This is a genomic window from Klebsiella sp. K-Nf6, from assembly GCF_002806655.1.
GTDB lineage: Bacteria > Pseudomonadota > Gammaproteobacteria > Enterobacterales > Enterobacteriaceae > Klebsiella > Klebsiella variicola.
Genome location: NZ_PIBN01000001.1, coordinates 1 through 112,774, shown reverse-complemented (window position 1 = coordinate 112,774; position 112,774 = coordinate 1). Strand labels below are relative to the sequence as shown.

Annotated in this window: 109 protein-coding genes, 3 pseudogenes and 1 riboswitch (1 of these 113 cut by a window edge); of the genes and pseudogenes, 73 read left to right on the top strand and 39 right to left on the bottom strand. The window is 56.8% G+C overall.

Features of this window, described 5'->3' with window-relative positions; genetic code table 11:
• Positions 1-76: riboswitch (guanidine-I (ykkC/yxkD leader) on the top strand (it extends 23 nt beyond the left edge of the window).
• Between the two features lie 56 nt (positions 77-132).
• The 7 genes from CWM61_RS00560 (at position 133) to atzF (ending at position 9,748) form a co-directional block, all read left to right on the top strand.
• Complete coding sequence (locus CWM61_RS00560) at positions 133-1,191, top strand: putative urea ABC transporter substrate-binding protein (protein ID WP_044649752.1); 1,059 nt, start codon at positions 133-135, stop codon at positions 1,189-1,191.
• A gap of 24 nt (positions 1,192-1,215) precedes the next feature.
• Positions 1,216-2,031: an ABC transporter permease gene (locus CWM61_RS00555; protein ID WP_023297641.1), complete on the top strand. Its 816-nt coding sequence runs from the start codon at positions 1,216-1,218 to the stop codon at positions 2,029-2,031.
• The gene (locus CWM61_RS00550) at positions 2,028-2,804 is read left to right on the top strand and encodes an ABC transporter ATP-binding protein (protein WP_100630473.1); all 777 of its coding nucleotides are present in this window, start codon (positions 2,028-2,030) and stop codon (positions 2,802-2,804) included. Before CWM61_RS00555 ends, CWM61_RS00550 begins: the two co-directional genes overlap by 4 nt.
• Before the next feature lie 4 nt (positions 2,805-2,808).
• Complete coding sequence (locus CWM61_RS00545) at positions 2,809-3,537, top strand: urea amidolyase associated protein UAAP1 (RefSeq protein WP_100630472.1); 729 nt, start codon at positions 2,809-2,811, stop codon at positions 3,535-3,537.
• A gap of 10 nt (positions 3,538-3,547) precedes the next feature.
• Complete coding sequence (locus tag CWM61_RS00540; protein WP_008804848.1) at positions 3,548-4,183, top strand: urea amidolyase associated protein UAAP2; 636 nt, start codon at positions 3,548-3,550, stop codon at positions 4,181-4,183.
• A gap of 166 nt (positions 4,184-4,349) precedes the next feature.
• Positions 4,350-7,955 (top strand): urea carboxylase, encoded by a 3,606-nt coding sequence (gene uca / locus CWM61_RS00535; protein WP_100630470.1) that lies wholly within the window; start codon positions 4,350-4,352, stop codon positions 7,953-7,955.
• Positions 7,952-9,748, top strand: a complete 1,797-nt coding sequence (atzF, locus tag CWM61_RS00530; RefSeq protein ID WP_100630469.1) for an allophanate hydrolase — start codon at positions 7,952-7,954, stop codon at positions 9,746-9,748. Before uca ends, atzF begins: the two co-directional genes overlap by 4 nt.
• Positions 9,749-9,790: 42 nt before the next feature.
• Here the strand turns inward: atzF and CWM61_RS00525 are convergent, their stop codons facing one another.
• The gene (locus CWM61_RS00525; protein WP_100630467.1) at positions 9,791-10,429 is read right to left on the bottom strand and encodes a hypothetical protein; all 639 of its coding nucleotides are present in this window, start codon (positions 10,427-10,429) and stop codon (positions 9,791-9,793) included.
• Between the two features lie 125 nt (positions 10,430-10,554).
• Complete coding sequence (locus tag CWM61_RS00520) at positions 10,555-11,220, bottom strand: SDR family NAD(P)-dependent oxidoreductase (protein WP_074385830.1); 666 nt, start codon at positions 11,218-11,220, stop codon at positions 10,555-10,557.
• 104 nt (positions 11,221-11,324) lie between these two features.
• Between CWM61_RS00520 and CWM61_RS00515 the strand changes: the two genes are divergently transcribed.
• The gene (locus CWM61_RS00515; protein WP_074385831.1) at positions 11,325-12,245 is read left to right on the top strand and encodes a LysR family transcriptional regulator; all 921 of its coding nucleotides are present in this window, start codon (positions 11,325-11,327) and stop codon (positions 12,243-12,245) included.
• 35 nt (positions 12,246-12,280) lie between these two features.
• On the opposite strand, the gene CWM61_RS00510 is transcribed toward CWM61_RS00515, so the two are convergent.
• Positions 12,281-13,333 (bottom strand): LacI family DNA-binding transcriptional regulator, encoded by a 1,053-nt coding sequence (locus CWM61_RS00510; protein ID WP_032730998.1) that lies wholly within the window; start codon positions 13,331-13,333, stop codon positions 12,281-12,283.
• Between the two features lie 217 nt (positions 13,334-13,550).
• Between CWM61_RS00510 and CWM61_RS00505 the strand changes: the two genes are divergently transcribed.
• The 8 genes from CWM61_RS00505 (at position 13,551) to CWM61_RS00470 (ending at position 19,165) form a co-directional block, all read left to right on the top strand.
• Positions 13,551-13,988: a PTS sugar transporter subunit IIA gene (locus tag CWM61_RS00505; protein WP_032733050.1), complete on the top strand. Its 438-nt coding sequence runs from the start codon at positions 13,551-13,553 to the stop codon at positions 13,986-13,988.
• A gap of 11 nt (positions 13,989-13,999) precedes the next feature.
• Positions 14,000-14,266, top strand: coding sequence for a PTS sugar transporter subunit IIB (locus CWM61_RS00500; protein WP_074385832.1), 267 nt, complete (start codon positions 14,000-14,002; stop codon positions 14,264-14,266).
• 30 nt (positions 14,267-14,296) lie between these two features.
• Positions 14,297-15,559 (top strand): PTS ascorbate transporter subunit IIC, encoded by a 1,263-nt coding sequence (locus CWM61_RS00495; protein WP_012968204.1) that lies wholly within the window; start codon positions 14,297-14,299, stop codon positions 15,557-15,559.
• A 23-nt stretch (positions 15,560-15,582) separates the two neighbouring features.
• Positions 15,583-16,263, top strand: a complete 681-nt coding sequence (gene alsE, locus CWM61_RS00490; protein ID WP_074385833.1) for a D-allulose 6-phosphate 3-epimerase — start codon at positions 15,583-15,585, stop codon at positions 16,261-16,263.
• A gap of 108 nt (positions 16,264-16,371) precedes the next feature.
• Positions 16,372-16,842, top strand: coding sequence for a PTS sugar transporter subunit IIA (locus CWM61_RS00485; protein WP_100630466.1), 471 nt, complete (start codon positions 16,372-16,374; stop codon positions 16,840-16,842).
• A 56-nt stretch (positions 16,843-16,898) separates the two neighbouring features.
• Positions 16,899-17,210 carry a PTS fructose transporter subunit IIB gene (locus CWM61_RS00480; protein ID WP_004179922.1) on the top strand — a complete coding sequence of 104 codons (312 nt, stop codon included), beginning with the start codon at positions 16,899-16,901 and terminating at the stop codon, positions 17,208-17,210.
• Between the two features lie 42 nt (positions 17,211-17,252).
• Positions 17,253-18,359 carry a PTS fructose transporter subunit IIC gene (locus CWM61_RS00475; protein WP_100630464.1) on the top strand — a complete coding sequence of 369 codons (1,107 nt, stop codon included), beginning with the start codon at positions 17,253-17,255 and terminating at the stop codon, positions 18,357-18,359.
• A gap of 185 nt (positions 18,360-18,544) precedes the next feature.
• Complete coding sequence (locus CWM61_RS00470) at positions 18,545-19,165, top strand: LysE family translocator (RefSeq protein WP_100630462.1); 621 nt, start codon at positions 18,545-18,547, stop codon at positions 19,163-19,165.
• Between the two features lie 57 nt (positions 19,166-19,222).
• On the opposite strand, the gene CWM61_RS00465 is transcribed toward CWM61_RS00470, so the two are convergent.
• A complete protein-coding gene (locus tag CWM61_RS00465) occupies positions 19,223-20,431 on the bottom strand; it encodes an MFS transporter (protein ID WP_100630460.1) in 1,209 nt (402 codons plus the stop codon).
• 103 nt (positions 20,432-20,534) lie between these two features.
• On the opposite strand from CWM61_RS00465, the gene CWM61_RS00460 reads away from it, so the two are divergent.
• A complete protein-coding gene (locus tag CWM61_RS00460) occupies positions 20,535-21,437 on the top strand; it encodes a LysR family transcriptional regulator (protein ID WP_100630458.1) in 903 nt (300 codons plus the stop codon).
• A gap of 41 nt (positions 21,438-21,478) precedes the next feature.
• Here CWM61_RS00460 and CWM61_RS00455 read toward each other — a convergent pair whose 3' ends face one another.
• On the bottom strand, positions 21,479-22,366 hold the full coding sequence (locus CWM61_RS00455; RefSeq protein ID WP_100630456.1) for a LysR family transcriptional regulator: 888 nt from the start codon (positions 22,364-22,366) through the stop codon (positions 21,479-21,481).
• A 159-nt stretch (positions 22,367-22,525) separates the two neighbouring features.
• On the opposite strand from CWM61_RS00455, the gene ahlK reads away from it, so the two are divergent.
• The 3 genes from ahlK (at position 22,526) to CWM61_RS00440 (ending at position 26,832) form a co-directional block, all read left to right on the top strand.
• Positions 22,526-23,320 (top strand): N-acyl homoserine lactonase AhlK, encoded by a 795-nt coding sequence (gene ahlK, locus CWM61_RS00450; protein ID WP_165784127.1) that lies wholly within the window; start codon positions 22,526-22,528, stop codon positions 23,318-23,320.
• A 210-nt stretch (positions 23,321-23,530) separates the two neighbouring features.
• Entirely contained in the window at positions 23,531-25,084 is a 1,554-nt protein-coding gene (locus CWM61_RS00445) for a DUF2272 domain-containing protein (RefSeq protein WP_100630452.1), read from the top strand.
• 17 nt (positions 25,085-25,101) lie between these two features.
• Positions 25,102-26,832: a patatin-like phospholipase family protein gene (locus CWM61_RS00440; RefSeq protein ID WP_100630450.1), complete on the top strand. Its 1,731-nt coding sequence runs from the start codon at positions 25,102-25,104 to the stop codon at positions 26,830-26,832.
• A 176-nt stretch (positions 26,833-27,008) separates the two neighbouring features.
• Here CWM61_RS00440 and CWM61_RS00435 read toward each other — a convergent pair whose 3' ends face one another.
• From CWM61_RS00435 to CWM61_RS00405, 7 genes are all read right to left on the bottom strand, one after another.
• Positions 27,009-27,437: a cell envelope integrity protein TolA gene (locus CWM61_RS00435; RefSeq protein ID WP_074385839.1), complete on the bottom strand. Its 429-nt coding sequence runs from the start codon at positions 27,435-27,437 to the stop codon at positions 27,009-27,011.
• A 112-nt stretch (positions 27,438-27,549) separates the two neighbouring features.
• Positions 27,550-28,692, bottom strand: coding sequence for a M20 family metallopeptidase (locus CWM61_RS00430; RefSeq protein WP_074385840.1), 1,143 nt, complete (start codon positions 28,690-28,692; stop codon positions 27,550-27,552).
• Positions 28,692-29,447, bottom strand: coding sequence for a glutamine amidotransferase (locus tag CWM61_RS00425; protein ID WP_008804865.1), 756 nt, complete (start codon positions 29,445-29,447; stop codon positions 28,692-28,694). The genes CWM61_RS00430 and CWM61_RS00425 overlap by 1 nt, the downstream gene beginning before the upstream one ends.
• A gap of 14 nt (positions 29,448-29,461) precedes the next feature.
• The gene (locus CWM61_RS00420; RefSeq protein WP_100630448.1) at positions 29,462-30,541 is read right to left on the bottom strand and encodes a phosphotriesterase; all 1,080 of its coding nucleotides are present in this window, start codon (positions 30,539-30,541) and stop codon (positions 29,462-29,464) included.
• A 3-nt stretch (positions 30,542-30,544) separates the two neighbouring features.
• A complete protein-coding gene (locus CWM61_RS00415) occupies positions 30,545-31,546 on the bottom strand; it encodes an ABC transporter permease (protein WP_016161045.1) in 1,002 nt (333 codons plus the stop codon).
• An 18-nt stretch (positions 31,547-31,564) separates the two neighbouring features.
• Positions 31,565-32,311, bottom strand: coding sequence for an ATP-binding cassette domain-containing protein (locus CWM61_RS00410; RefSeq protein WP_165784150.1), 747 nt, complete (start codon positions 32,309-32,311; stop codon positions 31,565-31,567).
• 380 nt (positions 32,312-32,691) lie between these two features.
• Entirely contained in the window at positions 32,692-33,714 is a 1,023-nt protein-coding gene (locus tag CWM61_RS00405) for a LacI family DNA-binding transcriptional regulator (RefSeq protein WP_004190069.1), read from the bottom strand.
• A 345-nt stretch (positions 33,715-34,059) separates the two neighbouring features.
• Here CWM61_RS00405 and CWM61_RS00400 point away from each other — a divergent pair, with 345 nt between their 5' ends.
• Positions 34,060-35,013, top strand: a complete 954-nt coding sequence (locus CWM61_RS00400; protein ID WP_100630446.1) for a substrate-binding domain-containing protein — start codon at positions 34,060-34,062, stop codon at positions 35,011-35,013.
• A gap of 1 nt (position 35,014) precedes the next feature.
• On the opposite strand, the gene CWM61_RS00395 is transcribed toward CWM61_RS00400, so the two are convergent.
• Positions 35,015-35,887, bottom strand: a complete 873-nt coding sequence (locus CWM61_RS00395; protein WP_100630444.1) for a PfkB family carbohydrate kinase — start codon at positions 35,885-35,887, stop codon at positions 35,015-35,017.
• A gap of 26 nt (positions 35,888-35,913) precedes the next feature.
• Here CWM61_RS00395 and CWM61_RS00390 point away from each other — a divergent pair, with 26 nt between their 5' ends.
• The 6 genes from CWM61_RS00390 to CWM61_RS00365 all read left to right on the top strand — a co-directional run bounded on the left by CWM61_RS00390 (position 35,914) and on the right by CWM61_RS00365 (position 42,857).
• Entirely contained in the window at positions 35,914-36,759 is an 846-nt protein-coding gene (locus tag CWM61_RS00390; RefSeq protein WP_100630442.1) for a BtpA/SgcQ family protein, read from the top strand.
• A complete protein-coding gene (locus CWM61_RS00385; RefSeq protein WP_100630440.1) occupies positions 36,759-37,403 on the top strand; it encodes a TenA family protein in 645 nt (214 codons plus the stop codon). The genes CWM61_RS00390 and CWM61_RS00385 overlap by 1 nt, the downstream gene beginning before the upstream one ends.
• 377 nt (positions 37,404-37,780) lie before the next feature.
• On the top strand, positions 37,781-39,391 hold the full coding sequence (locus tag CWM61_RS00380; protein ID WP_100630439.1) for an ABC transporter substrate-binding protein: 1,611 nt from the start codon (positions 37,781-37,783) through the stop codon (positions 39,389-39,391).
• On the top strand, positions 39,369-40,331 hold the full coding sequence (locus CWM61_RS00375; protein ID WP_100630437.1) for an ABC transporter permease: 963 nt from the start codon (positions 39,369-39,371) through the stop codon (positions 40,329-40,331). The genes CWM61_RS00380 and CWM61_RS00375 overlap by 23 nt, the downstream gene beginning before the upstream one ends.
• Positions 40,324-41,187: an ABC transporter permease gene (locus CWM61_RS00370; protein WP_100630435.1), complete on the top strand. Its 864-nt coding sequence runs from the start codon at positions 40,324-40,326 to the stop codon at positions 41,185-41,187. Before CWM61_RS00375 ends, CWM61_RS00370 begins: the two co-directional genes overlap by 8 nt.
• Positions 41,184-42,857 carry a dipeptide ABC transporter ATP-binding protein gene (locus tag CWM61_RS00365; RefSeq protein WP_100630433.1) on the top strand — a complete coding sequence of 558 codons (1,674 nt, stop codon included), beginning with the start codon at positions 41,184-41,186 and terminating at the stop codon, positions 42,855-42,857. Before CWM61_RS00370 ends, CWM61_RS00365 begins: the two co-directional genes overlap by 4 nt.
• 185 nt (positions 42,858-43,042) lie before the next feature.
• Here CWM61_RS00365 and CWM61_RS00360 read toward each other — a convergent pair whose 3' ends face one another.
• From CWM61_RS00360 to CWM61_RS00340, 5 genes and pseudogenes are all read right to left on the bottom strand, one after another.
• Positions 43,043-44,581, bottom strand: coding sequence for a DHA2 family efflux MFS transporter permease subunit (locus CWM61_RS00360; RefSeq protein ID WP_061154586.1), 1,539 nt, complete (start codon positions 44,579-44,581; stop codon positions 43,043-43,045).
• A 10-nt stretch (positions 44,582-44,591) separates the two neighbouring features.
• Positions 44,592-45,770 carry an efflux RND transporter periplasmic adaptor subunit gene (locus CWM61_RS00355; RefSeq protein ID WP_176713412.1) on the bottom strand — a complete coding sequence of 393 codons (1,179 nt, stop codon included), beginning with the start codon at positions 45,768-45,770 and terminating at the stop codon, positions 44,592-44,594.
• A 15-nt stretch (positions 45,771-45,785) separates the two neighbouring features.
• Positions 45,786-46,241 carry a MarR family winged helix-turn-helix transcriptional regulator gene (locus CWM61_RS00350; RefSeq protein ID WP_100630432.1) on the bottom strand — a complete coding sequence of 152 codons (456 nt, stop codon included), beginning with the start codon at positions 46,239-46,241 and terminating at the stop codon, positions 45,786-45,788.
• Positions 46,242-46,635: 394 nt separating this feature from the next.
• Positions 46,636-47,242: pseudogene (locus CWM61_RS00345) on the bottom strand (cysteine hydrolase family protein).
• 40 nt (positions 47,243-47,282) lie between these two features.
• Positions 47,283-48,485 carry an MFS transporter gene (locus CWM61_RS00340; protein WP_074385849.1) on the bottom strand — a complete coding sequence of 401 codons (1,203 nt, stop codon included), beginning with the start codon at positions 48,483-48,485 and terminating at the stop codon, positions 47,283-47,285.
• Between the two features lie 85 nt (positions 48,486-48,570).
• Here CWM61_RS00340 and CWM61_RS00335 point away from each other — a divergent pair, with 85 nt between their 5' ends.
• Both CWM61_RS00335 and CWM61_RS00330 read left to right on the top strand, forming a co-directional pair.
• A complete protein-coding gene (locus CWM61_RS00335) occupies positions 48,571-49,221 on the top strand; it encodes a GntR family transcriptional regulator (RefSeq protein ID WP_074385850.1) in 651 nt (216 codons plus the stop codon).
• 176 nt (positions 49,222-49,397) lie between these two features.
• Positions 49,398-50,051, top strand: coding sequence for a LysE family translocator (locus CWM61_RS00330; RefSeq protein WP_042947498.1), 654 nt, complete (start codon positions 49,398-49,400; stop codon positions 50,049-50,051).
• 52 nt (positions 50,052-50,103) lie between these two features.
• On the opposite strand, the pseudogene CWM61_RS00325 reads toward CWM61_RS00330, so the two are convergent.
• A pseudogene (locus tag CWM61_RS00325) lies at positions 50,104-50,616 on the bottom strand (ISNCY family transposase); the annotation flags it as partial.
• Positions 50,617-50,731: 115 nt separating this feature from the next.
• Here CWM61_RS00325 and CWM61_RS28930 point away from each other — a divergent pair.
• A pseudogene (locus CWM61_RS28930) lies at positions 50,732-50,897 on the top strand (hypothetical protein).
• A 453-nt stretch (positions 50,898-51,350) separates the two neighbouring features.
• On the opposite strand, the gene gap reads toward CWM61_RS28930, so the two are convergent.
• From gap to CWM61_RS00310, 3 genes are all read right to left on the bottom strand, one after another.
• Positions 51,351-52,361 carry a type I glyceraldehyde-3-phosphate dehydrogenase gene (gap, locus tag CWM61_RS00320; protein ID WP_100630430.1) on the bottom strand — a complete coding sequence of 337 codons (1,011 nt, stop codon included), beginning with the start codon at positions 52,359-52,361 and terminating at the stop codon, positions 51,351-51,353.
• 78 nt (positions 52,362-52,439) lie between these two features.
• A complete protein-coding gene (locus CWM61_RS00315) occupies positions 52,440-53,420 on the bottom strand; it encodes a GlxA family transcriptional regulator (RefSeq protein WP_100630428.1) in 981 nt (326 codons plus the stop codon).
• Between the two features lie 251 nt (positions 53,421-53,671).
• Positions 53,672-54,457 (bottom strand): MipA/OmpV family protein, encoded by a 786-nt coding sequence (locus CWM61_RS00310; RefSeq protein ID WP_074385853.1) that lies wholly within the window; start codon positions 54,455-54,457, stop codon positions 53,672-53,674.
• A 124-nt stretch (positions 54,458-54,581) separates the two neighbouring features.
• Here CWM61_RS00310 and CWM61_RS00305 point away from each other — a divergent pair, with 124 nt between their 5' ends.
• The 4 genes from CWM61_RS00305 (at position 54,582) to CWM61_RS00290 (ending at position 60,819) form a co-directional block, all read left to right on the top strand.
• Positions 54,582-55,277, top strand: coding sequence for a response regulator (locus tag CWM61_RS00305; protein ID WP_100630426.1), 696 nt, complete (start codon positions 54,582-54,584; stop codon positions 55,275-55,277).
• The gene (locus CWM61_RS00300) at positions 55,274-56,470 is read left to right on the top strand and encodes a sensor histidine kinase (protein ID WP_074385855.1); all 1,197 of its coding nucleotides are present in this window, start codon (positions 55,274-55,276) and stop codon (positions 56,468-56,470) included. The genes CWM61_RS00305 and CWM61_RS00300 overlap by 4 nt, the downstream gene beginning before the upstream one ends.
• A 78-nt stretch (positions 56,471-56,548) precedes the next feature.
• Positions 56,549-57,697: an efflux RND transporter periplasmic adaptor subunit gene (locus CWM61_RS00295; RefSeq protein WP_074385856.1), complete on the top strand. Its 1,149-nt coding sequence runs from the start codon at positions 56,549-56,551 to the stop codon at positions 57,695-57,697.
• Positions 57,694-60,819, top strand: coding sequence for an efflux RND transporter permease subunit (locus CWM61_RS00290; RefSeq protein WP_100630424.1), 3,126 nt, complete (start codon positions 57,694-57,696; stop codon positions 60,817-60,819). Before CWM61_RS00295 ends, CWM61_RS00290 begins: the two co-directional genes overlap by 4 nt.
• Here the strand turns inward: CWM61_RS00290 and CWM61_RS00285 are convergent.
• Complete coding sequence (locus CWM61_RS00285) at positions 60,755-61,708, bottom strand: AraC family transcriptional regulator (RefSeq protein ID WP_074385858.1); 954 nt, start codon at positions 61,706-61,708, stop codon at positions 60,755-60,757. The two genes, CWM61_RS00290 and CWM61_RS00285, sit on opposite strands and share 65 nt — an antisense overlap.
• Before the next feature lie 407 nt (positions 61,709-62,115).
• On the opposite strand from CWM61_RS00285, the gene CWM61_RS00280 reads away from it, so the two are divergent.
• The 10 genes from CWM61_RS00280 (at position 62,116) to CWM61_RS00235 (ending at position 70,185) form a co-directional block, all read left to right on the top strand.
• Positions 62,116-63,009: a transporter gene (locus tag CWM61_RS00280; RefSeq protein WP_074385859.1), complete on the top strand. Its 894-nt coding sequence runs from the start codon at positions 62,116-62,118 to the stop codon at positions 63,007-63,009.
• Positions 63,010-63,069: 60 nt separating this feature from the next.
• Positions 63,070-63,552, top strand: a complete 483-nt coding sequence (locus CWM61_RS00275) for a group I truncated hemoglobin (protein ID WP_100630422.1) — start codon at positions 63,070-63,072, stop codon at positions 63,550-63,552.
• A gap of 136 nt (positions 63,553-63,688) precedes the next feature.
• Positions 63,689-65,203 carry an amidase gene (locus CWM61_RS00270; RefSeq protein ID WP_049139565.1) on the top strand — a complete coding sequence of 505 codons (1,515 nt, stop codon included), beginning with the start codon at positions 63,689-63,691 and terminating at the stop codon, positions 65,201-65,203.
• A gap of 24 nt (positions 65,204-65,227) precedes the next feature.
• Positions 65,228-65,836: a nitrile hydratase subunit alpha gene (gene nthA, locus CWM61_RS00265; RefSeq protein WP_061154603.1), complete on the top strand. Its 609-nt coding sequence runs from the start codon at positions 65,228-65,230 to the stop codon at positions 65,834-65,836.
• Positions 65,837-65,851: 15 nt separating this feature from the next.
• Positions 65,852-66,505 carry a nitrile hydratase subunit beta gene (gene nthB, locus CWM61_RS00260; RefSeq protein WP_100630420.1) on the top strand — a complete coding sequence of 218 codons (654 nt, stop codon included), beginning with the start codon at positions 65,852-65,854 and terminating at the stop codon, positions 66,503-66,505.
• Positions 66,502-66,969: a nitrile hydratase accessory protein gene (locus CWM61_RS00255; protein WP_100630418.1), complete on the top strand. Its 468-nt coding sequence runs from the start codon at positions 66,502-66,504 to the stop codon at positions 66,967-66,969. The genes nthB and CWM61_RS00255 overlap by 4 nt, the downstream gene beginning before the upstream one ends.
• Complete coding sequence (locus tag CWM61_RS00250; RefSeq protein WP_100630416.1) at positions 66,966-67,175, top strand: CbtB domain-containing protein; 210 nt, start codon at positions 66,966-66,968, stop codon at positions 67,173-67,175. Before CWM61_RS00255 ends, CWM61_RS00250 begins: the two co-directional genes overlap by 4 nt.
• Positions 67,176-67,185: 10 nt before the next feature.
• Positions 67,186-67,941 (top strand): CbtA family protein, encoded by a 756-nt coding sequence (locus CWM61_RS00245; RefSeq protein ID WP_063266847.1) that lies wholly within the window; start codon positions 67,186-67,188, stop codon positions 67,939-67,941.
• Between the two features lie 6 nt (positions 67,942-67,947).
• Positions 67,948-68,535 (top strand): histidine phosphatase family protein, encoded by a 588-nt coding sequence (locus tag CWM61_RS00240; protein ID WP_100630414.1) that lies wholly within the window; start codon positions 67,948-67,950, stop codon positions 68,533-68,535.
• 180 nt (positions 68,536-68,715) lie between these two features.
• The gene (locus CWM61_RS00235) at positions 68,716-70,185 is read left to right on the top strand and encodes an alpha/beta hydrolase (RefSeq protein WP_100630412.1); all 1,470 of its coding nucleotides are present in this window, start codon (positions 68,716-68,718) and stop codon (positions 70,183-70,185) included.
• Between the two features lie 57 nt (positions 70,186-70,242).
• On the opposite strand, the gene CWM61_RS00230 is transcribed toward CWM61_RS00235, so the two are convergent.
• Together CWM61_RS00230 and CWM61_RS00225 are read right to left on the bottom strand one after the other, a co-directional pair.
• A complete protein-coding gene (locus CWM61_RS00230) occupies positions 70,243-71,118 on the bottom strand; it encodes an NAD(P)-dependent oxidoreductase (RefSeq protein ID WP_074385865.1) in 876 nt (291 codons plus the stop codon).
• 111 nt (positions 71,119-71,229) lie between these two features.
• Complete coding sequence (locus tag CWM61_RS00225; RefSeq protein WP_100630410.1) at positions 71,230-72,114, bottom strand: LysR family transcriptional regulator; 885 nt, start codon at positions 72,112-72,114, stop codon at positions 71,230-71,232.
• A 111-nt stretch (positions 72,115-72,225) separates the two neighbouring features.
• Here CWM61_RS00225 and CWM61_RS00220 point away from each other — a divergent pair, with 111 nt between their 5' ends.
• On the top strand, positions 72,226-72,969 hold the full coding sequence (locus tag CWM61_RS00220) for a sulfite exporter TauE/SafE family protein (protein ID WP_100630738.1): 744 nt from the start codon (positions 72,226-72,228) through the stop codon (positions 72,967-72,969).
• 5 nt (positions 72,970-72,974) lie between these two features.
• Here the strand turns inward: CWM61_RS00220 and CWM61_RS00215 are convergent, their stop codons facing one another.
• Positions 72,975-73,673 carry a GntR family transcriptional regulator gene (locus CWM61_RS00215; RefSeq protein ID WP_100630408.1) on the bottom strand — a complete coding sequence of 233 codons (699 nt, stop codon included), beginning with the start codon at positions 73,671-73,673 and terminating at the stop codon, positions 72,975-72,977.
• A gap of 255 nt (positions 73,674-73,928) precedes the next feature.
• On the opposite strand from CWM61_RS00215, the gene CWM61_RS00210 reads away from it, so the two are divergent.
• From CWM61_RS00210 to CWM61_RS00180, 7 genes are all read left to right on the top strand, one after another.
• Entirely contained in the window at positions 73,929-75,467 is a 1,539-nt protein-coding gene (locus CWM61_RS00210) for a PTS transporter subunit EIIC (RefSeq protein WP_100630406.1), read from the top strand.
• An 11-nt stretch (positions 75,468-75,478) separates the two neighbouring features.
• On the top strand, positions 75,479-76,807 hold the full coding sequence (locus tag CWM61_RS00205; RefSeq protein ID WP_100630404.1) for a 6-phospho-alpha-glucosidase: 1,329 nt from the start codon (positions 75,479-75,481) through the stop codon (positions 76,805-76,807).
• 732 nt (positions 76,808-77,539) lie between these two features.
• Positions 77,540-78,985 (top strand): sugar porter family MFS transporter, encoded by a 1,446-nt coding sequence (locus CWM61_RS00200; protein WP_022066173.1) that lies wholly within the window; start codon positions 77,540-77,542, stop codon positions 78,983-78,985.
• Entirely contained in the window at positions 78,975-79,418 is a 444-nt protein-coding gene (locus CWM61_RS00195; RefSeq protein ID WP_008804904.1) for a PTS sugar transporter subunit IIA, read from the top strand. Before CWM61_RS00200 ends, CWM61_RS00195 begins: the two co-directional genes overlap by 11 nt.
• 428 nt (positions 79,419-79,846) lie before the next feature.
• Positions 79,847-80,086 (top strand): hypothetical protein, encoded by a 240-nt coding sequence (locus tag CWM61_RS00185; RefSeq protein ID WP_008804905.1) that lies wholly within the window; start codon positions 79,847-79,849, stop codon positions 80,084-80,086.
• A gap of 24 nt (positions 80,087-80,110) precedes the next feature.
• Positions 80,111-80,251 (top strand): hypothetical protein, encoded by a 141-nt coding sequence (locus tag CWM61_RS28920; protein WP_165785220.1) that lies wholly within the window; start codon positions 80,111-80,113, stop codon positions 80,249-80,251.
• Between the two features lie 189 nt (positions 80,252-80,440).
• On the top strand, positions 80,441-81,367 hold the full coding sequence (locus CWM61_RS00180) for an alpha/beta hydrolase (RefSeq protein ID WP_100630399.1): 927 nt from the start codon (positions 80,441-80,443) through the stop codon (positions 81,365-81,367).
• A gap of 33 nt (positions 81,368-81,400) precedes the next feature.
• On the opposite strand, the gene CWM61_RS00175 is transcribed toward CWM61_RS00180, so the two are convergent.
• The gene (locus CWM61_RS00175; RefSeq protein WP_100630397.1) at positions 81,401-83,056 is read right to left on the bottom strand and encodes a putative bifunctional diguanylate cyclase/phosphodiesterase; all 1,656 of its coding nucleotides are present in this window, start codon (positions 83,054-83,056) and stop codon (positions 81,401-81,403) included.
• 295 nt (positions 83,057-83,351) lie between these two features.
• Between CWM61_RS00175 and CWM61_RS00170 the strand changes: the two genes are divergently transcribed.
• From CWM61_RS00170 to CWM61_RS00140, 7 genes are all read left to right on the top strand, one after another.
• Positions 83,352-83,600 (top strand): hypothetical protein, encoded by a 249-nt coding sequence (locus CWM61_RS00170; RefSeq protein ID WP_008804908.1) that lies wholly within the window; start codon positions 83,352-83,354, stop codon positions 83,598-83,600.
• Positions 83,601-83,910: 310 nt separating this feature from the next.
• The gene (locus CWM61_RS00165) at positions 83,911-84,129 is read left to right on the top strand and encodes a ParD-like family protein (protein ID WP_002904808.1); all 219 of its coding nucleotides are present in this window, start codon (positions 83,911-83,913) and stop codon (positions 84,127-84,129) included.
• Positions 84,110-84,892, top strand: a complete 783-nt coding sequence (map, locus tag CWM61_RS00160) for a type I methionyl aminopeptidase (RefSeq protein ID WP_100630395.1) — start codon at positions 84,110-84,112, stop codon at positions 84,890-84,892. The genes CWM61_RS00165 and map overlap by 20 nt, the downstream gene beginning before the upstream one ends.
• 268 nt (positions 84,893-85,160) lie before the next feature.
• Positions 85,161-86,276, top strand: coding sequence for a serine hydrolase domain-containing protein (locus CWM61_RS00155; RefSeq protein ID WP_074385873.1), 1,116 nt, complete (start codon positions 85,161-85,163; stop codon positions 86,274-86,276).
• Positions 86,263-86,607 (top strand): hypothetical protein, encoded by a 345-nt coding sequence (locus CWM61_RS00150; RefSeq protein WP_074385874.1) that lies wholly within the window; start codon positions 86,263-86,265, stop codon positions 86,605-86,607. Before CWM61_RS00155 ends, CWM61_RS00150 begins: the two co-directional genes overlap by 14 nt.
• 28 nt (positions 86,608-86,635) lie before the next feature.
• Positions 86,636-87,169, top strand: a complete 534-nt coding sequence (locus CWM61_RS00145; protein ID WP_074385875.1) for a DUF2975 domain-containing protein — start codon at positions 86,636-86,638, stop codon at positions 87,167-87,169.
• Between the two features lie 2 nt (positions 87,170-87,171).
• On the top strand, positions 87,172-87,378 hold the full coding sequence (locus tag CWM61_RS00140; RefSeq protein WP_004205917.1) for a helix-turn-helix domain-containing protein: 207 nt from the start codon (positions 87,172-87,174) through the stop codon (positions 87,376-87,378).
• A gap of 151 nt (positions 87,379-87,529) precedes the next feature.
• On the opposite strand, the gene CWM61_RS00135 is transcribed toward CWM61_RS00140, so the two are convergent.
• On the bottom strand, positions 87,530-87,817 hold the full coding sequence (locus CWM61_RS00135) for a hypothetical protein (protein ID WP_074385876.1): 288 nt from the start codon (positions 87,815-87,817) through the stop codon (positions 87,530-87,532).
• Positions 87,818-88,251: 434 nt separating this feature from the next.
• Between CWM61_RS00135 and CWM61_RS00130 the strand changes: the two genes are divergently transcribed.
• The 5 genes from CWM61_RS00130 (at position 88,252) to CWM61_RS00110 (ending at position 94,521) form a co-directional block, all read left to right on the top strand.
• Positions 88,252-88,815 (top strand): fimbrial protein, encoded by a 564-nt coding sequence (locus tag CWM61_RS00130; protein WP_004143457.1) that lies wholly within the window; start codon positions 88,252-88,254, stop codon positions 88,813-88,815.
• Positions 88,816-88,891: 76 nt separating this feature from the next.
• Entirely contained in the window at positions 88,892-89,587 is a 696-nt protein-coding gene (locus tag CWM61_RS00125) for a molecular chaperone (protein ID WP_077268390.1), read from the top strand.
• Between the two features lie 15 nt (positions 89,588-89,602).
• A complete protein-coding gene (locus tag CWM61_RS00120) occupies positions 89,603-92,104 on the top strand; it encodes a fimbria/pilus outer membrane usher protein (RefSeq protein WP_074385877.1) in 2,502 nt (833 codons plus the stop codon).
• Positions 92,092-93,096, top strand: a complete 1,005-nt coding sequence (locus CWM61_RS00115) for a fimbrial protein (protein ID WP_100630394.1) — start codon at positions 92,092-92,094, stop codon at positions 93,094-93,096. The genes CWM61_RS00120 and CWM61_RS00115 overlap by 13 nt, the downstream gene beginning before the upstream one ends.
• Positions 93,097-93,228: 132 nt before the next feature.
• Positions 93,229-94,521, top strand: coding sequence for a glycoside hydrolase family 10 protein (locus CWM61_RS00110; RefSeq protein WP_061154620.1), 1,293 nt, complete (start codon positions 93,229-93,231; stop codon positions 94,519-94,521).
• A 16-nt stretch (positions 94,522-94,537) separates the two neighbouring features.
• Here the strand turns inward: CWM61_RS00110 and CWM61_RS00105 are convergent, their stop codons facing one another.
• The 5 genes from CWM61_RS00105 to CWM61_RS00085 form a co-directional block, all read right to left on the bottom strand.
• Entirely contained in the window at positions 94,538-95,860 is a 1,323-nt protein-coding gene (locus tag CWM61_RS00105; protein ID WP_100630392.1) for a type II toxin-antitoxin system HipA family toxin, read from the bottom strand.
• A complete protein-coding gene (gene hipB, locus CWM61_RS00100; RefSeq protein WP_038422544.1) occupies positions 95,860-96,126 on the bottom strand; it encodes a type II toxin-antitoxin system antitoxin HipB in 267 nt (88 codons plus the stop codon). Before hipB ends, CWM61_RS00105 begins: the two co-directional genes overlap by 1 nt.
• A 265-nt stretch (positions 96,127-96,391) precedes the next feature.
• A complete protein-coding gene (gene uraH, locus CWM61_RS00095) occupies positions 96,392-96,718 on the bottom strand; it encodes a hydroxyisourate hydrolase (protein ID WP_061154622.1) in 327 nt (108 codons plus the stop codon).
• Complete coding sequence (gene uraD / locus CWM61_RS00090) at positions 96,715-97,215, bottom strand: 2-oxo-4-hydroxy-4-carboxy-5-ureidoimidazoline decarboxylase (RefSeq protein ID WP_100630391.1); 501 nt, start codon at positions 97,213-97,215, stop codon at positions 96,715-96,717. Before uraD ends, uraH begins: the two co-directional genes overlap by 4 nt.
• Positions 97,193-98,572, bottom strand: a complete 1,380-nt coding sequence (locus CWM61_RS00085) for a nucleobase:cation symporter-2 family protein (protein WP_074385883.1) — start codon at positions 98,570-98,572, stop codon at positions 97,193-97,195. Before CWM61_RS00085 ends, uraD begins: the two co-directional genes overlap by 23 nt.
• Positions 98,573-98,917: 345 nt before the next feature.
• On the opposite strand from CWM61_RS00085, the gene hpxO reads away from it, so the two are divergent.
• Entirely contained in the window at positions 98,918-100,072 is a 1,155-nt protein-coding gene (hpxO, locus tag CWM61_RS00080; protein ID WP_061154625.1) for an FAD-dependent urate hydroxylase HpxO, read from the top strand.
• On the opposite strand, the gene hpxR is transcribed toward hpxO, so the two are convergent.
• Positions 100,053-100,976, bottom strand: coding sequence for a LysR family hpxDE operon transcriptional regulator HpxR (gene hpxR, locus CWM61_RS00075; protein ID WP_008804925.1), 924 nt, complete (start codon positions 100,974-100,976; stop codon positions 100,053-100,055). The two genes, hpxO and hpxR, sit on opposite strands and share 20 nt — an antisense overlap.
• A 125-nt stretch (positions 100,977-101,101) precedes the next feature.
• Between hpxR and hpxD the strand changes: the two genes are divergently transcribed.
• Positions 101,102-102,139, top strand: coding sequence for a molybdenum cofactor-independent xanthine hydroxylase subunit HpxD (hpxD, locus tag CWM61_RS00070; RefSeq protein ID WP_004148366.1), 1,038 nt, complete (start codon positions 101,102-101,104; stop codon positions 102,137-102,139).
• 11 nt (positions 102,140-102,150) lie between these two features.
• On the top strand, positions 102,151-103,125 hold the full coding sequence (hpxE, locus tag CWM61_RS00065; RefSeq protein ID WP_100630389.1) for a molybdenum cofactor-independent xanthine hydroxylase subunit HpxE: 975 nt from the start codon (positions 102,151-102,153) through the stop codon (positions 103,123-103,125).
• On the opposite strand, the gene CWM61_RS00060 is transcribed toward hpxE, so the two are convergent.
• On the bottom strand, positions 103,102-104,340 hold the full coding sequence (locus tag CWM61_RS00060) for an MFS transporter (protein ID WP_032413413.1): 1,239 nt from the start codon (positions 104,338-104,340) through the stop codon (positions 103,102-103,104). The genes hpxE and CWM61_RS00060 overlap by 24 nt on opposite strands.
• A 105-nt stretch (positions 104,341-104,445) precedes the next feature.
• On the opposite strand from CWM61_RS00060, the gene CWM61_RS00055 reads away from it, so the two are divergent.
• Positions 104,446-105,390 carry an AraC family transcriptional regulator gene (locus CWM61_RS00055; RefSeq protein ID WP_100630388.1) on the top strand — a complete coding sequence of 315 codons (945 nt, stop codon included), beginning with the start codon at positions 104,446-104,448 and terminating at the stop codon, positions 105,388-105,390.
• Positions 105,391-105,399: 9 nt separating this feature from the next.
• Here CWM61_RS00055 and CWM61_RS00050 read toward each other — a convergent pair whose 3' ends face one another.
• The 3 genes from CWM61_RS00050 to CWM61_RS00040 form a co-directional block, all read right to left on the bottom strand.
• The gene (locus tag CWM61_RS00050) at positions 105,400-106,155 is read right to left on the bottom strand and encodes a VOC family protein (RefSeq protein ID WP_100630386.1); all 756 of its coding nucleotides are present in this window, start codon (positions 106,153-106,155) and stop codon (positions 105,400-105,402) included.
• 177 nt (positions 106,156-106,332) lie between these two features.
• On the bottom strand, positions 106,333-106,644 hold the full coding sequence (locus tag CWM61_RS00045; RefSeq protein WP_004205936.1) for a cupin domain-containing protein: 312 nt from the start codon (positions 106,642-106,644) through the stop codon (positions 106,333-106,335).
• 21 nt (positions 106,645-106,665) lie between these two features.
• Positions 106,666-106,929, bottom strand: a complete 264-nt coding sequence (locus tag CWM61_RS00040) for a VF530 family DNA-binding protein (protein WP_002904643.1) — start codon at positions 106,927-106,929, stop codon at positions 106,666-106,668.
• A gap of 283 nt (positions 106,930-107,212) precedes the next feature.
• On the opposite strand from CWM61_RS00040, the gene CWM61_RS00035 reads away from it, so the two are divergent.
• The 4 genes from CWM61_RS00035 to CWM61_RS00020 are packed head-to-tail and all read left to right on the top strand — an operon-like array spanning position 107,213 to position 110,515.
• A complete protein-coding gene (locus CWM61_RS00035; protein ID WP_032435343.1) occupies positions 107,213-108,241 on the top strand; it encodes an isopenicillin N synthase family dioxygenase in 1,029 nt (342 codons plus the stop codon).
• A 23-nt stretch (positions 108,242-108,264) separates the two neighbouring features.
• On the top strand, positions 108,265-109,071 hold the full coding sequence (locus tag CWM61_RS00030; RefSeq protein WP_100630384.1) for a MetQ/NlpA family ABC transporter substrate-binding protein: 807 nt from the start codon (positions 108,265-108,267) through the stop codon (positions 109,069-109,071).
• Positions 109,068-109,859, top strand: a complete 792-nt coding sequence (locus CWM61_RS00025; protein WP_074385890.1) for a methionine ABC transporter ATP-binding protein — start codon at positions 109,068-109,070, stop codon at positions 109,857-109,859. The genes CWM61_RS00030 and CWM61_RS00025 overlap by 4 nt, the downstream gene beginning before the upstream one ends.
• On the top strand, positions 109,856-110,515 hold the full coding sequence (locus CWM61_RS00020; protein ID WP_004217626.1) for a methionine ABC transporter permease: 660 nt from the start codon (positions 109,856-109,858) through the stop codon (positions 110,513-110,515). The genes CWM61_RS00025 and CWM61_RS00020 overlap by 4 nt, the downstream gene beginning before the upstream one ends.
• Positions 110,516-110,525: 10 nt before the next feature.
• Here CWM61_RS00020 and CWM61_RS00015 read toward each other — a convergent pair whose 3' ends face one another.
• The gene (locus CWM61_RS00015) at positions 110,526-111,584 is read right to left on the bottom strand and encodes an NAD(P)H-dependent flavin oxidoreductase (RefSeq protein ID WP_227521369.1); all 1,059 of its coding nucleotides are present in this window, start codon (positions 111,582-111,584) and stop codon (positions 110,526-110,528) included.
• A gap of 89 nt (positions 111,585-111,673) precedes the next feature.
• Between CWM61_RS00015 and CWM61_RS00010 the strand changes: the two genes are divergently transcribed.
• A complete protein-coding gene (locus CWM61_RS00010; RefSeq protein WP_100630381.1) occupies positions 111,674-112,519 on the top strand; it encodes a LysR family transcriptional regulator in 846 nt (281 codons plus the stop codon).
• Positions 112,520-112,774: the final 255 nt, after the last annotated feature.

The window sequence follows — 112,774 nt, the reverse complement described above, 5'->3', positions numbered from 1 at the left end:
TTCACCGCGGTGAACGTCTGGTCCGAGAGCTGGCGACCTCGGCGAGGTTACACGGCGGGATAAAAGCCCGGGAGACAGCAGCACCGTTGGGTGTCGCGCTGCTCCGTTTCTCGTGCTAACCAGAGGTCCACCATGAAAACATCGCCGCTCCTCCGCTCACTTGTCCTGTCGCTGACGCTGCTGACCAGCGTCCCGTCGTTTGCCGCCGTCAAAAAAGAGTTCAACGTCTGCTGGACCATCTACGCCGGCTGGATGCCCTGGGGAACCATCAGTAACGAAAAGATCATTGATAAATGGGCCAGCAAATACGGCATCAAGATCAATATCGTCCAGCTCAACGATTACATCGAATCCATCAACCAGTACACCGCCGGGCAGTTTGACGGCTGCACGATGACCAACATGGACGCGTTGACGATCCCGGCGGCGGGCGGCGTCGACAGCACGGCGCTGATCACCGGCAGCTACTCCGACGGTAACGATGGGGTGGTCCTGAAAGGGGCGGATAAAAAGCTCAGCGACCTGAAAGGGATGTCGGTGTATCTCCCGGAACTGTCGGTATCCCACTATCTGCTGGTGCGCGGCCTGGAAAAAGCCGGGCTGCAGGAAAAAGACGTCAAGGTGGTGAATACCTCCGATGCCGATATCGTCTCGGCCTTCGGCACCAGCGGCGTGCGGGCGGCGGTGGCCTGGAATCCACAGCTGTCGGTTATCAAAAAGACCCCGCAAACCAGCGAAGTGTTTAGCTCCTCACAGGTGCCAGGCGAGCTTATCGACATGATGGTGGTGAACACCCAGACCCTGAAAGATAACCCCGCGCTGGGCAAAGCCCTGACCGGCGCCTGGTTTGAAATGATGGCCAAAATGAAGGCCGGGGATAGCCAGGCGTTGAGCGCCATGGCCGCCGACTCCGGCACCGATCTTGCCGGCTACCAGGCACAGCTTAAAACAACCCATCTGTTCTGGACGCCTGCCGACACCCTGGCGTTTATCTCCTCGCCGGAACTGGCGAAAACGATGCAGCGAGTGGCGCAGTTCTCGTTCGATAAAGGCCTGCTGGGTGAAGGGGCGCAGAGCGCGGACTTTATCGGTATGACCTTCCCGGGAAATGTCACCCTCGGCGATGCCGCCAACCGCAAACTGCGCTTTGACGACAGCTACCTGAAGCTGGCCGCCGCGGGCCAGCTGTAATGATTACCGCCGGGAGACCACGCCATGCGCCACATTAACCGTTATCCCCAAAAGGGGATGCGCCTGACGCTGATGCTGCTGCCTTTTGTCGTGCTGATCGCCGCCTGGTTTATTGGATCGGCGGTGCGGCTGGAAGCCAATCCGCAGGACAAGTTGCTGCCAGGCCTGTCGCAGATGGTGGCAGCCATTGACCGGATGGCGTTCACCCCGGACAAACGCAGCGGTGAGTATCTGCTGTGGGCCGATACGCTGATCAGCCTGAGTCGTCTGTTGACGGGCCTGGCCGTCTCGTCGCTGATCGGCCTCGGTATCGGCATCGCCGCCGGCGTCTTCCCGATGTACCGCGCGGCGCTGTCGCCACTGCTGACGGTGGTGTCAATGATCCCGCCGCTGGCGATCCTGCCGGTGCTGTTTATCGTCTTCGGCCTCGATGAGCTGTCGAAAGTGATGCTGATCGTCATCGGCATTACGCCAATGCTGGCGCGCGACCTGGAGCAGCGGGCGAAGGAGATCCCGGCGGAGCTTTTTATAAAAGCGCAGACCCTCGGCGCCAATAGCTGGACCCTGGTGCTGCGGGTGGTGCTTCCCCAGCTGCTGTCGCGGCTGATCACCTCTCTGCGCCTGCTGCTGGGCTCGGCATGGCTGTTCTTGATCTCCGCCGAGGCCATCTCCGCTACCGCCGGGCTGGGGTACCGCATTTTCCTGGTGCGGCGCTATATGGCGATGGACGTGATTATTCCCTATGTCATCTGGATCACCTTGCTGGCATGGCTGATGGATCTGGCGCTGCGCCAGCTGCACAAGGCCTGTTTCCCGTGGGCGGAAGGAGGCCGGGGATGAGTTTTATCGACATCAAAAACATCTGGCAGGAGTACGGCGATCACGTGGTGCTGGAGCGCATCAATCTGCAGGTGAAAGAGGGCGAGTTTTGCTCGATGGTCGGCGCGTCCGGCTGTGGTAAATCGACCTTTTTACGCCTGCTGCTCGGTCAGGAAAAACCGACCCGTGGCGAGATCCTGCTCGATGGCCGGCCGCTGGCGGCGGAGCCGGATCGCAGCCGCGGCGTGGTCTTCCAGCGCTATTCGGTGTTTCCGCATCTCAACGTGCTGGATAACGTCGCCATCGGCCTGGAGCTGCCGGCGTCCCCGCTGCTGGGGCGCCTGTTTGGCGGCAGAAAACGCGAGGCCCGGCAACAGGCCCAGCACATGCTGGAGAAAGTGGGGCTGGGGCACGCTCTGGATAAATATCCGGCGCAGTTGTCCGGGGGGATGCAACAGCGGCTGGCCATCGCCCAGGCGTTCGTGATGCAGCCGCGGGTGCTGCTGCTCGATGAGCCCTTCGGCGCGCTGGATCCCGGCATTCGCAAAGATATGCATGCGCTGCTGCTCCAGCTGTGGAGCGAAACGCGCATGACGGTGTTTATGGTCACCCACGATCTGGCCGAAGGCTTCAACCTGGGCACCCGGCTGCTGGTGTTCGACAAAGTGCGCATCGATCCGCAGGCGCCTAACGCCTGGGGGGCGCGTATCACCTACGACATCCCGCTCAATGAGGCGCGGATGGCACAGCTGGCCACCGGTAGCGACACCAACGTTTACGCATTAAGGAGATAAATTGATGACCGTACTTTTTCACGCCACTCCCAGCCTGCGCGAAGAGCGGCTTCCCGGCGGGGCGCACACCTCGCTGATTTTGCGCAAAGGGCAGATCCTGCGCCTGACCGATATCGACGGCGGGGCGAACGTCAGCATGATGATGCTCAACCCCCATGAGAAAAGTGAGCGTCTGAACCTGCCGGATACCCTCAAGGGCCAGCATATCGCGCGCCTGACCGCCGGACACTGTTTCTACTCCGATATGGGTCGGGTGCTGGCCGGGATCGTCGCCGACAGCTGCGGCTGGCACGATCCGTTCGGCGGGGTCCTTAACGCCGAAGAGACACACGACAAATATGGCGCCGGACGCTACCAGGAATTACGCAATGGCTTCTACCGCAACGGCGTCGATAACTTGCTGGTGGAGATGGGCAAATGGGATCTCGGCCTGGAAGATCTGCTGATGGTGGTCAACTTCTTCAGCAAAGTCACCGTCGATGACGAGGGCCGTTTCCAGTTTGTTGCCGGCAACAGTCGCGCCGGGGATTACGTTGAGCTGTTTGCCCCGATGGACGTCCTGCTGGTGCTCACCGCGCTGCCGCATCCCCAGGATCCGGCCACAGAATATGCGCCCCGTCCGGTGCAGCTGAGCTGGTATCAGGCCGACGATGAGGACGCGGCCATCCAGGCGCTCCTGACCCGCGATGAAAATCAGCGCGCGTTCCGTAATACCCAACTTTTTGCCCTGTAAGGAGGCGTTCATGACCGTTATCACCAGTAACCGACGCCCGGAAGAGGCCGTCTATCGCCATGTGATCCCGGCCGGGGAACCCTGGCTGTTTGAGGTTAAAAAAGGGCAAACCCTGCGCCTGCTCGATCTCGAAGGCAATCAGGCGATTGATACCCTGTTTTACAACGCCGACAACCCGCGCGAGCGCTACGATGCTCAGCGCACGCTGCGTCGCCAGGGGAACGCCTACCTGACCGCCGGCAGCGTGCTCTATTCCAACCTCGGCCATCCGCTGATGACCATCGTGGCCGATACCTGCGGGCGGCACGATACCCTCGGAGGCGCTTGCGCCCAGGAGAGCAACACCGTGCGCTACGCCCTCGACAAGCGCTATATGCACAGCTGCCGGGACAATTTTCTCTGCGCCTGTCTGCACGATGGCCGCCTGCATAAGCGCGATATCGGCGCCAACATTAACTTCTTTATGAACGTGCCGGTGACGCCGGAGGGCGGTCTGACCTTTGCGGATGGCATCTCGGCGGCGGGAAAATACGTTGAACTGCGCGCGGAGTGTAACGCCATGGTGCTGATCTCTAACTGTCCGCAGCTCAACAATCCCTGCAATGGCTGGAACCCGACCCCCGCCGAGGTGCTGGTATGGAACTGACCCGCTGGCAGCGCTGGCGTTTGCTGGCCTTTCGGCTGTTCGCCGTTCGCGCCGACCGCCTGAATCACACGCCGACGCGCCACGTTTAAGCGCCGGTTCCCCCGGGGACGACCTCAGGGAAAGACGAATTGTTGCGGGACGACCCGCTACGCTGTGAGTTCCGCTTATGTTTGATACCTTACTGATTGCCAACCGCGGGGCGATAGCCTGCCGCATTTTACGTACCCTGCGCGCCATGCAGGTGAAGGGGGTTGCCGTTTACGCCGAAGCCGACCTGAGCAGTCTGCACGTCCGTGAAGCGGATGAAGCGCTCAGCCTTGGCGAGGGCCCGGCAGCGCAAACTTATCTGGTGGTAGAGAAGATCATTGCCGCCGCGCTGCAGAGCGGCGCCCGCGCTATCCATCCCGGTTACGGCTTTCTGTCGGAAAACGCCGCCTTCGCCGAAGCCTGTGAGGCGGCGGGACTGGCGTTTGTAGGCCCGACCCCACAACAGCTGCGTACCTTTGGCCTGAAACATACCGCTCGCGCGCTGGCGAAAGCGGAGGGCGTGCCGCTGCTGGAAGGCAGTGAACTGCTGGCCGACAGCGAGGAAGCCTGCCGGGCGGCCGAGGCGGTGGGCTACCCGGTGATGCTCAAGAGTACGGCGGGTGGCGGGGGAATTGGCATGCGCGTCTGCCGCGACGCCCGCGAACTGAGCGAGGCATTTTCGACGGTGCAGCGGCTGGGGCAAAACAACTTCAGCGATGCCGGGGTGTTTCTCGAAAAATATATCGAACGCGCCCGTCACCTGGAGGTGCAGATCTTCGGCGACGGTGAGGGGGAGGTTATCGCCCTCGGCGTGCGCGACTGCTCGCTGCAGCGGCGTAACCAGAAAGTGATTGAAGAGACCCCGGCGCCGAATCTGCCGGAAGGGATGGCGCAGGCGCTGTGTAGCGCGGCCATTGCCCTCGGGAAAGCGGTGAACTACCGTAGCGCCGGGACGGTGGAGTTTGTCTACGACAGTGCGGCGCAGCGCTTCTATTTCCTCGAGGTCAATACCCGCCTGCAGGTGGAGCACGGCGTCACAGAGCAGGTGTGGGGCGTGGACCTGGTGCGCTGGATGATCGCCCTGGCGGCAGGGGATTTACCGCCGCTGAGCGAGCTGGCCGCCGGGCTACAGCCCCGGGGCCATGCTATTCAGGCGCGAATTTACGCCGAAGATCCTGGCCGCCAGTTTCAGCCTTCGCCTGGACTGTTAACCGACGTCTGGTTTCCGCCAGCGGACGGCGCCACGCTGCGCATCGACCGCTGGGTGGAAGCCGGATGTGAAGTGCCGCCGTTTTTCGACCCGCTGCTGGCGAAAGCTATCGTCTGGCGCCCCAGCCGCGATGAGGCAATCGCCGGCCTGGCGCAGGCCCTGGCGGAGACCCGCCTGTATGGCGTTGAAACCAACCGCTTATACCTGCAGCAGATCCTCGGCTTTGCGCCATTTACCGCCGGAGAACCCTGGACCCGCTGCCTGGAGCAGTTGCGCTACCGGGCCGATACCGTGGAGGTTCTGAGCGCCGGTACCCAGACCAGCGTCCAGGACTATCCGGGACGTCTGGGGTACTGGGCGGTGGGCGTACCGCCCTCGGGCCCGATGGATGACCGGGCGCTGCGCCTGGGCAACCGTCTGCTGGGCAATGCCGAGGGCGACGCCGCGCTGGAGATCACCCTTAGCGGACCCACCCTGAAATTTAATACCGCCGTACAGGCGGTGGTCTGCGGTGCGCCGCTGGCCGTGACGCTTGATGGCGCCGGGCAGGACATGGATCGCGTATTCACTATTCCGGCGGGGGCGACCCTCAGGCTGGGGGCGATAAGCGGACCAGGCGTCAGAAGCTATCTCTGCCTGCGCGGCGGTATTCAGGTGCCGGACTACCTGGGCAGTAAAAGCACCTTTACCCTCGGCCAGTTTGGCGGCCACGGCGGACGGGCGCTACGCGCTGGCGACGTGCTGCATCTTGCGCCTTTGGCTGAGGCAGGGGAAGGCGCGGCGCTTCCCGCAGGGCTGCGCACCGCGCTGACGGACGTCCGTACGCTGCGGGTAATTTATGGTCCCCACGGCGCGCCGGAGTTCTTTGCCCCGGCGTATATGGCGACCTTTTTTGCCACCGACTGGGAAGTGCATTTTAACTCCAGCCGCACCGGCGTGCGCCTGATCGGGCCCAAGCCGGTCTGGACCCGTGACAGCGGCGGCGAAGCCGGGCTGCATCCGTCGAATATTCATGACAACCCCTATGCCGTGGGGGCCGTGGATTTTACCGGCGATATGCCGGTGATCCTCGGGCCGGATGGCCCAAGCCTCGGAGGCTTCGTCTGCCCGGTCACGGTTATCGAAGCCGATCTCTGGCAACTGGGCCAGCTTAAGGCGGGGGATAAAGTGCGCTTTGTGGCGGTGGACGTCTCCACCGCCCGGCGGCTGGCGGCAGGTCGTCGCGCGGAGCTGGCGACCCTGCAGGCACAGGACGTTGCCTGGCAGCCTGTGCCGCTCACCTCGCCGGTGGTGATGACCTGCGGTGACGCCGACAAACGCCTGGTGGCGCGCCTCTCCGGCGATACCCATCTGCTGCTGGAGGCCGGTGAGGCGGAGCTGGATCTGGTGCTGCGCTTTCGCATCCATGCCCTGATGCAGGCCCTTGAAGGGCAAGCCCGGGAAGGGATCATCGATATCACGCCGGGGATCCGCTCGCTGCAGCTGCATTTCCAGCCGGAAACGCTGGCGCTGGAGACCCTGCTGGCGTGGGTCAGCGGGGAGTGGACCACGGTTTGCATGAGCGACGATCTGCAGGTTCCAACGCGGGTCGTGCATCTCCCGCTTTCCTGGGACGATCCGGCCTGCCGCAAGGCGATCGACAAATATATGACCACCGTCCGCCCGGACGCCCCGTGGTGTCCAGGCAACCTCGAGTTTATTCGCCGGATAAACGATCTGCCGGATGAGCAGGCCGTATGGAACACGGTGTTTGACGCCAGCTATCTGGTGATGGGCCTCGGCGATGTCTATCTCGGCGCGCCAGTGGCCACGCCTCTTGATCCGCGCCATCGGCTGGTCACCACCAAGTACAACCCGGCGCGAACCTGGACGGCGGAAAACTCGGTGGGCATCGGCGGGGCGTATCTGTGCGTCTACGGCATGGAAGGTCCGGGCGGCTATCAGTTTGTGGGCCGCACTCTGCAGATGTGGAATCGCTATCACGAGGTGGCCGATTTTGCCGGCAAGCCTTGGCTGCTGCGCTTTTTCGACCAGCTGCGTTTCTATCCGGTTTCGGCCGATGAACTGCTGGAGATTCGCCGCGATTTCCCGCTCGGTCGCTATCCGCTGCGCATCGAACACAGCACGCTGCGGCTGGCGGAATACCAGCAATTTCTCGCTCGCGAGGCGCAGAGCATTGACGCGTTTCGCGACCATCAGCAGCGGGCGTTTAACGCCGAACGCGATCGCTGGATCGCCAGCGGCCAGGCCCATTTCGACAGCCAGGAGAGCGCCGCAGAAGAAGCGGGCGATGCGCCGCTGCAGCCGGGCGAGCAGGGGGTGGAAAGCCCGGTATCCGGTAATCTGTGGCAGGTACAGACCGCGGTGGGCCGCCAGGTACGCGCCGGTGATGTGCTGGTGGTGCTTGAGTCGATGAAAATGGAGATCCCGCTGCTGGCGCCGTGCGATGGCAGGGTTCAGCAGGTCAATGTGCAGCCAGGCAGCGCGGTGCGTGCCGGGCAACGGGTGGCAGTGATTATTGAGGAGAAGGCATGATGCAGCAGACGTTTGATTTACGCTTGGCGACTCTGGCGGCGAACTATCGTAACGGCAACACCACCCCGCGGGCGCTGTTGGCGGCGATCCGCCAGCGGGCGGAAACGCTGAATCCCGAATTTAATCTGTTTATCCATCTCCTGAGCGAAGCGGAGCAGGCGCCGTTTCTCGCGGCGCTGGAAGGCCATTCGCCAGACACGCTTCCGCTGTACGGCGTGCCGTTCGCGATCAAAGACAATATTGACCTTGCGGAGATCGTCACGACCGCTGCCTGCCCGGCGTTTGCATACCGACCGACGCAAAGCGCGACCATTGTCGCGCAGCTGATTGCGCTGGGAGCGGTGCCGGTGGGCAAAACCAATCTCGATCAGTTTGCCACCGGCCTGAACGGAACCCGTTCGCCGTACGGACATTGCCGCAACGCGTATCACCCGGCTTACCCCTCCGGTGGCTCCAGCGCCGGCTCCGCGCTGACGGTAGCCCTGGGTGTCGCCAGCTTCGCGCTGGGGACCGACACCGCTGGCAGCGGTCGCGTTCCGGCCGGGCTGAATAACCTGGTGGGGCTGAAAGCGACGAAAGGGTTGATCTCCACCGCCGGGGTCGTCCCTGCCTGTCGCACGCTGGACTGTGTGACCTTTTTCAGCGCTACCGCCGACGAGGCCAGCCAGCTGCTGGCGCTGGTTGCCCGGACCGATCCGCAGGATAGCTACAGCCGCCGCAATCCTCAGTGGAACAGCCGGCAGGCCTTTGGCAGGCCGTCCGCCGGGTTTCGCTTTGGCGTCCCGCAGGCGCTGAACTTCCTCGGTTGCCGCGCCAGCGAAGCGTTGTTCACCCAGGCCGTGCAGCGGCTGACGGCGCTCGGCGGCGTGCCGGTAGCGATCGATTTCGCGCCATTTCTGGCCGCCGCCCGCCTGCTGTATGACGGACCGTGGGTTGCTGAACGCTATGCGGTGGCCGGACCGCTGATTGAGCAGCAGCCGGATGCCGTGCTGCCGGTGATTCGCGACGTGCTGGCGAAAGCGCCTGATATCGACGCGACGGCGACCTTTAAGGCGATGTATCAGCTGCAGGGGTATAAAGCGCAGTGCGATGCCATCCTTGATACGCTGGACTGCGTGCTGACGCCCACCTTTCCGCGCCCGGTGACGCTCGACGAGCTGGCGGCGGAGCCGATCGCCCGCAACGCCGATCTGGGCTACTACACCAACTTTATGAACCTGCTGGACTATGCGGCGGTGAGTGTGCCATGCGGGTTTATGCCTGACGGATTGCCCTCCGGCGTCACGCTGTTTGGCCGGGCCTTTACCGATCAGTATTTGCTGAGCCTGGCCGACGCCTTCCAGCGCGCGGAGCGGCTGCCGTTGGCTGGCGGCGCGCGGCTGGAAAGCCCGCCGCCTGCGCATCCCGCAGGCCATGACCGGATGGCCCTGGCGGTATGCGGTGCGCATCTGGCCGGTCTGCCATTAAACGGTCAATTGCTGACGCGGGGCGGCCGGTTGCTGCAGGCGACCCACAGCGCGCCACGCTATCGTTTGTACGCCCTCGCGGATGGCAAGCGCCCGGCGATGGTGCGTGACGAGCGCGACGGGGCCGCGATAGCGTTGGAAGTGTGGGAGATACCCAGCGCCGAGGTGGGGTCACTGCTGGCCGCTATTCCCGCGCCGCTGGGGCTGGGACAGGTTGAGCTGGCCGATGGCCGCTGGGTGACGGGTTTTATCTGCGAAGCCGCCGGGCTGGGGGATGCCACGGAGATCACCGCCTGGGGCGGCTGGCGTCAGTGGCTGGCCAGGTAAACGGAACACCCTCTGCGGGATCGCCGCAGAGGGAACCCTCGCTTATAGCGGGCTGTTCTCATCGAGCAGGGTGACGCTCCAGACGCGGGCGTGCGTGTCATCGATGCGATAGTAGCTTTTTACGCTCGCCGTGCCGCCGATGGCGTAGCCCACCAGAGCGACAATGTTGAGCTGGTGCCCTTGCTTATCGGTAAACGCATAATACTCATCCAGCACATAACCGCTGGCGCTGGTCGCTGATTCCAGACGATCGTCTCTGGCTTTCAGGTCCGGGGTATAGTCGGCGATGGTTTTCCCCACAAAGTTTTTGGCGACGTCCTGCTTTTCGTCATCGCTGACGATAAACGCCGCGCTGGCAGGAAAGTGCTGAACCACGTCAGCCAGGGTTGGTTTCGGCGCGGCAGTGGGGAATAACGTGTGATCGATGGTGTAGGCCTGTAGCCAGCAGGAGAATAACGCCGCTTCCGCCGCGCGGCCATCCGGGTCGGAAAGTCCGGGCAGCGCATCGACGGTCTCTCCCGCTTTACGCAGCGCAATGAAATCGGCACAGGAAGAGACCCGTGCCTGATTCTGGTCGCTCAGCACCAGCGTCAGGGGAGACTGGTTAATCTCAAGCTCGCCCGCCGCCAGCACCGGCGTGCTCAACAATAACGTCACCGCCATACCGATAAAATATTTCATCACATAGCCTCCATGAATATCGTCGTATCCTGATCCGAGGTGACAGGGAAAGCAAGCGATGGATGACGTTTTTTCCCACACGTCCGGGCGATGGCTCCCGGACGCCAGGCGACGGCCGGGGAAGGTTACTGATGGTGTGGGGCGGGATAAAACGCTTCCGCTGTCCATTGCGCGGATGGCTGGCGGTATTGCTGCCAGAACAGATCGGCAATGTCCCGGGCTTCGGCGGAGCCCGGCGTGACGTAGGCCCCCACCGTCACGATGGAAAGATGAATATTCTGCGCTTTCAATACCGGGAAAAGGCCATGCGTCAGGTTAAGCAGCCCGGCTTTGCCGACGCTCAACGTCAGATACTCCGGGTGGGGCTGAGTGGCAAACATGCCGCCAGTCAGCAGGATCGCGCCTTCTCCACGCGCGGCCATCCGCGGAGAGACCGCTTTGATGGCGGCATATACCGCGCCAATATTGGTGGTGAGATCCTCGATGAAACCTGCCACCGACTGGGTCTCCAGATTACCGTCATGCATGGCCGCGGCGTTGAAATGCAGCACATCCACGCCGCCGGTTTCCACCTCTACCTCGCGAATGAGTTCCACGATACTGGTGATATCGCTGGCGTCCGCCACGCGGCCTTCCGCGGCAAATCCTGCCGCTCTCAGCTGGTCGGCCTGTGCCGCCACATTGCTTTTATTGCGAGAGGACAGCACCACCCGGAATCCCTCACCGGCAAACCGTGAGGCGGTCGCCATTCCCATACCAGGACCGGACCCAATACTCAAAAACGTTTTCATAGGCTTCTCTCACTGTAAGTTGAAGAGCCGCTATGTTAATAGCCGAAAAGATCGCTGATAATCAGCCTTATTTGCAAATGATTAATGTGTAGGGTGCAGGAATCATGTTCGATGATTTTGATGAGCTGATGGCGTTTGTCTGTGTGGCTGAGGCAGGGAGTTTTATCGGGGCCAGCCTCAGGCTGGAGCGGGATGCATCGGTGATTTCCCGCCGGGTCAGCCACCTTGAGAAAAAACTGGGCGTCCGGTTGCTGGTGCGTACCACCCGCAGCGTAACGCTGACTGAAGCCGGAACCTGGTTTTTGCAGCGCGCCCGCACGGCGCTGGATGAGCTCAGCGCCGCCAGCCGGGAAGTCGGGGACTTTGCTGCCACCCCGCAGGGAACGTTGCGGGTCTCGCTGCCGGTGACCTTTGGCCGGGAGCTGATTGCCCCGATGTTTCCTGATTTCCTGCAGGCGTATCCGGATATTCGCCTTGATGCCCATTTTCTCGATCGACGGGTCGATATTGTCGCGGAGGGGTTTGATGCGGTGATCCGCCTGGGAAACGTGCGGGACAGTACTTTAACCGGGCGCGAGCTGGGGGCATTTCGCAGCCAGCTGATTGCTTCGCCGGCCTATCTGCAACGCTACGGTGAACCGACTCATCCTGAGCAACTGGCGGCCCATCGGTGTCTTGGCTTTACCAGCCATCCGGACTGGCCCTACTGGATCCTCGAGAATGGTCGGGAGCATATCCAGGTGACGCCAGCCGGCCCCCTCACCACCAATATCAGTGAAGCGCTGCTGACGGCGGTCATTCGCGCAACCGGGATCGCACTGCTGCCGGGGTGGATGGTTAATCAGGCCCTGCAGCGCGGGGAACTGGTCCGCGTGCTGCCCGACTGGCGCAGCGCGGCGCGGGTCAGCGTTTATGCCCTGATGCCGCCCGGCACGCTGGTTCCCGCCAAGACCCGGGTATTTATCGACGCGGTATGCCAGCAGCTGGCGTCATCCCCGCTGTGGCAGGACGAGTTGAAGCGATAAACGGGGGGGCCGATAGAGCAAGCCACGGATGGCGGTTATACCGCGGTACTGGCCCGGACTTTGAGTACTGACGGAATTTCAATAAACTTTTCACAAGGCTTATCGTTGAGCAGGTCGAGAAGCGCTTTCCCGGCCTTCACCCCAATGTCATGCCAGGGAAATTCAACGGTTGTCAGGGCAGGGGAACAGACTGTCGATAATACCCCGCCGCCTAAACTCGCAATGGCTACGGTATTGGGCACTTTGATCCCGGCGCTGTGGCAGGCCATCATGCATCCACACGCCATTTCATCCGATGTGCAAATTAGCGCATCCAGATCGCCCCAGGTGATCATCATATCCTTGAAAATATTCACCCCTGTGGCAATGGTGGAAGGCAAATGAGTGGTCACTACCCGATGCGGAGAACGGTTAAGGGCCAGCATCGCCGTATTCCAGCCGCTCAGGAGCTGGCGAAACATTGTATTGTTGGCCGGGGTACACAGTAACGCGATATTTTTTAATGAGGCGTCCGCCAGGTGGGTCACGATCTGTTTCACAGCCTTACCGTAATCCACACCGATGCACATGCCAACAGACTGCGTATTTAACGCGCCAATTTCCAGGATAGGCACATCTACGTTGGCCAGCAGCTGGGTACAGCTCTCAATGGTGTCGATATTAAACTGAATAATCGCTGCCGGGTTATAGGCGAGCATTTTTTCAAACGTTTTTTGTTCGCTTTGTCCGTCATGACCGGATTCCATAAACATCATGGTATAGCCGCGTTCAGTCAGGATCTTTTGTAACGCCTCCGACACCGGCAAAAAACCTGGTGAAGAGAAGGTGGGGACGACGGCCAGAATGAGATCGGAATGGACCGACGCCAGATTACGCGCCTGGAGATTGGGGACATAGCCGAGTTGGCTTACTGCCGCATCAATACGGTCGCGAAGGTCAGGGTTGACTTTTTCAGGCATTCTCAGCGCACGCGAGACGGTCATGGCGCTCACGCCGACAAACTCAGCCACTTCGGTCAGGGTTATCTTCCCAGTTCCCTTACGACGTTTTTCTTTCGGGCTATTGTCTGCGTCTAGACTCTTCACCAGGATCACCAACCGTTTGAAAAATAAAAAGTAACAAAAGTAAATCGTTGATACACATTATAACTTACCACAGCGAGGGGGAAAGCACATTATAACCAGTGTTAGCGGTAACGCATTTTTTAACATTTTTGCTTGTTAGCGCTAACTTTGGGAGGTGTATCACAGTTGCATTTTATTTAGCTGTTTATAGTTCAGCACATGGGACCCCTCGGGAGTGCATATGATTAGAGACTGGTTAACCCCGGATAAAATTAATGTCATTAACTCAATAGATAACTGGAAAAATGCCGTTCGACTCTCAGCAGAACCTTTGCTGGCGCAGGGGTATATGGCAGAGCACTATATTGAGGCGATTTTGAAAAGCCATGAAGAACTTGGGCCTTATTATCTATTAGCCCCGGGATTAGCAATGCCCCATGCCCGCCCTGAACAAGGTGCATTGAGGAATGGATTATCGCTCCTTCATATTAAAGAGGGCATATCATTTGGCTCAACGGAGAACGACCCGGTATACGTGGTTATTATGTTATGCGCTCGTTCCGGGAATGAACATATCACGATGATCGGTGAACTGGCAGAACTCTTTAGCGATCAGCAAAAGCTAGAACGATTGTTAAAAGCCGATGATATTAAGGCAATTCAGGCTGTTATTGACTGAAGGAAAAGAGAATGAAAAAAGTACTCATCGTCTGCGGCAATGGTTTAGGCAGCAGCTTTATCGTTGAAATGAATGTCAAAAAAATCCTTGCCGAAATGAATAAAGAGGCTGAAGTCGCGCATACCGACCTGACGTCAGCGAAAAGCGAAACGGCGGACCTTATTCTGAGCGCCAACGATATTGCCGAACATTTAGTTGATCATTCCGCAAAGGTTGTTGGATTAAGTAATTTACTCGACAACAATAAAATCAAAGAGATTTTAGCAGAACACATTTAAGCAACGGCTTTCTGAACCGTGGAGTTTAATATGCTTCATTTCCTTATTTATGATGTGTTAGGGACACCAGCGATTCTGGTTGGATTGTTTTCTCTGATCGGTCTGCTGTTGCAAAAAAAAGGAATTTCAGATGTTATTTCAGGAACACTGAAAACCATCATGGGCTTTGTTATTTTAACGGCAGGCGCCGGTATCATTGCCTATACATTAACCATTTTTAGCCAGCTGTTTGAACATTCATTTCATATTCAGGGGGTCGTCCCTAACACCGACGCGATGGCCGCGCTGGCGCAGAAGAATTATGGCACGGAAACCGCCACAATCATGGTGTTGGGCATGTTGATCAATATCGCCCTGGCGCGTCTGACGCCATTAAAGTACATCTTTTTAACGGGCCACCATACGCTCTATATGGCAGCGATGCTGGCGGTGATCTTGTCAGTCGGGGGCTTGTCGGGTGGTTGGGTGGTGGCCATCGGGGCGGTGATTCTCGGCGCGATGATGGTGATCTCTCCGGCGATCTTGCAGCCGTTTACCCGTAAAATTACCAATACCGACGATCTGGCTCTCGGCCATTTTGGCTCTATTGGTTATCTGCTTTCCGCGCTGGTGGGCAAAGTCGTCGGGAAAGGTAGCCCCTCGATTGAAGAAATTAAAGTGCCTAAGTCACTCAATTTTCTTCGCGACTCGTCGGTGGCCATCTCTCTCACCATGATGATTCTGTTCCTTGTGCTGGTGGTCGTCGCGGGCAAAACCTTTGTCGAGGAGACACTGAGTGCCGGTCAGAATTTTATTATCTTCGCCATTATTCAGTCCCTCACTTTTGCTGCGGGGGTTTATATCATCCTCGCCGGTGTGCGGATGGTGATTGCCGAGATTGTGCCAGCGTTTAAAGGTATTGCAGACAAATTAGTGAAAGATGCGAAGCCGGCGCTCGACTGCCCTACGGTGTTTCCCTTTGCTCCCAATGCCGTCATCGTCGGGTTTCTCGCAAGCTTTGTCGCGGGCCTGGTCAGCATGTTTCTCTGCCCGCTTTTCGGATTGAGCGTCATCGTTCCAGGGCTGGTTCCTCATTTCTTCTGCGGGGCAACGGCTGGCGTTTACGGCAACATCACTGGCGGACGTCGCGGGGCAGTGGTGGGGGCATTTGCCCACGGCCTGCTCATTTCGTTCCTGCCGGCCATCCTTTTGCCAATGATGGGAGACATGGGCCTGGGTTCTACAACCTTTGGCGATGCAGACTTTGGCGTTGTCGGCATCGTTCTGGGGCATATTATCGCAATGTTTAACTAACTATTTATTATCGGAGGTGGCTTATGAGCGCGAAATTTTCACCCTCACTGATGTGCATGGATTTAACGCTGTTCAAAGAACAGATCACGGCAATGAATAAAAGAGCGGATTTTTATCATGTCGATATAATGGATGGTAATTACGTCCGCAATATCACGCTGTCTCCCTTTTTTATTGAGAACCTGAAAAAAATCACTACCGTTCCCATCGATGTTCATCTGATGGTGAATCATCCGGAAGATATCATTCCCATGTGTCTCGAGTCCGGCGCCGATATCATCAGCTTTCATCCCGAGACGGCGAATAACAAAATATTCCGCCTGCTGAATCAGATCAAGGATGCGGGCAAACAATGCGGGGTGGTGTTGAACCCGGCGACACCGGCTGAAAGTATTGCTGAATATGCGCACCTGTTGGATAAAGTCACGGTCATGTCAGTTGATCCGGGCTATGCCGGACAAAAGTTTATTCCTGAGTCGCTGAACAAGATACGAAAGCTCATCAGTATGCGCAAAAACAATGGCTATCACTATCTGACGGAAATTGATGGCTCCTGCAATGCAAAAACGTTTGGCCAGATTGCCGAATCCGGCGTGGATGTCTTTATCGTAGGGACATCGGGTCTGTTTTCTCTCCATGAGGATGTCAGCCAGGCATGGGACAGAATGATCGAGATTTTCCAGCGTGAAACCGTCGCTGCCTAATTAATTTTTTTACGAACCACAGCATATAAAAAAATTAAAAGACCTGCATCACGCCAGCGATGCCTGGTCTGTTATTCAACGACCACTCTATATGAATGCGGGTGAATTATGGATATTTCGACAGTGCTTAATGTTAAAAACATCAAGTTAAATATGACCGCCAGAACGAAAGAAGAGGTGATAGAAGAACTCACCGATTTACTGGTACAGGATGGTGCGGTGACTAATAAGGAGGACTTTATTCGTGATGTCTGGTTACGTGAGGAGCAAGGCTCTACCGGTTTTGAAAATCATATTGCGATCCCGCATGGCAAATCTTCCGGTGTTTCCCGTACCGCATTAGCTATCGGACGCACGCAACATACTATTCCCTGGGAGACCATGGATGGCAGCGATGTTCGCTGTATTATTTTATTTGCGGTTTGCCTGGTGGATCAAAATGCCACTCATATTCGCCTGTTAGCGCAAGTGTCCGGGTCACTGGCCGACGAAGACATTATCGCTAAATTACTGGCTGAATCTGATCCACATAAAATCATTGCGCTTTTCAATTCTGAAACTGAAAGCACCGATGCGTAATATGTAGTTGTTAACATTCTTTTATATCTTATTAAATGAATTAACGGAGAATCGTGATGAATATTGTCGGAGTTACCGCCTGTACGGTGGGGATTGCACACACCTATATTGCTCAAAAGAAAATTGAAACAGCCGCCAAAAAAGCCGGTCATAACGTTAAAATCGAGACCCAAGGGACCATCGGCATTGAGAATCAGTTAACCGCTGATGAGATTGCCATGGCAGATATTGTTCTGCTTGCCGCGGATGTTAAAGTGACGGGAGAAGAACGGTTTGCGGGTAAGAAAGTGGTCAAAGTCGCCACGGAAACGGCAGTGAAATCCCCCAATAAGCTGATTGAAAAACTCAGTGAAATAGTCAATTCATAATTTTATTTCGGCCTGCTGATTCTATACTTAAGGGCGTAATTTATGTCTCTAAAACAAATATGGCAAGCAGCAAATCCTAAAGGACATCTGCTGACCGCTATCTCATTTCTGATCCCCATTGTCTGTGGTGCTGGGTTTATTATTGCCATCGGTATGGGGCTTGGTGGAACGGTGCAGGACACGTTAACGCTGGGGCAATTTGATTTATGGCAGGCGATGGCCACTCTGGGCGCTAAGGCGCTTGGGCTGTTGCCGGTAGTCATTGCGGTGGGGATTTCCGGCTCGATTGCTGGCAAGCCGGGCATCGCACCAGGATTTGTTGTCGGGCTGGCGGCGAACACCATCAGCGCAGGCTTTATCGGCGGGATGATCGGTGGCTACATTGCCGGCTATATCGCGCTGGCGATCATTAAAAACGTCAAGGTGCCTGACTGGGCTCGCGGTTTGATGCCAACGTTGATCGTGCCCTTTTTTGCCTCCATTATCAGCTGCCTGATTATGGTCTATATCATTGGTACGCCTATCGGTATCTTTACGGAAGCGCTGACATCTTTCCTGAGAAGTATGGGCACGTCATCAAATCTTGTGTTGGGAGCAGTGATAGGCGCTCTGTGTATTGTTGACTTTGGCGGCCCGCTTAATAAGACATGCTTTGCCTTCGTTCTCACGCTGCAGGCGCAGGGAATAAATGAGCCGATTACCGCGCTTCAGTTAGTTAACACCGCAACGCCTATTGGTTTCGGCCTGGCTTTCTTCATTGCTAAGCTTCTGCGTAAGAACATCTATAACAGTGAAGAAGTGGAAACCTTAAAATCGGCGGTTCCAATGGGGATTGTTAATATCGTTGAAGGCTCTATCCCGATCGTCATGAACGATATCGTCCGCGGTATCGCCGCCGCGGCCATCGGTGGCGCGTGCGGTGGCGCAGTCACCATGGTGTATGGTGCAGATGCCACGGTGCCTTTTGGTGGGGTACTGATGATCCCCACCATGTCACACCCGATGGCTGGCATTATGGCCCTGCTGGTGAATATTGTTGTTACCGCCACGGTTTATGCTGTCATCAAAAAAGATATTCCGCGTGATGTGCTGGTTACTCATGATCACGAAGAAGAGGATATCGACCTTGATGATATTAAAGTGAGCTAACTTACCCCTGTATTATTTTATCAATGGCGTTGAGCTAGTCCTGCAAATCAGCCCATAACCGAGGGGTCCTTAGTTATGGGCTGAGTTGCGTCAGGTAGACGCCTGGGTAAAAGTGGAGCAGGGTGAACATTGTTGTTGCAAAAATGTGAACGCTTCAGTAGCCTTATCTCTTTCGGAGACAGGAAATGCTCGTCACTGATTCACTTCTTGCTTACACCCTCGCTGCTACACTGCTTACCCTGACGCCAGGTCTTGATACTGCTCTTATTCTCCGCACGGCGACCGCTGAAGGTGGACGCAAAGCCTTGCATGCCGCGTTAGGCATTGATCTTGGATGCTTTATCTGGGGTGCGCTGGTGGCCTTTGGTTTAGGTGCGCTACTGGCGGTTTCTGAGTTGGCTTATACCTTATTGAAATGGTGCGGAGCAGGATACCTTTGTTGGCTGGGCATCCAGTTGCTCCTGCGCCCACGCCAGCAATTTAACACCCACCCGGCCGAATCCAATTCCACAAGTAACTGGTTCCTGCGTGGGATGTTGGGGAATGCGCTTAATCCCAAAATGGGTGTCTTCTACGTTTCGTTTTTGCCCCAGTTTATCCCCGCCGGGCATTCACCCATCAGCTGGACCTTTCTCCTGGTCACCATCCATGTATTGATTGGGACGCTGTGGTCATTAACGCTGATTTCTGCCACTCGCTATGCCGCCGGCATCCTCAAAAAACCAGCTGTGGTGAAATGGATGGATCGGACAACCGGCTGCCTGTTTCTGGTATTTGCCGCGAAGCTGGCCATGAGCCGCCGATAGTCAAGCAGGGGCGTATGCCCCTGTTTTTGTCTTAAAAAATGAGCAACCCGTGGAGTACTACTCAGTGCTGTAACGATCGGGCTCGAACGTACGCTTAGCCAGTTTCTTTTGCAAAATGATGACAATAATTGGGGTTCCTGATGCGGTAATTGCACATACCGCCAACAGCGTGTCCATATTTTGTAGCGCCATGCGATGGTCAGGTAACAAAAAAGCAGACAGGAAAAATGCGGCAGTTGTCATCAGATACATCATGGATGTCTGTAATGAAGAGAATCCCGCTCGTTGGTTGTTATCAGGAAACTGAATCGTCACCGCCGACGATGACACCAGACGACTGTAAGCTGCGCCGAGAAATAACGTAATAAATAGCGCCGGATGCGGATAGCCCATGAGGGGTATCAGTAGGCTCAGGATAAAAACGAGGGTCGACCCGGTCGCCACACTCAAAGCAGAAAAACGAGAGGTTAATGCGCCTGTCATTCTGGTAGACAGATACCCTGCCAGCCCCCCGCCGAAGAACAACCAGGGCAGCAGACCTTGAGAAGCCCCCAACAGCTGCGTCATTAATGGCGCCAGAACAGGAATGATCAGCATTGGGCTAAACTGTACCAGCGCATTACCGGAAGCAAACAGTAAAGTATCTACATCGAGGGGCAGCGCGTGGGATGTGTCGAAAGTGACGGGATCCTGAGGGATGATGGAGACGATCAGTGGCAATGCCAACCAACACAGTGTGCAGATTAACCACAACGCGACATGCCAACCGTAATGAGTACACAAAAATAACACAGCGGGCATCCCCACAATGCTGACCATCGAAAATGACGCAATCACCGTCGCCAACATTTTTCCGCGCAAGTCAGCCGGTGTGTGGTTTATCAAAATAGTGATCCCCACAGCCATTGTCGTACCGCCAACCAGTCCTGCTAAGAAGCGCAATGTAAGAAGAAGAGGAAAACTGGTGGTCAATGTCGTCAACAGTGTCGCCATGGCTAGCAGTACCATATTAGCGATTAAAAAACGTTTCTTATTGCAACGATCAATCCAGTAAAAGGCGATAATTCCCGACAGGACGGCCCCAGATGTGTACATACCGGATACATAGCCTGAGAAGGTGACGGGAACAGCGAAATCTGCAGCCATAAATGTAAAAACAGGGCTGAACATCATATATTCCAGCGCATTAGTAAACTGGACAAAAGCGATTACCATTGCAATCCGAATGAGCGTCTTTTGATTAAATGTTGTGGTGACCAGTGGCATAGCAAGCGACCTGTGGATGAAAGATATCCTAGCTTAACTGCTATCAAACTTGTCGATTAGATGGTAAAAATGGCACTCATTATTATCATATGTGGGATAGTTGATGCGGTCAGTTCTTGACTTTAATGCGCTGAAAATCTTCATTGCTGTGGTGGAAAGAGACAGTTTTGTGGGGGCAGCGAAAGCCCTGGAAATGCCGACATCAAATGTGAGCCGTTGCATTTCTCAGTTAGAAGACAAACTGAATCTTCAGCTCATTGAACGCAGTACCCGACATATGAAACTCACACAGGCGGGGCATCTACTCTATACCCGGGCGAAGCCATTACTGGAAGCACTTGAGCAAACTGAAACCGAATTAACGTTGCGACAAATGCAATTCAAGGGGCCATTACGTATCTGTATTCCCAATGAAATCGGTCCTGCACTGCTGGGCTCTGTTGTTGCTGATTTCGCCTGTCAGCATCCGGATCTGGAGATAAGTTGCGTCACAAATTTGTCGGGTTATGAATCCCTGCGAGATGACCTGGATTTAGCTATCATTGTTAGCCGTGGTCAGATGGATGACAGTGACTACATCGCCCGTCATCTGGTGACGATCCCTTGCACCATCGTTGCGGCCCCCTCCGTCATCCAGCGTTATGGCACGCCTTCTCGTATACAGCAATTTGAAGAATTACCCTGTATTACAACGGTGAATGCGCTTAAAGGCGCTCCCTGGCAGTTTGTGAATAAAAAGGGCGGATTCGAGACGATTAAGGTTAACGGTCGTTATCGGGTCAACAGCGGAGAGATGGCAGGGCGAGCGGCCATCTCAGGTGTCGGTTTTGCCATCCTGTCGAAACAAGCCTGCCAGTCCTATATTGATGATGGGAGGTTAATCGAGATTGAATTTGAACAATCGGCAGCCCCCTTGCAATTGTTCGCCCTGTATTCAGATCGGCGTTACTTGCCGGCAAAAACAAGAGCGCTTATTGATTTCATGCATCAGAGATTGAATCGTTAACAAGAGACCATCATCAGCGCGCCAGGGAGGCGCTGTCCCGTTCAGCCGGCCGGCTCAAGCAACAAACCTTTGAGATACCCCTCCAGCAGAGGGGCACAAATTCGCGTTTCATACGACATCATCCCAGCCGGTGGATGGAGCAACCAGGCACTAAATGGCGGGATCGGATAGTGGCTTAAGAGGGGGATGAGCGCGCCGTCTTCCATTTCTTTTCTGCAAACCGGACTTTGCAAAACACCAATGGCATGTCCCGCTAATAACCAGGAGAGGACACTGCGCCAGTGCGTGGACTGAAATTGAATATTGACGGGAACATTAATGAGTTGATCTTCGAAAGCGATCAATTGAATGCGATTACTGGCGAATACACCGGAAACAGCCGCAAATGGATAATCTGTCAGCGCTTCCGGCGAGTCAGGATGGCCCATTTTTGCCAGCAGAGCCGGAGAGGCCAGTAACACTCTACGCACGGCGCCAAGCGGACGTGCGACAAAAAAGCCTTCGGAGATATTACCTAACCTCAGTGATAAATCGACCCCCTCGGTGACGGGATCGATGACGCGGTCGTTAAAAATGACATCGACCTGCAGCTCCGGATGCTCGTTCTGAAGCTGCAACAATGCAGGCATCAGCAGGCTTTCTCCGGCGGAATAGGGCGCGGCAATACGGATTTTGCCTTGCAGCCCCTGATTTTCCTCATTCACAGAAAGAGCATGCTCTGCTGCCTGAATGGCCGTTTTGCTTCGCTCATAAAACACGTTACCGCTGTGTGTTAGAGACATGTTACGCGTGTTGCGCCTAAGCAAACGTGTCCCAAGATGAGCTTCCAGTTTTTCTATTCTTTCACTCACGGCGGGCTGGCCAATGCCGAGATCGCGGGCTGCAGCCGACATGCTGCCCCGTTCAACCACCCTGATAAATATGCGCATTGCTGAGAAGAGATCCATTCACCAATTATATTGGCTTTACCGATAAATGTAAGTGGGGGCAGGCATCTACTGCTTTCCTGCGAAATGATGAAAAATCCAGACTCAAGGCTGAGTCAGGCTAAATTTCAATCTATTTAATTGATTTATTGTTGGAAAATAATCATGTCAGAGATCAAGCTTTTTATGTTCCAGTCAGGAACACAGCATTGTCGATATCAGCATATCCGGATGAATCAGGGCGTGGGAGAGCATTATGAGATCCCTGTCCCCTGGTTTCTGCTGACCCATCCGGATGGTTTTGCCCTGATTGACGGCGGTCTGGCTGTCGAAGGATTGAAAGATCCCAGCGGTTATTGGGGAAGTGCTGTAGAGCAGTTTAAACCGGTGATGTCAGAAGAACAGGCTTGCGTAGAACAACTTAAGAGGATTGGCATTGCCCCTGAGGATATCCGCTATGTGGTCCTGTCCCATTTGCACTCGGATCATACGGGAGCGATTGGTCGCTTCCCCCATGCTACGCATGTTGTTCAGAGGCAAGAGTATGAATATGCCTTTGCCCCTGACTGGTTTACGTCAGGAGCCTATTGCCGACGCGATTTCGATCGTCCCCAACTTAACTGGCTATTTCTGAACGGGTTGTCTGATGATCACTATGACCTTTACGGTGATGGCACGTTACAATGTATTTTCACCCCAGGGCATTCACCGGGCCATCAATCTTTTCTTATCCGCTTACCGGGTGGTACAAATTTTACGCTAGCGATTGATGCGGCTTATACCTTAGATCATTACCATGAGAAGGCGCTCCCGGGACTAATGACGTCAGCTACTGATGTCGCTCAGTCAGTGCGCAAGTTGCGTCAGCTAACCGAGCGATATCATGCGGTATTCATACCCGGCCATGATCCTGAAGAATGGAAAAAAAACAGGCTTGCTCCAGCCTGTTACTATTGAATCATTCCTCGCTGATCGTCAAAAAACGTCTGTTTGCCATCGCTCCAGGCATTTATATTATAAATACCGGCCCGGAGCCTCTTCGGGTTATTGGGTGAAGTTTTAATTATTGACTATGCTATTCCAGATATTCAGCTGATGCTTTTTGCATCACTTCCTTCCGATACGTAGCTTTTTAATAGCAGACTTATTAATTTGCATGGGTGGTCTATGTCATATAAAGATGATTTTGGACAAGCCAGCGGCTGGTCCGCCGTAGATGTGAACGTTCGCCTGTCGGCAAAGCAGGCCGTATTTATTGAATATCTGAAGAAAAATACGGTCTCGACCGTTATTCGCTACTATGCCTCTGACAGCACCAATGAAAAAACACTGACTAAAGAGGAAGCTCAATTCCTTTCCGCTCAGGGGCTTTCCCTGCTTCCCATCTTTCAGGATCACGGCAACGACATTTCCCGCTTTTCAGCTGCTGCAGGGCAGATCCATGCGAAAAGCGCGCTGAAATTTGCAGCGGCGATAGGCCAGCCCGCGAATCTGGGCAGCACAATTCTCTTTTCGGTTGATATGGATTGTAGCGTCAGGGAAATTGACGGGCCGATCCTCGACTACTTTCAAGCAGTGCAGCAGACCATAGGTACGGCCTTTGCGATTGGTGCCTATGGTAGCGGGGCTGTGCTGTCCAAGCTTTTGGAAGAAAAACTGATATCCATCCCGTGGCTGTCGATGTCTCGCGCCTTTCTGGGCACCCAGGCATTCTTTTATAGCAACAAATGGGCGCTGCTTCAGGTACCGCCAGAGCAAAAACATGCGGCGAGCAAGGTAGGCTATGACCGCAATATTCTTCGTCTGAGCCCGTCGCAGCTGGGCGCATTCACCCTGGATGAGAAGGGAAAAGGCAGTGTAGTGGGTAATGGCGCGCTGACGCTGATCCCATCGCTTGCCGTACTAAATCCGTTTTCTGTTGCCACGTCGTCCACAAACCGCATTGTCGCGACCGATGGACTGCACCTGCGAAATAAGCCCAATGGCACCATCCTTCGCGAACTGACCCTGGGTGAGGCGCTGCAGGATAAAGGTGAAAGTACGGTCTCGGGCTGGCGGGATGTTGTGATCGGCAGCGACAAAGGCGTGGTCTTCGGTAAATATCTGCGCGAACCGGCGAGTACTCAGGTGGAAGTGCTGATCCAGGCCGCCATTGTAGAATGGCGGCGCTTTGATAAAGGTAAAGGCGATGAAAAGCAGGCGCCTTTCTACCGTTATGTTCGTGAAATGTGGGCGGCGATTGGGCAACCCTATGACGGGCGCAGCCGAGATGCTAATGGTGAAGATGTGCCGTGGTCTGCAGCTTTTATTTCCTGGGTCGTACATCAGGCCGGAAAAAAATATGAAAACTTTATGTTTTCCTCCAGTCATTCTGTCTTCGTCAATAACGCCATTAAGGCCAGATATACTCAGCAGGCAAATAAACCATTCTGGGGATATGCCATTAACGAACAAAAACCCGCGTTAGGCGATATTATTCAACGTAATCGGCAGGGTAATAAATTCACCTTCTATTACGCTGAGAATCATGCCAGTTATAACAGCCACTCCGATATCGTCGTTGAAGCCCGCGACAGCGTGGTGCGCGTGATGGGCGGAAATGTGGGCAATACCGTCTCTTTCGGCGTCAGCCTGCAGGAATATGAGCTTGACAGCAACGGTTTTATTAAAGATGGCCAGGGTGTTATTGCGCTCCTAAAGAACCGGGCGGATAAAATCTAATACGGGGATACAATGCAATGTTGAGAGATGATGATAGATATTACATTCCGGATAACAATCCTCAGGACGGTACAGTTCCTTATCAGATTGAGGAACCGCAACCGGAAAACAACGTGTTTGAAATTGCTCTGGTGATGGCCGGGGCAATTTCTGCGGGTAACCATACAGCCGGAGCTCTCGATTTTTTGTTTGAGACGCTGGATGCATGGGAAAAAGAGAAGGCTAAAGGAAATAAAAATGTGCCTCATCATAAAGTGCGCATTCGGGTTATTGCCGGTGCATCAGCAGGGAGTATGAATGCGGCAATTGCCGCAGGAGCGCTACAATATGATTTCCCTCACCTTCGACCGGGTATGGATCCGGCTTCACTGAACAATCCGTTTTACACCGGTTGGGTCAAAGATATTGATATTTCTAAGCTGTTGACCACCGATGATATTGAACAGAGTGGTGTGGTAACTTCGTTGCTTAATTGCAATGTATTGCAGGCCATCGCTAACAAAGCTCTGAATTACGCTTCAGTACCTATCGATCGTCCCTACCTGCATGATCGAGTTCGTTTTATCTTCACTCAAACCAGCTTACAAGGAAGCCCCTACTATTTTTCGATCAAGGGGAATGCTGATGCAGGCCAGTCGATGGTTCTGCACAGAACCTGGGCCAGTTTTTCGGTAAACTATAAAGGGCAGACTATCTTTAAACGCAGACCGGACGATATTCCTCTTGATCCTTCATATATCAAAAGGACTCAGGTGGCCAGTTGGGTTGAATTAGGCAATGCCGCTCTTGCTTCCGGGGCGTTTCCGTTAGCGTTAGCTCCGCGGTTGGAAAAACGCGATCCAAATGCGCTGAACTACCGTTTTGTGATAACCACCGCCCCCGGAGAGCCAAATATTAAAGTTCGACAGTTGAAGCCACACTGGCCTTCGCCTTTGCCAGTCACTATTAATGAGTACATCGCTGATGGTGGCATCCTTGACAACGAACCGATGGAGCTTGCCAGAAAGGAAATGGCGGGGCTTGCCTGTAGCAATCCACGTGACGGGAGAAAGGCCAACAGGGCGACAATCCTGATGGATCCTTTTCCGAAAACAGCGATCTCCGACAGGGAGGTCAGGTCCGAACCACTCACGCTGGTTAGCAGCGTCAAAGGTATCTTCATGACCGCCTATCAGCAACTCAGGTTTAATCCCGACGACCTGGCGCTGGCGATGGATGATGAGGTTTACAGCCGTTTCCTGATTTCTCCGGTTCGTTCGGTGGATTCTAACAATCCTGTATCAACTGAAAACGCGATGGCCAGCGGCTCGTTGGGTGGGTTTGGCGGTTTTCTAAGTGAAGAATATCGCCACCACGATTACATGCTAGGGAGGCGGAATTGTCAGCAGTTTTTGCGGGAACATTTCTCACTTAAGTCGGAGAATCCTTTGTTTGTTGCAGGCGATACTCATACCCCAACAGGTAAAGGTGAGTATCCGATCATTCCGCTAGTCGAGGCCGTTCAGCAGGAAGAACCTTTGCCTGCGTGGCCGACGATATCAATAGATATTGACCAACTGATGGAGAAGGCGGATAAACGTCTCAGGGTTGCCTTGAGTGCGTCCATAAGGACGGTAAAATTCTCGGGTTTTTTAGCATGGTTTCTAGCATTGCCTTTTATCAGAAATAAGCTTCTCGCGATGCTTATCAACTCTCTAAAAACTCGCATTCAGGATGATTTGAAGAAGAACCACTTACCCTGGCATTAATCTCAGCTCTGGAGTAAATAGCCGTAGATTTAACAAACACCTCAGAGCGATTTATGGTCTGATCTCACCCGGCAGGCGATGCTAAGAGAGCAACGCTACTATTTCGGCGGCTATGTGGCGTTCTGAAAATGGCCCAGGGGCCAAATGGCCGCTGCGAGAATATGCTAAGACACGTCTCAGGGCTTCACGTCCAGCACGACATGACTGAATGTTTGATAGGTTTTTTCGTCCGGCGCGGGCGGGATGTTGGCTTTTTTCAGCGCAGACATCACCTGCGTGCAGAATGGCCGATCGCCGTTCTCGACCGTTGGATCCTGCACCGTCCCGTCACGCTGCAGCATAAAGCGCACCGAGCATTTTTGCCCTTGCCAGGAGGCCGGCTGGTCTATGTTAGCGAAGATAGCCGCCTGGATCCGCGCCAGATAGCGTGAGGCATTGGCCTGGGGTGAAGTATCGGAACCCGTTTGATAATCGCGAAGCATCTTATCCACTTCTGCCGATATTTTAGCGTCTTCGGCGCTGCCCGGCGCAGAAGCACGACCCGAGCAGGCGGAAAGGAGTAAAGAGAGGGTGCAAACGAGCACAGCGTTGGTTTTCACGGACATGCTAAGCCTCCTTGCTGGTGGTGATACCGTCGTGTACGAGGCGGTTATCCTCTGTTATTCCGCGATATTATTCAAACGCTGAATTGCATGGCACGCGCTTTCAGTGACAGTGTCACTCATTTTTTACTTTCGTCGCGGGCGGTGATGCCATCCAGTCGCGAATGATGTCACCGTATAGCTGTTCTGCCTCCGCCAGTCGGCTGAGCAGGCAGTATTCGTCGGTTTGATGCGCCATCGACGGCTCGCCGGGGCCGAGAATAATACAGGGCGGATCGCCCAATGCAGGCAGCAGCAGCGAGGCGTCGGTAAAGTAGGGCACCACGCGCGGCGCAATCGGCTCAGCGTGCAGCGGCTGACAGCGTTGGTAAACCTGCTTAATCCACGCGTGATCCTCCCGGCTGAGGACGGCGGGCAGGTCGACCAGCGTGGAGACGGTGACGCTTTCGCCAAGCAGCGTCGTCAAGCGCTCCCGGATAGTGGCGTGCTGTAAATTGGGCGCGCTGCGGATATCGACATCAAAACGCGTGCGGTCCGGTACGGAATTAATATTGAGTCCGCCTTCTATGCGTCCGACGTTGAGGGTGGGTTGCTTCATTAGCGGATGCGGCGCGCCTGGCGAAAAATGCTGAATCTTACCCAACGCATCCGCCGCAAGATAGATAGCATTGATCCCCAGCTCCGGCATCGCGCCGTGGGCGGTTTTCCCCCGCGTTTCGCAGCGTAGCCAGAGCGCGCCTTTATGGCCGATAACCGGATAGTTGGCGGTGGGCTCACCGACGATCAGCGCGCCCACCTCCGGCAACGTTGCGGAGGCGATCAGCGCCCGCGCGCCGTCGCAACCGGTCTCTTCTCCGCCGGTTATCAACAATACCGCGCCGCGTCCGGCGAGGATCGCTTCCCGCTGATGAACGCAGGCGACGGCAAACGCCGCTATCGCCGCTTTCATATCGCTGGATCCGCGGCCATAAAGACGCCCGTCTTCCATCTGCGAGCCAAAAGGATCGTACTGCCAGCGGGCATTTCCCAGCGGGACGGTATCCAGATGGCCGGTAAAGGCCAGCGGTTTACCGCGCTTCGCCCCGGGAAGGCTGGCGATAAGATTGCAGCGTCCCTCGCCGAACGACGACAGCGAAACCTCAAAACCGCTATCGTCAAGCCAGTCGGCGAAGAACCGCATGCAGTCGACTTCACTGCCCGGCGGGTTAATGGTGTTAAAGCCCAGCAGCTGCCGGGCGAGCTCAAGGGTCGTGGTCATCAGCGGCGTTCCGTCAGCCAGTCGAGGCAGTTAATCCACAGCTGGCGATAGCCGGGCCATTTGGCAAACTCTTCCGGCAGCCAGTGCGCTGACATATCGCTGGTCCACACCAGCGAGCGACCCTGCTGATATTCGCGAACAGCCAGCAGCGGATGACCGGTGCCGGCCACGGTCGCCAGCAGTTTGCCTTCCGGGTGCATTTCAACTTCGTTATAGCCCAGCAGCCACGGCCATTCGCCCGGAATATCGTTAAACAGGGGGTGAGACTCCGTCACTTCGGCATAGCAGCCTTCCGGGGTTTCAATGCGATCGTCCCAGGCCAGGCAGCGTACCGGCAACACTTTCTCCACCGCGGTATGGCGGTAGCGCGCGCCACCGTTGATTCCCTGGAAGCTGTAATAGCCGCCGATCATCATCAGCGCCCCCCCGCCAGCCACGTAATCATGCAGGAGCGTTAAACGGTTGGCGGTTCGGCGGCTCTTCAGCCAGGTGTCCGGATGCAGCAGCAGCGTATTGGCGCCAATGTCCGAGAGAATAATCGCATCCCACTCCTGCAGCGCTTCCAGCGTCAGCGGAAAGTCGGTCGCCGCCGCGTGGGCGGGCATATAGGTAATGGCATAGGGACTGTCGGCGAGCGCGGCCAGAAAGTCCGTTGCGCCGGTGTGCCAGGTGGCGGTGGCAAACTGGTCGAAGCCTTTAACGTGCGTTGACGTGCTGGTCCAGGACTCACCGACCAGTAAGATTTTTTTCTGCATGATGACGTTTCCTTTTATCCGCCAAAGACCCGCTGGGGGTTTCCAATCATTAAGGTTTCAAGTTGTTCGCCGCTGACGCCGTGGCGCCGCAGACGCGGAACAAAATGCTTGAGTATGTAGCCGTAACCGTGGCCGCCGTAGCGGGTGAGCATGGTTTTCAGGAAGACGTCCTGCGACAGCAGAATTTGCTGGATATAGCCGTCGTCAATCAGCTCGCGGATCGCACGGGCATTCTCCTCGTCGGAGGGCGACTGCGCCGATTCGTCGGCGTAGTAATAGCTCATGCCGATCATGTCGTACTCAAGAAACGCCCCGCGCTGCGCCAGTTCGCGCTGGTAGCACTTATCGGCAAAGCTGGGATTCATATGGCACAGCACGGTATGGCGCAAATCGGCGCCTTCCTGCTCGAGAATATCCAGCACCCGATGGCCCAGCCGCTCCCAGCCAGGCAGATGGACCTCGATCGGCACGCCGGTCGCGGCGCTGGCCCGACCCGCAGCGCGCAGGGATTTCTCCTCATCCGGCGTAAAGCGGCTGGAGATACCGATTTCGCCGATAAGTCCGGCGAGCACCTCCGGTTTCTCCTCCGCGCCGCCAAGATCGTAAATCAGCCGTTCAGTCAGTTGTTCGACGCTGCTGATTTTTACCCACTCGGGGTGCGAAGGTTCCAGATAGAGCCCGGTCCCCATAATGATGTTTAGACCGGTCAGACGCGCGATGCGCGCCAGCGCTTTCGGATCGCGGCCAATGCCGATATTGGTCGGGTCGACCACCGTTTCTCCGCCAAGGGCGCGATATTTAGTCAGCTCGTCAATCGCAACGTCAACATCAAACAGCTGACAGTTATCGCGGCTCATCAGCGGGTTGAGCGACAGTTCGCCAAGGTTTTCCATTTTCACCGGCATTTCGGCAAGATGGCGATCGCTACAGCAGCAGGGCGGCACCCATTTGCCGGAGGCATCCAGCAGAATATGCTCATGCATCAGGGTAACGCCCATTTCGTTAATCGGCAGCGGGCCAAGCACAGTCATCACGTAACCGCTGCTGACGCCGACCGGCAGCGGGGAGGGATGGCGAAAAATTGATCCTTTCATCAGCTATCCTTTTGCCGCGGAGCGCGTCGGGTTGAGAATGCGGGTGTTCAGCCAGATAGCCAGCAGGATAATGGTGCCGGTGGCTATCTGGGTGTAAAACGGCGAAATATGCGACAGGATCAGCCCGTTCTGAATGACCGCAATCGACAGTGCGCCCAGCAGCGTGCCAATAATAGTCCCGAAGCCGCCAAACAGACTGGTGCTGCCTAGCACAACGGCAGCAATGACCTGCAGTTCAAAGCCTTCGCCCTGGTTGGAGGAGCCGCTGCCGAGGCGTGCGGTAATGATCATCCCCGCCAGCGCGGCGGCCATTCCGCTGATGATATAGACCTTCATGGTCACCGCTTTGGTGTTAATACCGCTGCGTCGAGCGCCTTCGGCGTTGGCGCCGATAGCGGTCACGTAACGGCCAAAGCGCATATGGTTGAGAACGATATGCCCGATCACCAGAATCATCATGCCGATCAGCGCGGGCATAGGGATACCAACTACCCACGCGCGTCCGATAAAGGTAAACAGGCTGTCAGCCGGCACCGGAATCGAGTAGCCCTGGGTGACCAGCAGCGCGATACCGCGAACCACGGCCAGGGTGGCGAGCGTGACGATAAACGCCGGAATGCCTTCATAGGCAATAAAGAAGCCGTTGATGGCGCCAACGAATCCGCCGAGCAGCAGGCCGCCGAGGAGTACCACCGGCCACGGCAGCCCCCAGTTATTCAGGGCGATAGCGGAGAGTGCGCCGACCAGCGCCAGGGTGGAGCCCACCGACAGATCGATACCGCCGGTGGTAATGACCAGGGTCATTGCCGTCGCGACGATCAGCAGCGGGGCGCTCTGACGGATAATGTTGAGCCAGTTGGTGCCGGTGAGAAAGTTGCTGGTGATCAGCGAAAACACCACGCAGCAGAAGACGAAAAAGAGCGCGATGCTGACCACGCCTGAGTGGTTATGCAGCAGGCGGCGCGGCAGCGAATGCTGGATCATGCGTGAGCTGCTTAAGTTCATGATACTCATCCTGTTACCTCAATGTGCTGCCGCAGAGCGGGCGGTGAATTTTTCGCCCACAATCAGGTTAACGATATCGCTCAGGCTGGTGTCGGACACCCGTCTGTCGGCGACGTTGGTACCTTCATACATCACCATGATCCGGTCACAGACCAGGAACAGGTCCTGCAGGCGGTGGGTAATCAGAATCACGCTCACCCCGCGAGCGGAAACGCGGCGAATGAGCTCCAGAACCGCTTCAACTTCCGCGACGGCCAGTGCGGCGGTGGGTTCATCCATAATCAGTACTTTCGGGTCAAAGGCCGCGGCGCGGGCGATGGCAATAGCCTGGCGCTGGCCGCCGGAGAGATTTCGCACCAGCAGGCGAGTATCCGGAATGGAGATCCCGAGCCCTTTAAGCATCTCCCTGGCATCGGCGTGCATTTTGGCCTCGTCGAGAAAGGGGATGCCGAGGAGCGATTTCATCGGCTCACGGCCCATAAACAGATTGCCTGCGACGTCTACCGTGTCGCAGAGCGACAGATCCTGGTAGACCATCTCGATATGGCAACGGCGCGAATCGGCCGGATTCGTAAACTGCTGCTGTTCACCGTCGATACGAATCGTGCCGCTGGAGGGGATCACCGCGCCAGAGAGCACTTTGGTCAGGGTGGATTTCCCCGCGCCGTTATCGCCCACTAAGCCCAGCACTTCGCCCGGGGCCAGCTCAAGGTTGACTCCGCGCAATGAGCGTATCGACCCGTAGGTCTTGGTGATATTGATCATCTCCACCCTTGGCGGGGTAGTTTGTGGCTGCTGCATCTGATAACTCCCATCGCTGTGGCCGGGAAAATGTTCGCCATCCTGCGGGAGGGACTCTACCCGACACGGTTTACAATCTAGTAAACCGGTTTACCTGCGGAATAGAGCACTCGCCAGGGCAGTCAGGACAAACGCTATGTAAGATATTTGTTCGCCAGTAAGAACGTTGCAGCATCCGTGCCAGGGCAGGAACCACACAGCAGCCCTGTAACTTAACCTTATGTATTCAATACACTTAATTGAATACAATCCGGTAAACCGGTTTACTGATTATAGTGAATAAATTGTTAATTGATCGTTTTTTGCGCCAAAAGCGGGCGCTTTTGCGCCATTTTGGGACGGGCTTAACAGATCTTGATCGAGTCGCGGCCAATCCATTCAACCGGCAGGCGGGTTTCCGCGGGAATATCCGGATCGTCGTTCAGCAGGCGCATCATGATGTTCACCGCGGTGCGGCCCAGTTCGCGGGCGGGCTGACGGATAGTGGAGATCCGCGGCTGGGTAAAATCGGCATAATTGGCGTCATCGAAGCCGACTAACGAAAGCGCTTCCGGCGCCTGGAGCCCGCTGGCGCGCAAGCCGTCGAGCAGACCGAGCACCAGATAGTCGCTGGCGGCGAAGACGGCGGTAGGGCGAACCGGTTGGCTGAACAGGTACCGCAGCGCCTGCTGGCCAAACTCGCGCTGGTAGTCGCCATACATCACCCATTCGGGCGGCCAGCTCAGGCCCGCTTGCTCCATCGCGGTGCAAAAGCCCTGATAGCGCTCGCGGACGCTCATCAGCTTGTCAGGGCCACCGACGAAAGCGATATGGCGATGCCCGGCGGCGATCAGTTTTTCAGTGGCGATCCGCCCGCCCTGGACGTTATCGGCAAACACTTTCGGTACCTTACTGCCGGGAATATCTTCATCCAGCAGGACAATGCGTTCGTGTCGCTGGACCTCCTTGCGCAGCAGGCCGTTATCGGGGCGGTTGGTGGTGAACAGCAGACCGTCGACCTGGCAGGTATCCAGCCAGCGGATGAACTGGCACTCTTTTTCCGGGTTGTTGCGGGTGATACACAGCACCAGGCTGTAGCCGCTGGCAGAAGCGGCCTCTTCGGCAGCGTCGGCCAGTTCGGCAAAGAAGGGGTTGGTAATATCGGGAAGCACCAGGCCAAGCGTTTCGCTGCCGCCTTTGCTAAGACGGCGTGCCAGGCTATTGCCGCGATAGTCCAGTTCGCGAATGGCGGTTTCGATGCGGTCGATGGTGTCCTGCGGCAGCACAATACTGTTGTTCATATAGCGCGACAGAGTCGCCTTCGACAGCCCGGCCAGCTTTGCCACATCGGATAACAATACGCGTTTTATACTCATTTCCTGCGCCATTTCTGCCAGAATCGGCTATCTGTAACATAGTTAAGCGCGGTGGATACAGCAATTTCTCTGCGCGCAATCACCAAAAATAAATGCTTGACAAATTTTAATCAGCAGAGAATTGTATAGGCAGTTTACCGCATCATCCGGGAAGTCATTCCCAACCCCGTTTAAGTTATTCCAGTCGCGCACCGACACGGACCGGTTGCCGGGATGACATTAAGCAGGTATCCGCCGAACGTTCAGTGATTGTTCTGGCGATATAGACGATATTTGCCCGCCAAAAAAATAATCCTTCTGCGTTCGCATGCGGCGCGGAACTCTGCTGGCTATCAACTATTCCCGACGAGGATACTGATGATGTTATTTCACACCGGAAAACTGCGTTTACTTGCTGTCGCCACGACCTTGCTGGCATCAATGAGTTTTATTTCTGCCGCCAGCGCTGCCGGTCCGACTTATGCGCTGGTACAAATCAACCAACAGGCGCTGTTCTTTAATCTGATGAATAAAGGCGCACAGGATGCGGCCAAAGCCAGTGGCAAGGATTTAGTTATTTTTAACTCTAACGATAATCCCGTGGCGCAAAACGACGCGATAGAAAACTATATTCAGCAAGGCGTTAAAGGCATTCTGGTTGCTGCTATCGACGTTAACGGGATCATGCCAGCGGTTAAAGAAGCCGCCGCCGCAAACATTCCGGTGATTGCGATTGATGCCGTATTACCGGCCGGGCCACAGGCAGCTCAGGTCGGCGTTGATAATATTGAAGGCGGCAGAATTATTGGTCATTACTTCGTGGACTACGTGCAGAAAGAGATGGGCGGCCAGGCGCGACTGGGTATTGTCGGTGCGCTGAATTCGGCCATTCAGAACCAGCGGCAGAAAGGGTTCGAAGAGACGCTGAAAAGCAATCCGAAGATTACTATCGCTAACGTGGTCGACGGGCAGAACGTGCAGGATAAAGCGATGACCGCGGCGGAAAACCTGATCACCGGTAACCCGGATCTGACAGCGATTTATGCCACCGGCGAACCCGCGCTGCTCGGCGCTATCGCCGCCGTAGAAAACCAGGGGCGGCAGAAAGATATTAAAGTCTTTGGCTGGGATCTGACGGCGAAGGCGATTTCCGGTATTGACGGCGGCTACGTCACCGCCGTACTGCAGCAGGACCCGGAAAAGATGGGCGCCGAAGCCCTGAATGCGCTGAACAGCATCACGTCGGGTAAAACCGTGCCGAAAACCATTCTGGTTCCGGCGACGGTGGTGACCAAAGCGAACGTCGATTCATACCGTCCGCTGTTTAAGTAGGTCAGCGCGCGCCGTCCGTGGTTAACAGGGCGGCGAGCTCACGGCTGCCGGGAAACGCGCTGAGCGTCCCCCGGCGGCTAACGGTAATGGCGGCAGCGCGACTGGCGTGCGCCAGCGCCAGCGCATCCGGCGCGACGCCGCGCAGCAGGGCAGAGGCCAGCATGACGGCGAGGAACGTGTCGCCCGCGCCGGTAGTGTCAAGCGCCTCGGCGGGCACGGCGGGACAAAACTGACGCAGGCCCTCCTGGACCAGCCAGGCGCCTGCGGCGCCCTGGGTAATCACTAAGGTTTTCACCCCGTATGGCTGGAGCAGCTCGGCCTCGGATTCATTGACCACCGCGATGTCGATGAGCGGCCACAGATGGCAAAAGTCAGGATTGACAGGTGAGGGGTTGAATACCGTCGTCATGCCGCGGCTTCTGGCGTACTGGAACAGCGCCCGCGTTTTATCGAGCGAGAAATTGCCCTGCTGTAGCAGAATATCGCCAGCGACGGCATCCGCCATATGCGGAATAATTTCATCCAGGCTGAATGTATCGGCAGCCGCCGTAGTGGTAATGATGGCGTTGTCGCCATCAGCGCTATTTAAAATAATCGAGGTATCGCTATGTTGATTGAAATGGCCGTCGGGGAGTAGCGTCAGTGGTTCATTTTTTATCTGTCGGCGGATCCACGCGCCGTTGCTGTCATTTCCCGTGGCGGCAATTAAACGCGTTTCTATTCCGCAGCGGGATAATATAATCGCCTGGTTCGCGCCTTTACCGCCGATATCCTGCGAGACTTTAACGCCGTGAATGGAAGCCCCTTTTTTCGGTATATCCGGAATGGACCAGGTTTCATCTACGGTAATATTACCAGTAACGTAAACACGCATAGTGTTCCCTTAACAGGATGGATAAGATGGTTGCTATCTCAGCAGAAAAAACGAATGCAATACAAGCTATTTTTTCACGAAGAAAAGCTGTTATTGGTGTTATTCATTGCGACCCATTTCCTGGTTCGCCAAAATATCGAGGAAAATCAGTCTCTGATATTGTTGAACGTGCACTTCGCGATGCTGAAAATTATATTTCAGGTGGTGTTCATGGTCTGATTATTGAAAACCATGGCGATATTCCTTTCTCTAAACCTGAGGACATCGGCCATGAAACCTCAGCGCTGATGGCAGTCATTACCGAGAAAGTTCGTGAGCGTTTTGCTGTGCCGCTGGGTATTAACGTCCTGGCTAACGCGGCGATCCCGGCAATGGCGATCGCTCTGGCGGGAGGCGCCGATTTCGTCCGCGTAAACCAGTGGGCCAACGCCTATATCGCCAACGAAGGATTTATTGAAGGGGCGGCCGCTAAGGCGCTGCGCTACCGCAGTATGCTGCGCGCTGAACATATTCGCGTTTTTGCCGATAGCCACGTTAAGCACGGTAGCCATGCCATTGTCGCCGATCGTTCGATTCAGGAGCTGACGCGCGATGTCGATTTCTTCGAGGCTGACGCGGTGATCGCCACCGGCCAGCGTACGGGCGATAGCGCCACGATGGGGGAAATTGACGAGATCCGCGCGGCGACGGAACTGCCGCTCCTGGTGGGTTCCGGGGTGACGCCGGCTAACGTGAAGCAGATCCTCGGGCGGACTCAGGGGGTCATTGTGGCCAGTACAATGAAGGTCGATGGCGTCTGGTGGAACGATGTTGAGCTGGCCCGGGTGAAGCATTTTATGTCGGTCGCGCAGGCCGCGCTGGAGGAAGCGTAATGGAAGCGTTTAGCGAACGCCTGCTGCGCGAACATCAACCGGCTTGGCAGGCGATGCAGCAGCACCCATTTGTGACTGATATCGAACAGGATCGTCTGCCGACAGCCGCCTTCAACCGCTATCTGGTGTTTGAGGGCAACTTTGTCGCGACGGCAATCGCGATTTTTGCCCTCGGGGTCAGCAAAGCGCCGGGTATTCAACAGCAGCGCTGGCTGATTGGCGTGCTGAATGCCCTGGTTGATATACAGATCGCGTGGTTTGAACAGGTGTTGTCAGCGCGGCAGATCGATCCCGCTGAGTTCCCGGATGATTTGCCCGGGGTACGGCGCTTTCGCGACGGTATGCTGCGGACCGCCCGCGAGGGCAGCTATGAGCAGATTGTGACCCTGATGTTCGGTGCGGAGTGGATGTACTCTTGCTGGTGCCGACGGGCGAGCGAACATTATCAGAGCGATGCTGATTTACGACGCTGGGTGGAAATGCACGCGGAGGACGAATTTTATCAGCAGGCTCTCTGGCTAAAGAACGAACTCGACCGCTGCGCCATGGCGCTGAGTGAAGACGAAAAGCAGGCGTTATCGGCGCTTTACGGCGAGGTGCTGCAGTGGGAAATTGATTTCCATCACGCGGCGTACGAGGAGTAGCCGCGAGGTGGATCACAGGGGGCGCCGGACGCGGCGCCTCCTGAATACCGGTTATATCTCGACGTTCTGCGTCTTGTTGGCGAAACTTACCATTACCGTTAATGCCGATTCTTATTTCACATTTTTATCTTAATAAAGTCGGAGGGTTAATTTAGCTGCCCTCTGACTCTTTTGAGAGAAATAATGGCGGTAGAGAGTTTATATTATTTTATTTGGAGCCTGTAGCTCGGGGCTCTCTTTTTTCTTTTCTTCCCCCTGAAGCAAAAGCTATTTTCAGAAATCGATATAAATTATCCATCGTTACTCGCCGGCGGCTCTCCCCCTACAATGGACTTTAATTGCAAGATATTTAACAAAAACCAGGCCAAGGATAAGGGATGAAACGAAGCATTTATTCACAGAACAGTTTATTGCGCATCAGTCTGCTTTCCGCGCTAACGCTTACTGCCAGCTTCACCGCTCTCGCGCAGGATAAACCTGTCGCGGGGGGTGTGCTGACGGTCGCTCTGGGCAGCGATACCCCGATTATTGACCCCTCTATTACCGCTTATTCCGTCACCGCTCTGGTTACGCGTAACGTCGTGGATTCTCTGGTCGGCCAGGCGGAAGATAACAGCTTTACTCCATGGCTGGCTGAACGCTGGGAAATTAACAACAATAACCGCGAATACACCTTCCATCTTCGCAAGGATGTGACTTTTAGTGATGGCACGAAACTGGATGCTGCGGCGGTAAAATATAACTTTGAACGCATACTCGATCCGAAAACCACCTTCAGTTACTCCAAATCGTTGTTGGGGCCGATTGACGCGATCACTACGCCAGATGAGTACACCGTGGTGATCCGCTATAAAACGCCTTTCGCACCGCTGCTGCAGGGGCTGAGCTTGCCGTATCTCGGTATTCAGTCACCGACTTATCTGCAGAAAACGGCGAATACCAGCAATACCGTGGTCGGTTCCGGTCCCTATATCCTCGAATCGTTTGTCAAAGGCAGCGGGAGTAAACTCAGCAAGCGCGCCGATTACAACTGGGGCCCGGGCTATGCCACCCACAAAGGCCCGGCATGGCTGGATAAGATCGAATTTAAGTACCTGCCGGAGTCAGCGGTGCGGCTAGGCGCGCTGAATAGCGGGCAGGTACAGGTGATCGATGCCATTCCGCCGGTGAATTATGCGCAGGTAAAAAATAACCCGAAGCTGGATGTGATCACCAGGGAAAACCCCGGCGTTCCACGCGTCCTTTATTTGAATAGCGACACAGGGATCTTCAGCGACCTGAAAGTGCGGCAGGCCTTCCAGAGCGCCATCGATCGCACCACTGCCGTTAAAGCCGCGTTCTTTGGCATCCTGAAACCTGCCGACAATATTCTTGGACCAGCGACGCTGGATTACGATCCGGCCATTGCCAGCCAGTGGGGGTTTGATCTGCAAAAAGCCCGCCGTCTTCTGGATGAAGCCGGCTGGCAGCAAACCGATAGCGAAGGCTACCGGGTCAAGGAGGGTAAACGCCTTACTGTGCAATTTACCTACTCTTCAAACGATGTCGAAGCCGCTGACGTGACGCTGTTCCAGGCAATTCAATACCAGGTAAAACAAGTCGGTTTTGAACTGAAACTCGATCCGGTGGATTCAGGCATTCTCAGCAGCCGCACGGCGGCTAACCAGTACGACATTATCTCGAACTATTTTGTTCGCCCGGAGCCGGACATCCTGCGTACCGTTTTCCACTCCAACTATATTCCGCCGAAGGGGAACAACTTCAGCCGCGTAAAAGCGCTGGATAGCCAACTGGAAACCGCTGTCGGTGCCAGCGAAGCCGAGCGTAAACGCATCTACTATGCCATCCAGCACCAGATTATCGATCAGGCCTGGGCGGTGCCAATTTACATCCCGGCATATCAGTTAGGGAAAGCCAAACAGGTGCAGGGCATTAGCTGGGCCACGAACGCGAAGCCGAATTTCTATGATGTCTGGATCCAACGCTAAGCTGCTGGCAGCAGGCAAGCGCCTGCTGACCATTTTCGCCGTGCTGTGGGGCGCGGCAACGCTGACCTTTGTTGCGGTAAAACTGATCCCCGGCGATCCTGTGGCGATTCTGATAGGCAGCGCCAACAGCGTTGTGGATGATAATTTTCGCGAGACGCTGACCCGCCAGTTCGGCCTGGATAAGCCACTGTGGTGGCAATATTTGCGCTACTGTGGTGAGGCGCTGACGGGCAACCTTGGCGTGAGTTACCAGTATCGCCAGCCTGTTGTGCAGGTGATTAGCGCAGCCTTGAAAGAGACGGTGCCGCTGGCCGTCAGCGCCCTGGCGCTGGCGCTGGTACTGGCGGTATTTAACGCATTACTGACAGCCGGACGTCATCCGCGTCTGCGGTCTCTGCTTGCCGGCTTGGAGCTGATGCTGCTTAGCACACCGGTGTACTGGATCGGCATCGTGTTGTTGAGCATCTTCAGTTTCAAACTGCAATGGTTTCCGGTGACCGGTAACGATGGCTGGATCGCCCTTGTGTTGCCGGTGGTGACGCTCAGCCTGCCGCTGGCTGCGACACTCAGCCAGGTGCTGCGTGATGGGCTGGAGGAGGCGCTTTCGCAGCCGTTCGCCATGACCGTGCGTACGCGAGGGGTGAGTGAAACTACGCTGCGCTTACGGCATGCGTTGCGCCATGCCTCGCTGGCGGTGTCGACGCTGACGGGGACGCTGCTGGCCAGCGTATTAGGCGGCTCAATTCTGACCGAAACGGTGTTTGGCCGGGCGGGCCTGGGACAAATCACTCTCGGGGCAATCGAGAACCGCGACATGCCTCTGGTGCTGGGGGTGGTGATGTTCTCTGCGCTGTCGTTTGTGGTGATTAACCTACTGATTGATACCCTTTATTTACTGATCGATCCCCGTCTACGTCTGCGAGGGCATGTTGATGAGTGATCTTTTACTGCGGGTGGCCCGCCGCGACAGGGGGCGCTATCGTAACCCGTGGCTGGCGCCGGGTACCAGCATTCCGTTGTTACTGGTGCTACTGCTCGTGGTGGCGGTGTTTTTTCCATCGCTATTCACACCGTACACCCCCGAACAGATGGATTTCAGCGCGATTTTGCAGCCGCCAGACCTCAGACACTGGTTCGGTACCGACCAGTTGGGGCGTGATGTGTTTACCCGCGCGGTGTATGGCACCTCGCTGTCGCTGAGCATTGGGGTCGGCGCGACCCTGATTGCCAGTGCGGGCGGTATTGTGCTGGGGACACTGGCAGGTCTTGCGCCCAGGGCGGTACGGCAGTTACTCGTGCGACTACTGGACATTATGCTGGCGTTCCCCGATTTGCTGTTGGCGCTGCTGGCTATCACGGTGTTGGGGCGTGGGCCAGAGAATACCCTGCTGGCGGTCGGACTGGCCGGCATTGCTGGCTATGCCAGGCTGGTGCGCGCGCAAGTGTTGCAGGTCAGGTTATCGGGGTATGTGCAGCATGCGGTGGCGCTGGGAGAGCCGCCAATGGTGATTATTTTGCGCCATATTGTGCCCAATACGCTGCGCCCGCTGCTGGTACTGGCAACGGTGGGGATAGGGTATTCCATATTATCCGCCTCGGCCCTCAGTTTCCTTGGACTTGGGGTGACTCCGCCGACGGCGGAGTGGGGCGCATTGCTCTCTGAGGGACGTAATTTTCTCGATAGCGCCCCGTGGGTCAGCCTGCTGCCCGCCAGCGTTGTCGCGCTGTCGGTGATTGCCATTACGCTGTTGGGCCGACGTGTTCAAACCCTTATTGCCAAAGGCGGGATCGCATGACTACAGAGACCTTCCAGCAACCGCTGTTACAGGTGGCGCAACTGAGCGTCAGCTTCCCCTCTCCGCAGGGGGTGATTGAGGCGGTTAACGCCTTATCGTTTGACGTGCATGCCGGTGAAGTCCTGGCTTTAGTGGGCGAGTCCGGTTCGGGTAAATCCGTCACGGCCCGGACATTAGTCGGGCTGGCGGGAGCCGGGGCGGCTGTTCGCGCCGAGTCCCTGATATTGCAGGGGCACGATGGCCTGTCGCAGAATTTACTGGCGTGCGATGCCCGCCGTTGGCAGCAACTACGCGGGCGCGAAATTGGTTTTGTTTTGCAGGATGCACTGACCTCGCTTGATCCGATGCGCCGGATTGGTCAGGAAGTCGCGGAGCCGTTGTTGACGCACCGCCTGGAACGGGGGGCGGCAGTTCGCGAACGCGTGGCGGAGCTGTTAACGCAAACCGGCATCCCCGATCCGCATAACCGGATGGCGCAGTACGCACATGAACTCTCCGGTGGCCTGCGCCAACGTGCGCTCATCGCATCGGCGCTGGCGGCGGGGCCGCGATTACTCATTGCCGATGAACCTACTACCGCACTGGATGCCACCGTACAAAAACAAGTTTTGAATGTATTCAGGGCCCTGGCGGATGCGGGGCATGGCGTGCTGCTGATCACCCATGATTTGTCGGTGGTGGCGGATATTGCCGACCGTGTGGTGGTGATGCGGCAGGGAAAAGCGGTGGAGAGCGGCAAGGTGCGGCAGGTGCTGCATACACCGCAACACCCTTATACCCGCCGTCTGCTGGCGGCCATTCCCTCTGCCGGCACGCGTGGGAAGTGGTTAACAGGAAACGATCCGCTGGGTCAAACGGTAGTGCGGGAGAACATCAGTACCGACAGCACCACACCCGTGCTGGCTGCCGATAACGTATCACTGGCGTATGTTTTGCCGGATGGCCGTCGCTTGCAGGCCGTCAATCAGGTGACGTTAGAGGTCGCGCAGGGCGAAACGCTGGGCATTGTGGGCGAATCCGGTAGCGGGAAGACCACGCTAGGCAAACTGGCGCTGGCGCTGCAGGCACCGCAACAGGGCGAGATCCTTCTCGCTGGGCAACCATGGAGCAGGCTGACAGAACGTCAGCGGCAGCCGTTGCGGGCGCGTATCCAGACGATTGTGCAGGATCCGCTGGGTTCATTTAATCCGCAATATAACGTGGCGCAATTGCTGCAACAGCCTCTGCGCCTGCATACGACGCTCACAGCCGCGGACCGGTTGTCACGTGCGCAGGCGTTGCTGGCGCTGGTTGGTTTAAGTCCCGATCTGTTGACGCGACGTCCGGCCACGCTTTCCGGTGGGCAGCGGCAACGTATCGCCATTGCCCAGGCCCTGGCCTGCGAGCCGGATATTCTGATTTGCGACGAGCCGGTGTCGGCGCTGGATGTCACCACCCAGGCGCAAGTGTTGGATTTATTGGTAGCGTTGCAACGCCGTTTGCATCTGTCAATGCTGTTTATCTCTCATGATCTGGGCGTGGTGCAGCATATGAGTCATCGTATTGTGGTGATGAAAGACGGCGAGGTAGTCGAAAGCGGCAGTGTGGATCAAATTTTTCAGGCGCCACGCCATCCGTGGACTCGACAATTGTTATCAGCTGTTGGGCAGACGCCGCTGCGAAATAACTGAGCAGTAAACGTCAAACACCGTTATCAGAATTGGGGTCAATGTTATTCAACACTCTTATCATCTCCAGAACCCGTTCCAGGCGGTCTTACGTGATAAAGGGCAGGGAAGAGGCACTGGCCCGGCGCTCGATAGTGCCATCCGTACACAGTGCTCGTTCAGCGAAGTTTGCCCGTGTGAATTTCAGTTTAGTGACCTGTTGCGGGGGCGCCTGGCATACCCGATTTCACGAACGGCGGGCGGGTGAACCAGATGATGATAATCAGCGCCATAAAGCCCCAGCCGAGCACCCAGAAATAGTCGATTGTCGACATCATGTAGGCCTGCTGGGTAACCACCTGGTCAATCATCGCAAGATGCTGCTGCGTCGGGCCACCCATCTTATTTACGTAATCCATAGCCGCCGGGTTGTACTGTGTCACGCTCTCGGTCAGATTCGCGTGGTGGAAAACTTCACGGCGCTGCCAGATCCATGTGGTTAACGATGAGGCAAAGGAGCCGCCGAGTACGCGAAAGAACGTGGCCAGTCCTGAGCCTTCCGCCACTTCGTTACCGTGCAGATTCGACAGCACAATGGTGGTCAGCGGCATGAAGAAGAAGGCCACGCCAATCCCCATAAACATCTGCACGCTGGCGATGGTGCGGAAATCCACGTCAGTATTGAACTGCGCGCGCATCAGACAGGATGCCCCCATTGTCAGGAATGACACTGAGCATAAAATTCGCAAATCCACTTTGGTGGCGTAACGTCCGATAACCGGCGTCAGCACCAGTGGTAAGAAGCCCATCGGCGCAGCGGCGAGGCCAGCCCAGATAGCCGTGTAGCCCATCTGGGTCTGCAACCACTGCGGCAGAATAATGTTGATGGCAAAGAACGCGGCATAGCCCAGCATCAGCGCCAACGTGCCGATGGCGAAGTTGCGGTCTTTGAACAGACGCAGGTTCACAATCGGGTGACGTTCGTCCAGCTCCCACATCACAAAGCAAATCAGGCTGATCGCCGAGACAATAGACATCACGATAATGGGCGTAGAAGAGAACCAGTCTTCGTCGTTGCCCTTATCCAGCACCACCTGCAGTAGGCCCACGCCAAGCACCAACAGCGCGATGCCAATATAGTCGACAGGCGATGACTGCGTTGTTTCTTCACGCATGCGCAGCTGCGACCAGACCACGATAGAGGCGAAAATCCCAATCGGCACGTTGATGTAGAAGATCCACGGCCAGGAGTAGTTATCGGTAAGCCAGCCGCCGGTGATAGGCCCCACGATAGGCGCCACCACGGTCACCATCGACAGCAGCGCCAGCGCCATGCTGCGTTTCATCGGCGGGAAGATAACCAGCAACAGCGTCTGACACATCGGGAACATCGGCCCGGCGAAAAAGCCCTGCAGCGCACGGAAGATGATGAGCTCCGTCATGCTGTGGGCGAAGCCGCACAGAAATGATGTCAGGGTAAAGAACATCACCGAGGCGATAAACAACCGCAGTTGCCCGAATCGGCGGGTAAACCAGCCTGTCAACGGTAGAGCAATAGCGTTACACACCGCAAAAGAGGTGATAACCCATGTCCCCTGATCGGCGCTAACGCCCAGGTTGCCGGAGATAGTCGGCAGCGCCACGTTGGCGATGGTGGAGTCCAGCACCTGCATAAAGGTCGCCAGCGACAGGGCAAGCGTCGCCAGGAACAGGCTGGGGGGCGTAAAGGCTGCCTTCGGCTCTGACATAGCTTCTCTCTTAGCGCTGGGCTACAGCGCTGGTGTTGTCATGAAGGATTTTCGCCACCAGTTTATCGGCTGCTTCCATTGGCGTTTCATACACATCGGTACGGAATCGCGGCTGTTCGACGGTTTTTTGTGGCAGAAGGTGACCACCCTGATTGCGGATATCCACCTCAGCGTTCATCGACAGACCCACACGCAGCGGATGCTTCTGCATGTCATGTGGATCAAGCGTGATGCGTACCGGCAGGCGTTGGACGATTTTGATCCAGTTGCCGCTGGCGTTCTGGGCTGGCAACAGTGAGAATGCGCTACCGGTACCTATGCCGAGACTTTCGATGGTGCCGTGATATTTCACGTTATCGCCATAGAGATCCGCATTCAGCTCTACTTTTTGCCCAATGCGCATGTCCCGCATTTGGCTCTCTTTAAAGTTGGCATCCACCCACACTTCATTCAGCGGCACGATGGCAAGCAGCGTGGTGCCGGAGGTGACACGCATCCCGAGCTGCACAGCACGTTTAGCGACGTAACCACTGACGGGCGCAACAATGGTGCTGCGGGAGTTATCGAGATAGCGTTGGCGCAGCGTCGCAACGGCGGTTTTGACTTCAGGATGGTTATCCACCACGGTGTCATCAACCATCGCCTGATTGGTTTTAAGCGCTTGCTCTGCAGCCAGTAAATCGCTTTGCGCGCTGGTCACGGCATCACGGTAGTGCGCCAGATCTTCCACCGCAATGGCGCCGGAACTGACAATTTTTTCCCGGCGCACGTAGTCACTTTTCGCTGTTTGCAGGGCTACTTTTTTGGCAGCAACTTGTGCACGGTAGTTGTCGGCGGTGCTGTAGAGGCCACGCACCTGACGCACTGTGCTGGCGAGGCTGGCTTCTGCCTGCTGCAGGGCGATGGCGGTATCGCTTGGGTCCAGCAGAACCAGGGGCTGGCCTTTTTCGACATAATCGCCTTCATCCACGGTCACCTGAGTCACGGTACCGGTGATTTGCGGTGTCAGGGTGACCTGATTTCCGTTGACGTAAGCATCGTCGGTGCTCTCGTAATAGCGGGCGTAAAGCAGATACCAGGCCAGACAGCCTCCTGCCGCGAGGATCAGGATCAGCAATAAAATGGCGAAGTTTCTTGTACGCTTGCCTGGGCGTTTGTCCGAGGGAGGCGCGTTATTTTCCATAGACATAACCGGTGACCTTAATTAGCGATGGGGGGCCGTGAATTCATCGGGCAGCATTTTGATAAGAATATCTGCGAGCTGCCGGGATTCTTCGGGCGTCAGACGCGCCGTTAAGTCCGCGAGGATGGTATTCCGTGCTTCATTCTGAAACGTATTGCACAGCGTCTGACCTTTTGCCGTCAGGGCCAGGATCACCTGGCGCTTGTCGTGCGGATTCGGGCGGCGCTCGACCAGGTCGTTCTTCACCATACGTGCAACCATACGGCTCATTGCCCCGGTATCCATCTGCAGGCTCTTGCAGATTTCTGCCGGGCTGGTGTTACCTTTAAAGATATTAATCAATACTTTAAATTGCGGTGCGGTAATGCCGCTATCGGCAAAGTAATGGCCGATAAGCAGGTCCTTAAACTGGTTTGCCAGATGGAAAAGCAAACCCAGATGCAGGTTTTTATGGGAAGAGTCGATTGGGGTATTCATGATAGCTGCCTGGTCAGTAATTAACATGATAATTACTGCCTGGTCACCAATTGTCAAATTAGGTCAACAGAAAGCACACATATTGACAAATGGAGGAGGGCGATAAGCGTATTACGATCACTCGAACCCGTGATGCCCGCAGACATCAATTTGGATGAGCTCTGTGGTACAGGCCCGACGCGGGCGTGGTTGATGTACGCGCGGCCGTAACTTGCCAGGGATCCATAAAGCAGTTGTGTCATCAGCTGGCGTACTGTCGGGCCAACATCAGCGTAATAGTTCAGATGTCCGGGGCAGGGCAAAGATGAAATTTCCGCTCTGTGCCATGAGCGGACGTTCAGATGACCGGGCATTCCCAGTCATCTCTTCTCAGTACACTGCGTTTATTTTGACGTCAGAAATTCATATTTTTATGCCCATCCTTCTGATATTTCAGATGAACTGGTAACGAACGCGTGTTGAGGTAGAATTTTTTCAAGTAAAAACATATTGGTGTCATGATCTGGATCGGCGCAGCAATCACTCACAACGATAAGGCGGTAATCCAGGTCAAAAGCTTGCCCGACTGTAGAAAGCACCACACCACTGGTAGTCACACCGGTAAGAATCAGGTTTTCAATGCCTTGAGCACGTAGGATCATATCAAGTTCGGTAAACGAGAAAGCTCCGACTCTGCGCTTAACGATGACGACCTCATTTTTTGTCGGAGCGACATCAGCATGAATAGCCGTGTTCTCGTTGTCAGCCATAAAAATTCCATTCTCTTTAATCGAAGAGAAGATCGTGTTGTTTTTACTGACCTCTGGATACCCCTTGCGGAATCCGACACTGACATAAATGACCGGTATGCCTGCCGTGCGTGCAGCGGCTATCAGTGATGCGGTATTGCTGATAATGATTCCAGCGCTTTCTTGCGGGAGGAAATTGTTAAGAATGATCGTCTGAAAATCCATCACCAGAAGAGCGCTGTTTTTACTGATGTTACTGAGTTGATTTGACATAAAATTTCCGAAGATTGTAGATGACGGGTAATGAAGTCAGTCAGCGCGTTGCTGACTGGCGATGTATTTTAAAGTTCCAGGCAGCTCCGGTTAGCAGGATGCAGCTGGTTGCCAGAAATACGGCTCGCATACCGACATGCCCGCCGACAAAGCCGCCAATCAGTGGCCCGATGAACTGGCCTGCGAACTGCGCTGCGACGGAATAGCCTAGAATGCTGCCCACCATACTTTCTGGTACGCGGTGGCGTATCACTGCTGCAATACAAGGCAATAAGCCGCCGAGCGCCAGTCCCATCAGGAAACGCAGGGCAATCAGTTGCCACCCGGAGGTGACAAATGCCTGAGGGATCAGCAATACACCGGCCGCAGTCAGCGCCAGCGTGATAATGCGTAAATGTCCTATCCTGTCTGCCACTTTTCCAAGCCATGAGGCGGAAATAATGCTCCCCAGAGCCGCTGCTGCCATCACATATCCCGCAACTTTTGTTATCTGAGAAGCCTCACTGACGAGAGTGCGCACGTAGACCGTGATAATGGGCTCTATCGACATATTGGCCAGCATCAGCAGCAGACCGGTGCAAAGCATGCAGATAACCACAGTACGGGCATGCAACTGGGACCAGCTCACTCCCGTTTTTGCCACTGTATCCTCAGGCTTTTGCACCTTTTCGCGAATGAGGGTGAGGGTCATGATAAAGGACAGAAATATCAGCGCACCTGCACAGAAAAACGTAGTTCGAATACCGATCAGGCCAGGAAGCCATCCTCCCGCAAGTGGACCGACAAGATTTCCAGCCATTACACCGGATGAAACAATCCCCAGCGCCCAGGCTGCACGGCCTCTGGGAGCCTGGACTGCGATAAGAATTGTTGCGCCGGATGAGTAGCCTCCCGCCAGGCCAACTAGCAACCTTAGTCCGACAAGTTGCCATATATTTGTCACCAGCCCCATAAGCGAAACAGTAACCGCCATGCCAAGACTGGCTCTTACTAGCATTGACTTGCGTCCATATCTGTCACCGAGTTTCCCCCAAACGGGGGCGATCAACCCGGCAGTGATAAACGTTGCGCTGAATGCTACACCAGACCATTGAACGACCGCGGCATGCCCGCTAACACCCAGCTCTTCGACATACAAAGGCAGGAATGGCAGCATAAGGGTCATTGCGAAGACGGTTGAGAATGAGCCAATGAAGCAAACGAGTAGGTTTCGCTGCCAGAAGCTGTTATAGAATTGGGTCATAGAAACACTCTTTTCTGGTATACCATATTGGTATACCATATCGATTGCGCATCTTACTGTCAATTTACGGGAGAACATTGTCGTTATGAGTCAGGCATCAGAAGTTGAAAACCAACTGAGAAAACTGATACTCAGCATGGATCTGGGACCAGGAGAACGGATTACCGAGCGCTGGGCTGAAGCAACGTTTAACGCATCCCGGACGCCTGTGCGGGCCGCATTACAAAAAATGGAGTCAGAAGGTCTGGTCTGTCGTGACGGGCTACGCTGGTTAGTGGCACCGATCGATGTCGGTGAAGTTGAACAGCTGTGTATTTATCGGGAAGTACTGGAAGTGGCAGCATTAAAACTATCAGCCAGCCAGATGACGGAAGAACAACTCAATGGTCTGGAAAACCTGCTTAAAACGAATACTGCTGATATATCAGAAGAGATGATGGACGATGTCGGGACACGATTCCATCTACAGCTAGCCCGTCTTTGTCAGAATGCGTTTATTTTCGAAGGGGTAAGTGATGCCCTGCGCCGGCTTTCACGGGCACGATGGCTCGACAAAGCACCATCGAATCCCGCATGGGAGGATCATCAAGAGATAATAGCTGCGCTTAGGTCGCAGAAGACTGAAAAAGCGGCAGAATTACTCGCCGTTCATCTCAGCGAAAGCCGCCTTCGCCTACTGGAAGCCATCAATTCAAATAGACGTAGCCTGAGGGCAAGGGGTATTGCAATTTCCTGATTAAGTTACGAATTTACAGGACAAAATGGCAAACGTCCGCTTCTCGCTCATAGCGGACCTTCAACTCAGGTAGCTTGTCTGCTCTGTGCCAAAAGCTGACGCTCCAGTACATTCCGCTTTCGGCTCGAATCGGACTGAGATAACGTAGCGGAAATATTTTTCCGGACTCCACCACGATGCCTTCTATCGAAACGTTTATCACTTTTCTTCTCGCGCTGACGCTTCTGGAGATTTCTCCGGGGCCAGACATGATGCTGACTATTGCCCGAGGCGTCGGTCAGGGAAGACGTATCGCACTGCTTACGGTACTGGGCAATGTATTTGTAGCGGGTTTTGTGCAAGTTTCATTTCTGGTCCTGGGGCTGGTAACCGTTGTTCATGCCTGCCCAGTCGCGCTAGATCTGTTACGGTGGGCTGGTGCGGCTTATCTGATGTGGCTGGGCATAAAAATGATTGCGACTTCAGGCACAGATACGCGGCTGCGAAAAACTGCCAAAATTTCTGACTGGAGTGCCGTTAAGGAAGGCGCCCTGAACAGCCTGACTAACCCAAAATCCCTGCTGTTCATGTTCGCTTTTCTTCCTCAGTTTGTCGATCCTGCCGCGGGTCCTGTCTGGCTGCAATTGCTTGTTCTGGGTAGTATCCAGAAGCTGGCAGGAATTATTTCCCTGGGATCAGTCGCGATGGCATCAGGGACATTTGGAAACTGGCTAAGTAAACACCCAGGCTTTATCAAATGGCAGGAACGATTTACAGGCGTTGTCATGATAGGCCTCGGTATCCGCATGTTGTTTAGCGGGTCTGGTGTCGTATCGAAACCTTCCAGTTAAGTTTTACCGAAAGGGTAAAGCCACTGTCCGCTCTTCGCTCAAAGCGGACATGATCAATTTCCTGAAGACGATCATAAGTGGAGTAGGGAAGGATGACTCCGTTTAGCCGGAGTTCTTTCCGGCCATCCGGGTAATGCCAGACCTCAATGTACTTTCCAATAGATCGGCGGCTTAACTCATTATCTTCAATCAGATAGAGTACTTTTTCATACTGCACCGTCAGGGATTTTGAAACACGACGCGGTTCCCGCCATGTGAAAGATGCGGCCATATCATCGTCATTCTCAAGTGGCCGATGCACATCAAAGTCATGCCGGGGCGCTTTCGCAAAACGTCGGTTGTAATCAGCCATAATCGCACGGCCAAACTGGGTATAACCATCGCCGCCGGTGGCATTTTTATTGTTGATTCTGAAGACGCTGGCTTTGTCGCTATACAATGCCAGTGGTTTGCCATGCTTTTTCAGATAGCCCCTGGTGGCTTCAAAATAGGTGAAGGTCGATTCCGATTTCACGAAGCGAAGCTGCATCAGGCGACTCGTCGCATCGTCGACGTAGACCAGTGCGATGGTGAATCTACGAGTAACTTATCCAGGAGAAAACCTTACAACTTAGCCACCACAATATTAGTGCGCATAATGTATATTATGTTAAATGCATTGTCTTGCTCAATAACGTCGTATGGCTTTTAACAATCACTTCGCCCACTACAGCCTGTTCTCCTACAGTAACTGCCAGGTTAATTCATTCAGGCACACCTGCAGCTTGTACTGTCCAGCATATCTTACTGCCTGTTGCATTTTCTGACCGAGCGCGTCACGGGATGCCAGATGAAATGCTAAGTTGATAGCGCGCAGTCTGTAGTGTGTATCAACCAGGCCTTTATCAGCCACAGACGTGATTCTCAAAAAGGCGCCAGCATCGTTTACGCACTCGAATGGCGAGTTCCAATCGCGTCCATAAACAGAGGCGCCAGCTGAAGTTGAATGGTGTACTGAAGATAAATGGCACCTTCGCCCAACGCAGCCGGCTTCCATGTTGACAGGTTCTGTCGCAACTCCCCTTTCCCTTGAATAGTTTGCGTTGATTAGCTACCACCAGGTAGCAACTGGCCACAACATATCGCAATTCCGTTCATCACCGAAAGCATAAATGCTCTCTCGGGCATTTATGCTTTTATATCGCGGTCAAATAGATTTGTTATGTTTAATCTATGAATGATAATCGTTATCCTTTGTGGCCACTATTCATCCAGCTGAATTGCGTATACTTTTACAGATGAATAAAAATGCACAGTGGATTAGCTTTCACGCTTTGCCATCATCAATGCCAGGTCAACGAGACGATTAGAGAATCCCCATTCATTGTCGTACCACGCCAGAATTTTGACCATATTACCGCCAATCACCAGCGTTGATAGGCCGTCGATAATCGACGAGTGTGGGTCTCCCTGGTAATCGCTGGAGACGAGTGGTTCATCGCTATAACCAAGGATCCCTTTCAAAGGTCCCGTTGCGGCGGCTTCGCGAAAAGCAATGTTCACCTCTTCAACCGTCACATCTCGCTCAAGCGTGACGGTCAGGTCAACAATGGACACCACCGGCACAGGGACGCGTAGCGAGTAGCCCGTTAAACGGCCATCCAGCTCAGGAATAACTTTACCCAGAGCCTTCGCTGCGCCGCTGGAGTAAGGAACAATCGACAATGCTGCGGCGCGAGCCCCGCGCAGATCTTTTTCCGGCTGATCGTGCAGCGCCTGGCTGTTGGTGTAGGCATGGGTGGTGTTCATCAGACCATGTTTAATACCGAAATGCTGGTGCAGGACCTGCGCAGCAGGTGCAAGACCATTGGTGGTGCAGCTTCCGTTGCTTATCACGTAGTGTTTATCCGGGGAGTAGAGGCTCTCATTAACGCCCATCACAATGGTTAAATCATCGTTTTTACCAGGGGCAGAGATAATCACGCGCTTCGCGCCACCGCTGTGGATATGTACAGCTGCCTTTTCACGGTCAGTGAATAATCCTGTAGCCTCAATAACGATGTCGACTTCACGCTGACGCCACGGAATACTCGCCGGGTTGCGTTCACTGAATACGGTAATGGGTTTACCATCAACAACAAGCCCCCCTTCACCAGCGGTGACCTCTGCATCCAGCTTACCGAGCAGCGAGTCATATTTCAGCAGATGCGCCAGCGTTTTGCTGTCCGTCAAATCGTTGATCGCCACAATTTGAATATCCGGATTATCCAGTGCTGCGCGCAGTACATTGCGTCCGATACGGCCAAAACCGTTAATGCCGACCTTTACCATAATTAACTCCTTATCTATTATCTCTGGAGTCAGATTAGGACGGATAGGTTTTGGCGTAAATGACAAAAAAGGATCACTTTACGCCATTTTACGGCAGTGAAATCGTTGACGATATTCACCTGGAGTGAGGTTAAGCTGTTTTTCAAACAATCGTCGCAGGTTAATGCTGCTGCCAAATCCCGTTTGCTCGGCGATACGATCCAGCGTCTCGTTAGTCTGCTCCAAACGCTGCCGTGCGGCGGCCAGGCGGGCTTCCGCGACGTAGCGCGCCGGGGAAGCACCGGTTTCCCGGGTAAAGACGCGGGTGAAATTTCGCGGACTCATGGCGACTTTTTCCGCCAGCTTATCTACGCTGAGGTCGGCGGTGAGGTTTTCGAGCAACCACGCCAGCAGATCGTTAATCGGGCCCTGGGAGGTGGTCTGCTGAAGGTTATAGCGGCTAAACTGTAGCTGGCCTCCGGGTCGACGCAGATACATGACGAAGTCCTGGGCGATATCGCGCGCCAGGCTGAAGCCGTAATCTTCTTCAACCAGCGCCAGCGTAAGATCAAAGCCGGAACTGACCCCGCCAGAGGTCCAGATATGTTCGTCCTGAATATAGAGCGGCCCGCCCTCGACGCGGACCTGCGGGAATTCCGCCTGCATGGTTTCCAGCAGTTTCCAGTGGGTAGTGGCCCGTCTGCCGTCCAGCAGTCCGGTTTGCGCCAGCAGCATCGCGCCGCCGCAAATGGAGGCTATGCGGCGGGCATGGGGAGCGGCAAGGCGCAGCCAGTCAACCACCGCCATCCCTTCATGCGGGTTTTGACCTCTGCCGGTAATCATGATGGTATCGCGGGGTTCACGCGGGTCAATCTCATGCAGGCGATGATCGGCCAGCAGATTTAAACCGGACTGACCATGGATAACCTGATGCGGTTGAGTTGTCGCTAGCTTGACCTGGTAGCAGATTTCCCGGGCACCTTCCGGGTGCAGGCGGTTGGCCTGCATCAGAATGTCAGCAATACCGGCGGATTCAAACAGCATGCCGCCATCGGGTACAATAATAAGTATCTTTTTCATGTCATGAAAAGTAATCTTTTTACAGAATAAGTCAACACGACAAACTCAAAGAATAAATTTTACTGTCGAAAGCACTGGATTCTGATGGATGTAAAAATCTGAAGGCTCGGAAAGAGTGGACACGCGGACCACGCTCGGCCTTCCGGCGCGGTTAACATCATGTCTCGCTTCTGGTTCCGTATCTGCCAAACAATGCTGACTCACTGAATGTTAACCTTTCCCGGCAAATCGCACGCCGCGCTTTCTCCGTCCTAAAATGTCCAAATGACAGCAACTGTCAGTGCCACCTCGTTACGTCGTAACACGATCGGGCTCTCATTTGCATGCTCCCCAAGCCAGGTATAGTCAGCGCTCAGGAGCGTGCCCCAGTGGGCATCAAACTGGTGACTCCAGGTCAGACTGTTGTCTATGCCATAAAATCCCCCCGGTGCTGAATAGCGGCTATAACCTGAGCGCTGGCTCTGCTGCGGATCCACACCATACCAGGTATTCAGGTAACGGTTGTCGGCAAACAGGGCCGCCGTTTGAAAGGCGACCGTGTCATGGTCAGTTTGTACAGGGAGCAACGTTAAGGATGCCTGGTAGCTTACCCCCTGGCTGTCCGTTAAAGGCAGCGTCGCTTTGCCTTCAACACTTAGCCAGGAAAAAGCCTGCCAGCCGACGGCAAGGGCCGTGTTCAGGGAGACGTCAATGTCTCCCATCCCTTTCAGATTATTTGCCCCTGCCCGCCAGCTGGCGTTTTTATCCGCCCTTCCCAGATCGTATCCCAGCGTATGTTCAAAGTACCAGCCGCTGGCGTTCTGCAGGTCATATCCCACCCCTTTCTGCGTATCAATAAAGAAAGCGCCGTTACGCCCCTGAAGTACAGGAACCACCTGCCATACCTGCTTGTCTGAACCTGAGTATCGTGGAGTGTAGTGGCCTCCCAGCCCAATGGTGAAGGCGCCGGAAGAAGTGTCATCATTTGCCTGTACGCCGGATGTCATGGCCGTCAAAAGCGGTACGGTCATATACAGGGCTTTTTTTATCGCTATCATACTGTTCTCCTCACAGACGCCGGCTTCTCCTGAGGCAGGAGCTGCCACAAAATGTTGGCGCAGTATGATTTGGCAAAATCAATGAATCGTCGGGATAGTGTTAAGAAACGGTCAAGGTGAATGGATGTTGTCCAGAAGAGTGCTGATTATTGAAGATGACGCCGATGCGGCTGGCGTGCTCGAAGCCTACTTACGCCGTGAAAATTACGATGTCGCCATTACCGGAGATGGTCTTTCCGGGCTGGATATGGCGCACCGGTGGAAACCCGATCTGATCCTGCTGGATGTGATGCTTCCAGGGCTTAACGGCACCGAAGTCCTGGCTGGCCTGCGCCGTAAAAATGATGTTCCGGTGATCATGGTCACCGCCATGGGAGATACACCCGATCGTATTGGCGCCTTGCGCTATGGCGCTGATGATTATGTTGTTAAGCCTTACCATCCGGGAGAAGTTGTGGCTCGGGTGCAGGCGGTACTGCGCCGCAGCAATAAAACAGAAACAAAGGAAGAGATCCTTCGCTGGCAATCGCTTGAAGTGGATGTTACGGCCATCGTGGCGAGCATTATCGACGGGAACACCACACCGCGGACGTTGGATCTGACCCCAACCGAATTTTCACTACTGACCACGCTTATGCGCTCTCCTTCACGTCCTTTTTCCCGCCAGCATTTACTGGAGCACTGTTTGCCGGAAAGTGAAGCCCTGGAGCGCGTGGTGGATACCCATGTTTATAACCTGCGTAAAAAACTCGAGGCGGCGGGTATTTCCGGCGTGCTGGTTAACGTTCGCGGCGTAGGCTACAGGTTCAGACAACCATGACAAAAACCCGCTACTCCTCCCTGTGGCGCTGGATTTGCGCACGTATATTAGCGCTGGCCATCGGAAGCGTAATTGTCATTGCGACCTGTATGTGGCTACGTTATGCGGTGCAGAATTACTGGAACATAGGCAGAATGCCGGCATCGGTCCGACAAGAGTTTCTTGCGCTCAGCCAGAACCCGCAGGCGAACCCGGCGCGCTTCCATCAAATCGTCGATACCTGGTGGGGGTTGAGTTATTCAACCCCATCCATCGCCTCGGCGGACTGGGTCACCGTGGCGTTACTGGTCCTGGTCATGATCCCTTTTATTGTGGTGATGGGATTGCGATATGCCAGGCCACTGGCGCTGCAGTTCAGCCGACTGCGTGATGCGGCAAAGGACGTCGCCGAAGGGCAATTTGGCCGCCAGGCTGAGCTCATCAGGAATGCGCCGGCTGAAATGGTCAGCTTTGCCAGTGACTTTAATGCCATGACGGGGAAACTGGCCCGCTATGAAAAAGAGTTACGTACCTCTCATGTGGCCATGGCGCATGAACTTCGCTCCCCCCTGACTGCCGCTATCGGACGTTTGCAGGGCATGCTGGATGGTGTGTTTGATGCCAGCCCGGAACAACTGGCCATGGTAATGAAACAGCTTCAGCACCTGAATCGCCTGACCGATGAACTTCATCTGCTCTCGCTGTCTGATGCCGGGAATTTGGTGCTGGAAAACGAACCCTTTCGTCTGGATGAGCTGCTTAAGGAACGGGCGACATGGATCATGCCCCAGGCTGATGCACATCGTTTTACAATCAGGCTTCATCATTCTCAGGCGTGTCCCTTCAAAGGCGATACGTTCCGTATGGGCCAGGTTTTCACCATCCTTATGGAAAATGCCCTCCGTTACGGGCGTCATGGCGGTCATCTTGATGTCACGCTGCACTACGCCAGCGGGAAATATTGCCTCGAATTTCGCGATGACGGCCCGGGGGTATCCTCCCAGTTCCTACCGGAAATGTTCAACCGTTTTAGCCGGGAGGAGCAGTCGCGTGCCCGCCACTCCGGCGGCAGCGGTCTCGGTTTGTCGATTGCTCGCGCGATTTGTCAGGCCCATGGCGGCAGTATCAGCGCGTCGTTACCTGAAACCGGCGGACTCGCAGTCAGCCTTTTGTTACCCTGGACGTCGTCTGAGATGGAAAATAGCCGCTCTTGATAATACCTTGACGAAACGTCGAATCTTTCTCGACTAAGCGCGCATTTAATAACGCCATCACCTTTATGGAGCGGCGTTATGTCAGATGAATTTTTACTCTCCCTCCGCCACAGTCTGCACCATTTGTACGACGTGGCGCGCACCCTTTCCTGGCTGCACTTTCTTCCCCTGACCATTCTTTCGGTAGTGATTTTTCTGCTGCCCGGATGCGGGGACAACCAGGGTAATAAGACTGATCCTGTGCGAACGGTGCGCTACGTTGTTGTTGGCTCAGCGCAAACCCTTCCCGCGCTGGAAAGAACCGGAGAGATCCATGCGCACGATGAAACGATTCTGAGCTTTCGTACCGGCGGCCGGATAGTGACGCGTAGCGTCGATATTGGCGATCGGGTCAATGCAGGGCAACTGCTGGCCACGCTTGAAAATACAACCAGTCAGAATCAGCTCGATGGCGCACAGGCTGATTATGAAGGAGCCAAAGCCTCTGCTCAGGTTGCTGCACTTAACGTCAACCGAATGCAAAAGCTCATGCCAACAGGCGCGATTGCCCGCACACAGCTCGATACCGCCCGCGCAGACTGGCTTGTCGCCCGCGCGCGTTTAAAAAACAGCGAGTCCGCGTTGCGTAATGCCCGGGAAAGCCTTGGCTGGACGCGTCTGATTGCGCCGCGAAGCGGCGTGATCACCGAAGTAAGCGCCTCTGCGGGTCAGGTGGTCAATGGTGGTCAGTCGGTGTTGACGCTGGCGACCGGTGAAGCCCGCGATGTGGTGTTTGATATCGCTAAACCCGAGGCGATCCCGCCACAGGAACAGGCTGGCTTGCGAGTTTCCCTCCTCAGCGACCCGTCGGTGCAAGCGTCCGCCGCGGTAAGAGATATTAGCCCGCAGGCCGATCCTCAGACCCGCACATGGCGCGTCAGGGCTACCCTGCAAAACCCACCGCTGGCAATGGCGCTGGGCGCCAGCGTCACCGTCACGTTACCCGCAACGGGTCCGCATGGATACGCCCTTCCCGCTTCAGCGCTGAGCCGCGTCGACGACAAACCGGCGGTTTATGTGATTAACCCACAATCGCAGGCGCAGCTTCGCGTGGTGGTGCCAGCATACTATACCGCCACCTCGGTCATTATCTCCGGCGGCCTTGAACCAGGCGACCGGGTGATTACCGCCGGCGTGAGTAAATTACGCTCCGGCGAGCCGGTGATTGCCGGGGAGTGCGAATCATGAAACCCGTATTGAATGAGAAATTTAACCTGTCCTCCTGGGCGCTAAATCATCAGCAGATGGTCAGTTTCTTCATGCTGCTGATCATTGCTATGGGCGCGTTCTGTTATGAGAACCTGTCACGTAACGAAGATCCGGCGTTTACGATTAAAACGGCCGTTGTTTCTGCGCAATGGCCCGGGGCATCCGTAACGGATACCACCCGACTGCTGACCGATACGCTGGAAAAAAAGCTGCAGGAAACCCCCTGGCTTGATTATCTCGAAAGTGAAACCCGTGCCGGGAGCTCCGTTATTCATGTCAATCTCCGTGACGATACCCCGCCGCAAAAGGTGCCGGATATCTGGTATCAGGTACGTAAGAAAATGCAGGATATTGCCCCCTCTTTGCCAGAAGGCGTTCAGGCCCCCGCCGTCGACGACGAATTTGATGATACGTTCGGTACGATTTATGGCTTTATACCTGAGGGCTATACCCTGCGGGAGGTACGGGACCGTGTTGATACAATCCGCCGGGAGCTCATGTCGTTACCGGATATCGGAAAAACCAGCCTGCTGGGTGAGCAGCAGGAACAGATAGTTCTCTCTTTTTCTCCAGCGCGTCTGGCAGGTATGGGGTTGAACATCCAGCAGGTAGCGGATGCCCTCAGGGCACAAAATGCGGTTGTCCCGGCAGGTATGATCCGCACCGGACAGGAAAATATGGCGATAAAGGTCAGCGGGGAACTGACTTCTGAAGCGAGCTTACGTGCCGTCACGTTGCATATTAACGATCGTTACCTTCCTCTGACGGATATTGCCACCGTTAGTCGGGAAAACGCCGAGCCTCCCCAGCCGGTTTACCGGGTCAACGGCAAACCCGCCATCGGGCTGGCTATTTCGATGGCGCCGACCGGTAATATGCTGCGTTTCGGCGCCGCGCTGAATGCAAAAATGCATGCCATCAGCGTCACGCTGCCGCACGGTATTGAGATGGTCAAGGTTGCCGATCAATCAGCGGTGGTCAGCGACGCCGTAAGCGGGTTTATCCGGGTGCTTATCGAAGCCGTGGCGATCGTCCTGGCCGTTTCGTTTGTCTCGCTGGGTTTACGAGCCGGACTGGTAGTGGCTGCGGCCATCCCACTGGTGCTGGCCATGACCTTTACGGGAATGATGCTGGCAGGAATAGGTCTGCAGCGTATTTCTCTCGGCGCATTGATTATCGCGCTGGGCCTGCTGGTCGATGACGCCATGATCACTGTGGAAACCATGGTCTCTGGTCTGGAAGCCGGGGATTCCCGCCGGCAGGCGGCGACCCGGGCTTTTAAAACGACCGCATTTCCGATGCTGACGGGCACCCTTGTGATGATTGCCGGGTTTATTCCCGTGGGATTTGCTGCGTCCAGCGCCGGTGAATATTGCTTTTCCCTGTTTGCCGTAGTGCTCATCGCCCTGCTGTGCTCATGGGTTGTCGCGATCCTGTTTTCACCATTAACCGGGACGTGGCTGTTATCTGACAACATCAGACAGAAGGCGAAAGGTCCTGGACGGATGGCCCGCGGATACCAGTGGCTATTGCGCAAGGCGTTGCGTCACCGCTTCGCCACCGTGTGTATTGCTCTCATTGCGCTTGGTCTGTCCGTTTACGGAACAACCTTTATGCAGGGGGAGTTTTTCCCCGCCTCCGACAGGCCAGAATTGCTGGTAAGCCTGACGCTACCGGCAAATGCCTCGCAGTCGGAAACGCAAAATACGGCTGAAAAGCTGGAGAAGGCCCTGGCAGGCAACCGCAACGTTGATCGCTTTTCGACATACGTTGGGTCGGGAGCGATCCGTTTTTACCTGCCTATGGATGTGCTTCTGGCAAATGAAAATATCGCCCAGATGGTGGTGGTAGCTAAAGATCTTAAAGCGCGGGATCGTCTTCATCGACAGTTAAACAGGATACTGGCTACGCGCTTTAGCGACATCATCACGCGCGTATCGCCCCTGGAACTTGGGCCCCCCGTCGGCTGGCCAGTCAAATACCGGGTGAGTGGGCCAGATTATCTGAAGGTCAGGTCGATCGCGAACCGCCTGAGCGATGTCATTGGCCGGTCTCCCTCCTCCCGCGAGGTTAATCAGACGGCAGGCGAACCGGAGAGAGTCATTACCCTCAAGGTCAATCAGACCGCAGCCCGGGCTGCGGGCGTGTCGTCAGAAAGTCTGGCCCGGATGCTCAATACCGTCTGGTCCGGCAGTATAGTCACGTCGGTTCGCGATAATGACCGTCTTGTCGATGTGGTGCTCCGGGCCAGGGACAATGAGCGTCTTAACCTCGCCACCTTCTCTTCGCTGACTGTTCAGGGGAATGACGGGAAACAAATTCCCCTCAGCGCCTTTGCCACGCCAGTCTGGGGCGTGGATGATCCGGTTATCTGGCGTCGACAGCGTTTGCCTTTCATCACCGTGCAAACTGACCTCGCCCCGGGACTTCGCGCCGAAGCAGTATCCGCAGCGTTGCGACCAGCGGTAGACAGGTTGCGCGCGGAACTGCCTGAAGGCTACAGCATTGAAGAAGGGGGCGCGGTTGCTGAATCTGAAAAAGGTAATAGTTCGGTCTATGCGGTTCTGCCGGTGACACTGGTCATCATGCTCTTGCTGTTGATGCTCCAGTTGCGCAACTATTCCCGTATGGCGTTGGCTATACTGATGGCCCCGTTTGGTTTACCGGGTATCGTGCTGGCTATGTTACCTGGCGGAACGCCAATGGGATTTGTCGCTCTGCTTGGCGTGATTGCGCTCGCTGGCATGATCATTCGTAACGCCGTCATACTGATTAGCGAGGTTGACAGCAATCTTGCTCAGGGAATGGCTAGCGATGCCGCCATTATTGCGGCAGCAGAGCATCGTGCGCGCCCCATCTGCCTGACGGCCTGTGCCGCCATTCTGGGAATGATCCCCATCTCTCATCAGGTATTCTGGGGACCGATGGCCTATGCGATTATCGGGGGACTACTGGTTGCCACGCTGGTTACACTGACCGTTTTACCGGCATCGTTTAGCCTGTTGTTACACCTGAGAATGACGTCCTCAGGCGAGTTCACTGCTTCTTCGGCAGCAGAGAGCGAGGAGAAATGCCGAAGGCTTTGCGGAAGGCATGGCTGAAATGAGAGAAATCGGAGAAGCCGAAATCCAGCGCCGCCTGGGACACGCTACTGACTCGTCCACGTTCGATAGCCTCTCGGCTAGCCTGCAGCCTCTCCTGCCAAATCACTGCCATCGGCGTTTTTTTATGGCGGGCGAAAGCACGCGTGACGGTACGAACGGAAACGTGGTGCGCCCGTGCCAGGCTTTCGATGTTCAAATCGGGATCGACAAGTTGCCGCCGGATGTAGTTCATCATCCGGGAATACAGATCGCGCTCAACACCAACGTTGTTCAGGTCCTGTAACTCCAGGCTCAGCACCAGCAGATCCAGCAACGTCTGGGAGAAGCGGCCGGAGATATCCGCTGTGTCCAGACAGGCGGGCATCGCTGCCGCCTGACGCAGCATTTCGCGCAATGGGATCACGCCCGGGCGGCGGTCGTCGAGCACCATCGCGGTGAGGTGTTCGACCCCAGGTAAATGACAGCTCAGCAAATGGCGGGGGATCCGCACCAGATGATTATCGCGCCCGCCAAGACTGAAGCGGAATGTCTGGGCGGCATCGTAGAGCACCAGACTGTCCGCTGCCAGCGTCGCCTTGCGTCCCCCCTGTTCAAGCTGACCGTATCCATCCTGCATATACCCCAACCACAGATCGTCGTCGGGGCCCTGGCGCAAATAACGGGCCGTGCGATCCCAGCTGTGTAGCGGCGCGGACAGTGAACACATATCCACCAGACCCACTCCACGTACCGTCAGCCGTGCATCAAAGTCGACCCCAGCCAGAGGGGCGCTGGCTGCTGGAATACAGTGACGTAACACTACGTCGTTCCAGTACTCGAAGCGGCGCGACTCGCTAACGCCAACGGTTGAATAGTGGAGACTGCCCGCAGACTGCATGCTATTCATTATCATTCACCTCGCGCCGGGTATTCCGCCAAAACGACAGAAACGTTTCCGCAGACAGCAACTATCATGCCAACGAGCTAATACACCCTCTTTCTGTTACGCCGATCGGCGCTAAGTTACCGGGAAATATCACTGAAAATCCGCGCCCCCCTTTTCTGCTGGCATATAGGGCGTCGAATAGCGGGACGACAAAACGTGGAACCGCACCCTAAACGTGCGGCGTCTGCACTATGGCGGACCATCACACGACGAGGGGCAGGCCCGCAACCGAATGTCCCTTCCAGCCAAACGACTGTCCTGCTGAAGCAAGTACGCCGCAAATTTCTCCCTAGTATCAGTAAGCGTAAGGTCTTCCGGCCACACCGTGCTCCGGACATAACACGACATCAGACAAGAGGGGGAACGTCATGACTTTCAGTAACGCTACGTTTCGCATCAGCCTGGCCGCCTGCACACTGTGGCTGGCAACCGGCCCGGCCCACGCGGTCGATCTCAATTCGCAGGACCTCATTCCAGCCCCCGCCGGCACCGATGCCATTCTGGGATATTTCACCTACGCGACGAGAGATAGCTTCACCCCGACCGGGGGCGGCGAACTTAAGCAAGAAACCGGGCTCGACTCCTTCGTCAGCATCTTTCGTTACGTTCATTACATGGACGTCGGTGGCTTTACGGTTGCGCCGCAAGTGCTGCTGCCATACGGACGCCTCTACAATGGCTCACTAAACGGCGTTCGACTTGATTCAGCCAGCGGCCTGGGCGATCCCATCCTTGCCGCGCCGGTCTGGCTGGTCAACAACCCCAGCACAACCTTCGCCATTGTGCCTTACCTGTACCTCCCCGCGGGCTCCTACGACGCCGGACGCACGCTTAACGTCGGCGAAAATCGCTGGAAGTTCGACCTTCAGCTCGGCGGCGTGCAGCAGCTGGGTAACGGTTTCGCCACCCAACTGTCCACGGACGTGATGTGGTATGGCGTCAACGACGACGCCTCGGGCATCGGCACCGGTCGACTCAAGCAGGACAACACCTATCAGTTTCAGGGCTGGGTGACCTGGGCGCCGCCCGCCGATAAGAGCTGGACCCTGGCCGCCGGTTATTCCCAATACTGGGGCGGCAAACAGCAGCTTGACGGTATCGAGAACGGACAGGCGACGCGCGTCGATCAGGTACGGCTGGAATTATCGAAATTCGTCACCCCCACGGTGCAGGTACAGGGTCTGCTCCAGCGCGACCTCAACGTCGATGGCGGTTTTAAGGAAGATCTGCATACCACCCTGCGCGTGATGAAACTGTTCTGATGCGAATCGGCACAGAGACATCCCCAGACTCACTACTCACCCGCAACGGAGAAATCCATCATGACCGATCAGCAGCAAAAACCCACACTCTATGAACGTCTCGGCGGTTATGACGCCGTTTACGCTTTCGCAGGGGAAGTGTTGAAGACCTGTATGAAGCATCCCGATCTCGGCCATATCTGGGCGCACGTATCCGAATCGTCGTTCCAGAAAGAGCATATCAACTTTGTCGATTTTCTGTGCAAGCACTGGGGCGGCAACACGGTCTACCGGGGACGAGATATGGTGACCGCGCACCGCGGAATGGGGCTGACCGAAGTGCACTGGAAAGCCGTATTCGAGGCTATTGATGAATGCTACGAGAACTTCAACGTTCCGCAGGATATCCGTGAAGAGGTCACCGCATTCCTGACCCAGTTCAAACCCGCCGTCATCGGCAGCCCATCATACCGGGATGTGGTACTCGCGCACCCTGACATGGACGTCACCAAAGGGATGAAAAGCGTCGGCATTCACTGGCCGAAAACAGATAAACCGTCTTAACCGAGGACGGACATCCGCGCAACAGGCGGGTGTCCGTCTCAGCCAAATGACTGACCTGCACAACCATGTAGTGATGACATTTCGGGCTTATGTTGAAGGCAGGTTGCATTGGCAAACACCATACAAAGGGAACTCCATGGCTATTGAACGTCCTACCATTGAACAACTGCAAGCGCTCGCCAGTCGGCTAAACATACGATTGACGCCTGCGCAAGCCGAAGAATATCTGGCGCTGATGCAGGCCAATTTCGACGCCTATGATCTCATCGACGCCCTGCCCGATGAGATCCCCGCGGTGCACTACCCACGCGCCGCCGGCTATCGTCCTGAAGGCGACGAAAACCCGCTTAACGCCTGGTATTACAAGACCGAGGTAACAGGTGCAGCAACAGGTAAACTGGCCGGCCGCACCGTGGTGCTCAAGGATAACATCGCGCTGGCTGGCGTACCGATGATGAACGGCGCCTCGACGCTGGAAGGCTTCGTCCCCCTCTACGACGCCACCGTTGCCACCCGACTGCTGGATGCTGGCGCGACTATTCTCGGCAAGGCGACCTGCGAGCACTTCTGCTTGTCGGGAGGCAGCCATACCTCCGATCCGGCGCCCGTGCATAACCCGTTGCGCCGCGGCTACTCGGCCGGTGGCTCATCTTCTGGCAGCGCCGCTTTGGTCGCTTCCGGGGAAGTCGATTTGGCCATGGGCGGCGATCAAGGGGGCTCGGCGCGTATTCCCGCCGCATGGTGTGGCCTCTATGGCCTGAAACCGACCCACGGTCTGGTGCCTTATACCGGCATCATGCCGATCGAAGCCACTTTCGACCATACCGGGCCGATGACCCGCAGCGTAAAAGACAATGCCTTAGTCCTTGAGGTCATTGCCGGCGCGGACGGATTGGACCCACGTCAGTATGCTCCCAAAGTGGAAGCCTATACCGAGGCGCTCGGTAAGGGAGTCCGTGGCTTAAAGATCGGCATTATGGCCGAAGGTTTTCAGTTGCCGAACCTGGATGCGCGAGTCGCGGAGAAAGTTCGCGCTGCCGTCGCCCGTCTGCAGGAATTAGGCGCGACGGTCGGCGAGATTTCGGTACCGGAGCATAGCCTGGCGGGTGCGCTCTGGTCCCCTATCGGCTGCGAGGGGCTGACCGCGCAGATGATGCATGGCAACGGCATGGGCTTTAACTGGAAAGGACAATATGACGTGGCGCTGCTGGACAAGCACGCCCAGTGGCGTGACGACGCCGATGCGCTTTCCCCATCGCTGAAGATATGCATGTTCGTCGGCCAGTACGGGCTGGAACGCTACCATGGCCGCTACTATGCCAAGGCGCAGAATATCGCGCGTCGCGCGCGTGCGGGCTATGACCGGGCGCTGGCGGACTTCGACCTGCTGGTGATGCCCACTGTACCGCTTGTCGCTCAGCCATTGCCGGAACCTGACTGCTCCATTACCGAATACATCTCCCGCGCATTTGAAATGATCGGCAATACCGCGCCGCAGGATATTACCGGCCATCCGGCAATGACTCTCCCTTGTGGGCTGGTCGACGGCTTACCGGTAGGAATGATGTTGGTAGGACGCCACTTCGCCGAAAGCACCCTTTATCAGGCCGCCGCCGCATTTGAAGCTTCCGGCGACTGGCGGATGTTTTAACCCTTAACCATCGGGAACCATAAAATGAGCCATCAACACGACCACGACCATACTGAACCACCGGCGGACATCGAGCTACGCGTCCGGGCGCTGGAATCCCTGCTACAGGAGAAAGGACTGATTGACCCGGCGGCACTGGATGAACTGATTGACACTTATGAGCACAAGGTCGGCCCCCGTAACGGCGCGCAGGTGGTCGCTAAAGCGTGGAGTGATCCGGAGTATAAACGTCGGCTGCTGGAGGACGCCACAGCCGCCATCGCCGAGCTGGGTTTCTCCGGCGTGCAGGGTGAAGACATGCAGGTAGTGGAGAACACGCCGGACGTGCACAACGTGACCGTCTGTACATTATGTTCCTGCTACCCCTGGCCGGTGCTGGGTCTGCCACCGGTGTGGTACAAATCGGCCCCCTATCGCTCGCGTATCGTTATCGACCCGCGCGGCGTTCTGGCCGAATTCGGGGTAAACATTCCAGAAAGTAAAGAGGTGCGCGTCTGGGACAGCAGCGCGGAACTGCGCTATCTGGTCCTGCCAGAACGTCCGGCGGGTACCGACGGCTGGAGCGAAGCGCAGCTGATCGAACTGGTCACCCGCGATTCCATGATCGGCACCGGCCTGGTCGCCGCGCCATAATAAGAGGAGAAAACCATGAACGGGATACATGATCTGGGCGGTATGCACGGCCTCGGCCCGATCCTCAACGAGGAAAATGAGCCGTATTTCCACCATGAATGGGAGCGCCGGGTATTTCCGCTGTTCGCCTCGCTGTTCGTCGGCGGACATTTCAATGTGGATGAATTCCGCCACGCCATTGAACGCATGGATCCAGCCCACTACCTGGAGGCGAGCTACTACGAGCACTGGTTGCACGCATTTGAAACGCTGCTGCTGGAAAAAGGCGTGATCACCGCCGAAGAACTCTGGGGTGGCTCGACCCCTGCCCCCTGCGCGCCAGGCACGCCGGTGCTGACGCAGGACATCGTCGCGATGGTTGTCAGTACCGGTGCCTCCGCGCGCGTCAGTCACGATGTTGCTCCCCGCTTTAAGGCCGGAGACCGGGTTCGGGCAAAAAACTTCAACCCAACCACCCACACCCGCCTGCCGCGTTACGTGCGCGGGAAAATCGGCCGTATTGAGACCGATCACGGCGTGTTCATCACGCCGGACACTGCGGCGCACGGTCTGGGCGAACATCCTCAGCACGTCTACAGCGTCAGCTTCACCGCACTGGAACTGTGGGGCACGCCGCGCCCGGACAAAGTGTACATCGATCTGTGGGACGACTATCTGGAGGAAGCATGAGCACTGCGACACAGCATGATTACGCCGCCGTCGGGTTACCCCGCGACGAGGAGGGGCCGGTTTTTGATAAGCCCTGGCAGGCGAAAGCATTCTCGCTGATCGTCCATCTGCACCGGGCGGGGCTGTTCCCGTGGGCAGAATGGGTACGGACATTCAGCGAAGCGATCAAGGCGGCTCCGGCGCAACCCGGCGAAAGCGTGAACGATGCCTACTATCGCCAGTGGGCGACAGCAATGGAGAACATGATCACCACCCTCCACCTGACCGCGCCGGATGACATTGCCCGACGGACTCAGGAATGGCGGCTGGCGTATATCAACACGCCGCATGGTCAGCCGATCGTCCTGGCCAATGCCAGCTGTCCGCCAGCGCATCACCACCACTCGCTTCCACTCGGCGTTCCGGTCACGGTGAGCCCGGCACAATCTTCCATCAGCCAAATTAACAACGGAGTCACATCATGAGCGATATCACCCTTACCGCCAACACCCCGGCCACTCCGATACCGGTCGCGGCGCTGTTGCCCTGGGCACTGTTTACCACCCTGCTGGCGCTGTTAGCGATCTATTTCGTCGGTGCGGAACAAGGTGCGACGTCGATGTTTTCCGGCACCCAGGTGCATGAATTCTTCCACGACGCACGCCATCTGCTGGGTTTTCCCTGCCACTGAGGAGGCGGACATGATTGGAAAACTATTATTCAAGGGGATGATAGCAGGCATTCTGGCTGGACTGGTGGCATTTGCCTTTGCACACCATTTCGGCGAGCCGCAGGTCGATCGCGCTATCGGGATTGAAGAAAGTCTGGCCGCGCATTCACACCAACACAGCGCGTCGGCTGACGGCGGTGAAGAAGAGGTGTTTAGCCGTCAAACCCAGTCCGGGATTGGGCTAATGGCCGGCATGGTGCTGTTCGGCGCAGCGCTGGGCGGCGGTCTGGCGCTGAGTTGGGCCTTTAGCTATCAGCGCTTCGGACCATCGAACCCGCGTCTGTTAGCGTTAGGTCTGGCGCTGGTCGGCTTTCTGGTGATGAGCCTGATGCCTGGTCTGAAATACCCACCCAATCCGCCCGCGGTCGGTAACCCGGAGACCATCGGCTATCGTACCGAACTGTACTTCGTCATGATGTTGCTTTCCATCGGCATCGTCATCGCGGCCGCGTGGTTATCACATCAGCTAATACCGCGCCTCGGCAGAGGGAATGCGATGATGTGGGCAACGCTGTTCGCGGTGGCGCTGATGCTCGTGGTTTGTGCCCTGATGCCGACAGTGAACGAAGTGCCCGAACACTTCCCGGCGGACCTGCTATGGCGTTTCCGTATCAGCTCCTTCGGCACGCACCTGGTGCTCTGGGGCGTCATCGGTGTGGCGTTCGGTGCCTTAGCCGAACGCACGCCGGCGACAGGTGTGCAGCGCCCAGCCTTCCGTCGCGGTTAACACATCATGAGAGCGTCGCTAACGTTGATTTGTCAGGGAGAAACGGCTGCGTCCAGAGGTTCACATTTCCCCTGTGATGACCCTCTGGAGGCGCGGGAATGGCAGCGGGCGCGTCAGTTACAACGCCGTGTCGCCCGTTGTCACCGCGTCTGGATCTCCCCGGAGACCGCCGCCCGACAAACTGCCGCAGCGCTCTCTTTACAGGGTACCCCGGTGATGGAGCTGGCGGAGCCCGACTACGGCATCTGGGCCGGTCGGCCAGTACGTGAGGTGATGACGCAAGACGCCGACGCTTTCCTGGCCTGGCTGGAGGGCGATCCGCCGCCGGGCGGAGAGTCACGTGCTCAGTTGCTGGCGCGCTGTGGCCGTTGGCTGGCAAAACACGTCGATATTCCAGGCCGACACGGTGTAATTGCGTCGGCCTCCACTATCCGTGCCATGCTCCTCAACGTTCTCGGCGCCCCACTTCACTCATTTGCACGTATCGACGTCCACCCGCTCAGCATCACCGAGTTGCGCAGTGACGGACGGCGCTGGAATTTTTGTTTATTAAGAGATGATATAAATGGCGAATGTTCGACGGTGTCCCGCTGAAACCGTCAGCCAGTAAGCGCTTGGCCATTGATGGATCCGTCCACTGGTCTTGCATCGCTAAACCCAATGCCATAGAACCGCTCAGCGCGCTTCACGCCCCGTCCTGCGTAAAAAAGTAAATCTCCCTGACCATGTTTATTTATACTCAGAAAACATGTCATTAAGAAAGGAAGCAACGCGTTGAAATGGGTAACGTGGTTAAAACGTATCGGGTTATCCCTGCTGCTGTTGATCGTTGGCGCTCTGGGACTACGCCTTTATGACATTCAGCGCGGACCCGAGCTGCAGCTCTGGCATACCTGGGTTCCGCATGAGATGGACGCGGATGAAATCGACAATGCTGACTGGAACGATTACATCAAAAAAGAGAATGCGCTCTTCAGTGAGGTAAAACGCCAGGTTACCGATAAGCTGGACGCTGAGCAGCAAACCGAACTGAACCGTTACTATCGTCACAGCCCCATCTATCCGGACTCGTTTCCAACCAACTGGAATCGGTCATATATCATGATGCCGGATGGCAAACCGAAAGGCGCCGTGGTGTTGCTGCATGGTCTGACAGATACGCCCTACAGCCTGCGGCATATCGCTGAAAATTACCGGCAACAGGGTTATGTCGCCATCGGTATCAGATTACCAGGCCATGGGACGGTTCCCGCCGGGCTGACCGATGTGGACTGGCAGGACTGGCTTGCCGCCACGCGCCTTGCGGTGAGAGAAGCGAAACGACTGACGGGTAATGATGCGCCCCTGCATATCGTCGGATTTTCCAACGGCGGCGCGCTGGCAATGAAATATTCGCTGGACGCGCTGGATAATGCCGAACTGGCAAAACCCCAGCGGGTGATCCTGATTTCTCCGATGATCGGTATTACCAGCTTCGCGCGTTTTTCCGGCCTCGCAGGCTGGCCCGCGTTTCTTCCCGCCTTCTCGAAAGCCGCATGGTTAAACATCATGCCCGAGTTTAATCCGTTCAAATATAACTCCTTCCCGACGAACGCCGCCCGGCAGTCCTTCCTGCTGACCAAAGCGCTGCAAAAGCAGATAGTGACTGACTCGAGAAATCACAGGCTTAACAGCTTACCGCCGGTATTGACCTTTCAGTCCGTTGTGGATTCAACGGTCAGTACGCGGGCGATCGTGACGGCGCTGTATAACCGTTTGCCGGAAAATGGCAGTGAAATTGTCCTCTTCGATTTGAATCATGCCGTCAGGTTTAATTCATTATTACGCCGGACGTCTTACACCGCGCTGGCACGGTTGCTGCCCGCGCCGCCCCGCGCTTATCAGACCACGATCATCACTAACGCGAATTCAGCCAGTACCGATATGGAAATCCGCACAACACCTGCCGGGAAAACAGACACCGCAGTGGAAAAACTGCAGGGAATGCGCTATTTGCCGGACGTATACTCCCTTTCTCATGTCGCGCTCCCCTTCCCGTTAAGCGATTCGCTGTACGGGCGCTATCCCCATCCGCTGAATCAATATGGGATCAGCCTCGGCACGTTTGCAGCTCGCGGCGAGCGTTCGGTGCTGGTTGTGGGTCTGGACTCGCTGATGCGTCAGTCTTCCAATCCGTTCTTTCCCTATATGATTAAACGAATTGACGAAGGGATCGACACTCGCACGGATGTCTCCGGGAAGTAGCACCTCAGGATAAGTGGCCGTAATGGCCACTTTTTTGCCAACACGAGTGCGTAAAAACTACGCTTTTGACGACGTCGACAGCCACTGATACACCGCTGACAAATCCTGTCCGGCATATCCCGCGTCCGCCGCCTGCTGCCACAGTTCGGCAATGTTATCCAGCCCCGGCATGGTGTGCGGCTCGGCCAGGGATAGCGCCAGCCGGGCATCTTTCAGCGCATGCGCCAGTTGCATCTGCGGCGCGAATTGCTCGCTGGCGATGGCATCCAGTTTCACTTTGACATACGGTGCGGCCAGCGGGCCGCCTTCCAGAGCGCTCCAGAGCTGGTCGGGGGTAAAGCCCAGCGTCTTCGCCAGCTGGGCGCTTTCCGCGATGCCCTGCATCATCGAAATCAGCCAGGCATTGAGGACCAGCTTCATTTTCTGGCTGTTGCCCGCCTCGCCAAACCACTGCGTCCCGCGGGAGATAGCCGCAAACACCTGTTCGGCAGCAGCACACTTTTCACGATCTCCGCTGGCGAGCACCAGGATCTGCGCCTTCTCCGCCGGGGCTTTGGTCCCTGAAACCGGGGCATCGACGAAGGTCATCGCCGGCTGAAGCGCCCGCAGCAAGGCGATAGCCTCCTGCGTCTCCGGCAGGCCGATGGTGCCCATCTGGCAATAGATCGCCTGCGGCTGACAGGCAGGCGCTATTTTCGCCAGTACCTCAAGGGTGGCCTGCCCATCGGCGAGCATACTGATGATCACCTCGGCATCGGCGACCGCCTGCTGCGGCGTGGTATGCAGGGATAATCCCTGCGCCTGTAAATCTTCGCCGCGTGCTGGCGAGCGGTTCCAGCCAGCGACGGTAAAGCCTTTCTTCAGCAGATTGCTGGCAAAAGCATGTCCCATGGCGCCGAGTCCCAGCACCGCGACCTTTGGTAATGTACTCATCTTGTCTGTCCTGATTAGCGTCTGAATAAAAGCGGACCTCTACTATCGCATCTCTGACACGAATGTCAGTAGCCATAGCAGGCATGTAAAGTGACACTGTCACTCATGTTCTCACGGCTGTCGGAGCCACGCCAGCAAACGGCGCATCGCTGGCGTCAGCCGGGCATCATCCTGATAACACAGGCACAGGCGGCGCTGTGCCCAGCGATCCTGCAGTGCGATGACGGCAAACCGGTAGCGCTGCTGGTAGCGTTCGGCAATGACGCGGGGCAGGATAGCCCCGCCGGCGCCGTGAGCCACCATCTCGCAAAGCCCTTCAAAATGGCTCATCCGGACCCGGACGTTTAGCGCCTGGCCGAGCCCGGCGGCATGTTGTTCAATATGCTGCTGCAGCGCGCTGGTCTGGTAGAGGGCGACCAGCGGCTCATTGATGACCGCCGCAAACGCCACTTCATTCGCTCCGGCCAGAGGGTGAGCCGGCGGCACAATCAGCACCAGGGGATCATCGGCGACAGGATCCAGATGCAATGGCCCGGGGTCGACGGCATCAGAGACCACTCCAGCCTGCGCCACACCCGCCAGAATGCTGCTGACGATATCCGCGCTGGTGCGCTCTTCGGTGTCGATCTGCACCGCCGGATGCGCTGCCATCCAGGCGGCGAGCTTGCCCGGCAGAAAAGCCGACATCGCCGAGGTGTTGGCGAACAGCCGCAGCGTCCCCTGCTGACCGCGAGCGAAGGCGCTCATCGCCTGGCGCAGACGCTGCTGCTGCGCAAGAAGCGGGCGAGCATGGCGCGCCAGTACCTCCCCGGCCTCAGTCAGCGTTACGCCGCGGGCATGACGCTGCAACAGGGGAACACCGACCTCTGCCTCCAGCTTGCGCACTCTTTCGCTGGCGGAGGCCAGAGCAAGATGGGCCATAGCAGCCCCACCGGTAATACTGCCGGTATCCACGATGGCGATAAACAGTCGCAGATCGGCCAGATCCATCCGCATCACACCCTCCCCACCCTTCGGTTTTCCCGTAGTCTTAGGGCAACATACCGCATTGTGGCTTCAGCGACCAGTGGTTTCAATGTCCCTTTCTACCCTGAAAAGTGAGCCATGATGTTCGATCTTCACATCTTTTATTTACTGCTGATCTTTATCGCCGCCGGACTGGTCAAAGGGGTGACCGGCATGGGATTACCCACCGTGGCGATGGGCCTGCTTGGTCTGCTGATGCCGCCGCAGGCCGCAGCGGCGCTGCTGGTGCTTCCCTCGCTGCTCACCAATCTCTGGCAGTTGCTGGCAGGCCCCGCGCTGGCGCAGATTGTACGCCGCCTTTGGCTTATGATGACCGGGATTATTATGGGAACGCTGGCGGGGTCGTCACTGCTGATCAGCCTCAATCCTCGGTGCTCAGCGCTGGCGCTTGGCACCGTATTGATAGCCTATGCCGGGTATGCGCTCTGTGGCCCGGCGTTGCAGGTTTCCGCCCGCGTGGAGAAGTGGCTGTCGCCGCTCATGGGCGGGCTGACCGGCGTTATCACCGGGGCGACCGGGGTATTTGTTATTCCGGCCGTTCCCTGGCTGCAGATGCTGGGCTTTCGTCGAGACGAGCTGGTGCAGGCCCTGGGGTTGTCGTTCACCCTCTCCACCCTGGCGATGGCGGCCGGCCTCTCCCTGCACGATGGCTGGCATGCTGATTCGCTGCAGCTGTCGGGGCTGGCGTTGTTGCCCGCGCTACTCGGCATGTGGCTGGGACAGTGGATCCGCTCGCGTCTCAGCCCGCGACGCTTTCGTCAGGGTTTTCTGCTGTTCCTGCTGGCGCTGGGAATGGAGCTGATCGCCCGGGGATGGCTGATCTGAATCCGCTAGCGGCGGGTAATGTGCTTCACGTTGTACTTACTGGTGTTCTGGTAGATCTCTGATAAATCGACGATCGCCCGGTTTTGCGCATAGCTGACAGACTGCACCCGCAGCAGGAGGCTGTTTGGCGCTACCTGAAGCAGCTCGGCCTGCTCGCGGGTCGCCAGCACCGGCGTATAGCTGCGGTGGCTCTCGATGATGGTGATATGACACTCTTTTTTGAAATAGTTGAATTTAGACTGCTCGAGGTTACCCACGCTGAGCCAGGGAAAGGCGGCGAATGGAATATAGCTGTTTTCCACGAGGATCGGGACCTCATCAATCAGCCGCAGCCGTCTGACGTAGTAAACTTTTTCCCCCGGCTGGATCTTTAACTGCTGAGCGATGGCCGGTGGGGCATCAAGCAGCGTGAATTCAATGACTTTGTTACGGTAGTTGGTGACGCCTACCACCTGCATCTGGTAGTTAAAGCCCTCCAGTTCTCCGCCGTGATAGTTACTTTTACGCACAATGCAGGTTCCGCTGCCGTGCCGCCGCGCGATCAGCTTTTCTTCCTCCAGTAGCGCCAGCGCTTTGCGCAGCGTCATCACCGAGACCTGCAGCTCCGCAGCGAGCGCTTTTTCGCTGGGCAGCATATCGCCCACGGCATAGTCGTCGCTGTTGATGCGGGCCTTCAGTTCAGTGGCAATCTTTTTATAAATCACTTTTAGATGTCTCGCTAAGGTGGCGCTCGTCAAACAGATAAGAGAATAACTTAATGTAAATAAAAGATTATTTTTACATTGCAGCGAAAATTTCAACACTAACTCATCTATAAATCTCGCCATATTTATATATCTGTCCGACAACAATATATATGACTTTCATCACAGATGGCCCTTTTCCTGCTCGGGATCCCGGTGGTCTGCTCCTAGTCTGATAAGCCTATTCATCAGGTCTGCGAAGACGAGAGGACAACCATGATTGGCGTGAAAAAGCTTCAGGACTTTTCCAGGGCAATGATCGGGCCGGTGCTATATCTGCCGGCTATCGGCCTGTTGATCGCCCTGTTCAGCATGACCACCAATCGGCTGTGGGTGGATGAAAGCAGCGCGCTCTACCTGTTGGGGAAATTCGTCTCCAGCATGCTCTGGGCGCTGATGAACCATCTCGGGTTTCTGTTCTGCCTTGGGCTGGCCAGCGGCCTGGCGAAAACCCGCAAAGCCGAAGCGGCCTTCGTGGCGGCGATGACCTGGCTGGTGTATCTGGCGGCGAACAATAGCTGGCTGACCCTGACCCATCGCCTGGCGGCCGGGGCCACCAACGCGCAACTGTACGGCAGTGGACAAACCTTTATCTTTGGCTTTCAGGTCATTGATATGGGCGTGTTCCTTGGGATTATCCTTGGCTGCGCCGTCGCCTTTGTCCACAACCGCGTGGTCGGCATTGAGTTTCGCGGCGCGCTGTCGATCTACGGCAACAGTAAGCTGGTGCTGATCGTGATGCTACCGCTGGTTGGCCTGTTTGCTATCGCCACCGTCTATCTCTGGCCGGTGGTTGAGCTGGGCATTTCGGCGCTGACCGGCTTTATGAAATCCTTTGGCGCCATCGGGGTCTTCCTGTACGGTTTTCTCAACCGGTTCCTGATCCCGACCGGGCTGCATCATCTTATCTGGTCGCCGTTTGTCTTTACTTCCATCGGCGGACAGCTGCTGATTGATGGTCAAACGGTTATTGGCGCCAAGCCTATTTTCCTTGCCGAAATCACCCGTCATCCCATCGGGGCGCTGAGTGATTCCGCCCGTTTTCTCACCTATGGCATGGTGAAGATCTTCGGCACCGCCGGCATGGCGCTCGCCTTCTACCGTACGGCGAAACCGGAGAATAAGCAGCGGCTTAAAGTCACGCTGATCCCCTTAATTGTGACCTCCGTTCTGGTGGGGATCACCGAACCTTTTGAGTTCCTCTTTATCTTCACCGCCCCGCTGCTGTGGCTTATCTACTCCCTGCTGGACGGTTTTTTCCAGATGCTGGCCTGGCTGCTTCACGTGCGGGTCTGCGCCACCAACGGTCTTATCGATTTCGTCGTCTATAACCTCCCTGCCGGCGCCAGTGCCACACGCTGGCCGGTGTTTGTCGCCCTCGGCCTGCTGGAAACCGCCACCATGTACCTGGTCGGCACCTTCTGTATTACCCGTCTGCGGATGCTCACCCCGGGCCGTGAATCGGCTGCCGATGCGGAGACTTCCGAGCAGACGGGCCAGGCAAGCGAGAGTGCCGATAAAGGTACGCTGGTGATTGCGGGACTGGGCGGAAAAGAGAATGTCTGCGTAGTGGAAAACTGTTTTACCCGTCTGCGGGTCGATGTGCGCGACCCCGCCCTCATCCAGCCGTCGCTGTTGAAAGAGAGCGGCGGGAGCAGCGTGCTGATCAAAGGCAACCATGTCCAGGTGATCTATGGCCTGGGGGTTAACAAAATTCGAACGGCGGTCAACGCCAATCTGGGTGTTACTGAATAACGAGGTGGTAAATGAAAGATAATTTTGTGGTCACGATTGCCGGCGGCGGCAGTACTTATACCCCAGGGATTGTAATGATGTTGCTGGAAAATATGTCGCGCTTTCCCTTGCGGGAGATCCGTCTGTACGACAACCATCACCAGCGTCAGAAAACGATCGGCGACGCCTGCGCCATTCTGGTGGCAGAACGTTTCCCGCAGGTGACGTTCAGCTATACCACCGATCCGCAGGCGGCCTTCACTGACGTCGATTTTGTGATGGCGCATATTCGCGTCGGCTTGTATGAGATGCGGGAAAAAGACGAAAAGATCCCGTTAAAATATGGCGTGCCGGGCCAGGAAACCTGTGGTCCGGGTGGGATTGCCTACGGCATGCGCTCCATTGCCGGGGTGCTGGAGCTGGTCGATTATATGCAGCAATACGCTCCGAACGCCTGGATGCTCAACTATTCCAATCCGGCGGCCATTGTGGCGGAAGCCACCCGTCGCCTGCGACCCGACGCACGCATCATCAACATCTGCGATATGCCGGTGGCTATCGAGGGGCTGTTTGCCGACATCCTCGGCCTGCCGTCGCGCAAGGCGCTGAACGTCCGCTACTATGGCCTGAACCATTTCGGCTGGTGGACCCGCATCACCGATAAAGCCGGTAACGATCTGATGCCGGCGCTGAAGCGTCACGTGGCGGACCAGGGGTACAGTAGCCCAAAAGAAGATTTTCAGCATAAAGCGCCAAGCTGGATCGAAACCTTTAAAAAGGTGAAGGATGTGTTTGCCCTCGATCCGTCGACGCTGCCTAACACCTATCTGAAATACTACCTCTATCCTGACTATGAGGTGGCGCACGCCGATCCAGACTTTACGCGGGCGAACGAGGTGATGGCCGGACGTGAAAAAGAGGTCTTCGATATGGCCCGGGAGATTACCCGTCGGGGCACGGCGGAAGGCGCGCATTTTCATGCCGGGGCCCATGCCACCTTTATCGTCGACCTCGCCTGCGCCATCGCCTTTAACACCCAGGAGCGGATGCTGTTGATCGTGGAAAACAACGGGGCGATCGCCAACTTTGATGAGACGGCGATGGTGGAAGTCCCCTGCCTGGTGGGCGTCAATGGCCCGGAGCCGCTGGCGATGGGGAAAATCCCGTCGTTCCAGAAAGGGTTGATGGAGCAGCAGGTGGCGGTCGAAAAACTGGTGGTTGACGCCTGGGTTGAGGGTAGTTACCAGAAACTGTGGCAGGCCATCACGCTGTCGAAAACGGTGCCCAGCGCCGCGGTGGCGAAAGCCATCCTCGATGAACTGATCGTCGCCAACGAAGGCTACTGGCCCGCACTGCACTGATCTTTTTCGTGATGAGTAAAATGCAGAGGATCCCCCTTCTCTGCATTTTTACCCAGCGTTCCCGCCGGCCACACATTCATCCTATAACCTCCCCACGGGCTTTCTTCCCCTCCAGACCGATGCCAGAAGGCCGCCATCCTCGTTTTACCCTGATCACAGTAATGAAATATAAATTCTATTCTTCGATATTATGGCGTAAAAATGTGATCTGCGTTGTATTCTTTGATTTACATTAACCCACTGAAAACAACATCATTATTACCATGATGTAAATTTAACCTGGTTTTCATGAGGATATGCGCCCTGTATCCTTTGTGATTGGCTTCATGCATTTACCATTCTGCAACACCAATTTGAAATTAAATTTTCATAATGTGATCTTGTTGCATGTTCATTCCATTTCTTTGTGCCATATTCATGTCACGCTAAAACACCGGAACGACAGCAACGAGCCGCACCAGGGCGCTGTCCACCGGCAGACGTCGGTGCATCCGGCGCAATTAAGACCGCTAATAACCCGAAAGGAGAACGGATATCGACTACATCCATGTCAACACCAAGCCGTAAACCTCTTTGACCGCCATTGCTGAGCGTACCCTGCCATGTGCTGAGCAATTACACAAAGAAGAAAAATCATTTAGTTCAGTTAGATACGACAACACAGGCGTAATAAATCCTGACTGGGGAGATGTATTTTTATCTTGTGTCGTTCAATAAAATAAAGGGACTACCATGTCATTTATAACAAACCTGAACCAGCAACAGAGAAAACGACTTCATCAGATTACCTTAGTGGCCACCTTCGGCGGCCTGCTTTTCGGTTACGACACCGGCGTAATTAACGGCGCCTTTTCCTCACTGAAGCAGTATATGGCGCTGACCCCAACCACCGAAGGGCTGGTGATGAGCGTCCTGCTGATCGGCGCCGCGCTGGGCAGCGTGTTTGGCGGCAAGTTTGCCGATTTCTTCGGCCGGCGCAAATATTTACTCTTCCTCTCCTTTATTTTTCTTATCGGCGCCCTGCTATCCGCCGCGGCCCCCGATATCACCACCCTGCTGATTGCTCGTGCCCTGCTGGGATACGCCGTCGGCGGCGCGTCGGTCACCGCCCCCACCTTTATTTCTGAAGTGGCGCCTACCGAGATGCGCGGCAAACTGACCGGCCTGAATGAAGTCGCCATCGTCATTGGCCAGCTGGCGGCGTTTGCCATTAACGCAATAATCGGCATTATCTGGGGCCACCTGCCGGACGTCTGGCGCTATATGCTGCTGGTACAGGCCATTCCCGCTGTCTGCCTGTTTGTTGGCATGTGGCGCGCGCCGGAAAGCCCGCGCTGGTTGATCAGCAAAAACCGCCACGAGGAAGCGCTACATATTCTCAAACAGATCCGCCCGGCGGAACGCGCGCAGAAGGAGTATGACGACATCTCCACCCTGATCAAAATTGAAGCCGGCAATAAGTACAGCGCCCAGGGCACCTTCACGACTATCCTCAAAACGCCATGGATCCTCAAAATTTTGCTGGTCGGTATTACCTGGGCTGCACTGCAGCAAACCACCGGCGTCAACGTCATTATGTACTACGGCACGGAAATTCTGAGTGCCGCCGGCTTCTCAGAGCGTACCTCGCTGATCTGTAACGTGCTGAACGGTGTCTTCTCCGTCGGCGGTATGCTGATTGGCGTGCTGTTCCTTGTCGATCGTTTCAAGCGTAAGACGATCATTATCTACGGCTTCGCCATTATGGCCACGCTGCACCTGATTATCGCCGCTGTCGATTACACCCTGGTGGGCGATCTGAAAGCCACCGCCATCTGGCTGCTGGGCGCGCTGTTCGTCGGCGTGATGCAGGGTTCCATGGGCTTTATTACCTGGGTGGTATTAGCCGAGCTGTTCCCGCTGAAATTCCGCGGGCTGTCGATGGGGATCTCGGTATTTTTCATGTGGATCATGAACGCGGTGGTCAGCTACCTGTTCCCGCTGCTGCAGGCGAAACTGGGCCTTGGGCCGGTCTTCTTCATCTTCGCAGCCATCAACTACTTAGCGATTCTGTTCGTGGTCTTCGCCCTACCAGAGACCTCCAATAAATCGCTCGAGCAGTTAGAAGAAGAGCTGTCAGCGAATCATGAGGGTAAAAAATCTACGCGTCTCACCAGGGAGGTTGGCTATGATCGATAACATCACGCTGGATAATCTGCATATCGGCTGCAAGGCCAGTAATAAAGCGGAAGTGATCGCCATGATTGGCGCGGAGTGTAAAGCCAAAGGGTATGTGAATCAGGAGTGCGTTCATTTTCTGCTGGAGCGTGAACATCAGGTTTCCACTTTTTTGGGGAATGGCATCACCCTGCCGCATCTGCCGAAATCCGCGACGGATATCATTCTCAAAACCGGCATTGAGATCTTTCAGTTTCCTGATGGCGTAATCTGGGATCGCAGCAACGTCATGTTTATTGCCATCGGCGTCATCGCGAAAGAAAAAGAGCATATTGATGTGCTCAAAGAAATTGCCTCTATATTTAGCGATGAGTTGATCGCTAACGCGCTGTCATTAATTTCAGACAAAAATGACTTCCTGAAAATTCTGCAACATAACGCCTTGCCTCATTAGGTACGACGTCAGCCGGAGCTGAGGCTCCGGCTGTTTCAGACCACTTCCGCAAACGGCCAGCGGTTAATAGTGAATAGCTTTTAATTTAGCTGGTGATAGAGCCAGATAAAATAATAACAATGGAAATTAATGCCATTTTCTTAAATTGATTGATGAGAATATTTCACCGCATCAGGAAATTAAAAAATGCAATAAAAACAATTAGTTTTGTGTTTTTATTCACTTATTCTCTCTCCTTTCTATTGCCATTCCGCGATCGCCGAATGCCAGTGTTTACTGCGCTATCCCATTAATATTGATTTATATCAATACCTCGTCGGGCGTTAAACTGCATTTTACAGCGCGATTATTTTGGCAAGGTGTATACGACATTGGTTTTACGACTTGGATATTTCTTTAGCCGTCCCTCAAGCCTGTGGGGATGGTTGATGTGTAACGCGCTTAACGGTATCGCGATTGTGCTCTGCTTTCGCGCGATAAGCATCGTGACGGGCTTTAGCGAAGTGGTCTGGCAGGTCATCATCACGCTGGCTATTATTATATCAACCTGGTACAGCGCTAATTATTTCGCTGCGCTGGAAGCTCGACGCGATAAACGACGCTTTCTGCTGCTGGCCTGGGTGGTCATCACCATTCTGTTAAATTTCATTCACCTCGGCGGTGGTTAACGCTGTTAATGCAAGGATCATCTCATGACGCTGGCGATGCTGTTGGTGCTTATCAGTCATCATAAAGGGCTGACGCTGTTACTGATCGTGGTTATTGCGCTGGTGTTTATTGCGCTCATCCCACTGGTAAAAAGGCTGTTGCGTAGCATCAACGGCGATCCCTGACCGTGCTCTGATGGCCGCCGACAGGCGGCCATATATTCTCCGTTTTGACGTCTTCCGCCACCAGCCCCGCCCGGCATTCCACGCTGTCCCAAAGCGCTTAAAAGAAATGAGAACCATTATCAAACAAGCTGTGTTACCGTGTCTGCCCAACAACAATGACAGATCAAAGAATACAGGGGGTTAGACAAGGTGAAGCGGAATTCAGGGAGCATCCGGGCACGCGGGCTGCTGACGCTGGCGGTTGGCATGCTCTTCTACAGTAGCAGTAGCGCCGCCCGGCCGGACCTTCAGCCGCTGGGGCCAAACATCGCGGATAAAGGGTCAGCGTACTATCATTTTACGCAACGTCAGTATGACTCCGCCGATGGCGAACGCCACTACCGGGTGTGGACTGCCGTGCCGGACAAAGCCCCGCCCGCCGCCGGCTATCCTGTGCTGTATATGCTGGATGGTAACGCGGTGATGGATAAGCTTAACGACGCCCTTTTGCAGCAGCTCTCCGCTGGCTCCCCGCCGGTGATCGTCGCTATCGGTTACCAGACGACGCTGCCCTTCGATACCGCCGCCCGGGCCTGGGATTACACTCCGCCGCTAAAGACCTTCGAACCGCGAGCCGGGAAACCCGCGCTGCCGCCGCGAAAAACCGGAGGTAATGACCTGTTTCGTCAGTTGCTGACCGACACGATGGTGCCGCAAACAGAAGCTCACCTGAAAATAGATCCCCACCAGCGCGCGATCTGGGGCCACTCCTACGGCGGGCTGTTTGTGCTCGACGCGTGGCGGAAGACCTCGCTGTTTCACCTCTATTATTCAGCCAGCCCGTCGCTGGGCCAGGCGCAGGAATCTCCGCTGAAGGGCAGCGAAGCTTTAAGCGCCACCGCCTTCTCCGGGAAATCGCTGTATCTGCTGGAAGGTGATGGCAAAGCTGCCCGGGAACCCACCGGCCACGTGGCTTCCCTGAGTGTTTTGCGACAAACCCAGCAGCAGCTGGCCGACAAAGGCCTGACGGTGGCTTTCTGGCGCTTCCCTGGTATGACGCATGGTCAGATGTTTGACGTCTCGCTGCAGTCGGCTCTGCTGCATCTTTCCGGGCAGGCTCCGCTGGCGCATCAGTAATGACGCTGCGCCCACCCGCAGCCGGTGGGCGTATCAGGACGACGGAGGCAGGTGTTTAATACCCACCGGCTCGCCGAACAGAAAGCCTTGCATCTCGTCACACCCCTCCTCTTCGAGGATCTGCAGTTGCCCGGCGGTTTCCACACCCTCGGCGATAAGCGGCGTATTAATTGATTTTCCCAGCGAAATGATGGCCCGCACGAATGAGCGGACCTGGGGATTACTCTCCACATCAAGCATAAAACTGCGGTCGAGTTTAATCACGTCAAAATGGAAATCGCGCAGCATGCTCAGGGAGGAGTAGCCGGTACCGAAGTCATCGAGCGCGATACTGATCCCCATTTTTTGCAGATGATGCAGAACGCTAAAGGCCAGCTGCTTATTGATGATGAACGCCGTCTCCGTCACTTCAAACTCAAGGAGGCTGACCGGATAGGCGGTACGCATCAGGATCTCGCGGACTTTTTCAATAAAACTGCGGTGGCGCAGTTGCACCGGCGAGATATTGACCGAAATTTTTTTATTCAGCCGATTTTCCAGCGATTCGCTACATACCTGCTCCAGCACCCAGTAGCCTAAGGGCACAATAGCGCCGCTCTCCTCGGCAACAGGAATAAACACATCGGGCGGGATCGACCCCTGCTGGGGATGCTGCCAGCGCAACAGCGCTTCGTAACCCGTGATCCGGCGATCTTTAATATTGCGGATCGCCTGATAGTGAAGCGAAAATTCTCCTGCATGAATACCGCGCCGGATGTCGGCGGCCATCATATTGCGCTGCCGCGTCTTGTCATCCATCTCGCGCTCGTACCAGCAAATCTTGGTGTCGAGACTGCTTTTCGCCCGGTACATGGCCAGGTCGGAATTGCTCAGTACCGTATTAATATCCGTGCCGTCCTCCGGGTAGACCGAGATGCCAATGCTGGCGGAGAGAACCACTTCCGTTGCGGCAAACGTCTGCTTACCGCTGAAGCAGTGCCAGAGTCGGGTGGCAAAGGCATCTACCTCACTCTCATCGGCGAAAGGTTTAACGGCTACAAACTCATCGCCGCCAAAGCGCGCGACCATCTCCTCCTTCTGCAGCGTTTTCAGCACTGCGCCTGCCACACGCTGCAGCAGCTGGTCGCCAATAAGGTGTCCTTCAAGATCGTTAATCTCTTTAAACTTGTCTAAATCGATGGTGAAAATGGCAAAGCGGCGGGCATCATTACCGGTGATCAGCTTTTCCACCCGCTCAAAGAACTCCACCCGGTTAGGTAAACCAGTCAGCGCATCGTAGCGCGCCATCCATGCGATGCGGTCGTTAATCGCTTTTTGTTCACTGATGTCACGAGTGATTTTGGCAAAACCCAGCAGGGTGTTCTGCTCATCGCGGATGGTGTCGATCATGACGTGCGCCCAGAATCGGGAGCCGTCTTTGCGGTAACGCCAGCCTTCCCCTTCGAACTGCCCGCTACGCAGGGCGATTTCCAGGTTTTTCGCGGGTACACCGGAGAGTTGCTCAGCTTCGCTATAGAAGAGACCGAAGTAGCAACCGATGATCTCGTCGCTCAGGTACCCTTTTGCCCGGCGAGCGCCCTCATTCCAGCTGATGACCATACCGTCGGTGCTCAACATGTATATGGCATAATCTTTAACACTTTCAATAAAGTGACGATAGGCAATATCCGTCAGGTGTTCATTACTCATGGTACAGCGCTCTCTGTGGCTCGGTCGTGGCAAAACCCACTAGATATAGCAGAACAACGCCCATGATGAATACAAGGTGAAGCGTTTTGTTGCCGCCTTTCTGGCCCTGGCAACCGCAGATAGCGCGGCGGACAGCTCTGTTAAGCGTAGTGGAATCCACTGCGCCGGGTGATGACAATCTGACGATTTTTGCACTTAGGTCGCCCACTAATAGTTACTTTTATTGATTAAAAAGTTTGATTGAAAGAATAAATAAAAGGAGTAATGTTAATAATACTTTCTATGGAGGTTAAATATGTTGCGTGATTATTTAAAAGTGGAAAAAGAAGATCAGCTTGTTGAACAACAGAGCCGTCATGACAATAGCCAGCATTATTCTGCGGTGACTGAATGGGTTATTTTGAGTAAAGATGGTCAGCGTAAAGGTCGGGTATCCCTGTTCGACCGTTTCACCACCCGCCGCTCCTGGAGCGACAGCTTTCGCATTACGCAGTTCGATAATGCGGGTAAAGTGGTGGTGGATAAACTCACTGACGCGCTATAACTCCCCCGGATTCCCGGCCTGACGGGAGAATATTCATACGCAAAATTAACACCTGCATAAAATATAGTGATGCGCCGCGCTTCGCCGCCGTCATGTTATTTTCATTCTGCATACCGATAATCTAATGGGTATTTTCGCCATGGTGAATGGCGCGAATGATTAACCCGAAAAAAATGCTGAAAATAAGCCCGCTGGTCGGGCTTTTTTGCGTGGGCCTCTCGCCTCCCCCCCGGTCACGACACAAAATGCCCATGACATCCCGTGCCGGTCTGTATACGATACATATACGAATCATATATGGACTGTCTCTATGGGAATCGTCAAAATCTCCGATCTATTGCACGATGATATTCGTGATGCCAGCAAAGCTATGTCCCGCTCCGTCAATGCCCAGGCGGAATACTGGATCCGTCTGGGCATGATGAGCGAGCTCTACCCCGAGCTTAACCACCAGCAGATCAAACTGCTGATGCTGAAATCCGGCTCTGACCGTCTGCTGGAGGTAATCAATGCCATCAATAATCATTAAAACCGCCGATGAACTCGCACGTCAGCGCCATGCCGGCCAGCTGCTGGCGTCGGTGTTTGATATGCTGGATACCTTTATCGTTCCCGGCGTAACGACGATGGCGATTAACGATCGAGTGGAAGATTTTATCGTCAACCAGCTGCATGCCCGCCCGGCCAGCAAGGGGCAATACGATTTTCCCTATGTGTTGAACACCTCCATTAACGATGTGGTGTGCCACGGGATCCCCAAAGCGACCGAACATCTGCGCGCCGGGATGATTGTTAACGTCGATATCACCCTGGAGAAAGCGGGCATGATTGCCGACTCCAGCAAGATGTACCTGATAGGCGACGTCTCTCCGCTGGCCCGCCGGCTGGTAAAAACCACCTATGAAGCGATGTGGAAAGGCATTGAGGTGGTAAAACCTGGCGCGACGCTGGGCGATATTGGCCACGCTATTCAGCGCTGGGTCGAGGACCATGGCTACAGCGTGGTCAGAGAATATTGCGGTCACGGCGTCGGCCAGGAAATGCATGAGGAACCGCAGGTGCTGCATTACGGCCGCCCCGGGGAAGGCGCCGTGTTGCGCGAAGGAATGGTGTTCACCATCGAACCGATGGTGAACCAGGGCGACAGCCGCATCAAAACCAAAAAAGATGGCTGGACGGTCGTCACCCGCGATAAAAAACTCTCCGCACAATGGGAGCACACCGTGGCCGTCACCGCCGACGGTTTTGAGGTGCTGACGTTACGCGACGACGAGCAGTCGCGGATCCGCTAAGTTTTCGTCTCCCGGTATATTGGCATAGCCGACATTTCTCGCTGGCGAGTACCGCCCTTCGCCAGCGCACTTTATCCCCTGACCTCTATTGTCCCCAGCGTTCTCCACACCGCGCCGGGAGTGTCTGCTTTACCCCTCATAAAGTTAATTATAAAACGATAAAAACTTATTGTAAAACGATAAACAACAGGCTAACCTGCGCTCACTTTAACACCAGGGAGAAGCAGTATTCGCTCACCTGGATTTCGTACCGCGTTAAGGAGAAAACATGCGCTGGAACCGCTATCGCCGGGACAGACAGATCATTGCCGCCGTGCTGGTTTTTACCGTCATCGTGGCGGCAGGAATCGCCCTGCAGCCCGGCTTTCATCCCCCCAGCTCCCGGACGACGGGGGATAAACAGCTGGTCTCGATATTAACGCCCCTGCTCAATGGCGCCCGCGGACAGGTCGCCGCAGCGCTGATTACGCCTCAGGGGGTGCGCTACGGTCTGTGGGGGAGCGAGTATACGACGCAGTATGAGATCGCCAGCCTGAGCAAAACCATGACCGCCAGCCTGCTGCTGGAGGCTATTCGCCGCGACGAAGTCACCGCGCAGACGCCGGTGTCGGCGCTGGTCCCGGAGATTGTCAGCCCGGTGCGGGATGTTACCCTGGAGCAACTGGTTTCTCACCGTTCAGGACTGCCACCGCTCACCGCGTCGGTTGGGCAGCGGCTGGCTATTCTGAGCGATATTGCCCGGCGGCAGAATCCCTGGCGCTACGATCGACCCGCGCTGATCGCGATGATGAACCAGGCCACCCTGCAGCCGACGAAATGGTTTGATTATTCCAACGCCGGGTTTGCCCTGCTCGGACTGGCGCTGGAGCGAGCGTCCCATCGCGATTTTGCCACACTGATGGCGCAACGGGTCTTTGCCCCCGCCGGAATGCAGGGCGCGGAAGTGGCCCGGCACAATACCCCAGCCTCGCCGACGTTTACCGTGGGCTGGTCAGCCTCTGGTTTCCCTCAGCAGCCATGGGTGATGGACGCCTTCGCCCCCGCCGGCGGCGTACGCGCCACGATTGTCGATATGGCGAAATATGCCCATGCGCTGCTGGCAGGAAACCTGGCGGGCAGTGAAGGCATGCCCCCCCTGTTCGCCACCGATGATCCCGATTCCCGGGTGGGTTATGCCTGGTTCACTACCCGCGTCCGCGGACGGGAGATCGTCTGGCATGACGGGCAGAGTGGCGGCTTTGCGGCAATGATGGCCTTCGACCGACAGCGACAGACCGCGGTAGTGATCCTCTCCGATACCGCCTGGCCGGTGATCGGGCCTGCCATCAAGCTCTTACTGGCTGCCACCCCTGATGAACAGGAGGCGCGTAATGAACGGAATTGACATCCTCTGGGCGCTGTTAACGCTGTTGTCGGTGATCCTGTTTATTTCCGGCGACTGGCTGGCGCAGCGAAAAATACGCCTGCTCAATTATGTTTTGCTGGCGACCGGGGTTATTTATCTCGCCGAGGTTTTCCAGACCCTGCAGAATCTCGGCAAAATGGGCTACCTGTTCCGGATGCTGACCTGGACCATCCAGGCGTCATTCATCACCCTCAGCCTCTACCGCGTCTGGACCCGCCCGTGGTTTGCCAGCCGTCGTCGCGGCGTCCGGGCGATGAGCGTTGTCTTCGCCGTGGCCCTTATGTCATGCTTGACGCGGCTGGTGCTTTAATTATTCTCATCAATCAGGAAGGTAAATTGTGAAGCAATCCAGAACCCGGCTGAGTCTGGCTATTATTAGCGGCATACTGCCCCTCTTTTTTATGCTCGCCCTGATCGTGCCGCTGTGGATCTTCTTTACCGGCGAACGTTATTTTCTTTCCACCCTGCTGCACTTTGCTGACGTGCCGTTAACCGACAACCCGGCCCAGACGCCGGGGATGGCGAGACGTTTGCTGCTGCTGGCCCTGCTGTATCTTCCGGCCGGGCTGTTCGCGTTTGCTATCTGGCAGGGCATGAAGGTGACCCATAGCGTCCGCCAGCGCAGCGTGCTCAGCCTCTCCCTGGCGCACAGCGTTCGTTACATCGCTCTGGCCATGGTGGGCATGGGGATCCTGTTGCCGGTGTGTCGCTTCCTGATCCCGCTGCTCGCCTGGTGGCCACAACCTTATTATCAGGTGGTGTTTCTGCTCAGCGACGGCGTGCTGCTTCTGACGGGAAGCTTGCTGTTTGTGACATTTCACGCCATGCTCCACGGGATCCGTGCGGAAGAAGAGAATAAGGAGTTTATTTAACGATGGCTGTGGTGGTGAATCTGGACAAACTGCTGGTGGAAAAAAAGATGACGTCCAGGGCGCTGGCGGCCTTTGTAGGCATTACTGAACAGAACCTGTCGCTGCTCAAGTCGGGAAAGGTCAAAGGCATCCGCTTTGATACTCTGTCCCGCATCTGCGAGGCGCTGGAATGTCAGCCCGGTGATATCCTCGCCTGGGAACCCGACTGACGCCATTGCCGCTGCCGGGCGACGGTAAGAATTGTTTTCATGAATCATTCTCTACGCGCGCGTCGCCCCAGTGGTTCACTGCTGAGCGCGCCTAAACCGTCCTACTGTTTTCGTCCTGCATCCGCTTACCCTTCACCGCGTTTTTCTGACCTTAACGATAGCGAATAATCACATCCGCTTCACTGTGCTGTGTATTTCGCCAGTGGAGACTGACCTCACCGCGGTTATCCGGCATCGTATAGCGAGGTCGGTGGCCAGCCAGGGAGACCTGTTCCGGTGAACGGTGCTGGCATGAAACATCGAGATGATCTTGCTGCGGGGCGATAAGACAGGCTGGGTTGAGGATATGACCCGAAAAGTGTACCTGGCCGGAGAGCGCAGCAGACGACGCCAACGGCGCCAGACACAGACATAACAGAGCGAGACGGGACGGAAACATAGCAATCTTCCTTGATAGCGGGTGACACTGAGCGGCACACAATGGTTTCTGTGCCATACAACCTGCGGCTTCCTGCCGTCACTCCACGCTACTGCAAAATAGCGGCAGCGTAAATGATTATTCCGGACTGCCCGGTCAACTGCCGGGAATAACAGCAACTCGTTGGCAACAAGACTTATTCCTGGAATAATGCACTCTGTGTATAGAACTCAATTATAATATCAAATGAGATTATACTTACACTAAAAAATAAAGAATGTTACAGCTTAACACACCTTATCAATGGGCCTTTACGATGTTCTCCGTATAATCCCGCCCCCGACGGCAGTATACATTAGCGATGCTTACCGTTTTTTTGTGAACAGAAATAAAAAACATGCTTTAAAAATGTTAAACGATTTAATTAACTTGTGATTATTTAATAGGGTTTGAGTATGAAAGAAAAAGGCACCCTGCTGGTTGTGGGTTCACTGCTGGCCTTAAGTCTGGCTACTGTGACCACCGCCCGCGCGGCGGGAACACTGAATTTCACCGGTAAAATTATTAACGAGTCCTGCCAGATCGCTAACAATGGTGGCGATGTGAATGTCGATTTTGGCAACGTCGATATGTCGGCGCTGAAATCACATGAAGCGAAAACCGCAGAAACGCCGTTCACCATCAACCTGACCGGCTGCCCGCTGGCACAGAACATCAGTATCAGCCTGGAGGGTACCCCGGACACCAATGCTAACGGCACCAGCGCCGCCGTGCTGGCGCTTTCCGACGCCGCGGATACCGCCAAAGGCGTGGGCATTGAAGTCTTCTCTTCTCCTGATGGCTCAACGGAAGGCACTCAGCTGACCTTTGACAAGCAGAGCAAAACGGCGGTTTCGCAAGCCGACGAAAACGGTGATATTGCATTTAACTTTATTGCCGATCTGAAAAGCGATTCCTCACAGGATGTGACTGCCGGCAATATTAATGCCACAGCCAATATTGATATTGTTTATGAATAGAATGTTCTGATTTCCGCCGTTATCAAGGGCAGTTCCCCTGCCCTTATTTTCACTTCTCGTGACCGGATCCTCAATTATGCAGTGTTATAAAGTGGCTTTTATCCTGAGCCTTCTCTTTTGCCCGTTCCTGGCGTCTGCCGCCGGGGTTGCCATTGCCGGCACACGTGTTATTTATAATGAACAAAGTCATGAGGCCGACATTACCGTCAAAAACACGAATCCTCACGATCCGGTGCTTATTCAGAGCTGGGTTGACGATCTGGCTGATAATAATAAATCACCCTTTATCGTCACCCCGCCATTGTTCCGTCTGGACGCCGGAGACAGCAACGATCTGCGCGTGCTGTTAACCTCGCCGCAACTGCCGCATGACCGGGAGAGTTTATTCACCCTGAACATCAAAGTGATTCCCGCCAATACCGCGCCGGCTGGCGAGAACATTCTGCAATTTGCCATTAAGAATCAACTTAAGTTAATTTATCGCCCGGCAGGGCTCCCCGGCTCGGCGCTCGACGCGGCGCAGCACCTGCGCTGGCACGTCAGTGGCAACCACCTGCAGGCGGAAAACGCCTCTCCCTATTATGTGACTATCACCACGCTCAGCTGCGCGGGCCAGAACCAGAAAACACCGCTTGAGCACAGCGTGATTGCCCCTCACAGCCGTGAAGAGTATGCCCTGCCCGGCGAGGCCTGCGCCCACGAGGTGAGCTGGCGCATACTGGATGACTTTGGCGCTGTGCAGACGTTTAGCGCCCCCGTCCCGGCGCACTAACCGCCTGAAATCGCGATGCGCCACGGCCCGGTTCATACCGTTACCGTCGTCAGCCTCTCCATCCTGCTTGCCGGACAGAGCGCCCCCTTGCACGCCCAGGCGACCTTTAATATGGATCTGCTGGAAAAAAACGATCATTTGCCGGCGGTGGATCTTCAGCGCTTCAATCAGCAAACGAGCCAGCCGCCTGGCGACTATCCGGTGAACTGGCAGGTCAATGGCGTCACGCTGGACGCCCGTAAGATCATCACGTTTCGCCAGAACGATCGCGGACAGTTGACGCCCTGCCTTCAACGGGAAGACCTGGTGCAGGCGGGGGTTAATCCGGCGGTGCTGGCACAGGCACCCGGCGCAACGCCCCGCTCATGCCCCGAACTCACCACGCTACTGCCGGGCAGTACGGTCAATTTCGATTTTGCCCATCAACGGCTGTTAATGACCCTTCCCCAGGCGCTGATGACGCACCAGGCGAGGGATAATGTTCCTTCTGCGCTGTGGGATGAAGGTATCAGCGCCCTTCAGAGCAATTACCGCTATTCAGGCGCCAGCCAGCGTACCCGCGAGGGCAGCACCGAGCGCGATAACTATCTGATGTTGAAAAGTGGCGTGAACGCTGGCGCCTGGCGCCTGCGCGCCAGCAACAGCCTGACCGCCAACAGCGATGACAAGCCCCACTGGACCACCAGCGGCGCCTGGCTTGAGCGCGATCTGACGCGCTGGCGGAGTGAACTGACGCTCGGGGATACCTTTACGTCGGGCGATGTGTTCGACGCGGTACAGTTTCAGGGAATTGCCCTCGCCTCCAGTGATGCGATGCTCCCGGACTCGCAGAAAGGTTTTGCCCCGACCATCCGCGGGATAGCCAGAACTAACGCCCAGGTCACGGTTCGACAAAATGGCTACGTGCTGTATCAAACCTATGTTACCCCCGGCGCGTTTGTGATTGACGATCTTTATCCCACCGCCAGTAGCGGCAATCTTGAGGTTGCCGTCAAAGAGTCGGATGGCGAAATCCGCCGGTTCACCCAGCCGTATGCTTCGGTGACCAGCATGCAGCGCGAAGGCAACCTGAAATACAACCTGGTCGCCGGGCGCTATCATAGCGACGATGCCAGCCAGCAGCCGTTGATGATGCAGCTGTCGCTGATGCGCGGATTTGCCCACAACCTGACGCTGTTTGGCGGGCTGCAAAGCACGGGGCAATACCACAATCTCTCGGTCGGTGCGGGACAAGGGCTGGGCGATGTCGGGGCGCTCTCGCTGCAGCTGTTAAACGCCCGTGACGGGCAGCAGCAGGATCCGATCGATGGCCGGGCCTGGCAGCTCCAGTACAGCAAAGGTTTTGACCGTCTTGGCACGCAGTTCACCTTCACCGGCTGGCGTTATTCACATCTGCGCTATGCCACGCTGAGCGAGGCGTATTCCAGCAAGGATCCCGACGCCGACTCGCAGGATAACGACAACAAAAAAGCGACTCTGCAAATCACCGCCAGCCAGAGCCTGCCGTACGATATTACCCTCTATCTGAGTCTCGATCAGGACAGCTACTGGTCAGGGGGTGCCCCGCAGCGTACCGCCAATATGGGGATCAGCAGCCAGTTTCACGGTATCGCGTGGTCGCTCAGCTACAGCGACTCTCACAGCAGCGACAGTGACGAGGATGACGACGAGCCGCACTCCGATAAAGTAGTGACATTGTCACTTTCAGTGCCGCTGAGCCACCTGCTGCCGGGCAGCTATGCCGGCTATACGCTGACCTCCTCCCGCCACAGCGCCGACAGTCAGATGGTCAGTCTCAACGGCACCCTACTGGATAATCACGCGCTCAGCTACGCCGTCAGCCAAACCCTCGATCAGCAGAACGGGCACAGCGGCAGCCTGACGGCCGGCTACAGTAGTGGAATGGGCGATCTGAATCTCGGCTACAGCCGCGATTCGCAGGCCACTCGCCTGAACTACGGCGCCAGCGGAGGTATCCTGATTCACCGCCACGGGGTGGTCTTTACGCCGGAAATGAATGGTTCGGTTGTACTGATTGACGCCGGTGGCGCCAGCGGTGTGACCCTGGCCAACCAGAAAACCATTGCCACCAATCGTGACGGGTACGCCGTGTTGCCCTTTGCCACCGCCTATCACCGCAACGACGTCTCCCTCGACAGCCACTCGCTGCCGGAGAATGTGGATCTGGCCAACAGCACCGTGACGCTGGTGCCCACCAAGGACGCGGTGGTGCTGGCGCGTTTTCACACCCACGTTGGTTATAAAGCGCTGTTTACGCTGCAGTCGCAGGGACAACCACTGCCCTTTGGCAGCGAAGTACGCGCCAGGAACACCAGCAGCATCGTTGCCAGCGAGGGGCAGGTGTACCTCGCTGGCCTGGCGCCGAAAGGCACCCTGTATGCACAATGGGGGCCAGGCCCTCAGCAGCACTGTACTGCCCGCTACGATCTCACCCCGACGCTGGCGCAGACACCCCATCCACTCATTTTACAGCAGACGTTAACATGTCCTTTTTAACTCTCCTGCGTCGGGCCGCTCTGACGCTGTTACTCGCCCTGTTACCGGCCGTCAGCGGATGGGCCTGTACGCCGGTGTTTGTCCGCGGCCAGGCCAGCACCCTTCGGCTGAACGTGGGGCAACTCACCGTGCCGGCTGACGCCAGACCGGGCACCCCGCTGTATCACAAAAGTTTTGCCTGGAATCGCCTTAGCGACGGCGGCGAACAGTGGATCCGCTGTGCGGACGACCCGCGTGGGCTGTCGCCGCTACAGCTGAACAGTTTGCTGTCCGGGGGAGCGACGCGACCGACGGTTTATCAAACCAATCTCGCCGGTATTGGCGTTCACGTATCGCTGCGCGCTATCGGCGGCTATGGTGGTTTTCCTGACCGGCCGACGCCCTCGCCGTTTAGCCAACGGGTGAACAATCCGGCCATATTGCCTGATGCGGTGTGGAAACTGGGCTATTTCCGCCTGACGATTGAGCTTATTAAAACCGGTCCCGCGGCGACACCGGGCGAGCTTGAGTATCACAGCGAGCACTTTTTAATGGCAGAGCATACCCCGCTGGCCGCGTTAGACTTAAGCGGCAGGGTCAACACCGCGGGATGTTCCGTGAATGACACCACGCCAGCGCTGATTAAGCTGCCCGCCGCGATGCTTGACCACTTCGGCGGCGTCGGCAAAACCACCGGCGATACCCCTTTCGCGCTGCAGCTGGATTGCAACAGCGCGGTTACGGTTTCCCTGCGTGTTGACGGCGCAGAGCCCCTCACCGCCCGGGGGCATGGCGTTCTGCGCAATGACGCCACTGACGACCGGGCGCAGGGTATCGGCGTGCAACTGCTTTACCATCGTCAGCCGGTCGCCCTGAATCATGAGATGACGCTGGGCAGCGCCAGCCCGGGACGGTTTACCCTGCCGCTCACTGCCCGCTACTACCAGACACGTCCCCGGATCACCGCCGGCCAGGTATCGGCCGTCGCGACCTATACCTTGCATTATGACTAGGCGATGACGAACCGGCGGATGAAGGAATTGCTCTGACCCACGAATCGTAAGAGAATAGCCGCTACACGCGACGATCTGAGTACACGGGAGTTCATCATCAGCCATTCTCGTCGATTCCCCTTAGCCAGCAAAGTGGCGCTGGCCGGTGCGGCCGTCATTGCCGCGGGCATGCTGTTCAGCTGCACCAGTAAGGCCCCTAAATCCCTTGTCACGGCGCCGAACACTACCGCCGTCAAAGCCAGCCAGACGCACCGGGAGCCGGTACGCGGCGTGTGGCTCACCACCGTGTCGCGCCTTGACTGGCCGCCGGTCGGGTCGATTATCGCCAGCACGCCGGAAAGCCGCATCACGCAGCAGAAGCTGGCGCTGATCGCCAAACTCGATAACCTGCAGCGCCTGGGTATCAACACCGTCTTTTTCCAGGTGAAACCCGACGGCACGGCGCTCTGGCGGTCAGATATTCTGCCGTGGTCCGATATGCTGACCGGCAAAATCGGCGAATACCCCGGCTACGATCCGCTACAGTTTATGCTGGATGAAGCGCACAAGCGCGGTATGAAGGTTCACGCATGGTTTAACCCCTATCGTGTCTCGGTCAACACCAAACCGTCGACCATTGCCGAGCTGAATAACACCCTCACGCAGGTGCCGGCCAGCGTGTTCGTCCTGCACCGTAACTGGATCCGCACCGCCAGCGATCGCTTTGTCCTCGATCCAGGCATTCCCGAAGCACGGGATTGGATCACCAGCATCGTCGCTGAAGTGGTGCAGAACTACCCGATTGACGGCGTGCAGTTCGACGACTATTTCTACACCGAAACCGCCTCTTCACCGCTTAACGACAATGAAACCTTCCGCCGTTACGGGCAGGGTTACGCCTCGAAGGGCGACTGGCGCCGGCATAACACCCAGCAGCTCATAGCCCAGGTTTCCACTACCATCAAAAAGCTCAATCCGAACGTCGAGTTTGGCGTGAGCCCGGCCGGGGTGTGGCGCAACCGCTCGCACGATCCGGCGGGGTCGGATACCCGTGGCGCGGCCGCGTATGATGAGTCCTATGCCGATACCCGCAGCTGGGTGCAGCAGGGACTGCTCGACTACATCGCGCCGCAGATCTACTGGCCGTTTGCCCGCGATGCCGCGCGCTATGATGTGCTGGCCAACTGGTGGGCCGAGGTGGTTAAGCCGACGCATACCCGGCTGTATATCGGCGTGGCGCTGTACAAAGTGGGTGAGCCGTCCAAAAATGAGCCTGACTGGACGGTGGATGGCGGCGTGCCGGAGCTGAAAAAGCAGCTCGACCTCAATGAAACTCTGCCGCAGATCCAGGGCACGATCCTGTTCCGCGAAAATAACCTCAATCAGCCGCAAACCCGACAGGCGGTCAACTATCTGCGCAGCCGCTGGGGGCAGCCGCAGAGCTAACCGCTAGCCGGCTTCGCTATAACGCCTGCAGCCCTTGCTGCAGGCGGGCGTGCAGTTTCAGCATATTTTCCGTAATGGCCCGCCAGACGTGGGTGGAAAAGTCCGCCGGCAGCGTCCGGCGAGCGCTTTCGATAGCCTGCGGCACGCGCTCGGCAAACTCATGAAGGATCGCCAGCATCTGCTCCCGGGGAAAGTTCACCGCTTTGGCGGTTGCCAGAAAATGTCGCGGATAGATAGCGTTAATCTCCGTTTTCCGCCCTTTTGTGGCATTGAGCCCCATCGACAGCTTCAGATCGCGCAGATGCAGTCCCGTGCCGCCCAGCACCGGAAACGCCGAAATGATGTCGTAGAACGGCGTTAGCCGGTAGCTGCCGCCGGGCAGCAAAAAGAGCGAGAAGTTCTTCGCATGCCCGTCCGTTGCCCCAACCAGCCACTGAAAGACCATGAATTTCATAAAAGCATCGCGGTCTTTCAGGGCTTCACTGGAGCCCAGCAGAAAGGCCATGATTGCCGCAATACCCGGCCCGCCGTCAGATTCATATTTCATCGACGACGGTATGCCAAAGGCCTGACACAGATCCTCCTGTGGCAGACGCAGCAGTACCCGTCCCTCCTGCGCCCAGCGCCGGTCAAAGCGGGTCACCGCCAGCGCGCGGATCCGCGGCGTGGTGATAATCTCTGCCTCCGGCACCGCCAGGCCCAGTTCCCTGGCCAGCGCCAGGCACAGAAACTCGTTATCCACGCTTTCACGCAGATCCAGCGTCGCATTAGGCTGCTTTATCTCGCCAATGGGCAGTTTAATAATATGCGTGGTCGGCGTGGTGCCCTGCGGAATACACCAGTGCTCGCCCATCCGCAGCAGCGCCGTTTTCTCCTGGGCGCCGGCCACCGAGATACGGAAATCATCCTGGCCGGTAATCATCCCGAGAGGAATATCCGACTGGTAGGCGGTCAGCAAAGCGGTGAGCTGCGCCTCGTCCAGCGTCTGCCAGCGCAACCCCTCGAGGTGCGCCTCTTCTCCCGGCGGTAGCAGGGTCACTGCCCCTACGCTATCCCTTCCCACTTCGGCCAGCAGATCGAACGGCTGCTTCGAGCGCGCCTGATAGCGCCTGACAATCCGATCGCGAACCTGCGGGCTGTCGGGCAGCAGATTATCAAAATAGTGATACACCGCGTCGGCGGTGATATTGCCATACTGCAGCGGCAGCGAGAGGGAGAGCGGTCTGGCACGCGGGCTGCGCAGCCACTCTTCGTCGTAGCGAAAACTGTGCGCCCCGTTAGCCTGGCGGGTTAAGATTCCCACGCGCACATTGTTCATCCAGGTGGTAAGCGTCGCCATTACCAGTCAAGGTCCGTATTGTTATCGGGAGCCGGCGCCGTCTCTGTGGCTTTGGCGTTCAGCGTCATCACCACCCCTAGCGACTGGAGGATCTTAAACAGCGTGGTTAAGGTGGTTTTGTCGGGGTGATTTTCAAAATTGGACAGCGTCGCCTGCTTAATACCGATCCGCCTGGCCAGCGCATCCTGGGTCCAGTGGTTCTGCTGGCGCAGTAGCTTCAGATAATTGGCCAGCTGCACGGGACTGTATATCTGCGGGGAAGTCATCGCCTTGTTCCTCACCATCATTTATCCCCCTATCGGGATAAACTTGGTTTTATACCCTATAGGGGATAATGTCAAGGTTATCCCCTGGTAGGGATAGGAGAATAATTATCCTTGTGTGGGGATAAAACAGGAAGGATGATAGCCGGAGACACCTGTACATGCCCGGTGGCGGCTGCGCCTTACCGGGCCTACGGGCTGTCTCTGCCCGCGCCGTAACGATCCAGGCCGGGCAAGCGCAGCGCCGCCCGGCAACAGGCAGCCGGGTTTAGCTGCCGCGATAGGTCGACCACCCGCCCGGGGCGATGAGAAACGGCAGATGGAAATGGTCATCTGCCGCCTCGCCGATGACAAAATCAATCTGCGCCCGGGTAAAGACGCTCTCGCGCCCGGCGCGGGTAAACCACGCCCCGGTTTCCGCCGTTAAGCAATAGCTCCCCGCCGGCAGCGGTGCGGCGCTAAAGGTGGCGATACGTCCCTGGGCGTTGGTCACCAGGGTCACCAGCGTCTCGCCCTCCCGACTCAGGCTGACCGTCACGCCTTCCGCCGGCGTGCCGGTGGAAATATCCAGAATATGGGTGCTCAGGGTACTCATTCGCCAATCACTCCTTCCAGTCTTAACATCGTAATCTCTCGCAGCTGGGCAAGCGCCTCAGCCACTTCTTCGTCGGCGGTATGCTGCAGCCGGCGCGTCAGCGCCTGTAAAATCGCTTCGCCGCTGCGCCCTTTGGCGCGGATTAAAAACACCCGGCCAAAACGGGCCTCGTAGCGGGCATTGCCCTCCTGCAGGGCCTGCGCGAGCCGCTCATTCTCGCTGTCCACCGCCGACTGTTCCTGGCGCGACAGCGCCGCGTGCGCCTGGCTGCCGGTCGGCTTTTCACCGATTCGCGGATGGGCGCTGAGCGCCGCGTTCAGCTCGTCCTCTCCCCAGTAATCCATCGCCTCACGGGCGGTCTGCAGTAGCGCCTGGCGGCTGGCGAAAGGTCGCAAGCTCACCAGCGTCTCGCCCCAGGCCGGGATCGCCACGCAGGGGGCCAGCAGCCCCACCGCCTCATCTTTACGCAGGCCGTTAAACTGACTCAGCACGATCATCCTGACTCCTTATCGTTTTCGTCGCCGCCTGCTCCTGCGGCAGAATAAGGTTCAGCGCTATCGCTACCAGCCCACCGCTGGTGGCCGCCGAACCGAACAGATCGCCGACCATCGGCGGAAAATGGCTGAGAAACGCCGGTACTGACTCGACGCCAAGGCCAGCACCAAACGCCAGACCCACAATCAGCACATCGCGACGGCTCAGCGGGGTCTGGGTAATAATCCGGATCCCGGCCGCCACTACACAGCCAAACATCACCATCGTGGCGCCCCCCAGCACCGGCGCCGGGATCTGCCGCAGCAGTTCGCCTACCGGGGGAAACAGTCCAAGCAGGATCAGAATCACGCCAATGTAGCGTCCGACATAGCGGCTGGCCACCCCGGTCATCTGGATCACGCCGTTGTTCTGCGCGAAGGTGGTGTTCGGAAAAGCACAGAGCATGGCGGCCACCATACAGCTGACGCCGTCCGCCAGGATACCGCCCTTCAGCCGGTTACGAAAAGCATGGTCATCAATAGACTGTTGCGAAATCAGCGAGTTGGCCGTCAGATCGCCGACCGCCTCCAGAATACAGACCAGCGACACCAGGGCGACCGGCAGAAATATCGCGCTGTTAAACTGAAAGCCGAACGGAAACAGCGTCGGCAGGCGAAACAGAGTGTCGCCCAGGCTATGGAGATGGAACTGACCGCTCAGCCCTGCCGCGACGCAGCCCACGGCAATGCCCACCACCACCGAGGAGAGCCGCAGCCAGCGGTTTTTGGCGCAGCTCAGCAGGACGATAACCCCGAGGGTGCCCGCTCCGAGCGCGATATTGCTCATGCTGGCGAAATCCTCGGCCTTTTCCCCACCGCACCAGTTGATGACGCTGACCTTGATCAGGCTGATGCCGATCAGCGCAATCACGCTGCCGGTAATGATGGGAGTAAAGATTTTCTTCAGCGGTTCGATAAAGCGGCTGACAATCACCGGCACCAGAGCGGCGACAAAGTTAACGCCAAACAGCATCGCCATCATATCCTGCGGCCCGCCGCCCTGCGCTTTTACCCACATCCCTCCGGCCACCGTCACGCCGAGGAAGGCGAAGCTGGTGCCCTGCATGCAGATCATCCCGGCGCCAACGCCCCATACCCGACTGGACTGCAGAAAGGTGCCAATGCCCGAGGCCAGCAGCGACATACTGATGAGATACGGCAGCCAGTCGCCAAGCCCGAGGGTAGCGCCGATGATCAGCGGCGGCGTGATGATCCCCACCAGGCCCGCCAGCACATGCTGGAGAGCGCTGAAAAAGGCCGGAAGCGGTGGGATCCGCTGTTCAAGGCCGTAAAGCAGGCCACTGTGATGTTCGTCAGACATGGTGTAATCCCATAGCAAAGAGAAGTGCATGGGCTAGTGCACAAAGCAGGCCAGAGACGACAAAAACGACCAGAAAATTTCATTAATTCTGCAAAATCATTAACTTAAATTACTCTATTTACCTATACCTCCCCACCGATGCTGAACCAGAGCGATGAAACGATAGATTCTCAATGCGACATTGAGAAACTTTTGATTCATAAAAAGGCAACCAATATGTCACATTGCACCGATGCGGTGCGTCATGACCTGTCTCTGTGCCTCTGGCAGGCGGTTTTCCTTCCTCCGGCGAACTGGTACGCAAATTGCTGTAGTCAGTCACAACATCGGGAGAAGGAGAAAAAAATGAAAGCAATCGTGATTGGCGCCGGCATCGGCGGCTTAAGTGCGGCAGTGGCGCTCAAACAGTCGGGGATCGACTGCGACGTCTATGAAGCGGTGAAAGAGATCAAACCGGTCGGCGCGGCGATTTCCGTGTGGCCCAACGGCGTGAAGTGCATGGCCCACCTCGGCATGGGCGACATCATGGAGACCTTCGGCGGGCCGCTGCGCCGCATGGCGTATCGCGACTTCCGCAGCGGCGAGAACATGACCCAGTTCAGTCTCGCCCCGCTGATCGAACGCACCGGCAGCCGGCCCTGCCCGGTTTCCCGGGCAGAGTTGCAGCGGGAAATGCTGGATTTCTGGGGACGGGAAAGTGTGCAGTTCGGCAAACGCGTCACCCGCTGTGAGGAAGATGCCGACGGCGTGACGGTGTGGTTTACCGATGGCAGCAGCGCCAGCGGCGATCTGCTGATTGCCGCCGACGGCAGCCATTCCGCACTGCGTCCGTGGGTGCTGGGCTTTACCCCGCAGCGCCGCTACGCCGGCTACGTCAACTGGAACGGTCTGGTGGAGATAGATGAAGCGCTGGCACCCGGCGATCAGTGGACCACCTTTGTCGGCGAAGGCAAGCGCGTCTCGCTGATGCCGGTCTCCGACGGCCGGTTTTACTTTTTCTTTGATGTGCCGCTGCCGGCGGGTCTGGCGGAGGATCGCGACACGCTGCGCGCCGACCTCAGCCGCTACTTTGCCGGTTGGGCGTCGCCGGTGCAGCAGCTTATCGCCACCCTCGATCCGCAGACCACCAACCGTATTGAAATCCATGATATCGAGCCGTTCAGCCGCCTGGTGCGCGGCCGCGTCGCGCTACTGGGCGACGCCGGACACAGTACCACCCCGGATATTGGCCAGGGGGGCTGCGCGGCGATGGAAGATGCGGTGGTGCTGGGCGCCGTTTTCCGCCAGACCCACGATATTGCGGCCGCCCTGCGCGAGTATGAAGCCCAGCGCTGCGACCGGGTTCGTGACCTGGTGCTGAAGGCGCGCAAGCGCTGCGATATCACCCACGGGAAGGATATGCAGCTCACCGAAGCCTGGTACCAGGAGCTGCGCGAGGAGACCGGGGAGCGCATTATCAACGGCATGTGCGACACCATCCTCAGCGGGCCGCTGGGCTGACCGTCGCCATGGATTCAATCACCGCACTCAGCGTCTGAATGGCCATTTGCGCGGGCCGCGAAAGCTGACGCGAGGGCGCGGTGCACAGCGCCAGGGTCAGCGGTCGCAGCAGCGTACTGCGCAGCGGGATAAAGGCCAGCTGTCCGCGCTGGACCTCGTCCAGTACGTCGAGCAGGCTGAGGAGCGTCACGCCGCTGCCGCGCAGCACCAGCGACTTGATGAGCCGGATATCATTGCAGCTGATGGTATTCTCCGGCGCAAAGTCATGGTGGCGATAGAGGAGCGCCACCCGCTCATGGACGATCAGCGGCGCGCCGGGCACGATATGCCGCTCCAGGCTGAGCTCGCCCAATGACAGCGCTTTCGCCCCCGCCAGGGGGTGGTCCGGGCGCATCACAATCCCCACTTCCAGTTCGGCAAAGGCCAGCACGCTGAGTCCGGCCTGCCCCTGCGGATCGAGGATCAGGCCGACGTCCAGGTCCGCCTGACGCACTTTCTGGCTGACGGTGTGGCTGTCGGCCACCTGCAGATCCAGTTCCAGCCACGGCCAGCTGGCGATGATCTCAGCCAGCGCGGCGGCGAAGCCCCCTTCCGCCAGCGCCTGCACCATCCCAACGCTGACGCTCCCGCGCTTCATCCCCTGCAGCTCATCAAATTTCTGTCGGGTCTGACGAAATTCCTTCTGCCAGCGCAGCAGATTGTCATACAGCAGTTCACCGGCGGTGGTCATCCGCAGTCCCTCCGGCAGGCGCTCGAACAGCGGAGTGCCGAAGGCCTCCTCGGCCTGCAGGATCTGGCGGTTAATTGCCGAGGCGGAGATATGCAGCTGCTCGGCGGCCCGGCGCAAGCTGCCGCAGCGGGCCACGGCGATAAAATAGTGCGCGAAACGGGAAAATGGACTCATGGCACCCCTGTACTCTTTTTTGCAACAGCTGAGTGAATTAATGGTGATGGATGTGAACACCCTAATATGACAACAATAATCTCACAACAATAAAACAATCACCGATGTGAGCAGGAAGAGAAATCATGAAGACAATCACCCCCACGCCCCCCGCCCATTGCACCTTTGATCCAGAGGACTGGCTGCGGCTGGCCCGCTGCTGGCACCCGGTGGCCCGCGCCTGCGATATTACCGGCGCCCCGGTGAAAGCCACCCTGCTGGACGAACAGCTGGTTATCTACCGTATTAAAGGCCAGGTGGTGGTCGCCCGCGACGTCTGCCCGCACCGCGGGGTGCCGCTGACCCTGGGGTTTCATGAAGAGGAAGGCATCGTCTGCCCCTATCATGGCCTGCGCTTTGGCGAGGATGGCCGCTGCAACCGTATCCCCTCCAGCCCGGGGCAACCCATTCCGGCCAAACTGCATCTCACCAGCTTCGCCGTGGAGGAGCGCTACGGGCTGATCTGGACCTGCCTGGCCTGCGATCCGGACAATCCGCCGCCGTTACCGACCATGCCGCACTGGGACGACGCGGGATTTCAGCAAATCAACTGCCCGGCCTTCGAGGTGAAGGGGTTTGCCGGCCGCCAGGTCGAAGGCTTTCTCGATGTCGCCCACTTCGCGTGGATCCACACCGACACCTTCGCCGATCCGGACAACCAGCAGGTGCCGGACTACACCCCGCAGGAGACGCCGTTCGGCTTTGTTGCCGACTACTGGAGCTCGGTGGGCAATTACCCGGCCAGCTCCGATTTCCGCGCGCCGGAAGGGTTCCAGTGGCTGCGTCACTTTGAAATGCATCTGCCGTTCACCGCTACGCTGACCATCCATTTTCCCGCCGACGCCAGGCTGGTGATCATGAACGCCGCCTCGCCGGTATCGTCACGGGTGACGCGGATGTTTGCCCCTATTGCCCGCAATTTCGACCTGCACGTGCCGGTGGAAGACGTACATGCGTTCAACCTGCGGGTGTTCGAAGAGGACCGCCTGATGGTAGAAACCCAGCGTCCGGAGCGGCTGCCGCTGGATCTGACCCTTGAGGCGCATATTCCGGCAGACCGCAGCTCCATCGCCTACCGGCGCGGGCTGAAGAAGATGGGTTTTGGCGATTTCTTTCTGGTATGAGTGGAGGTCATATGCGCGACATATTCCCCGTGGTGGTCGATGGCCTGTGGCGTCAGGGCGCGAAAAATCTGGCCGTTCGTCTGGTGAGCGCCGAGGGGCAATCGCTGCCGGCGTGGACGCCCGGCGCCCATATCGATCTCCATCTTCCCTGCGGGCTGATCCGTCAGTACTCCCTGACCGGCAACCCGGCCGAACGGGATCACTATCTGCTCTGCATCGCCCGCGAGGCGCAGTCCCGCGGTGGCTCAGGCTATGTCCACGACACCCTGCGCCCGGGACAGCCGCTGATGATCTCTGCCCCGCGCAACCACTTTCCGCTGCACGAGGGCGGCCATGTGGTGCTTCTCGCCGCCGGGATCGGCATTACGCCGCTGCTGGCGATGGCCCACGCCCGGGCGGCGTCCGGCGCCAGCTTTACGCTGCACTATTACGTTAGCCGTGCGCAGGAGGCCGCCTTCACCACCGAGATCGCCCGCCAGCTAACCGGTGGAATCTGCCAGATCCACAGCTCAGATGAGGGGCAGAGTCCGCGCCAGCGGCTGGCACAGGATCTGGGGGCGCCGGACGCCGACACCCGGGTCTACTTCTGCGGTCCGCCCGGATTTATGGCCCGGGTTCGCGATACCGCGCGGGTGGCCGGATGGGAGGAGGTACAATTGCACAGCGAAGCGTTCCAGCCACCCGCCCCGACGGCAGCGTCGGCGGCGGACGGAACCTTCACTATCACCCTCGCCTCCACCGGGGAGCGCTGGCCGGTCCCGGGGGACAAAACCATCGCCCAGGTGCTACAGGAGCATGGCGTCGCGGTGCCGCTCTCCTGCGAGATGGGGATCTGCGGCGCCTGCCTGACGCCGGTGCGGGAGGGAATTGTCGACCACCGGGATACCGTGCAGTCGGAGGCGGAAAAACGGGCCGCAGAGCAGCATATTGCGCTGTGCTGCTCCCGCAGCCTGTCGGCCAATTTAGTTATCGATCTCGCGGGATAAGCGGCCCGTCTCCGGCTGGTCAGCGCTGGCGACCGGTTTCACCCGCACGGCGGCGAAGACAATCACCATCGCGCTCAACAACAGCAGACCGCTGCCGGTGAAGACGCCGCTGGCGCCGTGCAAATCAAATACCGCCCCGCCGCCGGCGGCCCCGGCGCTGATGGCCAGCTGAATAGAGGCGACCAGCAGACCGCCCGCGCTTTCTGCTTCATCCGGCACGGTGGTGGCAAGCCAGGTGGACCAGGCCACCGGCACCAGACCGAAGGCAAATCCCCACAGGGCGACCAGCAGCCCGTCCAGCACGGTCAAATGGCCAAACGTCACCATCAGCAGCGCCAGAACGCTCATCATCAACGGCACCAGCGCCAGGGTCAGGCGCAGGCTACGGCTCAGCAGATAGCTCGCCACCGAGGTGCCGATAAAGTTAGCGATACCGAAGCCGAGCAATATCAGCGAGACGCCTTCGACACTGGCCTGCGCCACGGTCTCAAGGAACGGCCGCAGGTAGGTAAAGAAGGCGAAATGGCCGCTAAAAATCAGGATCGTCGCCAGCATGCCGCCCAGCATACCGGGACGGCGCAGCACCCTGAACAGCGTGGAGAAGGTCCCGACGCTCTCCGGACGCATGGAGGGCAGCACCCACAGTTGCCAGAGCAGCGCCAGCAGGCTGGGTATCGCACAGAGAATAAACACGTTGCGCCAGCCGATCAGCTCGCCAAGATAGCTGCCGAGCGGCGCGGCTACCACCGTAGCGACAGACACCGCGGAAAAGATGATCGCCAGCGCCTTCGGCACATGGGCCGCCGGCACCAGACGCATCGCCGTGGCAGTGGACATCGCCCAGAAGCCGCCGATGGCGACCCCCAGCAGCAGACGACCCAGCAGAAGAAACGCCAGCGAATCGGCAAAAGCGACCATCAGGCTGGAGACTATTTGCAGCACGGAAAAGAACATCAGCACCCAGCGGCGATCGATATTGCGGGTGGCGGTGGCGATCAGCAGGCCGGTGACTAACGCCACCAGCGCCGTCGCGGTGACCGCCTGTCCGGCCATCCCTTCACTGACGCCGAGGCTGCTGGCCATCGGCGTTAACAGGCTGGCGGGCAGAAACTCGGCCACGATCAGGCCGAACACCCCGAGGGCCAGGGCATAGACGGCGCGCCAGGCAGGTTTGGCGGGAGACAGGCTCGCGTCAGCAGCTATGCAGGAACTCATATACAACTCTCCAGTTTTATTAACATCCTGGTCATCTTAGGGACTTACCTTCGGACGATATATGATGCATACTCTTCAGTTATTGATTATTCGTCCGGAATTACCATGAGCCAGCCTACTATCGACCTGACCAGCGAACTGTTACGCGGTATGCGCCTCTCCGGCGTTAACTACCGGCGCATCGAAACCGCACGCCCGTTCGGTGTCGGCTTTAGCGCCGTGGCGGGCAAAGCCCAGTTCCATTTCATCAGCCGCGGGCCGGTGCTGCTGCGCATGGCCAGTGGAGAACAGTTCACCCTCGAGAGCGGCGATGCGCTGTTTATTCCCAACGGCGACGGGCACGCCCTGCTCTCGGATCCGCAGGCCACGGTGGTCAATGTGGCCCAGCTACCCAGCGAAACGGTGTGCAGCACAGTGAGCTGTATCAACGCCGGCGGCCGCCCGGACTGCCCGGAGCGCGCCGTCATTTTCAGCGGTTGTATGGACTTTGAGCTCGGCGGCATGCAGCCGCTGGTAAAGGCCATGCCCGAGGTGATGCGGGTCAGCAGCCTGCTAAACACCTGGCCGGAGATCCAGCCGCTGCTGGTGGCAATGGAGCGGGAATCCCTCACCCGCCAGGTAGGCTATGCCGGGATCCTCGCCCGGCTGGCGGACGTGGTGGCCGCGCTGATTGTCCGTGGCTGGGTAGAGTGCGGATGTGGCAACGCCACCGGTTGGGTACAGGTCCTGCGCGATCCCCGGCTGGCAAAAGCGATCTATGCCATGCATCAGCGCCCGGGGGTCAACTGGAAAGTGGAAGATCTGGCGCGGGAGGCGGGGCTTTCACGCTCGCTGTTCGCGGAACGTTTTCTCGCCGCGACAGACACCACCCCCGCCCGCTATCTGACCGAGCTGCGTATGCGGCTGGCGGTGCAGTACATTACCCACGAAGGCCAGGCGCTGGAAACGGTCGCCTTCAGCCTCGGGTATCAATCGCTGGCGGCCTTCAGCCGGGCCTTCAAACGCATCACCGGCCAGCCGCCGGGGGCCCTGCGCGCCACGGCACGCTAGATTCAGCTTTTATGTAAAGCGATACACGCCGTTGCCGACGCGAAAGCGCTGTCCCTTAAGCGCCGGGTTGGCGACGCGAAACACCAGTTCGGTCAGCTGGTTGGCGGGTCCTTCGCGGAAAGTAAACCACTGGCCGCCCACGTCCAGTCCCTGCTCCCCCTGGGGCGGGAAGCCCAGCAGCGCCTGCCAGCGATCGCGCACCGCCTGCGGATTGACCACCTCGAACACCGCCTGCTCAAGCGCAATGTCGCCCAGCGGATGCGGCACGTCCAGCTCCTGGGAACGCAGCCGCGCCAGCCGGGTGGTATCGTCTTCTCCCCACTGCAGCACAAATGGATAGACCAGCCCGTCAGTGTCGCCATCGATGGTGAAGATCCGCCAGCGGATGACATTGCCCTGCGGATCGTTGCGCTGACCATCGACAATCGGTGACACCGCCAACCCCTTGCGACGCAACTGGTCATGAGTGGCCTCGATGTCGTCGCTGCGCAGCGCTACCCGAAACAGCGCTTCGTTCTCCGGCAGCAACCGCTCGGCATCCCGCGAAAGCAGGAACCTGTCCGTCGCGGCGCGCAGTTCGTCCGGGTCGGAAATGGCGAGGAATTCGATATAGGTCAGGCCAAAATAGCTCAGCGCATTGCGGGTTCCCCACCCCGGATGCCGCCCTCCGGCTACCGCCCGCAGCTGCTGGTCGGCAAAGGTCTGAATGGCCGCTTCCGGCTGATTCACAAACTGTACTGCGTGGTCCCACTGCAAGGTTGCCATGATCTCTCCCGCGATTGTGCCTGTTCAGGCGCCTGCGGCAAAAGATAGTGCTGGGGTGAAGGGAATGGCAAACAAGAATTAAATATATCGAAAGCAGGATAAGTGATTTATATCAACGCGGTATGTTGAATCTGACCGGTGATGAAACGGCGGGCTAAGAACCGCCCGCCGGGAGGATCAGACCGACCCTTCTTTCTCGATCACCAGAATACGCGCCGCCCCCTGCGGATGGGCGACATGCTCGCATCCCACCTCGGCGTAGAAGATATCGCCAGCGTTCAGCATGATGACCTGCTCCTCGCCGTCGACTTTCACATGCATCGCCACCTGACCATCCATCACGGCAAACACCTCCTGACCATCGTTGATGTGCCAGATATAGGGTTGGTCGGTCCAGTGCAGACGCACGGTGGTCCCGGAAAAATTGGCGATATCCAGCGCGCCCCACGCGCGGTCGGCGGTGAAATCTTTACTGCTCCAGCTCTGCATGATGGTGTCCTGTGGTAAGGGTTATTTTTTCTGCCAGTTTGCCCAGGGATCCGCTTTCTCCACCGGCGCGTCATCATCAAGGGAGGCGAGATACATGGCCTCCACCTCTTTGCGCGCCCACGGCGTCCGGCGGAGAAATTTGAGGCTGGACTTAATGCTGGGATCGCTTTTAAAGCAGTTAATGTTGACCTGGCGGGCCATTTCCGCCCAGCCATAGCGCGCCACCAGGGCATTGAGCAACGCTTCCAGCGTCACGCCGTGCAGAGGATCTTTCGAGCTGTGCATTACGATACGTCCGTTCCGCATTAAAAAAGTGCGCCTACCTTACTGGCTCTGACCGACGGGCGCAACCGGCTTCATTACGCGCTTCGCGCCTATATCTATTTAACGCAAAAGCACTGAACCCCGCGCGGTCATAAATTAGAAAATAACGTTATTGGTTGCTTATTTGGCCTTGAGGCAAGCTGTGTTCAGCCCCGGACAGAGGAAATCACCATGCGCTGCTGTTGTGCCCGAACCCTGAACCTGAATCGATCCATAACTTATTACCCCGTTTTCGGAGAACACAATGAACGCGACCACCCTGCCGATTCTCGACCTGGCCCGCTACTCGGACCCCGCGGATAAAGCGGCCTTCCTGGCCGACCTACGTCACGCCGCCCGCGACATCGGCTTCTTCTATTTGATCAACCACGGTGTGGACGACGCGCTTCAATATGAAGTTCAGCGCCAGTCCCAACGCTTTTTTGCTCTCGATGAGGCGCAAAAGCAGCAGGTGGCGATGATCCACTCCCCCCATTTTCGCGGCTATAACCGCGCGGCATCGGAGCTAACGCGCGGCCAGCCTGACTGGCGAGAGCAGTTTGATATCGGCGCCGAACGTCCGGCGCTGACCCTCAGCGACGACGCCCCGCGCTGGCAGCGCCTGCAGGGTCCGAATCTGTGGCCTGCCGCCCTGCCGTCGCTTAAACCGGTGTTACTTCACTGGCAACAGCAGATGACCCAGGTGGGCATCCGCCTGCTGCGCGCTTTTGCCGAAGCCCTGCAGCTCCCGGAGAATGCCTTTGACCGGCTCTACGGCGAGAAACCCAACGAGCATATCAAACTGATCCGCTATCCCGGCCAGCAGGAGACCCAAAGCAGCCAGGGCGTCGGCGCCCATAAAGATTCCGGTTTTCTCAGCTTCCTGCTGCAGGACGAGCAAAAAGGACTGCAGGTAGAGGTCGCGCCTGGACAATGGATCGACGCCGTGCCGCTGGCCGGCAGCTTTGTGGTCAATATTGGCGAACTGCTGGAGCTGGCGACCAACGGGTATTTGCGCGCCACCGTCCATCGCGTGGTGTCGCCGCCGGCGCAGCAGCAGCGCCTCTCCATTGCTTTCTTCCTCGGTGCCCAGCTTGACGCAGTGGTGCCGGTTTACACCCTGCCGCCCGAACTGGCGCGTGAAGCGCGAGGTCCGGACAGCGACCCGCACAATCCGCTGCTGCGCGATGTCGGCTGGAATTATCTCAAGGGCCGTCTGCGTTCCCATCCGGACGTGGCGGAACGCTACTATCAGGACGTGTTTCGCGAACGCGCCGAGCAATTGATCGTTTAACCATAACTAAAAAGGAACACACCATGAAATATGCCGCTTTTAAACTGGCAGGGGTCGCACTGTCTCTTTCTCTGGCATGGACGTCTGCCCAGGCTGCCGCGCTGCGCGTCGCCGCGGACCCGGTTCCCCACGCGGAGATCCTCAACTACATCAAAAAAATCGATCCAAGTCTCGATCTGAAGGTGGTGGAGCTGACCAGCGGGGTCAACGCCAATGAACTGCTGGCCAGTGGCGATGTGGATGCCAACTACTTCCAGCATGTCCCCTATCTGAAGGATCAGGAAAAAGCACTGGGTAAAACCTTTGCCGTCGCGGCCACCGTTCATATTGAGCCGCTGGGGATCTACTCGCACAAGCATAAAGATTTCTCATCACTGCCGGAAAACGCCACCGTGGCGGTGCCGAATAACACCACTAACCTGAGCCGGGCGCTGTTCCTGCTGCAGGCGCAGAAGCTTATCAAGCTGGATCCCAAATTTAGCGACCCGGCCACCACCCTGGCGACGCCGAAGGATATTGTCGAGAACCCGAAACACCTGAAGATTCTGGAGATTGAATCACCGCAGATCCCGCGTTCTCTCGACGATGTCGACCTGGCGGTGATTAACGGCAACTACGCCCTGGAAGCCGGCCTGGTGCCAGCAAAAGATGCCCTGGGGCTGGAAAGCGCCGAGCATAACCCGTACGCCAATATTCTGGTGACCACCCCAGCCCTGGCGAATGACCCGCGCATTAAGGCGCTGGCGAAAGATCTGACGTCACCGCAGGTGGCGGAGTTTATCCGCAAAACCTACAACGGCTCGGTGATCCCGGTGGCCCCTCAGTCATGATAACCATCGAAGGGCTGAGCAAAACCTACGCCGGAACCGGCCGACCGGCGCTGAACGATATCGCGTTGCAGATACCGAAAGGGGCAATATACGGCATTCTCGGGCGCAGTGGCGCCGGCAAAAGTACGCTCATCCGCTGTCTCAATTTACTGGAGCGGCCCACCTCGGGCCGCATTCTGGTGAACGGACAGGATATTACCCAGTTGAACAAGGCGGCGCTGCGGGATTATCGCCTGCGTACCGGGATGATTTTCCAGCACTTCAATCTGCTGCATGCCCGCACCGTCGCCGACAACGTCGCGGTGCCGCTGGAGATTGCCGGGGTGCCGAGGGCCGCTCGCGAGGCTCGGGTGCGCGAACTGCTGGAGCTGGTGGATCTCAGCGAAAAGGCCGCCGCCTTCCCGTCGCAGCTTTCCGGCGGGCAAAAACAGCGCGTCGGCATCGCCCGGGCGCTGGCCGCCCGGCCGGAAGTGCTGCTGTGCGACGAGGCGACCAGTGCGCTGGATCCCGAGACCACCGCCTCGGTGCTGGCCCTGCTGGCGGATATTAACCAGCGCCTCAATCTGACCATCGTGCTGATTACGCACCAGCTGGAGGTGGTGAAAACCATCTGTGACCATGCGGCGCTGCTGGAACAGGGCGAGATTGTCGAGAGCGGTAAACTCGCCGACCTGCTGGTGACCCCATGGTCGCGGCTGCGCCAGTCGCTGCTGCACGACCCGCAGGCTGAACAAGATTTTCTTACCCGTCACGGCGTTCAGGGGAGGCCATTATGCGGAGTAGCATGAGCTGGGAAGATTTGTGGCCGTTATTACTCGACGGCACGCTGGATACGCTTTATATGGTGGGCCTGGCGGCCCTGTTTACCGTGCTGATCGGGCTGCCCACCGGCGTGCTGTTATTTATTTCCCGCGCCAACGGGCTGGCGCCGATGCCGAAACTGAACGCGCTGTTAGGCGCGGTGATCAACATCGGCAGGTCGCTGCCGTTTATCGTGCTGCTGATCGCCCTGATCCCCTTTACCCGCCTGATCGTCGGCACCACGCTGGGCAGCACCGCCGCCATCGTGCCGGTGACCATCGGCGCCTTTCCGTTCTTTGCCCGTCTGACGGAAAACGCGCTCGACGAGGTGGACTACGGGAGAATCGAAGCCATTCTGTCGATGGGCGGCAACGTCTGGCACGTGATTTTTAAATCCCTGCTGCCGGAAGCCCTGCCAACGCTGCTGGCCGGGATCACGCTAACCATCGTGATGCTGATTGGTTTCTCCTCCATGGCCGGCGTGATCGGCGGCGGTGGACTTGGCGACCTCGCCATCCGCTACGGCTATCAGCGGTTTAATAATGAAGTCATGTTTGGCACGGTGCTGATCCTGGTGGCGATGGTCCAGGGGGTGCAAATGGCCGGCGATCGGCTGGTGCGCAGCCTCGCTCACCGTCGCTAACCGTCAGACATTAGTTCCAGCCGCACTCTGCCGCCAGCTGGCGCACCAGACCGGCGGCGTCACCCTCGCGGATCAACCCCACACCCTGCCCGGCCCAGTGGGCGCCATACTCATGGACGCCCTGGGCTTTCGCGGCGGCGGCCAGCGCTTTGCCGATATCATACGCCAGCGGATAATCCGGCACGGCGCTCGCCTGACAGGCTTCCCCCAGCGCACAGAAGGCATTCGCCAGACAGCGTGCCGGACGCCCGGATATCGCGGAGGTTAGCACCGTACGCCCGTCAATGCTGTTGTTGATCGCCGCGCGATAACCGGCGTCGGCGGCCGATTCCGGACAGAGTAAAAACGCCGTACCGAGCTGAACGCCCTGCGCGCCCAACTGCATTACGCTGGTGATCCCCGCCCCGTCCATGATGCCCCCGGCGGCCACCACCGGGATGGTTAGCCGACGCCGCAGAAGTTGCACCAGGGTGAAGGTGCTCAGTTGGGCATCAGGCTCCTGCGGAGCGAAGATCCCCCGGTGCCCGCCCGCCTCATAGCCCTGAGCGACCACCACGTCGATCCCCTGCTGCTCAATCAGCAGCGCCTCCTGGAGCGAGGTTGCCGTCGCCAGGGTGACAATCCCCTGCTGTCGCAGACGCTGGATCGTCTCACGTTCAGGAAGACCAAAATGAAAACTCACCACCGCCGGCGACAGGTCGAGAAGCAGCTCCAGCATCGGCGCATGACCGATAAATGTCTGGTAGATCTCGCTTAACGAATCCGGTGGCGTACTGCCATAGCGGGCAAAATGGGGGCGCAACGTCTCTGCCCAGTCGGCTTCCCGCCGGGCATCGCGTCGCGGCGACGCATGGCAGAACAGATTGACATTGAACGGGCGGTCCGTCAGCTGGCGGGTGGCGACTATCATCGCTTCCGCCTGGGCAACGGTTGAAGCGCCCAGCCCCAGCGAACCCAGCGCGCCGGCATGACTTACCGCGGCAGCCAGCGCGGGGGTGGAGACGCCCGCCATCGGGGCCTGAATCAGGGGATAATCAATATCAAGAAGCGAAAGCAGCGGGTTGCTCATGGTTTCCTCATGCATTAGCGATGCCGGAGGCTTACCATCTCCTTTAAAGATGATAAGATCAATATCATTTTCATATTGAGAATAAAAATATGAACCACAGCACACTGCAGATCTTTATCCAGGTGGCAGAAACGCAAAGCGTGACGCAGGCAGCGAAACGGCTCGGCCGCGCGCAATCCAATATCACCACCCGTATTCAGCAGCTGGAAGAGGAACTTGGCGTGGAACTCTTCGTCCGTAGCAACAAAAAGATGGTGCCATCCCCGGCAGGCATTCAGTTTCTCAGCTATGCCCGGCGGATCCTGAGTCTCGCGGAGGAAGCAAAGCAGGCCCTGCATCCAGCGACGCCCGGCGGTACCCTGCGGCTGGGCGCGATGGAGGCAACCGCCGCCAGCCGTCTGCCGCCGCTGCTGACTCGCTTTCAACAGCGGTGCCCGCAGGTAGAGGTGTTGCTGATCACCCAGCCTACCTGCCAGCTGATCGAGCAGGTGGTCAACGCCAGCCTCGATGCCGCGCTGGTCTGCCTGCCCCCGGGGGCTGATGGTCAACCCGCGTGTCCGCCCGAACTGGAATCAGCCCCGGTGTTTTATGAAACTCTGATGGTGGTCCGTCCGCAGACCCCGGGCCCGCTGCGGTTCGCGGCATTCGCCAGCGGCTGCAGCTACCGCGCGCTGGGCGAACGCTGGCTGGCGGCGCAGCAGATGACCGTCGAGGTACATGAGGTGAACTCCTATCACAGCATGCTCGCCTGCGTGGCTTCCGGACGCTACGCCGGCCTGCTGCCGCAGAGCGTGCTGGCGCTGATGATGCTTCCAGAAAACTGCCTTAGCGAACCGCTGTGCGAGGCGACCACCCAACTTATCTGGCGCAACGGATTCAGCGTCCCCGCCCTTAGCGAGTGGCGCAAGCTGTTGCAAAACGTGGCGAACGACTAAGCTGAAAAAGGAAACCGCGATGCACTCGTATGAGGCGTACAAGGGCTCTTCCAGACAAACGCAGGGGCGTTTTACCGCTACAGTATCAACTCGCGAAAGAATCGCTTTTTTGCCGGGTGGCGGCTACGCCTGACCCGGCCTACAGGGCTGCGCTTTCAGGCCAAAGCGATTCTTCGGTCCGTAGGCCCGCGCAAGCGCAGCGCCGCCGGGCGCCAGGTCGCGGCTATGATGCCGCTTTTTTGCCGGGTGGCGGCT

Bases quoted from the DNA above. Each gene is read 5' to 3' on its own strand.
- CWM61_RS00560 (WP_044649752.1), top strand. From the start codon at position 133: ATGAAAACATCGCCGCTCCTCCGCTCACTTGTCCTGTCGCTGACGCTG.
- CWM61_RS00555 (WP_023297641.1), top strand. From the start codon at position 1,216: ATGCGCCACATTAACCGTTATCCCCAAAAGGGGATGCGCCTGACGCTG.
- CWM61_RS00550 (WP_100630473.1), top strand. From the start codon at position 2,028: ATGAGTTTTATCGACATCAAAAACATCTGGCAGGAGTACGGCGATCAC.
- CWM61_RS00545 (WP_100630472.1), top strand. From the start codon at position 2,809: ATGACCGTACTTTTTCACGCCACTCCCAGCCTGCGCGAAGAGCGGCTT.
- CWM61_RS00540 (WP_008804848.1), top strand. From the start codon at position 3,548: ATGACCGTTATCACCAGTAACCGACGCCCGGAAGAGGCCGTCTATCGC.
- uca (WP_100630470.1), top strand. From the start codon at position 4,350: ATGTTTGATACCTTACTGATTGCCAACCGCGGGGCGATAGCCTGCCGC.
- atzF (WP_100630469.1), top strand. From the start codon at position 7,952: ATGATGCAGCAGACGTTTGATTTACGCTTGGCGACTCTGGCGGCGAAC.
- CWM61_RS00525 (WP_100630467.1), bottom strand. From the start codon at position 10,429: ATGAAATATTTTATCGGTATGGCGGTGACGTTATTGTTGAGCACGCCG.
- CWM61_RS00520 (WP_074385830.1), bottom strand. From the start codon at position 11,220: ATGAAAACGTTTTTGAGTATTGGGTCCGGTCCTGGTATGGGAATGGCG.
- CWM61_RS00515 (WP_074385831.1), top strand. From the start codon at position 11,325: ATGTTCGATGATTTTGATGAGCTGATGGCGTTTGTCTGTGTGGCTGAG.
- CWM61_RS00505 (WP_032733050.1), top strand. From the start codon at position 13,551: ATGATTAGAGACTGGTTAACCCCGGATAAAATTAATGTCATTAACTCA.
- CWM61_RS00500 (WP_074385832.1), top strand. From the start codon at position 14,000: ATGAAAAAAGTACTCATCGTCTGCGGCAATGGTTTAGGCAGCAGCTTT.
- CWM61_RS00495 (WP_012968204.1), top strand. From the start codon at position 14,297: ATGCTTCATTTCCTTATTTATGATGTGTTAGGGACACCAGCGATTCTG.
- alsE (WP_074385833.1), top strand. From the start codon at position 15,583: ATGAGCGCGAAATTTTCACCCTCACTGATGTGCATGGATTTAACGCTG.
- CWM61_RS00485 (WP_100630466.1), top strand. From the start codon at position 16,372: ATGGATATTTCGACAGTGCTTAATGTTAAAAACATCAAGTTAAATATG.
- CWM61_RS00480 (WP_004179922.1), top strand. From the start codon at position 16,899: ATGAATATTGTCGGAGTTACCGCCTGTACGGTGGGGATTGCACACACC.
- CWM61_RS00475 (WP_100630464.1), top strand. From the start codon at position 17,253: ATGTCTCTAAAACAAATATGGCAAGCAGCAAATCCTAAAGGACATCTG.
- CWM61_RS00470 (WP_100630462.1), top strand. From the start codon at position 18,545: ATGCTCGTCACTGATTCACTTCTTGCTTACACCCTCGCTGCTACACTG.
- CWM61_RS00465 (WP_100630460.1), bottom strand. From the start codon at position 20,431: ATGCCACTGGTCACCACAACATTTAATCAAAAGACGCTCATTCGGATT.
- CWM61_RS00460 (WP_100630458.1), top strand. From the start codon at position 20,535: ATGCGGTCAGTTCTTGACTTTAATGCGCTGAAAATCTTCATTGCTGTG.
- CWM61_RS00455 (WP_100630456.1), bottom strand. From the start codon at position 22,366: ATGCGCATATTTATCAGGGTGGTTGAACGGGGCAGCATGTCGGCTGCA.
- CWM61_RS00445 (WP_100630452.1), top strand. From the start codon at position 23,531: ATGTCATATAAAGATGATTTTGGACAAGCCAGCGGCTGGTCCGCCGTA.
- CWM61_RS00440 (WP_100630450.1), top strand. From the start codon at position 25,102: ATGTTGAGAGATGATGATAGATATTACATTCCGGATAACAATCCTCAG.
- CWM61_RS00435 (WP_074385839.1), bottom strand. From the start codon at position 27,437: ATGTCCGTGAAAACCAACGCTGTGCTCGTTTGCACCCTCTCTTTACTC.
- CWM61_RS00430 (WP_074385840.1), bottom strand. From the start codon at position 28,692: ATGACCACGACCCTTGAGCTCGCCCGGCAGCTGCTGGGCTTTAACACC.
- CWM61_RS00425 (WP_008804865.1), bottom strand. From the start codon at position 29,447: ATGCAGAAAAAAATCTTACTGGTCGGTGAGTCCTGGACCAGCACGTCA.
- CWM61_RS00420 (WP_100630448.1), bottom strand. From the start codon at position 30,541: ATGAAAGGATCAATTTTTCGCCATCCCTCCCCGCTGCCGGTCGGCGTC.
- CWM61_RS00415 (WP_016161045.1), bottom strand. From the start codon at position 31,546: ATGAACTTAAGCAGCTCACGCATGATCCAGCATTCGCTGCCGCGCCGC.
- CWM61_RS00410 (WP_165784150.1), bottom strand. From the start codon at position 32,311: ATGATCAATATCACCAAGACCTACGGGTCGATACGCTCATTGCGCGGA.
- CWM61_RS00405 (WP_004190069.1), bottom strand. From the start codon at position 33,714: ATGGCGCAGGAAATGAGTATAAAACGCGTATTGTTATCCGATGTGGCA.
- CWM61_RS00400 (WP_100630446.1), top strand. From the start codon at position 34,060: ATGATGTTATTTCACACCGGAAAACTGCGTTTACTTGCTGTCGCCACG.
- CWM61_RS00395 (WP_100630444.1), bottom strand. From the start codon at position 35,887: ATGCGTGTTTACGTTACTGGTAATATTACCGTAGATGAAACCTGGTCC.
- CWM61_RS00390 (WP_100630442.1), top strand. From the start codon at position 35,914: ATGGTTGCTATCTCAGCAGAAAAAACGAATGCAATACAAGCTATTTTT.
- CWM61_RS00385 (WP_100630440.1), top strand. From the start codon at position 36,759: ATGGAAGCGTTTAGCGAACGCCTGCTGCGCGAACATCAACCGGCTTGG.
- CWM61_RS00380 (WP_100630439.1), top strand. From the start codon at position 37,781: ATGAAACGAAGCATTTATTCACAGAACAGTTTATTGCGCATCAGTCTG.
- CWM61_RS00375 (WP_100630437.1), top strand. From the start codon at position 39,369: ATGATGTCTGGATCCAACGCTAAGCTGCTGGCAGCAGGCAAGCGCCTG.
- CWM61_RS00370 (WP_100630435.1), top strand. From the start codon at position 40,324: ATGAGTGATCTTTTACTGCGGGTGGCCCGCCGCGACAGGGGGCGCTAT.
- CWM61_RS00365 (WP_100630433.1), top strand. From the start codon at position 41,184: ATGACTACAGAGACCTTCCAGCAACCGCTGTTACAGGTGGCGCAACTG.
- CWM61_RS00360 (WP_061154586.1), bottom strand. From the start codon at position 44,581: ATGTCAGAGCCGAAGGCAGCCTTTACGCCCCCCAGCCTGTTCCTGGCG.
- CWM61_RS00355 (WP_176713412.1), bottom strand. From the start codon at position 45,770: ATGTCTATGGAAAATAACGCGCCTCCCTCGGACAAACGCCCAGGCAAG.
- CWM61_RS00350 (WP_100630432.1), bottom strand. From the start codon at position 46,241: ATGAATACCCCAATCGACTCTTCCCATAAAAACCTGCATCTGGGTTTG.
- CWM61_RS00340 (WP_074385849.1), bottom strand. From the start codon at position 48,485: ATGACCCAATTCTATAACAGCTTCTGGCAGCGAAACCTACTCGTTTGC.
- CWM61_RS00335 (WP_074385850.1), top strand. From the start codon at position 48,571: ATGAGTCAGGCATCAGAAGTTGAAAACCAACTGAGAAAACTGATACTC.
- CWM61_RS00330 (WP_042947498.1), top strand. From the start codon at position 49,398: ATGCCTTCTATCGAAACGTTTATCACTTTTCTTCTCGCGCTGACGCTT.
- gap (WP_100630430.1), bottom strand. From the start codon at position 52,361: ATGGTAAAGGTCGGCATTAACGGTTTTGGCCGTATCGGACGCAATGTA.
- CWM61_RS00315 (WP_100630428.1), bottom strand. From the start codon at position 53,420: ATGAAAAAGATACTTATTATTGTACCCGATGGCGGCATGCTGTTTGAA.
- CWM61_RS00310 (WP_074385853.1), bottom strand. From the start codon at position 54,457: ATGATAGCGATAAAAAAAGCCCTGTATATGACCGTACCGCTTTTGACG.
- CWM61_RS00305 (WP_100630426.1), top strand. From the start codon at position 54,582: ATGTTGTCCAGAAGAGTGCTGATTATTGAAGATGACGCCGATGCGGCT.
- CWM61_RS00300 (WP_074385855.1), top strand. From the start codon at position 55,274: ATGACAAAAACCCGCTACTCCTCCCTGTGGCGCTGGATTTGCGCACGT.
- CWM61_RS00295 (WP_074385856.1), top strand. From the start codon at position 56,549: ATGTCAGATGAATTTTTACTCTCCCTCCGCCACAGTCTGCACCATTTG.
- CWM61_RS00290 (WP_100630424.1), top strand. From the start codon at position 57,694: ATGAAACCCGTATTGAATGAGAAATTTAACCTGTCCTCCTGGGCGCTA.
- CWM61_RS00285 (WP_074385858.1), bottom strand. From the start codon at position 61,708: ATGAATAGCATGCAGTCTGCGGGCAGTCTCCACTATTCAACCGTTGGC.
- CWM61_RS00280 (WP_074385859.1), top strand. From the start codon at position 62,116: ATGACTTTCAGTAACGCTACGTTTCGCATCAGCCTGGCCGCCTGCACA.
- CWM61_RS00275 (WP_100630422.1), top strand. From the start codon at position 63,070: ATGACCGATCAGCAGCAAAAACCCACACTCTATGAACGTCTCGGCGGT.
- CWM61_RS00270 (WP_049139565.1), top strand. From the start codon at position 63,689: ATGGCTATTGAACGTCCTACCATTGAACAACTGCAAGCGCTCGCCAGT.
- nthA (WP_061154603.1), top strand. From the start codon at position 65,228: ATGAGCCATCAACACGACCACGACCATACTGAACCACCGGCGGACATC.
- nthB (WP_100630420.1), top strand. From the start codon at position 65,852: ATGAACGGGATACATGATCTGGGCGGTATGCACGGCCTCGGCCCGATC.
- CWM61_RS00255 (WP_100630418.1), top strand. From the start codon at position 66,502: ATGAGCACTGCGACACAGCATGATTACGCCGCCGTCGGGTTACCCCGC.
- CWM61_RS00250 (WP_100630416.1), top strand. From the start codon at position 66,966: ATGAGCGATATCACCCTTACCGCCAACACCCCGGCCACTCCGATACCG.
- CWM61_RS00245 (WP_063266847.1), top strand. From the start codon at position 67,186: ATGATTGGAAAACTATTATTCAAGGGGATGATAGCAGGCATTCTGGCT.
- CWM61_RS00240 (WP_100630414.1), top strand. From the start codon at position 67,948: ATGAGAGCGTCGCTAACGTTGATTTGTCAGGGAGAAACGGCTGCGTCC.
- CWM61_RS00230 (WP_074385865.1), bottom strand. From the start codon at position 71,118: ATGAGTACATTACCAAAGGTCGCGGTGCTGGGACTCGGCGCCATGGGA.
- CWM61_RS00225 (WP_100630410.1), bottom strand. From the start codon at position 72,114: ATGCGGATGGATCTGGCCGATCTGCGACTGTTTATCGCCATCGTGGAT.
- CWM61_RS00220 (WP_100630738.1), top strand. From the start codon at position 72,226: ATGTTCGATCTTCACATCTTTTATTTACTGCTGATCTTTATCGCCGCC.
- CWM61_RS00210 (WP_100630406.1), top strand. From the start codon at position 73,929: ATGATTGGCGTGAAAAAGCTTCAGGACTTTTCCAGGGCAATGATCGGG.
- CWM61_RS00205 (WP_100630404.1), top strand. From the start codon at position 75,479: ATGAAAGATAATTTTGTGGTCACGATTGCCGGCGGCGGCAGTACTTAT.
- CWM61_RS00200 (WP_022066173.1), top strand. From the start codon at position 77,540: ATGTCATTTATAACAAACCTGAACCAGCAACAGAGAAAACGACTTCAT.
- CWM61_RS00195 (WP_008804904.1), top strand. From the start codon at position 78,975: ATGATCGATAACATCACGCTGGATAATCTGCATATCGGCTGCAAGGCC.
- CWM61_RS00185 (WP_008804905.1), top strand. From the start codon at position 79,847: ATGTGTAACGCGCTTAACGGTATCGCGATTGTGCTCTGCTTTCGCGCG.
- CWM61_RS28920 (WP_165785220.1), top strand. From the start codon at position 80,111: ATGACGCTGGCGATGCTGTTGGTGCTTATCAGTCATCATAAAGGGCTG.
- CWM61_RS00175 (WP_100630397.1), bottom strand. From the start codon at position 83,056: ATGAGTAATGAACACCTGACGGATATTGCCTATCGTCACTTTATTGAA.
- CWM61_RS00170 (WP_008804908.1), top strand. From the start codon at position 83,352: ATGTTGCGTGATTATTTAAAAGTGGAAAAAGAAGATCAGCTTGTTGAA.
- CWM61_RS00165 (WP_002904808.1), top strand. From the start codon at position 83,911: ATGGGAATCGTCAAAATCTCCGATCTATTGCACGATGATATTCGTGAT.
- map (WP_100630395.1), top strand. From the start codon at position 84,110: ATGCCATCAATAATCATTAAAACCGCCGATGAACTCGCACGTCAGCGC.
- CWM61_RS00155 (WP_074385873.1), top strand. From the start codon at position 85,161: ATGCGCTGGAACCGCTATCGCCGGGACAGACAGATCATTGCCGCCGTG.
- CWM61_RS00150 (WP_074385874.1), top strand. From the start codon at position 86,263: ATGAACGGAATTGACATCCTCTGGGCGCTGTTAACGCTGTTGTCGGTG.
- CWM61_RS00140 (WP_004205917.1), top strand. From the start codon at position 87,172: ATGGCTGTGGTGGTGAATCTGGACAAACTGCTGGTGGAAAAAAAGATG.
- CWM61_RS00135 (WP_074385876.1), bottom strand. From the start codon at position 87,817: ATGTTTCCGTCCCGTCTCGCTCTGTTATGTCTGTGTCTGGCGCCGTTG.
- CWM61_RS00130 (WP_004143457.1), top strand. From the start codon at position 88,252: ATGAAAGAAAAAGGCACCCTGCTGGTTGTGGGTTCACTGCTGGCCTTA.
- CWM61_RS00125 (WP_077268390.1), top strand. From the start codon at position 88,892: ATGCAGTGTTATAAAGTGGCTTTTATCCTGAGCCTTCTCTTTTGCCCG.
- CWM61_RS00120 (WP_074385877.1), top strand. From the start codon at position 89,603: ATGCGCCACGGCCCGGTTCATACCGTTACCGTCGTCAGCCTCTCCATC.
- CWM61_RS00115 (WP_100630394.1), top strand. From the start codon at position 92,092: ATGTCCTTTTTAACTCTCCTGCGTCGGGCCGCTCTGACGCTGTTACTC.
- CWM61_RS00105 (WP_100630392.1), bottom strand. From the start codon at position 95,860: ATGGCGACGCTTACCACCTGGATGAACAATGTGCGCGTGGGAATCTTA.
- hipB (WP_038422544.1), bottom strand. From the start codon at position 96,126: ATGACTTCCCCGCAGATATACAGTCCCGTGCAGCTGGCCAATTATCTG.
- uraH (WP_061154622.1), bottom strand. From the start codon at position 96,718: ATGAGTACCCTGAGCACCCATATTCTGGATATTTCCACCGGCACGCCG.
- uraD (WP_100630391.1), bottom strand. From the start codon at position 97,215: ATGATCGTGCTGAGTCAGTTTAACGGCCTGCGTAAAGATGAGGCGGTG.
- CWM61_RS00085 (WP_074385883.1), bottom strand. From the start codon at position 98,572: ATGTCTGACGAACATCACAGTGGCCTGCTTTACGGCCTTGAACAGCGG.
- hpxO (WP_061154625.1), top strand. From the start codon at position 98,918: ATGAAAGCAATCGTGATTGGCGCCGGCATCGGCGGCTTAAGTGCGGCA.
- hpxR (WP_008804925.1), bottom strand. From the start codon at position 100,976: ATGAGTCCATTTTCCCGTTTCGCGCACTATTTTATCGCCGTGGCCCGC.
- hpxD (WP_004148366.1), top strand. From the start codon at position 101,102: ATGAAGACAATCACCCCCACGCCCCCCGCCCATTGCACCTTTGATCCA.
- hpxE (WP_100630389.1), top strand. From the start codon at position 102,151: ATGCGCGACATATTCCCCGTGGTGGTCGATGGCCTGTGGCGTCAGGGC.
- CWM61_RS00060 (WP_032413413.1), bottom strand. From the start codon at position 104,340: ATGAGTTCCTGCATAGCTGCTGACGCGAGCCTGTCTCCCGCCAAACCT.
- CWM61_RS00055 (WP_100630388.1), top strand. From the start codon at position 104,446: ATGAGCCAGCCTACTATCGACCTGACCAGCGAACTGTTACGCGGTATG.
- CWM61_RS00050 (WP_100630386.1), bottom strand. From the start codon at position 106,155: ATGGCAACCTTGCAGTGGGACCACGCAGTACAGTTTGTGAATCAGCCG.
- CWM61_RS00045 (WP_004205936.1), bottom strand. From the start codon at position 106,644: ATGCAGAGCTGGAGCAGTAAAGATTTCACCGCCGACCGCGCGTGGGGC.
- CWM61_RS00040 (WP_002904643.1), bottom strand. From the start codon at position 106,929: ATGCACAGCTCGAAAGATCCTCTGCACGGCGTGACGCTGGAAGCGTTG.
- CWM61_RS00035 (WP_032435343.1), top strand. From the start codon at position 107,213: ATGAACGCGACCACCCTGCCGATTCTCGACCTGGCCCGCTACTCGGAC.
- CWM61_RS00030 (WP_100630384.1), top strand. From the start codon at position 108,265: ATGAAATATGCCGCTTTTAAACTGGCAGGGGTCGCACTGTCTCTTTCT.
- CWM61_RS00025 (WP_074385890.1), top strand. From the start codon at position 109,068: ATGATAACCATCGAAGGGCTGAGCAAAACCTACGCCGGAACCGGCCGA.
- CWM61_RS00020 (WP_004217626.1), top strand. From the start codon at position 109,856: ATGAGCTGGGAAGATTTGTGGCCGTTATTACTCGACGGCACGCTGGAT.
- CWM61_RS00015 (WP_227521369.1), bottom strand. From the start codon at position 111,584: ATGAGCAACCCGCTGCTTTCGCTTCTTGATATTGATTATCCCCTGATT.
- CWM61_RS00010 (WP_100630381.1), top strand. From the start codon at position 111,674: ATGAACCACAGCACACTGCAGATCTTTATCCAGGTGGCAGAAACGCAA.